The sequence below is a fragment of the Mucilaginibacter sp. HD30 genome, assembly GCF_054061755.1.
In genome coordinates this window covers 3,396,317-3,511,659 of record NZ_JBSSEO010000001.1, presented here as the reverse complement: position 1 = coordinate 3,511,659, position 115,343 = coordinate 3,396,317, and the positions used below count along the sequence as shown (strand labels likewise).

General features: G+C 43.1%; 99 protein-coding genes, 2 tRNA genes and 3 rRNA genes (2 of these 104 running past the window's edge). 60 read left to right on the top strand and 44 right to left on the bottom strand.

Features of this window, described 5'->3' with window-relative positions:
* Nucleotides 1-476: the end of a signal peptidase I gene (lepB, locus tag ACVW2L_RS16710; protein WP_457129089.1), read on the top strand. The gene continues 631 nt to the left of window position 1, outside the view; 476 of the gene's 1,107 nt are visible here — the last part of the coding sequence; its start codon lies off the left edge, out of view; its stop codon occupies nucleotides 474-476.
* 326 nt (nucleotides 477-802) lie between these two features.
* Here the strand turns inward: lepB and ACVW2L_RS16705 are convergent, their stop codons facing one another.
* Nucleotides 803-2,056, bottom strand: a complete 1,254-nt coding sequence (locus ACVW2L_RS16705) for an alpha/beta hydrolase (protein WP_457129088.1) — start codon at nucleotides 2,054-2,056, stop codon at nucleotides 803-805.
* Between the two features lie 111 nt (nucleotides 2,057-2,167).
* Entirely contained in the window at nucleotides 2,168-2,848 is a 681-nt protein-coding gene (locus ACVW2L_RS16700) for a response regulator transcription factor (RefSeq protein ID WP_457129087.1), read from the bottom strand.
* A 275-nt stretch (nucleotides 2,849-3,123) separates the two neighbouring features.
* Between ACVW2L_RS16700 and ACVW2L_RS16695 the strand changes: the two genes are divergently transcribed.
* The 4 genes from ACVW2L_RS16695 (at nucleotide 3,124) to ACVW2L_RS16680 (ending at nucleotide 9,568) form a co-directional block, all read left to right on the top strand.
* Nucleotides 3,124-4,686: an ATP-binding protein gene (locus ACVW2L_RS16695; protein ID WP_457129086.1), complete on the top strand. Its 1,563-nt coding sequence runs from the start codon at nucleotides 3,124-3,126 to the stop codon at nucleotides 4,684-4,686.
* Between the two features lie 6 nt (nucleotides 4,687-4,692).
* Nucleotides 4,693-6,039 (top strand): ATP-binding protein, encoded by a 1,347-nt coding sequence (locus tag ACVW2L_RS16690; protein ID WP_457129085.1) that lies wholly within the window; start codon nucleotides 4,693-4,695, stop codon nucleotides 6,037-6,039.
* Between the two features lie 461 nt (nucleotides 6,040-6,500).
* Complete coding sequence (locus ACVW2L_RS16685; RefSeq protein ID WP_457129084.1) at nucleotides 6,501-9,035, top strand: ATP-dependent Clp protease ATP-binding subunit; 2,535 nt, start codon at nucleotides 6,501-6,503, stop codon at nucleotides 9,033-9,035.
* Nucleotides 9,036-9,172: 137 nt separating this feature from the next.
* Nucleotides 9,173-9,568, top strand: coding sequence for a hypothetical protein (locus ACVW2L_RS16680; RefSeq protein ID WP_457129083.1), 396 nt, complete (start codon nucleotides 9,173-9,175; stop codon nucleotides 9,566-9,568).
* A gap of 74 nt (nucleotides 9,569-9,642) precedes the next feature.
* Here the strand turns inward: ACVW2L_RS16680 and ACVW2L_RS16675 are convergent, their stop codons facing one another.
* The 4 genes from ACVW2L_RS16675 to ACVW2L_RS16660 form a co-directional block, all read right to left on the bottom strand.
* Nucleotides 9,643-10,455 (bottom strand): enoyl-ACP reductase FabI, encoded by an 813-nt coding sequence (locus ACVW2L_RS16675; protein WP_457129082.1) that lies wholly within the window; start codon nucleotides 10,453-10,455, stop codon nucleotides 9,643-9,645.
* Between the two features lie 100 nt (nucleotides 10,456-10,555).
* Nucleotides 10,556-12,208, bottom strand: coding sequence for a DNA repair protein RecN (recN, locus tag ACVW2L_RS16670; protein ID WP_457129081.1), 1,653 nt, complete (start codon nucleotides 12,206-12,208; stop codon nucleotides 10,556-10,558).
* 141 nt (nucleotides 12,209-12,349) lie between these two features.
* Nucleotides 12,350-14,485 (bottom strand): M56 family metallopeptidase, encoded by a 2,136-nt coding sequence (locus ACVW2L_RS16665; RefSeq protein WP_457129080.1) that lies wholly within the window; start codon nucleotides 14,483-14,485, stop codon nucleotides 12,350-12,352.
* Between the two features lie 52 nt (nucleotides 14,486-14,537).
* Nucleotides 14,538-14,909: a BlaI/MecI/CopY family transcriptional regulator gene (locus ACVW2L_RS16660; protein ID WP_457129079.1), complete on the bottom strand. Its 372-nt coding sequence runs from the start codon at nucleotides 14,907-14,909 to the stop codon at nucleotides 14,538-14,540.
* A gap of 217 nt (nucleotides 14,910-15,126) precedes the next feature.
* On the opposite strand from ACVW2L_RS16660, the gene modA reads away from it, so the two are divergent.
* Genes modA through ACVW2L_RS16645 form a run of 3 tightly spaced genes read left to right on the top strand, consistent with a single transcriptional unit; the run spans nucleotide 15,127 to nucleotide 17,197 of the window.
* Nucleotides 15,127-15,897 (top strand): molybdate ABC transporter substrate-binding protein, encoded by a 771-nt coding sequence (gene modA, locus ACVW2L_RS16655; RefSeq protein WP_457129078.1) that lies wholly within the window; start codon nucleotides 15,127-15,129, stop codon nucleotides 15,895-15,897.
* Nucleotides 15,898-15,905: 8 nt separating this feature from the next.
* On the top strand, nucleotides 15,906-16,577 hold the full coding sequence (gene modB / locus ACVW2L_RS16650; RefSeq protein ID WP_457129077.1) for a molybdate ABC transporter permease subunit: 672 nt from the start codon (nucleotides 15,906-15,908) through the stop codon (nucleotides 16,575-16,577).
* A complete protein-coding gene (locus ACVW2L_RS16645; protein ID WP_457129076.1) occupies nucleotides 16,574-17,197 on the top strand; it encodes an ATP-binding cassette domain-containing protein in 624 nt (207 codons plus the stop codon). The genes modB and ACVW2L_RS16645 overlap by 4 nt, the downstream gene beginning before the upstream one ends.
* Nucleotides 17,198-17,356: 159 nt before the next feature.
* Here the strand turns inward: ACVW2L_RS16645 and ACVW2L_RS16640 are convergent, their stop codons facing one another.
* Both ACVW2L_RS16640 and ACVW2L_RS16635 read right to left on the bottom strand, forming a co-directional pair.
* Nucleotides 17,357-17,839 (bottom strand): hypothetical protein, encoded by a 483-nt coding sequence (locus tag ACVW2L_RS16640; protein ID WP_457129075.1) that lies wholly within the window; start codon nucleotides 17,837-17,839, stop codon nucleotides 17,357-17,359.
* 347 nt (nucleotides 17,840-18,186) lie between these two features.
* Entirely contained in the window at nucleotides 18,187-19,128 is a 942-nt protein-coding gene (locus tag ACVW2L_RS16635) for a manganese catalase family protein (protein ID WP_457129074.1), read from the bottom strand.
* A gap of 234 nt (nucleotides 19,129-19,362) precedes the next feature.
* Between ACVW2L_RS16635 and ACVW2L_RS16630 the strand changes: the two genes are divergently transcribed.
* From ACVW2L_RS16630 to ACVW2L_RS16615, 4 genes are all read left to right on the top strand, one after another.
* The gene (locus tag ACVW2L_RS16630; RefSeq protein ID WP_457129073.1) at nucleotides 19,363-19,728 is read left to right on the top strand and encodes a DoxX family protein; all 366 of its coding nucleotides are present in this window, start codon (nucleotides 19,363-19,365) and stop codon (nucleotides 19,726-19,728) included.
* A gap of 114 nt (nucleotides 19,729-19,842) precedes the next feature.
* Complete coding sequence (gene pafA / locus ACVW2L_RS16625) at nucleotides 19,843-21,513, top strand: alkaline phosphatase PafA (protein WP_457129072.1); 1,671 nt, start codon at nucleotides 19,843-19,845, stop codon at nucleotides 21,511-21,513.
* A gap of 70 nt (nucleotides 21,514-21,583) precedes the next feature.
* Complete coding sequence (locus ACVW2L_RS16620; protein WP_457129071.1) at nucleotides 21,584-22,153, top strand: thiamine pyrophosphokinase; 570 nt, start codon at nucleotides 21,584-21,586, stop codon at nucleotides 22,151-22,153.
* A 134-nt stretch (nucleotides 22,154-22,287) separates the two neighbouring features.
* A complete protein-coding gene (locus ACVW2L_RS16615) occupies nucleotides 22,288-23,325 on the top strand; it encodes a DUF6515 family protein (RefSeq protein ID WP_457129070.1) in 1,038 nt (345 codons plus the stop codon).
* A gap of 52 nt (nucleotides 23,326-23,377) precedes the next feature.
* Here ACVW2L_RS16615 and porD read toward each other — a convergent pair whose 3' ends face one another.
* From porD to ACVW2L_RS16595, 4 genes are all read right to left on the bottom strand, one after another.
* Nucleotides 23,378-24,271, bottom strand: a complete 894-nt coding sequence (gene porD / locus ACVW2L_RS16610; protein ID WP_457129069.1) for a type IX secretion system protein PorD — start codon at nucleotides 24,269-24,271, stop codon at nucleotides 23,378-23,380.
* The gene (gene coaBC / locus ACVW2L_RS16605; protein ID WP_457129068.1) at nucleotides 24,268-25,464 is read right to left on the bottom strand and encodes a bifunctional phosphopantothenoylcysteine decarboxylase/phosphopantothenate--cysteine ligase CoaBC; all 1,197 of its coding nucleotides are present in this window, start codon (nucleotides 25,462-25,464) and stop codon (nucleotides 24,268-24,270) included. Before coaBC ends, porD begins: the two co-directional genes overlap by 4 nt.
* A 94-nt stretch (nucleotides 25,465-25,558) precedes the next feature.
* Nucleotides 25,559-25,891 (bottom strand): DNA-directed RNA polymerase subunit omega, encoded by a 333-nt coding sequence (locus ACVW2L_RS16600; protein ID WP_457129067.1) that lies wholly within the window; start codon nucleotides 25,889-25,891, stop codon nucleotides 25,559-25,561.
* A 10-nt stretch (nucleotides 25,892-25,901) separates the two neighbouring features.
* The gene (locus ACVW2L_RS16595) at nucleotides 25,902-26,831 is read right to left on the bottom strand and encodes an outer membrane protein assembly factor BamD (RefSeq protein ID WP_457129066.1); all 930 of its coding nucleotides are present in this window, start codon (nucleotides 26,829-26,831) and stop codon (nucleotides 25,902-25,904) included.
* A gap of 879 nt (nucleotides 26,832-27,710) precedes the next feature.
* Between ACVW2L_RS16595 and ACVW2L_RS16590 the strand changes: the two genes are divergently transcribed.
* From ACVW2L_RS16590 to rrf, 5 genes are all read left to right on the top strand, one after another.
* Nucleotides 27,711-29,232 (top strand): 16S ribosomal RNA (locus ACVW2L_RS16590).
* A gap of 307 nt (nucleotides 29,233-29,539) precedes the next feature.
* A tRNA-Ile gene (locus tag ACVW2L_RS16585) sits at nucleotides 29,540-29,614 on the top strand.
* A gap of 86 nt (nucleotides 29,615-29,700) precedes the next feature.
* Nucleotides 29,701-29,774 (top strand) — tRNA-Ala (locus ACVW2L_RS16580).
* Nucleotides 29,775-30,067: 293 nt separating this feature from the next.
* Nucleotides 30,068-32,943: ribosomal RNA gene (locus ACVW2L_RS16575) — 23S ribosomal RNA — on the top strand.
* 254 nt (nucleotides 32,944-33,197) lie between these two features.
* Nucleotides 33,198-33,309 (top strand): 5S ribosomal RNA (gene rrf, locus ACVW2L_RS16570).
* The 16S, 23S and 5S rRNA genes sit together here with 2 tRNA genes alongside, the layout of an rRNA operon.
* Nucleotides 33,310-33,794: 485 nt before the next feature.
* On the opposite strand, the gene ACVW2L_RS16565 is transcribed toward rrf, so the two are convergent.
* The 4 genes from ACVW2L_RS16565 to folP all read right to left on the bottom strand — a co-directional run bounded on the left by ACVW2L_RS16565 (nucleotide 33,795) and on the right by folP (nucleotide 36,700).
* On the bottom strand, nucleotides 33,795-34,148 hold the full coding sequence (locus tag ACVW2L_RS16565) for an NAD(P)-dependent oxidoreductase (protein WP_457129065.1): 354 nt from the start codon (nucleotides 34,146-34,148) through the stop codon (nucleotides 33,795-33,797).
* Nucleotides 34,030-34,755, bottom strand: a complete 726-nt coding sequence (locus ACVW2L_RS16560; RefSeq protein WP_457129064.1) for an NAD(P)-dependent oxidoreductase — start codon at nucleotides 34,753-34,755, stop codon at nucleotides 34,030-34,032. Before ACVW2L_RS16560 ends, ACVW2L_RS16565 begins: the two co-directional genes overlap by 119 nt.
* Before the next feature lie 18 nt (nucleotides 34,756-34,773).
* A complete protein-coding gene (locus ACVW2L_RS16555; RefSeq protein ID WP_457129063.1) occupies nucleotides 34,774-35,307 on the bottom strand; it encodes a hypothetical protein in 534 nt (177 codons plus the stop codon).
* 529 nt (nucleotides 35,308-35,836) lie between these two features.
* Nucleotides 35,837-36,700 (bottom strand): dihydropteroate synthase, encoded by an 864-nt coding sequence (folP, locus tag ACVW2L_RS16550; protein WP_457129062.1) that lies wholly within the window; start codon nucleotides 36,698-36,700, stop codon nucleotides 35,837-35,839.
* A 170-nt stretch (nucleotides 36,701-36,870) separates the two neighbouring features.
* Here folP and ACVW2L_RS16545 point away from each other — a divergent pair, with 170 nt between their 5' ends.
* Genes ACVW2L_RS16545 through ACVW2L_RS16530 form a run of 4 tightly spaced genes read left to right on the top strand, consistent with a single transcriptional unit; the run spans nucleotide 36,871 to nucleotide 40,050 of the window.
* Nucleotides 36,871-37,353 (top strand): DUF1599 domain-containing protein, encoded by a 483-nt coding sequence (locus tag ACVW2L_RS16545; protein ID WP_457130210.1) that lies wholly within the window; start codon nucleotides 36,871-36,873, stop codon nucleotides 37,351-37,353.
* Nucleotides 37,350-38,501 (top strand): BT_3928 family protein, encoded by a 1,152-nt coding sequence (locus ACVW2L_RS16540; RefSeq protein WP_457129061.1) that lies wholly within the window; start codon nucleotides 37,350-37,352, stop codon nucleotides 38,499-38,501. Before ACVW2L_RS16545 ends, ACVW2L_RS16540 begins: the two co-directional genes overlap by 4 nt.
* A complete protein-coding gene (locus ACVW2L_RS16535) occupies nucleotides 38,498-39,553 on the top strand; it encodes an ABC transporter permease (RefSeq protein WP_457129060.1) in 1,056 nt (351 codons plus the stop codon). The genes ACVW2L_RS16540 and ACVW2L_RS16535 overlap by 4 nt, the downstream gene beginning before the upstream one ends.
* Nucleotides 39,550-40,050: a shikimate kinase gene (locus ACVW2L_RS16530; protein ID WP_457129059.1), complete on the top strand. Its 501-nt coding sequence runs from the start codon at nucleotides 39,550-39,552 to the stop codon at nucleotides 40,048-40,050. Before ACVW2L_RS16535 ends, ACVW2L_RS16530 begins: the two co-directional genes overlap by 4 nt.
* 6 nt (nucleotides 40,051-40,056) lie before the next feature.
* Here the strand turns inward: ACVW2L_RS16530 and ACVW2L_RS16525 are convergent, their stop codons facing one another.
* Nucleotides 40,057-41,127, bottom strand: coding sequence for a PA0069 family radical SAM protein (locus ACVW2L_RS16525; RefSeq protein ID WP_457129058.1), 1,071 nt, complete (start codon nucleotides 41,125-41,127; stop codon nucleotides 40,057-40,059).
* Between the two features lie 152 nt (nucleotides 41,128-41,279).
* On the opposite strand from ACVW2L_RS16525, the gene ACVW2L_RS16520 reads away from it, so the two are divergent.
* Together ACVW2L_RS16520 and ACVW2L_RS16515 are read left to right on the top strand one after the other, a co-directional pair.
* Complete coding sequence (locus tag ACVW2L_RS16520; RefSeq protein ID WP_457129057.1) at nucleotides 41,280-42,863, top strand: IPT/TIG domain-containing protein; 1,584 nt, start codon at nucleotides 41,280-41,282, stop codon at nucleotides 42,861-42,863.
* Nucleotides 42,864-42,934: 71 nt separating this feature from the next.
* Nucleotides 42,935-44,020 carry a metallophosphoesterase gene (locus ACVW2L_RS16515; RefSeq protein ID WP_457129056.1) on the top strand — a complete coding sequence of 362 codons (1,086 nt, stop codon included), beginning with the start codon at nucleotides 42,935-42,937 and terminating at the stop codon, nucleotides 44,018-44,020.
* Here the strand turns inward: ACVW2L_RS16515 and ACVW2L_RS16510 are convergent.
* The 7 genes from ACVW2L_RS16510 to rsfS all read right to left on the bottom strand — a co-directional run bounded on the left by ACVW2L_RS16510 (nucleotide 44,017) and on the right by rsfS (nucleotide 50,641).
* Nucleotides 44,017-44,652 (bottom strand): response regulator, encoded by a 636-nt coding sequence (locus tag ACVW2L_RS16510; RefSeq protein ID WP_457129055.1) that lies wholly within the window; start codon nucleotides 44,650-44,652, stop codon nucleotides 44,017-44,019. The two genes, ACVW2L_RS16515 and ACVW2L_RS16510, sit on opposite strands and share 4 nt — an antisense overlap.
* A complete protein-coding gene (locus ACVW2L_RS16505) occupies nucleotides 44,624-45,442 on the bottom strand; it encodes a sensor histidine kinase (protein ID WP_457129054.1) in 819 nt (272 codons plus the stop codon). Before ACVW2L_RS16505 ends, ACVW2L_RS16510 begins: the two co-directional genes overlap by 29 nt.
* Nucleotides 45,418-46,095, bottom strand: coding sequence for a hypothetical protein (locus ACVW2L_RS16500; protein ID WP_457129053.1), 678 nt, complete (start codon nucleotides 46,093-46,095; stop codon nucleotides 45,418-45,420). Before ACVW2L_RS16500 ends, ACVW2L_RS16505 begins: the two co-directional genes overlap by 25 nt.
* A gap of 17 nt (nucleotides 46,096-46,112) precedes the next feature.
* Nucleotides 46,113-47,039, bottom strand: coding sequence for a hypothetical protein (locus tag ACVW2L_RS16495; RefSeq protein WP_457129052.1), 927 nt, complete (start codon nucleotides 47,037-47,039; stop codon nucleotides 46,113-46,115).
* A 353-nt stretch (nucleotides 47,040-47,392) separates the two neighbouring features.
* Nucleotides 47,393-48,031: a LutC/YkgG family protein gene (locus ACVW2L_RS16490; RefSeq protein WP_457129051.1), complete on the bottom strand. Its 639-nt coding sequence runs from the start codon at nucleotides 48,029-48,031 to the stop codon at nucleotides 47,393-47,395.
* A 77-nt stretch (nucleotides 48,032-48,108) separates the two neighbouring features.
* Nucleotides 48,109-50,223 carry an ATP-dependent zinc metalloprotease FtsH gene (ftsH, locus tag ACVW2L_RS16485; protein WP_457129050.1) on the bottom strand — a complete coding sequence of 705 codons (2,115 nt, stop codon included), beginning with the start codon at nucleotides 50,221-50,223 and terminating at the stop codon, nucleotides 48,109-48,111.
* Between the two features lie 43 nt (nucleotides 50,224-50,266).
* On the bottom strand, nucleotides 50,267-50,641 hold the full coding sequence (rsfS, locus tag ACVW2L_RS16480) for a ribosome silencing factor (protein WP_457129049.1): 375 nt from the start codon (nucleotides 50,639-50,641) through the stop codon (nucleotides 50,267-50,269).
* A 49-nt stretch (nucleotides 50,642-50,690) separates the two neighbouring features.
* Here rsfS and ACVW2L_RS16475 point away from each other — a divergent pair, with 49 nt between their 5' ends.
* From ACVW2L_RS16475 to pfkA, 5 genes are read left to right on the top strand one after another with little or no spacing between them, the layout of a single operon-like run.
* The gene (locus tag ACVW2L_RS16475; RefSeq protein WP_457129048.1) at nucleotides 50,691-51,461 is read left to right on the top strand and encodes a biotin--[acetyl-CoA-carboxylase] ligase; all 771 of its coding nucleotides are present in this window, start codon (nucleotides 50,691-50,693) and stop codon (nucleotides 51,459-51,461) included.
* 2 nt (nucleotides 51,462-51,463) lie between these two features.
* Complete coding sequence (locus ACVW2L_RS16470) at nucleotides 51,464-51,922, top strand: protein-disulfide reductase DsbD N-terminal domain-containing protein (RefSeq protein ID WP_457129047.1); 459 nt, start codon at nucleotides 51,464-51,466, stop codon at nucleotides 51,920-51,922.
* A gap of 1 nt (nucleotide 51,923) precedes the next feature.
* The gene (locus ACVW2L_RS16465) at nucleotides 51,924-52,379 is read left to right on the top strand and encodes a protein-disulfide reductase DsbD N-terminal domain-containing protein (RefSeq protein WP_457129046.1); all 456 of its coding nucleotides are present in this window, start codon (nucleotides 51,924-51,926) and stop codon (nucleotides 52,377-52,379) included.
* Nucleotides 52,380-52,383: 4 nt separating this feature from the next.
* Entirely contained in the window at nucleotides 52,384-54,087 is a 1,704-nt protein-coding gene (locus ACVW2L_RS16460) for a protein-disulfide reductase DsbD family protein (RefSeq protein ID WP_457129045.1), read from the top strand.
* 50 nt (nucleotides 54,088-54,137) lie between these two features.
* Nucleotides 54,138-55,115 carry a 6-phosphofructokinase gene (gene pfkA, locus ACVW2L_RS16455; RefSeq protein ID WP_457129044.1) on the top strand — a complete coding sequence of 326 codons (978 nt, stop codon included), beginning with the start codon at nucleotides 54,138-54,140 and terminating at the stop codon, nucleotides 55,113-55,115.
* 90 nt (nucleotides 55,116-55,205) lie between these two features.
* On the opposite strand, the gene ACVW2L_RS16450 is transcribed toward pfkA, so the two are convergent.
* Entirely contained in the window at nucleotides 55,206-55,898 is a 693-nt protein-coding gene (locus tag ACVW2L_RS16450; RefSeq protein ID WP_457129043.1) for a Crp/Fnr family transcriptional regulator, read from the bottom strand.
* A 369-nt stretch (nucleotides 55,899-56,267) separates the two neighbouring features.
* Between ACVW2L_RS16450 and ACVW2L_RS16445 the strand changes: the two genes are divergently transcribed.
* The 8 genes from ACVW2L_RS16445 to ACVW2L_RS16410 all read left to right on the top strand — a co-directional run bounded on the left by ACVW2L_RS16445 (nucleotide 56,268) and on the right by ACVW2L_RS16410 (nucleotide 62,792).
* Nucleotides 56,268-57,341: a hypothetical protein gene (locus ACVW2L_RS16445; protein ID WP_457129042.1), complete on the top strand. Its 1,074-nt coding sequence runs from the start codon at nucleotides 56,268-56,270 to the stop codon at nucleotides 57,339-57,341.
* Nucleotides 57,342-57,439: 98 nt separating this feature from the next.
* Nucleotides 57,440-57,811 (top strand): response regulator, encoded by a 372-nt coding sequence (locus tag ACVW2L_RS16440; RefSeq protein WP_457129041.1) that lies wholly within the window; start codon nucleotides 57,440-57,442, stop codon nucleotides 57,809-57,811.
* An 89-nt stretch (nucleotides 57,812-57,900) separates the two neighbouring features.
* Complete coding sequence (locus tag ACVW2L_RS16435) at nucleotides 57,901-58,740, top strand: fumarylacetoacetate hydrolase family protein (protein WP_457129040.1); 840 nt, start codon at nucleotides 57,901-57,903, stop codon at nucleotides 58,738-58,740.
* A 37-nt stretch (nucleotides 58,741-58,777) separates the two neighbouring features.
* Nucleotides 58,778-60,361 (top strand): aldehyde dehydrogenase (NADP(+)), encoded by a 1,584-nt coding sequence (locus tag ACVW2L_RS16430; RefSeq protein ID WP_457129039.1) that lies wholly within the window; start codon nucleotides 58,778-58,780, stop codon nucleotides 60,359-60,361.
* Nucleotides 60,362-60,592: 231 nt separating this feature from the next.
* Nucleotides 60,593-60,919, top strand: a complete 327-nt coding sequence (locus ACVW2L_RS16425) for a hypothetical protein (RefSeq protein WP_457127556.1) — start codon at nucleotides 60,593-60,595, stop codon at nucleotides 60,917-60,919.
* Complete coding sequence (locus ACVW2L_RS16420; protein ID WP_457129038.1) at nucleotides 60,916-61,557, top strand: DDE-type integrase/transposase/recombinase; 642 nt, start codon at nucleotides 60,916-60,918, stop codon at nucleotides 61,555-61,557. Before ACVW2L_RS16425 ends, ACVW2L_RS16420 begins: the two co-directional genes overlap by 4 nt.
* Before the next feature lie 6 nt (nucleotides 61,558-61,563).
* Nucleotides 61,564-61,887, top strand: coding sequence for a hypothetical protein (locus ACVW2L_RS16415; protein WP_457126385.1), 324 nt, complete (start codon nucleotides 61,564-61,566; stop codon nucleotides 61,885-61,887).
* The gene (locus ACVW2L_RS16410) at nucleotides 61,884-62,792 is read left to right on the top strand and encodes an IS3 family transposase (RefSeq protein WP_457128789.1); all 909 of its coding nucleotides are present in this window, start codon (nucleotides 61,884-61,886) and stop codon (nucleotides 62,790-62,792) included. Before ACVW2L_RS16415 ends, ACVW2L_RS16410 begins: the two co-directional genes overlap by 4 nt.
* A gap of 329 nt (nucleotides 62,793-63,121) precedes the next feature.
* Here ACVW2L_RS16410 and ACVW2L_RS16405 read toward each other — a convergent pair whose 3' ends face one another.
* Together ACVW2L_RS16405 and ACVW2L_RS16400 are read right to left on the bottom strand one after the other, a co-directional pair.
* Nucleotides 63,122-63,670, bottom strand: coding sequence for a type 1 glutamine amidotransferase domain-containing protein (locus ACVW2L_RS16405; RefSeq protein ID WP_457129037.1), 549 nt, complete (start codon nucleotides 63,668-63,670; stop codon nucleotides 63,122-63,124).
* Between the two features lie 556 nt (nucleotides 63,671-64,226).
* Nucleotides 64,227-64,781 (bottom strand): REP-associated tyrosine transposase, encoded by a 555-nt coding sequence (locus ACVW2L_RS16400; RefSeq protein ID WP_457129036.1) that lies wholly within the window; start codon nucleotides 64,779-64,781, stop codon nucleotides 64,227-64,229.
* Between the two features lie 367 nt (nucleotides 64,782-65,148).
* Here ACVW2L_RS16400 and ACVW2L_RS16395 point away from each other — a divergent pair, with 367 nt between their 5' ends.
* The 7 genes from ACVW2L_RS16395 to ACVW2L_RS16365 all read left to right on the top strand — a co-directional run bounded on the left by ACVW2L_RS16395 (nucleotide 65,149) and on the right by ACVW2L_RS16365 (nucleotide 72,214).
* Nucleotides 65,149-67,992, top strand: coding sequence for an SMEK domain-containing protein (locus tag ACVW2L_RS16395; RefSeq protein ID WP_457129035.1), 2,844 nt, complete (start codon nucleotides 65,149-65,151; stop codon nucleotides 67,990-67,992).
* 137 nt (nucleotides 67,993-68,129) lie between these two features.
* On the top strand, nucleotides 68,130-68,747 hold the full coding sequence (locus tag ACVW2L_RS16390) for a TetR/AcrR family transcriptional regulator (protein WP_457129034.1): 618 nt from the start codon (nucleotides 68,130-68,132) through the stop codon (nucleotides 68,745-68,747).
* 84 nt (nucleotides 68,748-68,831) lie between these two features.
* Nucleotides 68,832-69,635, top strand: coding sequence for a hypothetical protein (locus ACVW2L_RS16385; protein ID WP_457129033.1), 804 nt, complete (start codon nucleotides 68,832-68,834; stop codon nucleotides 69,633-69,635).
* A gap of 289 nt (nucleotides 69,636-69,924) precedes the next feature.
* On the top strand, nucleotides 69,925-71,232 hold the full coding sequence (locus tag ACVW2L_RS16380; protein ID WP_457129032.1) for a BamA/TamA family outer membrane protein: 1,308 nt from the start codon (nucleotides 69,925-69,927) through the stop codon (nucleotides 71,230-71,232).
* A gap of 150 nt (nucleotides 71,233-71,382) precedes the next feature.
* On the top strand, nucleotides 71,383-71,550 hold the full coding sequence (locus ACVW2L_RS16375) for a DUF3606 domain-containing protein (RefSeq protein ID WP_457129031.1): 168 nt from the start codon (nucleotides 71,383-71,385) through the stop codon (nucleotides 71,548-71,550).
* Complete coding sequence (locus ACVW2L_RS16370; protein ID WP_457129030.1) at nucleotides 71,547-71,768, top strand: hypothetical protein; 222 nt, start codon at nucleotides 71,547-71,549, stop codon at nucleotides 71,766-71,768. Before ACVW2L_RS16375 ends, ACVW2L_RS16370 begins: the two co-directional genes overlap by 4 nt.
* 14 nt (nucleotides 71,769-71,782) lie before the next feature.
* Nucleotides 71,783-72,214 (top strand): DUF1810 domain-containing protein, encoded by a 432-nt coding sequence (locus ACVW2L_RS16365; RefSeq protein ID WP_457129029.1) that lies wholly within the window; start codon nucleotides 71,783-71,785, stop codon nucleotides 72,212-72,214.
* Here ACVW2L_RS16365 and ACVW2L_RS16360 read toward each other — a convergent pair.
* Both ACVW2L_RS16360 and ACVW2L_RS16355 read right to left on the bottom strand, forming a co-directional pair.
* Nucleotides 72,179-72,718, bottom strand: coding sequence for a hypothetical protein (locus ACVW2L_RS16360; RefSeq protein WP_457129028.1), 540 nt, complete (start codon nucleotides 72,716-72,718; stop codon nucleotides 72,179-72,181). The genes ACVW2L_RS16365 and ACVW2L_RS16360 overlap by 36 nt on opposite strands.
* 33 nt (nucleotides 72,719-72,751) lie before the next feature.
* Nucleotides 72,752-73,144: a hypothetical protein gene (locus ACVW2L_RS16355; protein ID WP_457129027.1), complete on the bottom strand. Its 393-nt coding sequence runs from the start codon at nucleotides 73,142-73,144 to the stop codon at nucleotides 72,752-72,754.
* A 78-nt stretch (nucleotides 73,145-73,222) separates the two neighbouring features.
* Between ACVW2L_RS16355 and ACVW2L_RS16350 the strand changes: the two genes are divergently transcribed.
* The 5 genes from ACVW2L_RS16350 (at nucleotide 73,223) to ACVW2L_RS16330 (ending at nucleotide 81,098) form a co-directional block, all read left to right on the top strand.
* Nucleotides 73,223-73,618 carry a hypothetical protein gene (locus ACVW2L_RS16350; protein WP_457129026.1) on the top strand — a complete coding sequence of 132 codons (396 nt, stop codon included), beginning with the start codon at nucleotides 73,223-73,225 and terminating at the stop codon, nucleotides 73,616-73,618.
* A gap of 2 nt (nucleotides 73,619-73,620) precedes the next feature.
* Nucleotides 73,621-74,196 carry a Crp/Fnr family transcriptional regulator gene (locus ACVW2L_RS16345; RefSeq protein ID WP_457129025.1) on the top strand — a complete coding sequence of 192 codons (576 nt, stop codon included), beginning with the start codon at nucleotides 73,621-73,623 and terminating at the stop codon, nucleotides 74,194-74,196.
* A gap of 75 nt (nucleotides 74,197-74,271) precedes the next feature.
* On the top strand, nucleotides 74,272-74,718 hold the full coding sequence (locus ACVW2L_RS16340) for a carboxymuconolactone decarboxylase family protein (protein ID WP_457129024.1): 447 nt from the start codon (nucleotides 74,272-74,274) through the stop codon (nucleotides 74,716-74,718).
* 187 nt (nucleotides 74,719-74,905) lie between these two features.
* Entirely contained in the window at nucleotides 74,906-78,190 is a 3,285-nt protein-coding gene (locus ACVW2L_RS16335; RefSeq protein ID WP_457129023.1) for an MG2 domain-containing protein, read from the top strand.
* A 16-nt stretch (nucleotides 78,191-78,206) separates the two neighbouring features.
* The gene (locus ACVW2L_RS16330) at nucleotides 78,207-81,098 is read left to right on the top strand and encodes an alpha-2-macroglobulin family protein (protein WP_457129022.1); all 2,892 of its coding nucleotides are present in this window, start codon (nucleotides 78,207-78,209) and stop codon (nucleotides 81,096-81,098) included.
* A gap of 71 nt (nucleotides 81,099-81,169) precedes the next feature.
* On the opposite strand, the gene ACVW2L_RS16325 is transcribed toward ACVW2L_RS16330, so the two are convergent.
* The 6 genes from ACVW2L_RS16325 to ACVW2L_RS16300 all read right to left on the bottom strand — a co-directional run bounded on the left by ACVW2L_RS16325 (nucleotide 81,170) and on the right by ACVW2L_RS16300 (nucleotide 91,106).
* Nucleotides 81,170-82,576 (bottom strand): alpha/beta hydrolase family protein, encoded by a 1,407-nt coding sequence (locus ACVW2L_RS16325; RefSeq protein WP_457129021.1) that lies wholly within the window; start codon nucleotides 82,574-82,576, stop codon nucleotides 81,170-81,172.
* 278 nt (nucleotides 82,577-82,854) lie between these two features.
* Nucleotides 82,855-84,468, bottom strand: coding sequence for a Na+/H+ antiporter (locus tag ACVW2L_RS16320; protein WP_457129020.1), 1,614 nt, complete (start codon nucleotides 84,466-84,468; stop codon nucleotides 82,855-82,857).
* 134 nt (nucleotides 84,469-84,602) lie between these two features.
* Complete coding sequence (locus tag ACVW2L_RS16315; RefSeq protein ID WP_457129019.1) at nucleotides 84,603-85,712, bottom strand: glycoside hydrolase family 43 protein; 1,110 nt, start codon at nucleotides 85,710-85,712, stop codon at nucleotides 84,603-84,605.
* 72 nt (nucleotides 85,713-85,784) lie between these two features.
* Nucleotides 85,785-87,044, bottom strand: coding sequence for an alpha/beta hydrolase-fold protein (locus tag ACVW2L_RS16310; RefSeq protein ID WP_457129018.1), 1,260 nt, complete (start codon nucleotides 87,042-87,044; stop codon nucleotides 85,785-85,787).
* A gap of 312 nt (nucleotides 87,045-87,356) precedes the next feature.
* Nucleotides 87,357-90,257, bottom strand: a complete 2,901-nt coding sequence (gene gcvP, locus ACVW2L_RS16305) for an aminomethyl-transferring glycine dehydrogenase (protein ID WP_457129017.1) — start codon at nucleotides 90,255-90,257, stop codon at nucleotides 87,357-87,359.
* Between the two features lie 132 nt (nucleotides 90,258-90,389).
* Nucleotides 90,390-91,106 carry a pyridoxine 5'-phosphate synthase gene (locus ACVW2L_RS16300; protein WP_457129016.1) on the bottom strand — a complete coding sequence of 239 codons (717 nt, stop codon included), beginning with the start codon at nucleotides 91,104-91,106 and terminating at the stop codon, nucleotides 90,390-90,392.
* A 368-nt stretch (nucleotides 91,107-91,474) separates the two neighbouring features.
* On the opposite strand from ACVW2L_RS16300, the gene ACVW2L_RS16295 reads away from it, so the two are divergent.
* Together ACVW2L_RS16295 and ACVW2L_RS16290 are read left to right on the top strand one after the other, a co-directional pair.
* Complete coding sequence (locus ACVW2L_RS16295; RefSeq protein WP_457129015.1) at nucleotides 91,475-94,522, top strand: outer membrane beta-barrel protein; 3,048 nt, start codon at nucleotides 91,475-91,477, stop codon at nucleotides 94,520-94,522.
* Between the two features lie 113 nt (nucleotides 94,523-94,635).
* Complete coding sequence (locus tag ACVW2L_RS16290) at nucleotides 94,636-95,115, top strand: phosphatidylglycerophosphatase A family protein (RefSeq protein ID WP_457129014.1); 480 nt, start codon at nucleotides 94,636-94,638, stop codon at nucleotides 95,113-95,115.
* 94 nt (nucleotides 95,116-95,209) lie between these two features.
* On the opposite strand, the gene ACVW2L_RS16285 is transcribed toward ACVW2L_RS16290, so the two are convergent.
* Complete coding sequence (locus tag ACVW2L_RS16285; RefSeq protein WP_457129013.1) at nucleotides 95,210-95,605, bottom strand: VOC family protein; 396 nt, start codon at nucleotides 95,603-95,605, stop codon at nucleotides 95,210-95,212.
* A 123-nt stretch (nucleotides 95,606-95,728) separates the two neighbouring features.
* On the opposite strand from ACVW2L_RS16285, the gene ACVW2L_RS16280 reads away from it, so the two are divergent.
* The 5 genes from ACVW2L_RS16280 (at nucleotide 95,729) to ACVW2L_RS16260 (ending at nucleotide 98,739) form a co-directional block, all read left to right on the top strand.
* Nucleotides 95,729-96,226 carry a hypothetical protein gene (locus ACVW2L_RS16280; RefSeq protein WP_457129012.1) on the top strand — a complete coding sequence of 166 codons (498 nt, stop codon included), beginning with the start codon at nucleotides 95,729-95,731 and terminating at the stop codon, nucleotides 96,224-96,226.
* A gap of 1 nt (nucleotide 96,227) precedes the next feature.
* The gene (locus ACVW2L_RS16275; protein WP_457129011.1) at nucleotides 96,228-96,890 is read left to right on the top strand and encodes a helix-turn-helix domain-containing protein; all 663 of its coding nucleotides are present in this window, start codon (nucleotides 96,228-96,230) and stop codon (nucleotides 96,888-96,890) included.
* Between the two features lie 69 nt (nucleotides 96,891-96,959).
* Nucleotides 96,960-97,319: a DUF3471 domain-containing protein gene (locus ACVW2L_RS16270; RefSeq protein ID WP_457129010.1), complete on the top strand. Its 360-nt coding sequence runs from the start codon at nucleotides 96,960-96,962 to the stop codon at nucleotides 97,317-97,319.
* 11 nt (nucleotides 97,320-97,330) lie between these two features.
* Entirely contained in the window at nucleotides 97,331-98,068 is a 738-nt protein-coding gene (locus tag ACVW2L_RS16265; protein WP_457129009.1) for a hypothetical protein, read from the top strand.
* A gap of 152 nt (nucleotides 98,069-98,220) precedes the next feature.
* Complete coding sequence (locus ACVW2L_RS16260; RefSeq protein WP_457129008.1) at nucleotides 98,221-98,739, top strand: PPC domain-containing DNA-binding protein; 519 nt, start codon at nucleotides 98,221-98,223, stop codon at nucleotides 98,737-98,739.
* 35 nt (nucleotides 98,740-98,774) lie between these two features.
* Here the strand turns inward: ACVW2L_RS16260 and ACVW2L_RS16255 are convergent, their stop codons facing one another.
* Nucleotides 98,775-99,146: a VOC family protein gene (locus tag ACVW2L_RS16255; RefSeq protein ID WP_457129007.1), complete on the bottom strand. Its 372-nt coding sequence runs from the start codon at nucleotides 99,144-99,146 to the stop codon at nucleotides 98,775-98,777.
* Nucleotides 99,147-99,244: 98 nt separating this feature from the next.
* Between ACVW2L_RS16255 and ACVW2L_RS16250 the strand changes: the two genes are divergently transcribed.
* Nucleotides 99,245-101,737: a M14 family metallopeptidase gene (locus ACVW2L_RS16250; protein WP_457129006.1), complete on the top strand. Its 2,493-nt coding sequence runs from the start codon at nucleotides 99,245-99,247 to the stop codon at nucleotides 101,735-101,737.
* Between the two features lie 96 nt (nucleotides 101,738-101,833).
* On the opposite strand, the gene ACVW2L_RS16245 is transcribed toward ACVW2L_RS16250, so the two are convergent.
* From ACVW2L_RS16245 to ACVW2L_RS16225, 5 genes are all read right to left on the bottom strand, one after another.
* Nucleotides 101,834-104,272, bottom strand: coding sequence for a TonB-dependent receptor domain-containing protein (locus ACVW2L_RS16245; RefSeq protein WP_457129005.1), 2,439 nt, complete (start codon nucleotides 104,270-104,272; stop codon nucleotides 101,834-101,836).
* A gap of 181 nt (nucleotides 104,273-104,453) precedes the next feature.
* A complete protein-coding gene (locus tag ACVW2L_RS16240; protein WP_457129004.1) occupies nucleotides 104,454-104,684 on the bottom strand; it encodes a hypothetical protein in 231 nt (76 codons plus the stop codon).
* A gap of 8 nt (nucleotides 104,685-104,692) precedes the next feature.
* Nucleotides 104,693-105,673, bottom strand: a complete 981-nt coding sequence (locus ACVW2L_RS16235; protein ID WP_457130209.1) for a hypothetical protein — start codon at nucleotides 105,671-105,673, stop codon at nucleotides 104,693-104,695.
* A complete protein-coding gene (locus tag ACVW2L_RS16230; protein ID WP_457129003.1) occupies nucleotides 105,612-106,325 on the bottom strand; it encodes a PspC domain-containing protein in 714 nt (237 codons plus the stop codon). Before ACVW2L_RS16230 ends, ACVW2L_RS16235 begins: the two co-directional genes overlap by 62 nt.
* Nucleotides 106,326-106,344: 19 nt before the next feature.
* Nucleotides 106,345-106,677 carry a PadR family transcriptional regulator gene (locus tag ACVW2L_RS16225; RefSeq protein WP_457129002.1) on the bottom strand — a complete coding sequence of 111 codons (333 nt, stop codon included), beginning with the start codon at nucleotides 106,675-106,677 and terminating at the stop codon, nucleotides 106,345-106,347.
* Nucleotides 106,678-106,860: 183 nt separating this feature from the next.
* Between ACVW2L_RS16225 and ACVW2L_RS16220 the strand changes: the two genes are divergently transcribed.
* From ACVW2L_RS16220 to ACVW2L_RS16205, 4 genes are all read left to right on the top strand, one after another.
* Nucleotides 106,861-110,064 carry a SusC/RagA family TonB-linked outer membrane protein gene (locus ACVW2L_RS16220; RefSeq protein WP_457129001.1) on the top strand — a complete coding sequence of 1,068 codons (3,204 nt, stop codon included), beginning with the start codon at nucleotides 106,861-106,863 and terminating at the stop codon, nucleotides 110,062-110,064.
* A 23-nt stretch (nucleotides 110,065-110,087) separates the two neighbouring features.
* Nucleotides 110,088-111,830, top strand: coding sequence for a SusD/RagB family nutrient-binding outer membrane lipoprotein (locus tag ACVW2L_RS16215; protein ID WP_457129000.1), 1,743 nt, complete (start codon nucleotides 110,088-110,090; stop codon nucleotides 111,828-111,830).
* 26 nt (nucleotides 111,831-111,856) lie between these two features.
* Nucleotides 111,857-112,417, top strand: coding sequence for a DUF1735 domain-containing protein (locus ACVW2L_RS16210; RefSeq protein WP_457128999.1), 561 nt, complete (start codon nucleotides 111,857-111,859; stop codon nucleotides 112,415-112,417).
* Nucleotides 112,418-113,274: 857 nt separating this feature from the next.
* A complete protein-coding gene (locus ACVW2L_RS16205) occupies nucleotides 113,275-113,793 on the top strand; it encodes an outer membrane beta-barrel protein (protein WP_457128998.1) in 519 nt (172 codons plus the stop codon).
* A gap of 50 nt (nucleotides 113,794-113,843) precedes the next feature.
* On the opposite strand, the gene ACVW2L_RS16200 is transcribed toward ACVW2L_RS16205, so the two are convergent.
* Both ACVW2L_RS16200 and ACVW2L_RS16195 read right to left on the bottom strand, forming a co-directional pair.
* On the bottom strand, nucleotides 113,844-114,527 hold the full coding sequence (locus ACVW2L_RS16200) for a hypothetical protein (protein ID WP_457128997.1): 684 nt from the start codon (nucleotides 114,525-114,527) through the stop codon (nucleotides 113,844-113,846).
* A gap of 149 nt (nucleotides 114,528-114,676) precedes the next feature.
* Nucleotides 114,677-115,343, bottom strand: partial view of a S66 peptidase family protein gene (locus ACVW2L_RS16195; protein ID WP_457128996.1) — the 3' portion only. It continues 257 nt past the right edge of the window; the window shows 667 of its 924 coding nt (coding positions 258-924); the start codon falls outside the window, past its right edge; its stop codon occupies nucleotides 114,677-114,679.

Sequence of the window (115,343 nt, the reverse complement as noted above, 5' to 3'; positions counted from 1 at the left end):
CCGGCGACCAGCTGGCCGCATTTAAAACCATTGCTAACATAAAGGGCGTACAGCCAGTTGTATTGCAGGCGGGTATGTATGATGCAGATGTATTTCCGCATAATGAACACTTTAAATGGAACATGGATAACTATGGCCCGATGAAGATGCCTGCTAAGGGTTGGACCGTTGCGCTTAATGACTCTACCCTGGCATTATACCGCCGCGCTATAGAAATGTACGAGAACAACAAGGTTGAAGTTAAAGGAAAAGACATTTTTATCAACGGAAAAAAGGCCGCCAACTACACCTTTAAAATGGATTACTACTGGATGATGGGCGACAATCGTCACGATTCGTTAGATTCCAGGTTTTGGGGTTACGTACCCGAGGATCATATCATTGGAAAGGCCAAATTAACCTGGTTCAGTACAGACTCTACCAAAAATATTTTAAGCGGCATACGCTGGGAACGTTTATTGCGGCCAATAAATTAATTTTTTAGCGTAGCAGGGGCATGCTACACCATGCTACAACAAACTTTTTTTAGGACGGGTCATGTTGCAAAAGTGTTGCTAAACTGTTGCTATTGTGTTGCAAATTATTGCTAAAAACGGTCAATTTCGCTTTTTTATAAATGCCTTATAATCAGCATTTTGCAGTTGCTTTACAGCTAAATTCCCTGACGAAAAAGTAGTTTATTTCAAAAATGGCAAATTCCTTATTTTCAATACATTAGCTCTTTCGTTTATCTATGACGTCTTTTTTTTGCAACACCTGCATTGGTGCGACCCAATAGCCATACTGCCGTAGCTGGTAGATCTTATTTACTAAACACCTCTATCAGCACTTCCTGCCCGTTCTTAATATCAATAATATAATCGCCCTTATCAGCCGGGCGCTTGTGAGAGAAGATGCGTTGTTTATAGATACTTGGCGATAGGTCGCGTTTGCGCAGGTAATCTGCCCATGCTTTTTTATCAGCATCTGTAAGCGTGTTGCGGCTTTGCTTATCCATCATGGCTATCATAAAAGGCTCGCGCGAGTTGCTGGTCCAACGAGTGGCATCCTGCCTTACTTCAACTTTGTAGCGGCCCTCAACCGGTCCCTGATTTTTGGGTACTAAAAATCTGCCTAATTCGCCTATGCCGGTATTCCTGATAAAAACAACAACCGGCGGGGCGTCTTTATCATCAACAGATGTTAGTATCACCATGCCATCCTGCAGGGCTGCGCCATCTAATTTAACCACACCGGCTAAGGCAACCTGGGGTTTAGCGGTGAGATACCCGCCTGCTGCCATCCAGTTATGTAGCAGGTTGGTCCACTCGCCTAATACCGGGTCGCCCAGGGCAAATCCGGTTCCGTGTATACCATTCCTAAAAAAATGCGCCTCTACCGGTACGTTTGCACGATACAAACGGGTGTACATATCCAGCATGCCGGTTTGGCTGCCCCTGTCCTCCACCGTTCCATACATAAATGTGGGCGGCATAGCAGCTAAAGCCGCCTGGTCTGCATTGTCGGGTACGCGGGTAGAGCCATAGGCGAGGATCAGAAAGTTAGGTTTTGATGGTAATGCGCCCAAAGCATCTGTCGCGTCCGTTTTTAAAGGATTAAGCGACATATCAGCTATCATCGTTGCCCCGGCAGAAAATCCAACCGCGCCAACGCGGTCTGGAGATATTTTATATTCTGTTGCATGCGCACGTATGTACTGCATGGCGCGCTGCCCGTCTGCCACCCAATCATTACGGGCGTATAGCGGTCTTAACCTGTAGCGTAACAGAAACGCGGTAACGCCATGTTCCTTTAACCATTGCGCAACCAACACACCTTCGTGGTCAACGGCGCGGATGGTGAACCCACCGCCGGGTACAACCAATACAGCGGCGCCATTGCGCTTTGCTGCCTCGGGCACAAACGGAATTACCGCAGGTTTGTCTTCGTCGCTTACGCCGGTAGCGCCAGGTGCGCCCGCCGGCCATAAAAGTATGGGGTCTGCCAGTTTTTGTGCCACGGCATTGAACGACAGTGCTGTAAACGCAACAGCAAGTAACAGGTTACGAAAATTCATTTAAATTAGGTTTATAAATAAAGTTAGCTAAATCCGGTAGATTTTAGCAAGTACCGGCTTGGTTAAGTTTATTACAATTTAATTAGCTGCGGCGGCCGTATAAAGAAGTCGTTAGATCAGATCAAAGGCCCGTGCGTATTGTGATAGTTCAAACGATGAATTAGTGTTTAGTTTTCTGCGGATGTTTTTCCGGTGAGTATCAACGGTGTTAATGGAGATGAACAAGGCATCGGCGGTTTCTGCGGCGCTTTTTCCTAAGGCAATCCATTTAAGCACGTCGCGTTCGCGTTTGGTAAGCTCAGCAAAAAGGTGCAGGTTTTTCCGCAGAAAGTTGTTTTCTTCCAATAATCTGGCTGCCTTTGACGACATGTGATGCATAGAATCAATGGGGAACGCCAGGGTAATGGTTAACAAGGGCTTCCCTTCTGCATCATGTGCAAAAATACGGGCGCTGGCCATGTGCCATTTCCAATCCTCGTTTACGCGAAAACGTACCTGTTGAAAAAATGTACAGATCTCACCGTCGTTATTCTGCTCAAGCAGGCCGAGGATCTTTGGTACATAATCCTTTGCATCTTCGGCGTTAAAATAGCGGGAATAATATTCTTCTGCGGTAAGCGCCGTAATTTCGTCCATTGTAAGGCCTAATTGAGCAAGTCCGCGCGGCGACATCCAGGCCACCCGCCAGTCGCGCAGGTCATGCAGTACAACAACGCAGGGTAATTCGGCCGCTAAGGCGGCAACACGGGTAATAGCATCGGCTATAATATGTTCAGGCAAAGGTAGCGGCATGGTAAAATTTAAGGGCTTAAGATAAGCAAAAGCAGGGCATGTTTATAGCAAAAATCACCAATTTTGGTGATTGCTACAACGTGTATTGAAATTTATCTTTGAGTGTGGCACATGTTTATGCAGAGCATCTAAACCCCATTTTGACCTAAACTTAAACCTGCAATTACCCTGCTCATCTTTCAGTTTAGTTTGTTAACTTAGGCAAACTATTAGCTACGAAACCAAAACACTACCAGTTTCGTAATAAGCTTACTAACTGTTTTTTTAAACTAATTATGAACGAAGTTAATACTTCCATCCTCATTATAGATGATGAGGAAATGGTGCGCGACAATATTGCCGATATATTGATGCCCCAATCATCGTTTGAAGACTACGACAACATGAACGATGCCATGGACGTACTGTTTGACGCACCCAAACCCCTCTTGTCTACCAGGACATCAACCAGGCCCGTTTTTACGGTTGACAAAGCTGCTAACGGCATGGAAGGTATTAAATGCGTTAAGCAGGCAGTTGAAGAACAACGGCCCTATGCCGTGATATTTCTGGACATGCGCATGCCGGGTATAAGCGGCCTGGAAACAGCCATAGAGATAAGAAAGCATGATATGAAGGTGGAGATCATCTTTATAACAGCTTACAGCGACCGGTCTATTGATGAGATTGTTGAGCAGGCAGGCCAAAACGTAGGTTACCACTGCAAACCCTACGCCCCCGAAGAGATCATCCAGATAGCTACCAAGGCGGTAACCGATTATAACAAACTTCGGAACCTTGAAAAACTGATAGAGTCTATCTCTACCATTGGCCTTAACCGTAACCAGCTTAATTCGCTGCTTAAGAATATTCTCGATCAGTTAGCCGGTTTTGTTGATACCGACCTTGCATTAATTGGCAAATTGCATGATGACCTTACTTACGAAAAAATACTGTCTATAGGTGTTCTTGATAACAAGATCAATATAGACGAGCTGATAGCGCGCGTAAAAAACATTAACGTGCCCGAAGACGAGGTTGTACAGAAAGACGAGTTGTTTTTAGCCCGGATGGACAACTATACTGTTTTTGCAATTTTGAAAAAGCAGGAAAAGCTGAAGATTGAAAAAATGTACCTGCTGCGGCTTTTTATACAAAACGCCGCGCAAGCCATACGCAATGCCGAACTGAACGAACGATTACTTCAGAATGAAAAACTTTCGGCAGTGGGGCAGGTAATGGGAATGGTGATGCATGATCTGCGGTCGCCGGTAAAAAGTATAAAATTACTTACCGATCTGATGAGGCGAGACGGGATAGAAAGTCAATGGATAAACCTGATAGATCAATATGCCGAGCAAGCCTCTGAGATATTTGACGACTTTTTGGATTTCATCAGGAACGAGCCGGTAAAAAAATCGGCCATCCCTTTACATAAGATAGTAAAAGATGCAGTAACGATGAACGAAGGGCGCCCCGGCTTAGAAACTGTTACTATACAAGCTGATGTTGCGGAGGATCTTATGGTGCAGGGCGACGAAAGCAAATTACGCAGGGTATTTAGCAATTTAATTGCAAACTCGGTTGATGTTCTGCATGATGGTAAAGTGGAGGATGCGTGGGTAAAGATAAGCGCGCAGGTTGTTAACAACCAAATAAGCATAAGCGTGCTTGACAATGGCCCCGGCATCCCGGCAGAAATTCAGCGCACGCTTTTTGAGCCCTTTGTTACAAAAGAAAAGCATAAGGGCACAGGCTTGGGCCTGGCTATAGTAAAGCAGTATGTTGTTGCGCACGGGGGCAGCATTGATGTTAAGAATGATCCCGGCGCTTTATTTACTGTAAACCTTCCTGCGTAAGTTACCATGGCTACCAATACCAATAACCCGCAAATAAAACAGGAAACAAACGCAAGCCAGGTAGAAAGCACGCTGCTGCGAACGCTAATAGATAGCCTGCCCGATGTTATTTATATAAAAGATGACCAAGGGCGAAAGATAATTGCCAATCACGCCGATGTAGCCTCATTGGGTTTATCAGACGAAGCAGACGTTATAGGTAAAACTGATCTTGAATTGCTGGAGGGTAGTGTGGGCGAACGGTGTTACAAGGATGATATGGCCATAATTAATACCGGCCAGGCAATTGTTGATAAAGAGGAGTTTTTTTTTGATGCGGAGGGTAAGCAGCAATGGCTGTTAACCACCAAGGTGCCTGTTCAAAATGCAGCTGGTAAAACAAGCCATATATTAGGAATAGGGCATAACATTACGCGGCGCAAGCAATCAGAAGCGGCTCTGCAAACACTTAACGACGAACTTAGCAGCCAGGCCGAGGAGCTAAAGCACCTTAATGAGCAGCTTACCTTACAAAAAGAACAGGAAACAGAGAAAGCCATTGCGCAGGGCAAATTCGAGATCGCATCAGAAATATTGCACGACATTGGCAACGCGCTTGTGGGCTTTGGCGCCTACCTTAACCGCCTTAACCGTGTAATAGAAAAAGGGAATCTTAAGGCCGTTACTAACCTGTCGCTTTTTATTAATACGCAGCAACCGGCACTTGCAAGCGCCCTGGGTGCAGACAAAGCTGCTGCGTTACTTTCGCTTAGCGAGGGGATAGCCAAAACACAAGCAGAAGGTACTACAGAACTTTCTGCTTCAGTAAGCGAATTGCTGAACATCACTACCCACATTCAGGAAATACTAAACATTCAGCGGCAGTTTGTGGTCGGCCATGAGGGCCATCATCAGCGCAAGCCGGTAAACCTGGTTAACATCATCAGTGATTGCAGGGCCATGTTGCTGGCATCGTTAGAAAAGAAACGCATAAAGCTGCATGCCAACATTGCGCCCGGCACCTTCATTATAAAAGGCGATCAAACTAAATTGATGCAGGTTATACTAAATGTGTTAAAAAACAGCGTTGAGGCTATTGATATGGAAGCGGATGAGCGGGACATCACCATATCCTTGCAGGCAAGCCCTACCTTAATTGAGTTAAAACTTAAAGATAATGGCAAAGGGTTTTCGCCAGAAACCGCCGCGCGACTTTTTGAACGCGGTTTTACTACCAAAAGTAATGGCACCGGGTTGGGTCTTTACAACTGCCGCTCTATTATTGAAAGCCACGCAGGCGAGTTTAATATAGCAAGTACAGGTGTTAATGAAGGTGCAGAAGTGACGATAGTTTTTAAGCCTGAAGAAAGTTAGTAGTTTAGAGTTGGCAGTTTTAAGTTTGCAGTTTGCAGCAGCAAAGTAACAACGGCTTAATTAAGATTAAAACGACGATTTAAATGCAAGCTAAAAACTGCCAACCGCTATTGTAACTGCCCACTGCAGACTCAACTCAGCCTTTCTGTCATACTTCTGACTATTTGCCCTGTTATCCCCCAAAAGCGGTAAATAATGCCGTAGCAGTTAAACTTTACTGCTTAAACAGTATCAAACAGGTAGTTAACATCTATTAAATGTAAAAATTCCACAGTCGTTAGCTATTTTTAACATAATAGCTATTGCACAAAGTTTAACTTTTAATAGATTGCACATCATAATAATGTCTGTTTTTGGTTGACTAAAAAAGCTGGCAATAATATTGTTGATAAGTTAGAAACACGCGTCGTAACATCTAAAAACATTTTGGTATATTAGGGCGTATTAACATAGGAGTATATATGGAAGCTAAATTTTCGCCCCGGGTAAAGGATGTAATACAATACAGCAGAGAGGAGGCCTTGCGCCTTGGGCACGACTATATAGGTACCGAACATCTTTTGCTTGGGCTTATAAGGGATGGTGATGGGGTGGCTATAAAGCTGCTTAAAGAACTGGCCGTTGATACTGCCAGGCTTCGCCGCTCGGTTGAAGACGCTGTAAAAGGAACTATAGGAACTAACGTACATATTGGCAGCATTCCGCTTACTAAACAAGCCGAAAAAGTATTGAAGATAACTTACCTTGAAGCTAAAATTTTTAAAAGCGATGTTATAGGCACAGAGCATTTGCTATTGTCTATACTGCGCGATGAGGATAACATTGCATCGCAGATATTGATGCAGTTTAATGTTAATTACGAGATATTTAAAGGCGAAGTAGAATCGCACAAAAATAACGTAACTGATGAAATGCCTGGATCACCTACAGGTGGCGACGACGATTTTAAAGAAGAGGAAGCATTTAATCAGCCTAAAAAAGTATCAGATATTAAATCAAAAACACCGGTGCTGGACAACTTTGGCCGCGATTTAACCCGCGCCGCCGAGGATGGGAAACTTGACCCGATTGTAGGCAGAGAGAAAGAAATAGAGCGTGTATCGCAGATCTTGTCTCGCCGTAAAAAGAATAACCCAATTTTAATTGGTGAGCCGGGCGTAGGTAAAAGCGCAATTGCCGAAGGTTTGGCATTGCGCATAGTACAGCGGAAGGTATCGCGCGTTTTGTTTAATAAACGTGTAGTTACGCTTGATTTGGCATCGCTTGTGGCCGGTACAAAATACCGTGGCCAGTTTGAAGAGCGCATGAAAGCCGTGATGAACGAGCTGGAAAAATCTCCGGATGTGATTTTATTTATTGATGAGATCCACACTATTGTTGGCGCGGGCGGCGCCTCGGGCTCGTTAGATGCATCTAACATGTTTAAACCGGCTTTGGCCAGAGGCGAAATACAATGCATTGGTGCTACAACTTTAGATGAGTACCGCCAGTACATTGAGAAAGATGGCGCTTTAGATCGTCGTTTCCAAAAGGTAATGGTTGAACCTGCTACACCTGATGAAACAGTAGAGATATTAACCCGTATAAAAGACAAATACGAAGAGCACCATGGTGTAACTTACACCCAGGAAGCTATTGAAGCCTGCGTTGCTTTAACCACCCGTTATATTACCGACAGGTTTTTACCTGATAAGGCTATTGACGCGTTGGATGAATCAGGCTCAAGGGTGCACTTAACCAATATCCATGTTCCGCAGGAAATATTGGATATTGAAAATAAGATTGAGCAAATAAAGGTAGAGAAGAACAAAGTGGTACGCAGCCAAAAGTATGAGGAAGCTGCCAAATTGCGCGATACCGAAAAACATTTGCTGGAAGAACTGGAACAAGCCAAAGGTGTTTGGGAAGCTGAAACAAAATCAAAACGTTACACCGTAACCGAAGATAATGTTGCCGAGGTGGTATCTATGATGACCGGTATACCGGTACAAAAGGTTGGCCAGGCTGACAGCCAGAAATTGCTCAACATGTCTGAAAAGATAGGCGAGAAAATTATTGGCCAGAACGAGGCTGTTAAAAAACTGGCCCGTGCTATCCAGAGAACCCGTGCCGGATTGAAAGATCCTAAAAAGCCTATCGGCTCGTTTATATTCCTGGGCCCAACAGGCGTAGGTAAAACCGAGCTGGCAAAAGAACTTGCACGCTTTATGTTTGATACCGAAGACGCGCTGATACAAATTGATATGAGCGAGTACATGGAGAAATTCGCGGTATCTCGTTTAGTGGGAGCGCCTCCGGGATACGTAGGTTACGAAGAAGGCGGACAGTTGACTGAAAAAGTACGTCGCAAACCATATGCAGTTGTATTGTTAGATGAGATTGAGAAAGCTCACCCTGATGTATTCAACATACTGTTACAGGTATTAGATGAAGGACAGCTTACCGATTCATTGGGCCGTAAGGTTGATTTCAGGAACGCCATCATCATCATGACATCAAACATTGGCGCACGCCAGTTGAAAGACTTTGGCCAAGGTGTTGGTTTTAGTACCAATGCACAAAACAGCCAGACCGATGCCCATGCAAGAGGTGTGATTGAAAACGCTTTGAAACGTGCCTTCGCCCCTGAGTTTTTGAACCGTATTGATGACGTGATCGTATTCAACTCGTTGGGTAAAGAAGAGATCTTCAAGATCATTGATATTGAATTGGCTTCATTGTTCGGCCGTGTTAATAGCCTAGGTTATAAAATTGAACTGACAGAAGGTGCGAAAGAGTTTATTGCTGACAAGGGTTACGATTCGCAATTTGGCGCCCGTCCGCTTAAACGCGCTATTCAAAAATACCTGGAAGACCCAATTGCCGAAGAAATACTGAAAGGCGAACTGGGAGATGCTGAGATAATGGTGGTTGATTATGACAAAGAAGCCAACGAGATCAAGGTAAGCGGGAAAAAAGCTTCGGGCAAAAAACCTAAGCAAGAAGAACAGAATTAAATTAACTGATAATATACTACTAAGCCTTTCCGTATTGCGGGAGGGCTTTTTTTTGCGCTATAAATTTTAAAAAATTAAAACCAACGGCTAAACCTTTTGGTTCCAATTAAATCATACAGGTAATTAAAAAAAGATCTATGAGAAAATATTTATTAATTGTAATGGCTGTAATGTTTGTTGCCGCTATTTCGTCATGTACAAAAAAATACGTTACCCCTAATACTAATATTACGGTAAAGGGTACTGTAAAGGCAAATTCCTGGGTTTTAAGCTCAGATGGAAAATCGTATGAGTCTGAAGTTCTGGTTTCTGACTTGGACAGCTACTACAATAACGATGGAGCCGTTTTGGTTTATGCATCGTTTGGTACAGGAGTTTACGAGCAAATTCCGCAGGTTTATGATGGTATATCTTATAGCTATTACCATAAAACGGGGAAAATTGTAATTTATACCCAAACACCCAACGCAACACCGGTAAAGCCTACTACAGATTTCAATGTTAAAATTGTGCTGATAGATTCTGTTTATTAACCATGTTCGGCAATAACAAAAAAGCCCTTTAGATCTATCATCTAAAGGGCTTTTCTATTATTGTTCTATTGAGATTATTCTCCCATTCTTTCTATCACTTCTTTCGTTACTCCGGTAAAAGAGAAACCGCCATCATGAAACAAGTTCTGCATGGTTACCATGCGGGTAAGGTCAGAGAATAAGGATACACAGTAATCCGCACATTGGTCAGCATCAGCATTACCCAGTGGACTCATTTTTTCAGCGTAGTTTATAAACCCGTCAAAGCCTTTAACGCCCGAGCCTGCTGTTGTGCGGGTTGGCGATTGCGATACCGTGTTTACGCGCACTTTCTTCTGGGTGCCATAAAAGTAACCAAAGTTGCGTGCAATGCTTTCTAAAACGGCTTTGTTATCGGCCATGTCATTATAATCAGGGAATACGCGCTGGGCAGCAATGTAAGTAAGCGCCACAACAGATCCCCACTCGTTTATAGCATCCATTTTCATGGCAGCTTGTAATACACGGTGTAAGCTTAATGCTGATATATCAAAACCCTTATGGGTAAAATCGTAGTTGTTTTGCGTGTAAGGGATAGATTTGCGCACGTTAACGCTCATGCCTATAGAGTGCAGTACAAAGTCAACACCACCACCAAAGTGTTCCATGGTTTGGGTTAGCAGGTTGTTAATGTCATCATTGTTGGTAACATCGGCGCCAATAACAGGTGCGTTGCACTGTTCGGCCAGTTTATTCAGTTCGCCCATGCGTAAAGCAATAGGAGCGTTGCTCAATACAATTTGTGCACCTTCTTCAACCGCGCGCTGCGCAACTTTCCAGGCAATAGATTGCTCATTTAACGCACCGAAGATGATGCCCTTTTTTCCTTTTAATAAATTATAAGCCATTTATTTAAGTTTGATTATAATGGGGCAAATGTATGTAATTATTTAAATAGTATAATATTCAATTACCCAAAGATGCCAACAGCATTCCCCCTTTAGGGAGTTAGGGGGCTAAAAGTTCCCTCGCATTCTGCAAAGCACTCTCGCCCGGCTTATCACCGCTCAACATTTTAGCAATCTCGGTCACACGCTCATCGGTACTTAGTTGCTTGATACGCGTATACGTAGCTGCGGCACTATCATCCTTATATACATAATAATGCGCCTTGCCCTTGCTGGCAATTTGCGGCAGGTGGGTAATGGTGATCACCTGTAAGTTTTCTGCTAACTGCTGCATGATTAAACCCACGCGATTAGCCACCTCGCCTGATACACCCGTATCTATCTCATCAAAAATGATAGTAGGTAAGGCGGTATTTTTGGCAATCAAAGATTTAATAGCCAGCATCAGTCGCGAAAGTTCACCGCCCGATGCTACCTTGCTCATCTCTGCTAAGGCGTGGCCCTTGTTTGCAGAAAACAGGAAACGAACGGCGTTAGCGCCGTCTCTTTCCAGCTCGGTATCAGTTAAATTTATACTTAGAATAGCATTGGCCATGCCCATTTCGGCCAGGCTCTGTACCACTTGTTTCTCTATTTCGGGAATTGCCTTTGCTCGCCCGGCGGTTAATCTAACAGCCAACTGCTCCAGATCCTTTCTTTCGGCCGCTAATTCTTGTTTGAGTTTCTCAATGGCTTCATCGCCGAAAACTGCCTGCTGTATTTTGCCGGATAGTTCCTCCTGTAAAGCAAGTAACTCAGCATTGCTTGTTACGCGATGCTTTTTTTGCAGGTTGTAAATTATAGTAAGGCGTGTGTTTATATCAGCAGCGCGTGCCTCGTCGGTATAGGTGCGTTGCTCAACGTTGTCAATCTCGGCGGCAATATCCTTCAGCTCAATTGTTACGCTGTTCAGCCGTTCGCGCAACTCTTCAATTTCGTTATTAAATTTAGCGGGCGTAGTTAATTGGTTACCGGCCTCGCGCAACTGCACTAACACCGCAGTTTCGCTATTTTGTAATAAAAAGCCAGCGCTTAACAAGTTGCGTTTAATTTCTTCGGCATTGTTAAGTGTATATAGTTCTTTCTCTAATTTCTCTTGCTCGTCTGCAACCAGGGCAGCTTTCTCCAGTTCATCAAACTGAAACTGGTAGTAATCCAGATCAGCTTTGGCTTTTTCGCTTTCTTCTATCAGCTGTTTCAAACGGTTGCCGCCTTTTTTGTACTTACTGAATTTTGTACGATACTCATCCAGCAAAGCGGGATGTTTTGCCACGGCATCAACAACCATTAATTGAAACAGGGGGTTATTGATTTCTAAGGTGGCGTGTTGCGAGTGGATATCTATCAGCTTTTCGCCGAGTGTTTTTAAGACGGTAAGATTAACAGGCGTATCATTTACAAAAGAGCGCGATTTGCCATCGGCAGATATTTCGCGGCGCAAAACCGTTTCAGCTTCGTAATCCAGATCATTCTCCTCAAAAAAACTTTTTAAGTGGAACCCGTCGATTTTAAACAAGCCTTCAATAATGCATTTCTTTTGCTGATTGAAAAAGTAACGACTCTCTGCCCGCTGCCCCAAAATAAGCGACAGCGCACCCAATACGATGGATTTACCTGCACCAGTCTCGCCGGTAAGTATATTCAGGCCCTTGTCTAAAACAATTTCCAGGTCATCAATTAAAGCGTAGTTATTAATACTTAGCTTTTGCAGCATATAGGCATCTGTTGTTTGAGGTTACTAAAGTACAAAAATCGCTCCTTTAGTTGGAAAATGCCATATAACAATTTATCGAGAAAAAATAAAGGACCGGCGTACGGGCCGGTCCTTTTCAAACTAAATTAAACTAACTGATCATTATTGGGGTTTTTTAGATGTAGCAGCAGGTGCAGGCTTTGCTGCAGGCGCTACACGAGATCGCTTTGCCCTTGGCGCTGTTTTCATTGCAGGCACTTCCTTCATTTCGGGTACTTCATCCATTTCAGGAAGCTCTTTCATTTCGGGCAATTCTTTCATTTCAGGCATTTCCGGCAACTCCTTAAGTTCTTTAAGCTCTCCCAACTCCTTCATAGCTTTTAAATACTCCGGATTGTCTTTGAACTTTTGGGTCAATTTTATAGCTTGTTCTACAAGCTTTTTTTGTTGCTTTTGCCACTCAGGGTTGTTTGCAAGCTTTGTACTCATTTTGGCGGCTTCTAAACCAAGCTTGGTTGCATTCGTAACCAACACTTCCTGTTGTTTTTTCCACTCGGGGCTGTTTGTAATACGTGTACTTAGCTCTGCAGCCTGCAACCCGAATGCGGTGGCATCTTTTATTAATGCTTCTTTATTCTTTTCCCATTCAGGGCTCTCAAAACGTTTGCCTAATTCTTCTGCTCTTTTCTCAATATCTGCCTGCTTCTTTTTCCACTCCGGGCTCTCAAACTGCTTAGCCATTCTTTCGGCTTGTTTTTCAAGATCAGCTTGCTGTTTTTTAAATGCCTTGCTTTCAAATCTTTTAGTCAGCGCCTCGGCTTGCTTTTCAAGATCAGCCTGTTGCTTTTTAAATGCCGGGCTGTTAAAATGTTTATCCATTTCTGCAACCTGTAAGTCAAGAGCCGCCTGGTATTTTTTAAATGCCGGGCTCTCAAAATAGTTGTTCATTTTGTTATAAGCAGAGTCGGTTCTGAACTTGAAATTAAAGTTATAATCTTCTCTGGCATCCATTTCGCGTTTTACCTCAGCAGGTAAGTCGGCGGCAGAATTGTACTCTTTGCGGTTGCCATTTTCGTCTTCAATTATAATCTTGTACTTTCCTGGTTTTTTGATAGTATCACTCAGGTTGGCGAATGTAGTATCATCATATTTAACCTGAAATTTTGATTTTTTTGATTTTGCCGGGGCCGGAATTTCCGGGGCAATTCGCTCTGATGAAGAGATATCACCGCTTGATGTAAATGCTGTAAGCATTTTAATAGCCGGATCAAGATTCTTTACCTTCAGTTTTCCGTCTTCAACTTTTGGGTTAAGCCAGGCTATGCTGGTTATGCCCAGGGTAAGCGCCAGTACAGTTACCAGTACCGGGCGTATATTTATGGAGTGTTTTTTAGTTTTCATGATTCTTTCAATTCTGTTAAGTAATTCAAATTTTCGCTTACCCGTAGCGGCAAGGGCCAGTTGCCATTGGTATTGCTTGTTTTCCTCTAATTTTAGCAGGGTTTGTGCATAAATAAAGGGTCTGCTGGTGGTCTCAATCACCAGGTCATCACAGCTATGCTCTCTTTCCTCGCTAATAACTTTGCTTATCAGCCGGGCAAAGGGGTTAAAGAACAGCATAATGCCTATAACCTGTTGAATAAAATTATGAAGGTAATCGTTGCGTTTAACGTGGGCCAGTTCATGCAGCAATATCGCTTCAACTTCTTCCGTATTTAAATAGCAGGATATAGATATCGGAAGCAGTATTATTGGTTTAAAAAACCCTGTTACACAAGGTACGTCCACCCATTCGCTAAACGCAGCATCAACTTTTGTTTTAAGATTTAATTGGGTTGATAGCTTGTGGATAGATGAAGCAAATTCTGTTTGCGTAACATACTTTTTTATTTGATAGATGTTATTCCAGGCAAATACCAGTTTAAGGGTATTAAATACCAAGCCAACTACATATAATACGGTTACATAAGGCATGTAGCCTGCAATGGTTAAATAGTATTTGTTAACAGGCGCTTGTGCACCGGCATTAATTAATCCGGGTAATGCAATAGGGTTAAGGGCAACCGGTGCATTGGCTTGCCACTCGTAATTAATCAATTGTAAAAACAGGGTATATAAAAACCATCCTAAAACAGTGGTAAGTGCGCCAAAGGCAACACGGTACCTGATAGCTGCCGGCACCTGCGGAAAAACCAATATAAATATGCGCAACAGCATATATACTATTAAGCCCTGCCACAGTGAGTGAACAACTGTGATACCTAAAACCTGACTGATGTTATAAAATAGATTTTCCATTATGCTAAGTGCTTTCCTTATTATTAACTAATCACTATCTCCAATCTACCAATCACTGCTCTTCAAATTGTTTTAAATAATTCCTTATCGCGTCTAACTCATCGTTTGATGCCCGGTGCTGCCCAAGCGCCTGTATCACCAAATCAGCGGTAGAACCCTTAAATACGGTACTAATAATTTTGTCCAGCGCAGTGCTTTGTGCCTGTTCCCTGCTTATTAAGGCTTTATACAAGTGTGTTTTGGCCGTAGTGTCGCGCTCAACCAATCCTTTGTCGTGCATTATCTGCATTAACTTTAGCGTAGTTGTATAACCGGCGTCTTTGTTTTTCGCCAATTCTTCGTGCACGTCGCGTACGGTACATTGGCCCTTTTTCCAAATCACCTGTAAAATTTCCAGCTCGCTTTCTGTGGCTTTTAGTTCCATAATTCTCTATACGAATATCTTCGTACAAAGATGTACGATTGATTTCGTATATCCAAGAGAAAAATGAAAATTTTTAAAAATATTTTTATTTAGTTTTGCGTTACACATATATATAGGCGTCTTGCAAGATAATTTGTTGTAGCCGGCTATTAAACGGAAGACAGACGATCCTGCTTTCATTGCATTTATTAAAAATTTAAGGTTTAATACTTTAGCCATGAGGTTTCAAGGGTTAGGTTCTGTTATAAAGCGCGGTTGGCTAATTGCGCTTATTCTATTTCTTCAGGTTGTAAATAGCGCTGCACAAAATGTACGCGTTGCTACCGCCGCAAACCTGCAAAGCGTTATAGGTGCGCTCGAAGCAGATTTTAAAAAGAAAACGGGTATAACAATAGAACCTATAATAGGCTCGTCGGGCAAACTTGTTGCCCAAATGAAGAACGGCGCGCCTTTTGACCTATTTCTTTCTGCGGATATGAATTTCCCGGATGCTTTGTACAAAGCGGGACTTACAACTAAACAACCTGTTGTGTATGCTTACGGCAACCTGATAATTTGTAGTACCCAGAATATAGGCTTTGTTAACTGGCAACGCGTTTTACTTACCCCGGCCATTAAAAAGATTGTAATTGCCAACCCCGATGTGGCACCTTACGGAGCAGCTGCAAAAGAAGTTTTACAAAAAGAGGATATTTTAGGCAATATTAAATCTAAACTTATTTTTGCCGAAAGTGTATCGCAGGTAAACACTTACATAACAACAGGTGTGGTTGATGTTGGCTTTACCACGCAGGCATTGATCAACGATCCCGCCAACAAAACAAAACTTTACTGGACAGCCATAGACCCTAAAACCTATACATCCATACAGCAAGGAATGGTGATATTGAAGCGTGCCGAAAAAAATGCCGGGGCTGTAAAATTTTACCGGTACTTGCTAAGCACAGATGCCAAGCGCATATTTGGAAAATACGGCTATAGAATATAGTAAAAAGCATGGATCTGTCTCCTATTTGGCTCACGCTTAAACTTGCTGCAATAACAACCCTGCTGTTATTATTTGTGGGTCTGCCACTTGCGTGGTGGTTGTCAAAAAGCAGGTCGGTATTTAAGATCATTGTTGAAGCATTGATAACTATGCCGCTGGTTTTGCCACCATCCGTATTGGGGTTTTACCTGCTGCTGGCTTTTAGTCCGCAGCATGGTATTGGCAAATGGCTGCAGGACACTTTTGATGTACAATTTGTTTTTTCTTTTAAAGGATTAGTACTGGCATCGGTTATCTACAGCATGCCTTTTATGACGGGGCCTATCAAATCAGCATTGCAGCAGTTGCCGCAATCATTGGCGCAGGCATCATACACGTTGGGTAAAACCCAATGGCAAACTTTTAAAAGTGTATTATTACCCAATATTAAGCCGTCCCTTGTTACAGCGTTGGTACTCACCTTTGCGCATACGCTTGGTGAGTTTGGGGTTGTGTTAATGATAGGCGGAAACATACCCAATGTTACCCGTGTGGCATCTATAGCCGTGTATGATTCTGTTGAGCGTATGGATTACGCATCGGCAAATAATTATTCCCTTATTTTATTCGCCCTCACGTTTGTTATGGTTATCGGCGTTTTTGTGTTTAATAAATATCAAGCTAAAAGCCCCTTAGAATGATTGATATTAACATTGAAAAGGAGCTAAAGGGTTATGCCGGTGCAGGTACAATAAAGATTAAGCATCAATTTGCCAAAGGGAGCATCACAAAAATACATGGCCCATCCGGAGCCGGAAAAACCACTTTTTTAAAAATATTAGCCGGGCTTGTACAGGCCGATACGGGAAAAATTATTGTTAATAATGTAGCATGGCTGGATAGTGAGCGTCAAGTCAATCTCTCGCCGCAGGCCCGGCGGGTTGGTTTTGTGTTTCAGGATTACGCCTTATTTCCTAATATGTCCGTAAAGCAGCACCTGGAATATGCAACAACGGACCAGCCTTGGATTAACCGACTGTTGCATTTAGGTAAGCTGGAAACACTAACAACCCATAAGCCGCACCATCTGTCGGGAGGACAGCAGCAGCGCCTGGCCATTTTACGTGCGCTGGCAATAAGGCCCCAGGTTATATTAATGGATGAACCTTTTTCTGCGCTGGATCGCGCTATGAAATCTGAACTTATAGGCGATCTTAAATCAATTTTTTCAGCTCTAAGCGCTACTGTCCTCATCGTAAGCCATAATCCTGACGAACTGGTTAATATTGCAAAAGAAGATCTTTACATTGAAGGGATTTAGGTTTTCAAAAAATTCGATAATTTGCCTACAAGAATAGTTGCTTTAAATAACGGCTGGCTGTGGGTTAAAAGACAATCCGAAAACAACATTTTATATAAAGTTACCAGCTTGATAATAGCCTGTACTAACCCAAGTAGGCGTAGTACAGGCTATAGATATTTAATTCGATTCCAGAACGGTCGCTGTAAACTTAGCATCTGGTAAGCTTGAAGTGCTTTTTAGCATTACCTCCGGGACAACTATTTTGGCTTTTCCGTTGGTGATGGTGATATTGACTTTAGCCCCGGTGCCAATGTAAGCATAAACACCTGCAGGACCGCCGGCCGCCAATTGAAAGTTGTTCGCGTTTAAAGCGGTTCCAATGCTGACTAATTCATATGAACCACTTACAGTTGGCGGGTTTAAAAAGGTAAAGACCGCTGAATTAATGGTAGCAGTGTTTGAACCGGTTGGAATAGCGTCGTAAAAGCTAATTAATGTATTGACTGTGCTGCCGCTACTTGTTATCCTGTATGACAGAGCCGCTTTGTAAGATGTTGTTCCTAAAGTCCAACTGCTTTCTACAGATGGCTCGGCGTCGTTTTTCTTGCATCCTGCCGCAAAGAACGCAATGGTAATTAGTAAAATAAGTGCTTTTTTCATGTGTGTATGTTTAAATTGATTTTACACAAATCACCTTTTTTAATGGCACCGTAGCAATAACGCAAATGCGGTAATTATTGGCGAATGTGCCGGATAAGTTTATCAGGAGTTGCCACATACAGATAAACATATAATCTAAAAGTGGTACACCATTATTGTATAACTAACTATAATACAATAAACTAAAAAAATCAGTTGCTTTTTAATTGACAAGGATTTGACTAAAACCGCTATACAATCAATGTATACGGCTTGACTTGTGTGTATCTTAATTCCTGTATTTGGGTAATAAAAAAGCCTCACCGCAAGGGTAAGGCCTTATATAGACGTTGAAGATGTATTAGTTGTTAATTTTCAACCGGTTTGTAATCGCTCCATTGAGCAACACCTTCAGGTTCGGCTTTTTTTACTTCGTCGCTTTTTATTTTGCTCATTTGCTTATCCAGTTTCTCGGTTTCTTTCAGCTCTTTACTAAAATCATCCGGTAAAACTGTGTGGCCTTTGGTTTGATTTGCCTGCGCAATGGGGTCAGGAATATAAACCCAGTTTTTACCCATTCCCGGCATTTCCCCTTCATTCCACGGGCCACGTACTGTGCCTGCAGATAAGTTGTAGGCCTGTTGGGTATATCTTGGATCGGCCGCCAGTACGCCTGGAGGGAAGTTATCTTCAATACTATTCAGCGCAGCTTCAAACATTTTATAGTGCGCTACTTCGCGGGTCATTAAAAAGGAAAGCGTTTCATGAATGTACGGGTCATCTGTAAATTTCATCAAATGCTCATAAACAAGTTTGGCTCTTGATTCTGAAGCCAGGTTTGTGCGCAAATCAACCGTAAGGTCGCCGTTGGAGTTAACGTACGATGCGCACCATGGAATACCCTGGCTATTACGTGGGGTAACCCCTCCTCCGGTTATAATGGCAAACTGCGGATTTGCAGTTAAGGCCTGATGAATAATGTTTTCCTTAGCTGCCTTCCCTTCCATCACCTGCATTATCTCAGAGCTGTCGGCTGCATTCTTCAGTTCGCCGTTGACCCCTTTTAATAACATCTGGATAGTAGCTCCAACTATCTCTAGATGGCTAAACTCTTCAGTGGCTATGTCCATCAGCATATCATACTTATCCGGATGCGGAACCTTTGCTCCGAATGCCTGGGTAAAATACTGCATGGCAGCAGCCAGCTCGCCGTTTTCGCCGCCGAATTGCTCTAATAACAGGTTAGCAAAGCGAGGGTCAGGGCGCGAAACCCTGGCATTAAATTGTAAGTCTTTAACATGATGAAACATAGCGGTAGATTTTTTAATTAGAAATTTTTTTAATTAGAAGGATAATACGTAAGTATAACTACGGTGGATAAGGAATGTTTTACCACAGAGATAATAAACCTAAAGCGGTAAATAACGCAGATCGCACCCTAAACTTGTCGCTTTTACAACCCACGCGCTAAGCCTGCCTTACCTATATTTGTTATCATCAAATAACATTCATTATATTTATTATAAACTTTAACTCACGCAATCATGAAAATTATTTATTGGATTTTTACCGCACTGTTAATATTACTAATGTTGTTCTCGGCCGTTGGCAGTTTCTTTCCCAATCCGCAGGGCGAAGCAATGATGAAACAAATAGGTTACCCCTACAGTGTTTTGCATTTATTGGCTGTATTAAAAGTGCTGGGCGCTTTGGCGTTATTGGTGCCGGGTTTCCCTCGTTTAAAAGAATGGGCCTACGCCGGATTTACTTTTGACCTGCTGGGCGCTATTTATGCCTTTTTAATTATAGGCACTCCGGTTGTCAACGTTGCCTTTATGTTTGTAGGTTTAATACTGGTAGCTGGCTCATACATCTATTACCATAAGTTATTAAAAGAAAAGCAGGCTTAGGCTTTTACAAATGCTGTAATGCAACAGCTCTTTCCTGAAATATTGCCTTAACAGAAACTTCATGCAAGGTTTTATTTGTAATATTGATATTTGCAAAAAATAACCCCGTTAAAAATGAAGATTAAACTACTGTTTTTGCTGCCTTTGGTATGCGGCGTATTGAACGTATCTGCTCAAAATAAAATTAAAAGCGCAGCTGGTACAACTGCGCTTCCCCGCCCTAAGTTAGTAGTAGGCATAGTGGTTGACCAAATGCGTTGGGATTACCTTTATCGCTTTTATGACCGATACAGCAGCGGGGGCTTTAAACGGATGCTTAACGAGGGTTTTACCTGCGAGAATACAAATATTGACTACATTCCTACGGTTACGGCTATTGGCCACAGCACTATATATACCGGTTCTGTGCCCGCGCTGCACGGTATAGCCGGTAATGATTTTATTGTACAGGCAACGGGTAAGTCAATGTACTGTACGGAGGATACCTCTGTGCAGACTGTAGGCAGTAGTTCCGAGGCGGGGAAAATGTCGCCGCGAAACCTTTTGGTTACTACCGTTACTGATGAGTTGAGGCTGGCAACTAACTTCCGTTCAAAAGTTATAGGTATTGCGCTTAAAGATCGTGGAGGTATTTTACCTGCAGGGCATACCGCCAATGCTGCTTACTGGTTTGATGATAAAAACGGCGCCTGGATAAGCAGCACCTATTATATGAAGGACTTGCCCCAATGGGTAAAGGACTTTAATGCAAAAAAACTGCCTGACGCTTACCTTAAAAAAGATTGGAATACCTTGTATCCAATTAATACCTACGCGCAAACTCTACCCGATGAGAGCAAATACGAAGGTAAGTTTCCCGGTGCGGCCACAACAAGTTTCCCTGTAAAAACATCTGAGCTATACAAAGGCAATGCAGGCATGATACGCACTACGCCCTACGGTAACACACTTACGCTTGACATGGCCAAAGCAGCAATTGAAAACGAAGCAATGGGCAATGGTAGTGTTACCGACTTTTTGGCGTTAAGTCTTTCTTCAACAGATTACGTTGGGCACCAGTTTGGCGTTAACGCGGTAGAAGTTGAGGACACCTATCTTAGGCTTGACAAGGACCTGAATGATTTTTTTGCATACCTGGATAGCAAGGTAGGTAAAGGGCAATACACCGTGTTTTTATCTGCCGACCACGGGGCCGCCCACAACACCGGTTTTTTACGCGACCATAATGTTCCTGCTGATGTATGGGACAGCGGAGCAGCATTAAGGGATTTGAATAAAGTATTGTTGGATAAATATAAAAGCGATGGTATTGTACTTTCTTTAACCAATTACCAGGTAAATCTTAATAATGCTGTTATTGCCAAAGCGGGTTTAGACGAAGCTGCTATAAAGGCAGATTGCATAAGATTATTAGAGAAACAGCAAGGCGTTGCATTTGTGGTAGATATGAAAAAAGCTGCTTTAGCAACTGTTCCGGATGCTTTGCGCATACGGATAATAAATGGATATAATGCCCAAAACAGCGGGGTTATACAAATAGTATTGCAACCCGCGTGGTTAAGCGGCAGAAGGGTTGGCCACAATTCGCCCACCGGAACGAGCCACGGCACCTGGAACCCGTATGACGCACACATTCCGTTGGTTTTTATGGGATGGGGTGTTAAACACGGCAGCACCGTGCGCGCTACTAACATGACGGATATTGCACCAACTGTTGCTGCCCTGCTGCATATACAGGCGCCGAATGGGAATATTGGGACAGCTATTCAAGAAGTTATTAAGTAGGGAGGATTTTTAGCACCTTTGTCATTCTGAGTTAGTGCTCAGAATGACAATTTAAAATAAATCAAGGTCTTTGTCCAGTCACCACATAGTTCGCGAAAAGCAAGAGCCCGCGCTGCTGGTTTTGGACATGGATAACTTTGACCGGGAATTGCTTGGTCAGCTTTTGGAGTGGAGCCCAACCGTTATTGCCACATCGCAAACTGCTGAGCAATTTAGCGTTATGGGTATTAAGGTAGATCGCGTATTGGGTAACGATGTCGGCGAAGTGCTACAATCTAATGTAACTTACATCTCTATTAGTAATGACAAACCTGTAGTGGCAGCACTTGGCTTTTTAATTGATGAGAAGTACGGCGCGGTAAACATAGTCACTGACGAGTTTACACCCAGTGAATACACGTCCTTTGTTTCGCACATTAACCTGGTAGTGCTTCATCAGCATAAAAAAACATATCCCATAAGCTCCGGCTTTACCAAATGGTTGCCTGCGGGAGAAGTCATCAACCTGCACTCCGAACCCAAAGAACTTGTAAGCAGTGGTCTAGCCCAAACGGCGCCCGGAGTTTTAATAACCAGTGCCGATGGTGTTATTAAGCTGGAGTTTGCCGACAGTTTTATTTTTATATCAGAAACTATCTGATATTCAATTATTTTATCAATTAATTTCGGGTATCTTTATTGCTATACAGATGTTATTGGCATTAAACTATTCGGCATTATTTCGCTCTAAAAAATAAGCTACTGCCCGTTTTACAGGAGCATTAGATAAACACAATGAAAGATAATCATATAAAAATAACCGGGGCAGTGCTGCTCATGTCGCTGTTTTTAACAGTAGGTGCAGATGCGCAGCGCAGGGGTACGGGTGGTGGTGGAGGCATAAGTCCGTCACAAGGCGGTTCGCAGGGAATGGGCATGGTAAGGCCGCAGCCTTCTGTTGCTCCGCCACAAAGCTATTCGCCACCCCGTACAAGTAATGCACCCGCTGCAGGTGGTTATGCCGATCCGCGCCGTGGTAATACTAATATAGCTTCACCAAATCAGCAGGGTGGTGCTTTTAATGGCAGACAACCCAATAATTACCCGCCGCGCAATAATGCTTATCCGGGAATGCCGCGACCGGGCACCGATGTAAATATTGCCCGTGGAAGTGGTGCCTATGGCAGGCCGTCAACACGACAATTGGCAGGGTCAAACCGTGTTTACCGCGTTTGGGACGGTTTGCCATACGGCCGCAACTATATTTCGGTCAGGCCGCAGGGCGTTTACTACAATCATAATGGGTATTATTCATCGTATTATGCCCCGCGTATAGGTTTAAGCGTTAATGTATTGCCGTATGGGTATTATCCCTTTTACTATGGTCCCTCGCTTTACTATTATGGCGGCGGCATGTATTACCAGCAAACTGATAATACTTATACCGTGGTTGAACCACCTATAGGCGCAGAGGTTAAGCAATTGCCGGATAATGCGCAATCTATTGTAATAAACGGAGTTCAGTATTATGAATTAAACGGTGTGTATTATCAGCCTATAACTAAGGATGATGGCACACTTAGCTATCAGATAGCTGGTAAAGACGGCGAATTGAATACTGATGATGTTAGCGCGCAGGATGTCCCGCCTATACAAGTAGGCGACCTGGTGGATAACCTGCCCGAAGATTACCGTAAAATAAACCTGAATGGCGAAAAATATTATGTAACGCCAAGCGGATATTATTTGCAGGATGCAATTGATGAAAACGGTAAAAAGGTATATAAGATAATAAGCGTTCCTGCCCCTGATGCAGGCGACGATAAAAAATAATGGTGAATGTTAAATACGGCTGATCATTCCTTTTTAAGGGGTGGTCAGTTTTTTATTTTTGGAGGACCTGATATTTTATCCCGTTAGACGGGTCGGCTTTCATTAAAATGTTGAGTGCTTGTACACGTTCCTGCGCCGGGGCTGTAGCATAAAGGTTCACTAACTCATCGCTTTTAGCAGCAAAAAACACCAGTGGCAGCATAGTGCCCAGGCGCTGCCTGTCTACATCGGCCAGTACCGGTAAAAAACTATTGATCGCTTTACGTGCCTTACTAACATTATCAGCCATCACATCCATTCCGTTACGGTGATAATCATATATAAAAACGCGCAGCGGCTCGTACACTTTATTGTTAAGATTTTCTATCAGCCAGTAACGGTTGGTATTGCTGTCAAAAGCTTTCCAGCCACGGTAGGATGATGCTTGTGCAATGGTCAATACGTTTTGCGCACGTGCGTAATAAGAAGTACCGCCTAATCGTGAGAAACTGTCATTATCAACCCCGGCTATTATATAAGCGTAAAAAGCCATAACCGAAGCCAGGTTTGATTGAAAGTTTTGATCAGAATAATCAATGGTTTGCCCTTCGGTATAGTTAAAGTCAAAATCCTTATCATTGATATTTAAAAGGCCGGTGGTATAATTGGAGTTAAATACCGGCCGCGTTGACTGTACCTGCAACTCAGCGTTAAAACTGCTGCTGCCATCCCAGTTGGTAATATTTACCACAAAACTGCACTCTATACGCTCTTGAGATAAAAGGGGATCATTTAGCCATTTGCGGCCATTCAAAAAATCCTTCATAGCTGTTTCCAGCGATTGAAAAATACGTTTGTTAGTGGTCTGGATCTTTGGCGATAACACGGTTACCCGCGCGTTCAGGTCCTGTGCTGATGTCTTTAATGCAAAAACACATAATGCTATGTAAAGGCATGTCCATCTCATAACAGCGTTACTATTTTTGCGCATATATCATGGGCGACAGCCTCTTTGCTCTTAAGATCGAAAGTGGTTTTAGCAAGATCACTATCAATTATAGTTATTTTATTGGTATCACCTTTAAAACCTGCGCCTGCATCCTTAAGAGAATTTAATACGATCAGATCCAGATTCTTAGATTTTAGCTTGCCTATGGCATGTTCTTCCTCATTGTCGGTCTCTAACGCAAAACCTATCAACAACTGTCCGCGCTTTTTCAGGCTGCCAAGTTGTTTTAATATATCGGTGGTCTTTTTTGTTTCGATAACCAGCCCCGCGTCTTGTTTCTTTATTTTTTGAGATGCTACAGCAATGGGAGTGTAATCAGCCACGGCTGCACTCATTACGCAAATTTTTGATCCTTCAAAATAGTGCAGGCAGGCATCCAGCATTTCTGCCGCTGATGTTACATCAATCCGTTTAACAAATTTTTGTTTGCTTATTTGTGCCGATGGGCCCGATACCAACACTACATCGGCTCCTAATTTTGCCAACTCGTCCGCAATGGCAAATCCCATTTTGCCTGATGAATGGTTGCCTATAAAACGTACCGGATCAATAGCTTCAAAAGTTGGTCCTGCTGTAACTAAAACTTGTTCTCCGTTTAAAGGGAGATTCTTTTTTAGAGCGTTTACTAAAAAGTCTACTATCTGTTCAGGTTCGGCCATGCGGCCTTCACCGTGTAAACCACTGGCCAGTTCTCCGCTACCGGGTTGTATCAAAATATTACCAAAGCCTTGCAGTTTGGCTACATTTTGCGTGGTTGATGCGTGCTTCCACATATCAAGATCCATGGCCGGGGCAAAGTAAACCGGGCACTTGGCGGATAGGTAAATAGCCGTAAGTAAATTATTGCAAAGCCCTGCCGCCATTTTTGCCATTGTATTGGCACTTGCAGGCGCAATTATCATTAGATCTGCCCAAAGGCCAACTTCAACGTGGTTGTTCCATTCGCCGGTTTCGAGCTTAAAATAATCGGCAAGTACAGGTTTTTTTGAGAGGGTGGACAGTGTTAAGGGTGTAATAAAGTTTAACGCGTCTGGCGTCATTACCACCTGAACATTAGCGCCGGCCTTAACAAGCAGCCTAACCAGCGTGGCTGCCTTATAAGCCGCTATGCTGCCGCACACCGCTAAAACTATGTTTTTACCTTCCAGCATATTGTTAAAGTAAAAAATAAAAAGTCAAAATTCAAAAACAGGATACCTCAAACTTTTTTGAATTTTGACTTTTAACTTTTGAATTGAAAGAAGCTTAAACTTCTTTGGCAGGATTGCGATAGTAGATCTTACCGTCTAAAAATTCCTGAACTGCAACCAATGATGGTTTTGGCAATTTTTCGTAATGTTTAGAGATCTCTATTTGCTCACGGTTTTCAAATACCTCTTCCAAATTGTCATTTGATGAAGCAAACTCAGAAAGTTTTTGATGCAGCTCTTCTTTTATGTTGTTAGATATCTGGTTGGCTCTTTTACCCATTATCACTAACGACTCATAAATATTGCCGGTTTCCACATCCAGTTCGCGCAAATCGCGGGTTACTGTGCTGCTGGCTACAGCCGGTTTGTTGTTAATATTTGTGCTCATATCAATTTTTTTAGTTTGGTATTTTTTTATGGATGTCCATCTTTATTGATGGTGTTTGATTTATTACTGAATCTTTACGGGCAAGTTTCCTGGCCAGTTTTTCGTCGCTCACGGCGGCAGCTATAATACGCCTCACGTTCGCAATGCCGTTTTCGCTATCTTCTTTTACGCCGTTTATTTCTTTAAGATATTTGCTGGTTGGATATTTCTCAACAAAGCCAATCGCAAGGTTTTTAGCTTCCTCAAAACGCTCTTCCTGTTTTGTTTCGCGGCTGTTGCGGGCATATTGATACTGAGCTTTTGCGTTCAGGAATTCTATCTCTTCCGCATACCTCGTATCCGGGTAATCGCGTAATGTATTCCCAAAACTAATTACGGCAGCCTGATGGTTACCTGTAACGTAGTATAGCTTTGCATTGGCAAAAGCTTTTTCTTCAAGCCTGCCGTGCAGCTCATCTACCAATTTATTAGCTTCAGCAACGTGCTCACCTTTAGGGTAAAGGTTAATGTAAAGCTGCATGGCCTCAATTGATTTTAAAGTATTGGCCTGATCAAGCGAAAAAACAGGAGCCTCAAGATATAAACAATAAGCTGTTAAGAAACGTGCCTCTTCTGCGTGTATGCTTGAAGGGAAGTCCTTAGCGTAGTCTTTAAAGTAGAAGGATGCCGCGGTATAGTCTTTTAGCTTATAAGTAGTCATCGCATTTAAATAAAAAAGCTCTTCAGCACCTTCCTGGTTACGGTAACGCACCAGCAGTGTCTCAAAAAGCCCCAGTGCTTTGCTGTATTGCTTTTTCTCGTAAAGCCGCTTGCCCTCCGCAAACTTTTTAGTGTTATCATTGCTGGCTTTAAGCTTTTCGTACTTGCTTTTACAGCTTCCGGCTGCAACAAGCAATAGTATTAAAAGCCCCCCAACTACAGATCGTTGTTTTTTAAACATTTTGCAAAGATAAATAATAATACAAAGTCAATCAATTTTTTATTTATAGGCTGTAAATATAAGGGGCTGATTAATAGCAAATACACTATATGCCGCCATTTAACATCTTTTAACGTATATATAGTATATAAACGTACCCTTGTGTTTTACTATTTACCTGATGTATTAATTAACCATATAGTATATATAGTAGCGTAGTTTACCGGTTTAGCAAGTGATGTTGAAATGGAGTGAGATATAGCTGCATTTTTTCCCCCTCATATGCAGCGTGTTAGCTTAACACTAAGCTTTTTTTATGCGGATTGTTTGCATAATATAAAAATCAACGTACCTTTGCAGCCCGCAAAAGAGGAAGCGGTTGTTCATTGAAGAGGGAAGTTGATTAGAGAGTTTAAGGGTTTTGCCCGATAACGATTAGAAAAGTGAAAGGATAAATCAACAAGCAAACGGCCCCAAAATATATTTTAAAATATATTTGGAAAAGGAAAAAAGATTCCTACCTTTGCAGTCCCAAAACAAGGGCGCTGAAATAAGCGAAATACCGGAAGCGATTTCCGGGAATAAAAATTTGAAAAGGTGATCGTTGCAATAACGATAAACTATAAAATCTGAACCGTGACGGGGAAGAGCAAAGTTCTTTTAAAAGATGCAATCATGTAACGAGCGGTAAGACGCGAGGGATTCGAAGCAAGCGCAAGCGAGTGGAGGAGAAATCAAGTCAAACTGTTTAGTTTAGAAAAGAAGAAGGATAGATTGAATATAGGGGGAAGGGTATTGTATAAAGATATATAATACAAATAACTAGAGATTCTATTTATTAGACAATTCCAAAGAATAAAAAGATAAGTAGAGTCAGGAAGTTATCAAACACAACATTTTACAATGGAGAGTTTGATCCTGGCTCAGGATGAACGCTAGCGGCAGGCCTAATACATGCAAGTCGGACGGGATTTGGGAGCTTGCTCCTAATGAGAGTGGCGCACGGGTGCGTAACACGTATGTAACCTACCTTGATCAGGGGGATAGCCTCTCGAAAGAGAGATTAAGACCGCATAACATTGCAATATGGCATCATAAAGCAATCAAATATTTATAGGATCAAGATGGGCATGCGGAACATTAGCTAGTTGGTGTGGTAACGGCATACCAAGGCTACGATGTTTAGGGGATCTGAGAGGATGACCCCCCACACTGGTACTGAGACACGGACCAGACTCCTACGGGAGGCAGCAGTAAGGAATATTGGTCAATGGGCGGAAGCCTGAACCAGCCATGCCGCGTGCAGGAAGACGGCCCTACGGGTTGTAAACTGCTTTTGCAGGGGAATAAACCTCGATATGTATATCGAGCTGAATGTACTCTGAGAATAAGGATCGGCTAACTCCGTGCCAGCAGCCGCGGTAATACGGAGGATCCAAGCGTTATCCGGATTTATTGGGTTTAAAGGGTGCGTAGGTGGTTTTTTAAGTCAGGGGTGAAAGACGGCAGCTTAACTGTCGCAGTGCCTTTGATACTGAAGAACTTGAATTAACTAGAGGTAGGCGGAATGTGACAAGTAGCGGTGAAATGCATAGATATGTCACAGAACACCAATTGCGAAGGCAGCTTACTATGGTTATATTGACACTGAGGCACGAAAGCGTGGGGATCAAACAGGATTAGATACCCTGGTAGTCCACGCCCTAAACGATGAATACTCGATGTTGGCGATATACGGTCAGCGTCTAAGCGAAAGCGTTAAGTATTCCACCTGGGGAGTACGCCCGCAAGGGTGAAACTCAAAGGAATTGACGGGGGCCCGCACAAGCGGAGGAGCATGTGGTTTAATTCGATGATACGCGAGGAACCTTACCCGGGCTTGAAAGTTAGTGAATAGAGCAGAGACGCTCTAGTCCTTCGGGACACGAAACTAGGTGCTGCATGGCTGTCGTCAGCTCGTGCCGTGAGGTGTTGGGTTAAGTCCCGCAACGAGCGCAACCCCTATGTTTAGTTGCCAGCACGTTAAGGTGGGGACTCTAAACAGACTGCCTATGCAAATAGAGAGGAAGGAGGGGACGACGTCAAGTCATCATGGCCCTTACGTCCGGGGCTACACACGTGCTACAATGGTCAGTACAGAGGGCAGCTACCTGGCAACAGGATGCCAATCTCACAAAGCTGATCACAGTTCGGATCGGGGTCTGCAACTCGACCCCGTGAAGTTGGATTCGCTAGTAATCGCGTATCAGCAATGACGCGGTGAATACGTTCCCGGGCCTTGTACACACCGCCCGTCAAGCCATGGAAGCTGGAAGTGCCTGAAGTGCGTAACCGTAAGGAGCGTCCTAGGGTAAAGTCGGTAACTGGGGCTAAGTCGTAACAAGGTAGCCGTACCGGAAGGTGTGGCTGGAATACCTCCTTTCTGGAGCAATACCCACCCTGATCTGTTCTTTCTGACAGATAACTGAGCAGGACAGCTCGCTACATGATTATCTTTTAAATTAGTTGAATAGAGATTAGTTGAATAGAGATTAGTAACCGAAAGGAAACAATCACTAATTCACTCAATCACTAACTCACTAATTACAAACACTAAGGAAAACCCAAAAGATGAAGCCACAGTGGCGATAACATCTGAGAGGCGGGATTGTAAGAAATTACGATTTACGATTTACGAGTTACGATTGACTAAAAATCCGAGATCGTAAATCAGCGATCCGAAATCGAGAAGTCCTGTAGCTCAGCTTGGTTAGAGCACTACACTGATAATGTAGGGGTCAGCAGTTCAAATCTGCTCGGGACTACAAGGTGAAGTACTTAGTAGTAAGTATCAAGTAGCAAGATGAGAGTCTTGATACTAAATACTAGCTACTTAATACTAAAATCTTAAGGGGGATTAGCTCAGCTGGCTAGAGCACCTGCCTTGCACGCAGGGGGTCAACGGTTCGAATCCGTTATTCTCCACGATGCCTCAAAGATGTGAGACATGAGACGTGAGATATGAGAAAAGACGTAAGTCAATCTCAATACTCAAATCTCAATACTCAAATCTGCGAAGCAAAACGTTCTTTGACATATTGGAAGAAGTAATTGAAAAACGAGAAAACAACAGTAGGGACGTTGTTTTTAAGAATCAAGAACTAAGAATTAAGAAACAAGATGTAAATCTTGCTACTTAATACTAAAACTTGATACTAAAAAAGCAACTGACTGAAATAATAAAGACATACCATGCCGAGCAAAAGGCGGCAAAGGTAGAAGAAAGTAAGAAAGGGTATACGGGGGATGCCTTGGCTCTCAGAGGCGATGAAAGACGTGATAAGCTGCGATAAGTTACGGGGATTTGCAAATAAGATTTGATCCGTAAATTTCTGAATGGGGAAACCTAACTAGTTGAAGACTAGTTGCAATAGCGCAAACCTGCTGAACTGAAACATCTAAGTAAGCAGAGGAAGAGAAAATAATAATGATTTCCTGAGTAGTGGCGAGCGAAAGGGAAGAAGCCCAAACCGGCTATGTTACGGCATAACCGGGGTTGTAGGACCACAATATGACTATCAAAATGAACCGGAACGGGGTGGGAAACCCGGCCATAGAGCATGAGAGCTGCGTACGGGTAAGTAATGATAAGATAGTGGTATCCTGAGTACCGCGAGGTCGGAGACGCCTTGTGGGAATCTGCCGGCACCATCCGGTAAGGCTAAATACTCCTGAGAGACCGATAGTGAACCAGTACCGTGAGGGAAAGGTGAAAAGAACCCCGAACAGGGGAGTGAAATAGAACCTGAAACCGTATACTTACAAGCGGTCGGAGCCCTTCTGGGGTGACGGCGTGCCTTTTGCATAATGAGCCTACGAGTTACTCTTCACTGGCAAGGTTAAGTGTTTAAGACACGGATCCGAAGCGAAAGCGAGTCTGAATAGGGCGCATAGTCAGTGGAGGTAGACGCGAAACCTTGTGATCTACCCATGAGCAGGTTGAAGGTGCCGTAACAGGTACTGGAGGACCGAACCGATAAACGTTGAAAAGTTTCCGGATGACTTGTGGGTAGGGGTGAAAGGCTAATCAAACTGGGAAATAGCTCGTACTCCCCGAAATGTTTTTAGGAACAGCCTGGCGGTTGAGTTATAAAGAGGTAGAGCTACTGATTGGGTGCGGGGGAGTCAAATCCTACCAAATCCAGACAAACTCCGAATGCTTTATAATATACGCTGGAGTGAGGCTATGGGTGCTAAGGTCCATGGCCGAGAGGGAAAGAACCCAGACCATCAGCTAAGGTCCCCAAATTACCGCTAAGTTGAACTAACGAGGTCCGATTGCACAGACAGCTAGGATGTTGGCTTGGAAGCAGCCATTCATTTAAAGAGTGCGTAACAGCTCACTAGTCGAGCGATCGGGCATGGATAATAAACGGGCATTAAGCGGTATACCGAAGCTATGGATTTGCAGTAATGCATCTGGTAGGGGAGCATTCTATTTGCGGCGAAGCAGGAAGGTAACTGACTGTGGAGGGAATAGAAAAGCAAATGTAGGCATAAGTAACGATAAGGCGGGAGAGAAACCCGCCCACCGAAAGACTAAGGTTTCCTGATCAACGCTAATCGGATCAGGGTTAGTCGGGGCCTAAGGTGAAGCCGAAGGGCGTAGCCGATGGACAACTGGTTAATATTCCAGTACGTTTTATAACTGCGATGCAGTGACGGAGTAGTGAAACTGACGCGAACTGACGGAATAGTTCGTTAAAGGCCGTAGGTATAGAGTTTGTAGTTAAGTACGCAGACTTTGCTGAAAGCCGATAGTACTCGGAACCTTCGGGGGATGGGATAGTTCAGGTAATCAGACTTCCAAGAAAACCTGCTAAGCTTCAGGTTATAAAACCCCGTACCGTAAACCGACACAGGTAGTCGAGGAGAGAATCCTAAGGTGCTCGAGTGAATCATGGCTAAGGAACTCGGCAAAATGGCCCTGTAACTTCGGGAGAAGGGGCGCTGGTAGCAATATCAGCCGCAGTGAAAAGGCCCAGGCGACTGTTTAACAAAAACACATGGCTTTGCAAAATCGAAAGATGACGTATAAGGCCTGACACCTGCCCGGTGCCGGAAGGTTAAGAGGGGATGTTAGTCGCAAGGCGAAGCATTGAATCGAAGCCCCGGTAAACGGCGGCCGTAACTATAACGGTCCTAAGGTAGCGAAATTCCTTGTCGGGTAAGTTCCGACCTGCACGAATGGTGTAACGATCTGGGCGCTGTCTCAGCCATGAGCTCGGTGAAATTGTGGTATCGGTGAAGACGCCGGTTACCCGCAACGGGACGGAAAGACCCCATGCACCTTCACTACAACTTAACATTGATATCGGATACAGGATGTGTAGGATAGGTGGGAGACTGTGATCTGGCTTCGCTAGGAGTCAGTTAGTCAACGTTGAAATACCACCCTTTCTGTATTTGGTGTCTAACTCCGCATAGCGGAGGACATTGTTTGGCGGGTAGTTTGACTGGGGTGGTCGCCTCCAAAAAGGTAACGGAGGCTTTCAAAGGTAAGCTCAGTACGCTTGGTAACCGTACGCGGAGTGCAATAGCATAAGCTTGCTTGACAGTGAGACAGACAAGTCGAGCTGGGTCGAAAGACGGATATAGTGATCCGGTGGTTCTGCATGGAAGGGCCATCGCTCAAAGGATAAAAGGTACGCTGGGGATAACAGGCTGATCTCCCCCAAGAGCTCATATCGACGGGGAGGTTTGGCACCTCGATGTCGGCTCGTCACATCCTGGGGCTGGAGAAGGTCCCAAGGGTTGAGCTGTTCGCTCATTAAAGTGGCACGCGAGCTGGGTTCAGAACGTCGCGAGACAGTTCGGTCCCTATCTGTTGTGGGCGTTGGAAGTTTGAGTGGGGCTGACCTTAGTACGAGAGGACCGGGTTGGACTAACCTCTGGTGAATCTGTTATGCCGCCAGGTGTACTGCAGAGTAGCTACGTTGGGAATAGATAAGCGCTGAAAGCATCTAAGTGCGAAACTAGCCACGAGATGAGACTTCCATTGAGGGTCGTAGCAGACTACTACGTTGATAGGTTACAGGTCTAAAGGTGGTGACATCATAGCCGAGTAATACTAATCGCCCGAAGCTTTCTTCGGTTGGAATATAGGGGTGCAGACTTGTCTGCACCCTGACAACACAACACAGATAGATTCTAATTAATGCTGTTGTTTTCTCGAATTCATTTGCTTCTTTCAATAATATGTCATTGTTTGGTTTAAGTATCAAGTAGTTAGTATCAAGTATCAAGATACAGCGTACAGATATAGAACAAACAAATAAAAAACTGTTGGTTAAGCGGTATACAGGTCTTGTTACTTGATACCCGCTACTAAATACTAACAAAAAATCTTCAGGTGCCTATATCGGCGGTGTCCACCTCTTCCCATTCCGAACAGAGAAGTTAAGCCCGCCAGAGCCGATGGTACTGCGGTAAAACGTGGGAGAGTAGGTCGGTGCCCAATCTTAAATCAGCTCCATATCGAAAGATGTGGGGCTTTTTTTATGCCTTACCTTAAGCTGCGCTGTCATTGGTCATTAATTCTCTGCCTTCTTTACCATGAACCATCAACCATCTGCACATCCCGGCACTGTCCCACCGTGCGGATGAGACAATGTGGGACAGCTGAGACACTTGACTTAACTAAGCAGCTGTTAATAAACAGTTTGCAGTATCTGCTTGGGACAATGTGGGACAAGTTGGGACAACTTTTTTCGGCATTAACCCTATTAGTTAAACGATGTTAACAAATGCCCATCGTCAGGAAAATCAAAAAAATTTGAATCCAAAGGCTGCTTAGCCGGCCAATTTCCGTGATCTAACCAACAAAAGAAAGTCGCCGACCCATCTACACTTTTTTAACCGCGCAAGCTTTCAATATTTTGGTAACGCTTGGTATGGCTTACGTTTTGTTTAACTAATACAGTGCGAAAAAGCGCGATCGGTATGTTATTTATTAACCACGTTAACAGGGCTGCCTTTAATAAAAGCCGCAACGTTGCTTACCACCATATCCATCAACCGCACTCTGGCTTCTTTAGTTGCCCAAGCAATATGCGGCGTAATTATACAGTTTTTTGCCTTAAACAAAGGATTATCTGCCTGTGGCGGCTCCTCAGGCAGTACATCAATACCTGCACCTGCAATGGTGCCGCTATTTAAGGCTTCCGCCAAATCCTGATCATTAACAATAGGTCCCCTTGAAGTATTGATAAGATAGGCCGAGCTTTTCATCTTTTTTAAATTTTCGGCGTTGATAAGGCCCTGCGTCTCGGGAAATAAGGGGCAATGAATGCTTACCACATCTGCCTGCTCCAACAACTCCGGGGACCTCTGCCCACCGAAAGTTAGTACGGGCTGATTGGTCGGTCCTGGTGCGGCTGTTGCCAATAATGTTCATACCAAAAGCGGTGGCAACATCGCCAACCTTTTGGCCAATGTGCCCAAAACCGATAATGCCAATTGTTTTGCCGGCCAACTCAACCAGTGGGTACTTCCAGTAGCAAAAATCAACAGAACGTGCCCAGTCGCCCGCCATTACCGAGTCGCTGTGGCGCTGCGTACGCTGGATAAGCTCTAACAATAAGGCAAATGTTTGCTGCACTACAGATGTGGTACCATAGCCCGGCGCATTAGCAACAACAATGCCCTGCTTTTTTGCGGCATCAACATCAATTACATTATAACCGATAGCCAGCAGGCCAATATATTTTAAATGGGGTAATTGCGAAATAACAGACGCGGTTATGGGCGTCTTGTTAGACAGTAAAATGTCTGCGCGCGCGGCACGCTCCAATAGCTGGTGTGGCGCGGTTCGTTCATGTATCACCACCTCGCCTAATTGTTGCAGGCCCTGCCAGCTAATATCGCCGGGGTTTATAGTATGGCCATCCAATATTACTATCTTCATGCTATACAAAGGCGGGTTCTACTTGTTGTTTACCGGCATGGCGCTTAAATTCAACACCAGTAACATATTGGCATCCGCTTTAACCTGGCTGCGCAGGGTATAGATCATTTTTATGCGGATATCAGCGTCGCGTATAATCGGGTCTAAAAAGCCCGAGGTATTGGCATCAAGCGTTATAAGGCTGCCAACATCGGGGGGTATGTTTTCTTTTGATGCAACTAGCACGGCGTTACTTTCATCGGCTTTCATCATAAAGATCTTAAGCGTTTTTATCTGTCCCAGGTCAAAGTCGGCAGGCAAAGTAGACCTTAGTTCGGCCGAAATAACTTTTACCGCGTTAATGCGGTTAGTGTTCTCGCCGTTTTTAAAAATAACGTTATCAAAGCTGGTGGCGGTACCAAGGGCAGTAAGGTTTTGACCGGTTTGCGCTGAGGCCCGCACCGTTAAAGACGTTGTATAAGGTATTGTAGACCGCACAATGCTTTGCATAGTGCCGCATGCTGCCAACAGGCAGGCCACAATAATGACCAGGAAACGGCATTTGGTTCTCATCTTACTTTAGGGGTTGATGCTGATATAAATATCGTTATATATAACCGAAATTTTATGGCGATGTTTTTTTTAATTTGGTTGCCAATTATCTACATTAAGCAAACCTTAAGCATGGGCTTTTTATTTGGCTTCTCTGCATCAGTTATTGCGCCTATCAGGGTTCAAAAAGAGTGATAGGCTGTTCAGCGGCAATTGTTTGTGGCGCCATTTTTAACATATTAGGAATATGGATGGTGCGATCATCGCGCAGGTTATTACAGCCGATGAAATTAAGGCTATCCGACTGACGGCCTAAGGGTCTAATTGAACAGATATAAACCAGTTGTCGAAATGCGAATATGCTTATTCATAAAATTAGTTTCTGACCTGAATATCCAAATAAAGATCAATTAATTCTCCGGCCATCCTAACGATTTCCTTTCGATTTCCCCTTGCTTGTCTGTTTTATTCTCCCCTTTTCAACTCTCGCATTCTCTAATATAGTAATCGCAACACAAAGAAATTACTTATCAACTCTTACCTTGTTTCGTTAAAGTGTTTTATTATTCATTGCTTCAAATAATTTAACTGCCTGTACAGCTTCCTTTACATCGTGCACACGCAAAATAGATGCACCTTTTGTTAAGGCGACGGTGTTCAGCACGGTGGTGCCATTCAGTGCTTCATCGGCAGTAATGCCTAATGTTCCATAAATCATTTTTTTTCGGGAAAGGCCCGCAAGTATGGGCAAACCCAGTTGTTGAAACTCATTTAATCTTTTAAGCAAGGCAAACCCATGTTCCGGCTTTTTAGCGAAACCAAAGCCCGGGTCTATAATTATATCGTTAACTCCTAATTGTTTAAGTTGATGTATTCGGTTAGCGAAGTAATCAAACACTTCGTTAAACACATCGTCATAAACGGCCAGTTGCGTCATGGTTTTGGGGTTGCCCTTCATGTGCATTAAAATGTAGGGCACTTTTAGTTTGGCAACAGTTTCAAACATCTGCTCATCCAACTGCCCGCCTGATATATCATTTATTATATGTGCTCCGGCATTTATTGCCGCCTCGGCTACAGCAGCGCGGAAGGTATCGATGGATAAAACAGCATCCGGTAATTTACTGGCAATAGCCTTAACCACCGGCAATAACCTATCCATCTCTTCTTCCACAGAAATATCATCAGCTCCGGGGCGGGAGGAGTAGGCGCCAAGGTCAAGAAATGAAGCTCCTTCATTCAGCATTTTATCAGCTTGCTGCAAGGCATCATTAACAGCAATTTTGCGGCTGCCTTCAAAAAAAGAATCGGGCGTAAGGTTGATTATGCCCATCACTTTCGGCGTAGTCAAATCAATGAGTTTGCCATTTACGTTAAGCGTTGTCTTTTTATGAAAAAATGTATCTTTAGCCACTGGTAGTTCTGTTGAAACGTTAGTGCAGTAAAGTTACTTATATAAATAACTTTATTTAAAACCACATAGAGACATTCAACCCACAACCTGCAACATACAACATTACCAACGCAGTGAGCAATACATCAGCCGAATACGACGCAGTGATAGCCCTAAGCAAGGGGCTTTTTATGAAGAAAACGCACGACTATGGTACAGCCTGGCGTATACTTCGCCCTGAATCTATAACCGATCAGATCTTTATAAAAGCGCAGCGCATCCGCACGCTCGAAGAAAAGAAAATATCAAAAGTAGACGAGGATATTACCGGCGAATACATTGGCATAGTTAATTATTGCCTAATTGCCATGATGCAATTGGAGTGCGACGAAAATACCCCGGTTGAGCTTCCGGCAGAGCAGGTTAGTGATTCATTCGATGAAAAAGCGACGGAAACCAAAGAGTTGATGTTTGCCAAAAACCACGACTATGGCGAGGCCTGGCGCGATATGCGCATAAGCTCATTAACCGATCTGATATTAATGAAACTGCTTCGCGTTAAGCAGATTGAAGATAACAAAGGTTTAACCCTGGCATCCGAAGGTATAAAAGCTAACTACCAGGATATATTGAACTACTCAGTATTTGCGCTGATAAAATTGGGAGTAAAATGAGAAATGGCCTGATATGGTTTTGCCGCATCTTTGTTGGCCTCCTGTTTATATTCTCGGGCCTTATCAAGATCAATGACCCCTTAGGTTTTTCGTATAAATTGGTGGAGTACTTTGAGGTATTTCATATTACCTTTTTAAACGGATTAGCATTAAGCTTCTCCATAATTTTATGCGCGCTTGAAATTATTATGGGTTTTGCCTTGGTTATTGGCGTGCGCGCCAAACAAAATGCATTGGGGCTGTTACTCCTAATTGTTTTTTTCTCTTTCCTCACGTTTTATTCTGCCGCCTTTAAAGTAGTTCAAACCTGCGGATGTTTTGGCGATGCCATCCCGCTAACACCGTGGCAGTCCTTCAGCAAGGACCTTGTTTTATTGCTGCTGATCTTGGTGCTTTTTAAAAACAAGGAAAATATCAAGCCATTATTCAGTGCGAAAACGGGCGATAACCTGCTTATAGCAGCAACTACTCTTTCATTGGGCTTCGGCTTGTTTACCTACAACTTTTTGCCCATTGTTGATTTTTTACCGTACAAGGTTGGCGCAAATATCCCAGATGCAATGAAAACGCCGCCGGGTGCTATTCCGGATGAGTACGAGGTAAACTATAACCTCAAAAACAAAAAGACCGGAGAGACAAAAGATGTTACCGACAAAGAATACCTAAGCAGCGGTATATGGAAGGATAGCAATTGGGAAGTTATTGGCAACCCTGAAAGCAAACTGATTAAAAAGGGCTTCACCCCTAAAATACAAGATCTGATTATAAAGGATGCGCAAGGAAATGATTATACGCAGGAACTATTAGTGAACCCTTTTAATAGTTTGTTTATTGTTGCTTATGATTTGGGCCATACCGATACCGCAGCCATTATTAAAATCAACGCTTTAGCTATTAATCTTACCCGCAGTTTTAACACACGCACCGTACTGCTCACTTCAGCTTCGACCACCGAGGCGGAGGCGTTTGCCAAACGATATCATTTAATAAGCGAAATTTTTTATGCCGATGGTGTTCCGCTTAAGTCTATGGTACGGGCCAACCCCGGCGTTATGTTGTTAAAAGCCGGCACCGTTGTTAATAAGTGGCACTACCATACCCTGCCGGGTTATGATGATATGGTGAAGCAATACTTTCTGCAACAATGATTGCCCGTTACCTGCTGCGCAAGTTTTTATACAGCCAGGCGGTAATGCTTGGCATTGTGGTAGTAGTGTTCTTTTTATTTAATGTACTCCCGGTTGATCCCGCCCGCATGACCCAGGGCCAGCGCGGTGATGTGCAATCATTACAAGCCGTACGCAAGGAATTCGGGCTGGATAAGCCGCTTCATATTCAGTTTATTTACTACGTTAACGATCTCTCCCCAATTGGTGTGCATTTAAAGACTGACAGGAAGAGGTATAAATTTGTGCCGCTTATTTCAGTTTCGAATGAAAAAGCACTTGTACTAAAATGGCCCTATCTGCGCCGCTCTTATCAAACCAGTAAAGACGTTGTTTCGCTCTTGTTAGAGGTAGTGCCTAATACCCTGGTATTAGCAACAACTGCTATGATGTTTGCTATTGCACTGGGTGTTTCTTTGGGCATTTTGAGTGCCCTCTATAAAGACACCTGGGTGGATCGCCTTGCCTTAGCTTTTTCTACCCTGGGGATATCCGCCCCGTCTTTTTTTGCCGGGATCATCATTGCGTGGATCTTCGGCTTTGTATTAAGCAGTTATACAGGCCTCAACATGTCCGGCAGTTTATATGGTTATGATCCGTTTAAAGGGGAAGTAATTAACTGGAAGAACCTTATATTACCCATGGTTACGCTTGGTTTGCGCCCCTTGGCTATAATAGTACAGCTTACCCGCAGCGCTATGTTGGATGTTTTAAGTCAGGATTATATACGTACCGCCAAAGCAAAGGGGCTAAGTCGCGGCGCTATTATTTATCGCCACGCTTTAAAAAATGCGCTTAACCCGGTAGTTACCGCCATTGCCAATTGGTTTGCCTCGTTAATGGCGGGTTCCTTTTTTGTTGAGTACATTTTTGGTTATAACGGCTTAGGTAAAACCACGGTACACGCCCTCGAAATGTCAGATTTCCCGGTAGTTATGGGTGCTATTTTGTTTATCGCCTTTATTTTTGTGGTGATCAATATCCTGGTTGATATTATTTATGTTTGGATAGATCCGAGAGTTAAATTACAATGAAAATATTTTTTGTGGGTTTTATGGGCTGCGGCAAAACTACCTGGGGCCGTAAGTTAGCTAACAGACTTGAGTACGAGTTTATTGACTTAGATAAGGTATTTGAGGAGCAGGTTGGGACCACCATCACCGAATATTTTACCGAGCATGGGCAGGATGCTTTTCGCCTGTTGGAATCAAACATCCTTAAAGAAACCCCCTATCCCGAAAATGTTGTTATATCCACAGGTGGCGGTTTACCTGTTTTTTTTGATAACATGGATTGGATGAATGCCAATGGCAAAACCCTTTACATAAAACTTAGCCCGGCCACTTTAGCTGAACGCCTGGACAAGGGCAAAACTACCCGCCCGCTTATATTAGGCAAGCATGGCGATGAGTTAGTAGCTTTTATCGCCGAAAAATTAGCGGAGCGCGAGTGTTTTTATGAGCAAGCCACCCATGTTGTTAATGGCATAACAATGACACCTGATTCGTTAGCCGAGCTTGTTAATTCCTGATATCTCCTAAAACATTGTTGTTTGCTTACCTCCTTTGGGAATGAACAGCGTATGGTCTAACGGAGGCATTTCACGCCCTGCCAAAAAGCGGTTACAAGCCATTTTAAACAGCTGATGGATAGATTGTGCAATTTGTCCTTCGCCACTCATGCGGCGCCCAAAATCACTATCGTTTAAATTGCCGCCATGGCAGGCCTTAATGGCATTAAGCACCTTTTCTGCCCTATCCGGGAAGGCTTTGTAAATCCAGTCGGTAAAGATCTCTGCAATGCTGCCATTCAATCGCACAATAGTAAACCCCGCAGACATTGCGCCCCTGTCAGCCGCAGCTTTAATAATGTCTGGCACCTCGTTGCTGTTTAACCCGGGTATAATTGGCGCTGCCATTACGCGCACCGGCACACCTTTTTCTGCCAATTTTTGAATAACCCCAAGTCGGCCGCTTGCCGTTACTGTACGCGGCTCCAACTTCTGCCGCAGTTGCTCGTTTAATGATGTGATAGATAAGTTTACGTGAATAAGGTTGAGTTGGGCCAGCTCGCTTATTATATCCAGATCGCGTAATATCACATTGTTTTTTGTGATGATACTTACCGGGTTTTTGTATTGCAAAAATATCTCCAGCAGCCTGCGGGTTATTTTAAGCTTGCGCTCTATCGGCTGATAACAATCTGTATTACCCGACATCATAATGGTCACCGGTTGATAGTTTTTCTTATTAAAGTATTGCTCCAGCAGTTCTGGCGCGTTGCGTTTAACAACAATCTTCCGTTCAAAATCAAGCCCCGCGCTAAACCCATAATATTCATGGCTGTTACGCGCATAGCAATAAATGCAACCATGCTCACAACCCTGGTAAGGGTTAATAGAGTACATGTGGCTAAGGTCCGGGCTGTTTGATTCGCTTACTATCTTTTTGGGCGTCTCTTCAAAAAGTTGTGTCGCAGAGTTTTCAAGTAGCGGCTCATCTAATCCTTCAATATGATCAAGTACATATTTGCGTTTCAAAAACTTGTTATCAGTATTTACCTGTGCCCCTCTCCCTTTAAAAAATTCCTGATTTTCCTGATGTGCCATCAAGCAAATTTGCTAATTATTTTAGCAAAACACAATGTTTAACAAAATAAAATGAAGGCTTATTTAATAATAAATACCCATTATCAGGTATTTCAATAGCTTATCGTTTATCTATCTTTATCCCGCGCAATTTTTTCATCTACTAATAAAAAATGAAAATCTTAAATAAGTACCCTTTAACCTTTACTACGTTATTATTATCTGGCGTGCTATTTACAGCCGGCTGTAAAAAGTACAAAGAACCTCTTCCTGATAATACCGTAACCATTGATGATACACCCGTTGTAACAGGCATGATAGGAGGGAATTACGGTCCGCCAAATTCCGGCTTTATAGTTACGGGGCGCAACTTCAGTAAAAATTTCAAAGAAAGTAAGATAATGTTTGGCAACCTAACCGCTGATGCGATAGCGGGCGACGACACTTACATTTCTGTAATTGTACCCGATTACGCGGTTGCCGGAGGTTATGGTATAACCGTTATTACAAAAGGTAAAAGCATGGTAGTGCAGGGCATGGGCTTTAGGGTGGAGGAACCAATCCCCAAATTATCAGAATACCTGCACCCTACAGGGGCCATGCGCGGCGCAAAAATGACTATCTATGGCACAGCCTTCAGCACCAACAAGACCAGAAACAAAGTAAGTCTTAACGGTGCACCTATAGTTATTGATTCTGTAAATACAGGCGCGGTATATATAACTATCCCCGCCAATGCCACTAGCGGCGAATTGTTGCTAACCACATACGATAATAAGGTACTTAGCTACGAGAAAAATTTCAAAATATTCTCATCCTCTTTCACAAGTGTTGGCACAGGCAGCGCGGCCTTAAAACACATTTCTGTTGATGCCGCCGGTAACATTTACGGGGTAGATTACAACACCGTTGTTAAGGTTACTCCGGGTGGTGTTAGTACTATTTTGGCAACAATAGGTAGTACCGATACATTTGTTTTAGGCAGTACGGCTGTTGATGCCGCCGGAAACGTGTATGTTTCTTCTGGAACCAGTTACGGAAGAAGTGGTAAGTTTGAGCCGACCGATAACAGCTTTAAAATATTTAAAATCACTCCCGGAGGAACGCTCAGTGTTTTTGCCGGAAGTACCCAAGGCTTTGCTGATGCCACAGGCACCGCCGCCAAATTTATGAGCCCTACCAGCTTAGCTATTGATCAATCAACCGGAAATTTGTATGTGAATGACGCTAAGGTGATAAGAAAAATAACTCCGGCGGGAGTGGTTACTACTTTTGCGGGTCACAACATGTTTTCGGGATATAATGATGTAATGGTAAACGGATTGATACAGTATGACGGCCAGGGTGTGGCTGCTCTTTTTGTTGATATAATAGCAATGACATTTGATGTTAAAACCAACACCCTTTACATTGCAGATAGCGGTGCCAGAACATTTAGAAAAGCAACCGCTGCGGGATTGGTCACTTCGTTAACCTTAACTCCAGAAGGCGGCTTAAATAGTAATAACCTTAATATAAACCCATCAGCAACTAATAATATGGGTGTTGATGGCACGGGCGTTGTTTATATAGGCACGGGGCGAGATGTGTTCAAAGTTAAAGATGGGGTTAGTTCAAACACTTACTTAAACCCATCCGGCGGCGTTGATATTTTTGGCCTGACAGTGAGCAACGAAGGCAATATTTACGTGAGCGGCTATAAAAGCTTTCCGGTTGTAACTCCATCAACATTTGCTGTTTACAAAATAGCACCTTAATAATTTACAGTATTATGCGGTTTGCATAAAGCCCCTTAACACAATTGCATAGCTATTATGTTAGATGCATTATGTTAAGGTCTCTAAAGCGCGCAATAACTCCGTTTGTAATAAAACTGGCTAATAAATATTCGTCGCGGCCTGATAAAAGACGCGTAAATAACGCGTTATCTAAACTTTATCAGCAAATAATAACCAACCCCGGCAAACGCGGATTGGTTATTCCGTTTAATGCAAAAAAAGATAAATTCATTATTCTCTCCGATCAGCATAAAGGCAGCCGGGATGGTGCCGATATATTTGCGGGATCATCAAAAAACTACCTTGCCGCCCTTGATCACTATGACCGGGAGATGTTTACCTACATTAATTTGGGCGACAGCGAAGAATTGTGGGGTAATCTATTTTTATCTGTTAAAAAACACAACAAGGCAACTTTCGAAAACGAAAAGAGATTTATAAAGCGCAATGCTTTTGTAAAGATATTTGGAAACCATGATCTGTACTGGGATAATGACCCCCTGGCTGCCGTAAGCCTGATGCAGATATATGGCGAAGCTATTCCCATATATGAGGGTATTGTATTACAAACTGTTGTAGCTGATCGCCCAATTTCTGTTTTTATGACGCATGGTCATCAAGGAGACCTGCAAAGCGATGGTAACTGGTTTAGCAAATGGTTTGTGTCTACTATCTGGGGGCCGGTACAGGCATTTTTGTCCATCAATCCTAATACGCCCGCGAACAACCAACAATTAAAAACCGATCATAACAGGCTGATGTATGAATGGAGCTCTAAGCGAACAAATACACTGCTTATAACCGGGCATACGCACCAACCGGTTTTTAGGTCTTTTACCGAACTGGAAAGCATTTACGAAAAACTTGCCGATGCCCGTGCTGCTAATAAGGAAGAGGTGATAACACAGCTGCAAAATAAAATAACAGCCCTGCATCTAAAAGGCGATCTCGTCCCTGATTTTAGCGGCTACCTTGATAGTTATTTTAATACCGGCTGTTGTTGTTTTGATGACGGTGATATTACAGGGATAGAAATTGCCGATGAATATATCAGATTGGTAAAATGGGAATACCGCGGCAGGGAGAGCGTACGGGAAGTTTTAGAAGAATGTAAGCTGAGTGATTTAAAGCTTTAAACTTCTATTAATTTGTTCTTTATAGCATACAGCACCAGCCCTACGCGGCTTTTTATTTGCAGCTTTTCAAAAAGCTGATCGCGATAGCCATCTACGGTGCGTACACTAATGCACATCTGATCGGCAATTTCTTTGTAGGTAAGTTCTGTTCCGGATAGCTTCAAAAACTCTATTTCGCGGCTGTTTAATTTTATGGGATCAGCAGGTTTATTAAAATTGCTGATGAGATGTCGGGTTACAAAGGCCGGGAAATACACCTCGTTTTGTGCCACATTCTTCAATGCCTGCTCAAATTCATGCGGGTCGGCATCTTTTAATAAATATCCTTTAACCCCCAATTTCACCATTGCCAATACTTTTTCGGCATCCTCAAACATAGATAACACTATGATATGAATTCCGGGATAATTGCTGCGCAGCCATTTAGCAGTTTCTATACCATCCATTTGCGGCATATTAATATCCAGTAATACTATATCGGGTTTTAGTTTGGGCGATATCTTGCGGATAAATTCCTCACCGTCGGCTGCCTCGAAAAGAATGCTGTAGCCTTTCAACTCATTAACCAAAGCGGCAATACCGCTCCTGAAAAGGCTGTGATCATCAACTAATGCTATTTGGAGGGTTTCCATCAGCGTACAATTGTTTTTTATTAGGGTTTAAGGTAACGTTTATGCTGCAGCCTTTACCGGGCGCACTGTAAAGCGAAGTAACAGCACCCATCATTGCCGCACGGGTCTCCATGTTTTTTACACCCGAGCCGGCGTTTCCTTCCAACTCATCGGGCGAAAACCCCATTCCATCATCCTCGAGGGTCAAATTAAACAATTGTTCAGAATATTGCAAGGTTATATTTATGCGGCTTGCTCCGGCATGTTTTAATGTATTATTAAACGACTCCTGAAAAATGCGAAAAAACACCAGTTCGCGCTGGGCACCCAAGCTATAGCTATCTCCGTCTATCCTTAAATTTATTTGTATTATGCCGCTGTTGTTTATTCTGTCAGCCTCGGTCTGCAGCGCGTTTAAAAGACCGTGTTGCATAATGTGTTCAAAATTAAGGCTTTTTGAAAGATGCCTCAGATCATTTATAGCACGGGCTATAAGCTCACGGCTTTCGTTGATCTTTTTTTGCTGCGCTTCGGCATTAGCGTTTGCGGCAAGTGCAAGGTTAAGTTTTACAAAAGATAACACCTGGGTTATGTTGTCGTGAATTTCGCGGCCCACATTACTAAGTGTCTGCTCCTGCACTTCAATTTGAGTTTTTAGCAACTCTTGTTGAAAGGCATTTTTTAGTTGTTCTTTCTCTTCTATGTGGCGTTTTTTCCTGCTATTATAAACGTTGATGTAAATTATAATAGCCAAAGGAGCCAGTAAGAAAATAAGGGTTAATAAAATTACTTCTTGTTTGATGTTATCCATCTTTTGCAAATAAAAGCATAGGTCCAACAGCCATATAGAATAACAATAAGCATATTACTTATGTACGTTAAATATAATCTGTTTTTTAAAGGAACAGATAAAAGTTTACTATGGAATATGTTTACTGTAGTTGCACCGAAAAAGAAAAATAGGGTGCCGGTTACCCACCAAAATTCGGGTGAGTATTTCAGGTCTGTATATTCATCATTGTTAAGCAGCAGAAAGTAATAATATAGACTGTACAACACCAATACAACGGATAATGCAGCGTAAGTGCTTGCGTTATAATCGAAGATATTTGATTTATTAGTTATAAGATCATAACTGTAAAAAATTAGTAATACAGCAAGCCCCATTATAATGGCCCACAAGCTTCGGGTATACTTGCCGATGATGTTATAAAACATCATTAAAAACGTGGCGATTTGTACTAACAATAATATATTGTAGATCCACGCATTAGAGTTTTGCGGTATGGGGTTGGCGCGATACAAGGTCTTAAGCGGAATGGCGCCGATCTCAACCATGCACGTTATCAGCAAAAAGGGTATCAGCAGGCGCCAGTTGCGTTCCTTAGCATTAAAAAGACATACCAGCGCCACAATTAAACAAATTAATTCGGCGCTGGTATATATTGTAAAGTATTTAGTCATTCGGTATTAAAACAGTTTTAGTCGCAGTTAAGTGGACACAGGCTGCCATTATTTTGCGGCGGGCCGGCGCCAGTACCATCCAATGTGTTTACATCTTGTGATTTTGCCTGCAATGGGCTGCAATTAAAATCATCCACTCCGTTCCTGTCAACATAGGTTAACACAATGGTGTTTCTGCCTGCATAACTTGGCTGGCCTTTCGGCGTATAAGTTCCGTCTGGATAGGTGCCAAAATAAACCCTTACGCCGTTAAAGCTTTTTTCATTTGCCATGTTTTTAAACATACTTAAGGGTAGCCAAATGGCATCCGTATTCATGTTTTTACCATCAAATTTTTGTATCATTTTTTCTGCATAGCTTCTTGGTAAAGATCCCGGTGTAAGTTTGCAACCATTTTCAAGATCAGGGCAGGTAGGGCACTGATCATAAAGAACAGCTCCCGGGTCAGTTCCCTTTTTATTTACACGCAGGGTAACAACACGAGCGGTGTCAAACAATAATTGGTCATGGTCGTAATAATCAGTATGTTTTTCAGGACCAGATCCTGCCTTTGTAGATACCGGAAATAATATTGTTTCGGCATCTGTACCTGATTTTTTTCCCAGATAAAACCTTACACCGTCAACGCCCGCCCCCTCTTTTTCCAGGTACGCCAAAATTTTGTCAACCATGCGCTTGTTGAAGAAATAGCTTACATTTTCAACTATCATACCCTGGCCTTCACGGGCCTTTTTGTAGTTGGCAATCAAAATGCTGGCTTCTGTAGAATCAACACCGTTAAGGGTCTTTTTAACAGTAGTGCCAGAGGTAGTTATCTCTACAGCGCGGGCGGTAATTGCTGCCGTAGTATCACTACTTGCCGCAGTTTTCTCGTCACTGCCAGATTTACATCCCGCCATTACTGTTACAGCGAGCATTAGGTAAAATAATAGTTTTCTCATCATTTTTTAGGGTTAGGGTAAAGAGCGAAGTTACAATCAAAGCCACACACCTATACACCGTTTTTTAACGGTATTTTGTGTTTAAATCCCTGTTTAAAATGCCGTTAATATCTGCTGTTTTTATACCAGTACTTTACTGACATTTGGTTTAAGCAATTAGCATTGCTAACGTAGAATTGAAATAATGTAGAATAAAGACAATAGCTGACTAACGGGGCAGATACTTCCCTTTTAGGATTATTTGTCGACAGACGAGAATAGTTTTATAATACAATAAGTATCAGTTTCACCTAAACCTTCATCTTAACTATTAGCCGGCTCCTTTAGGGGAATTGGGGTCGGCTATTTTTTACCTCTTACCCGTCAAGCAAAAAAACAAATAGCTCTTTTGGGCCATGGGCGCCCAACACCAGGGTTTTTTCAATGTCTGCCGTACGGCTGGGGCCGGTTACGTTAGTTATCATTGACGGTATATTACTTCCGTATTTTTCTTTTAGCAGTTTAAACCCATCTTTCAGATCGGTAACCATTTGCGACGTGTAGGCCAGCACAATGTGTACCGAGGGATAGATGCTTAAACGGCGGCCCGCCATCCCTGCGTTTGATAGCAAAACACTGCCATTACGGGCTACCAGCGCTTCACATAAAGTAAAGCCAACCTCGGCCTGTTCAAAATCTTTATCTGTTTCAAAATAAGGATATTCGTACTTATCAAGCAGTTGTTGTAGTTCGGGTTCCCAGCAATATATTTTGCGCCAGCTCCGTTCTTCGGCAAGTGTAAGCAGGTTTTCAATAAACTGTACTTCGTCCTCACAAAAAGAAAACTGACCCGCCACTGCTGTAAACTCCTCGGCAAACATCACCTCCAGCAGGTCATCAGCCGGCGGATAATGCGGCAAATTTTCCAGATTGGGATAGGGGTTATCCCTTTTCTCTAAAAGGGCCTGCCGTATCTTCTTCAGCAGTTTTTCTTTTGATGTGGTGATGTTCCTCATTGATTGGCTAAAAGCTAAGGTAAAAGTCAAAAGCCCAAATTACTTTGAGCTTTTGACTTTTACCTTTCTGCTAACTATTATTCGTTTCCCGTAGCGTCTTTTTCTTCGGGGTTTCTGTTAAACGTTCCTGAGTGATCAGCAACACCTTCATGTGCAAGCGAAGCCGCTGCGGGTTCCTGGTTAGATTCTGTAGGCCCATTTACAAACTCGTCATAAGTGGTGCGGTTATCAAACGGGCGTTTACCCAATATCTCTTCCAGATCTGATTGAAACAATATCTCTTTCTCTAACAGCTTATCAGCCAGTTTTATCAGGCCATCCTGTTTATCCAACAGTAAAGCTTTAGTACGCGCATAAACTGCATTTATCTGGTTACGTACTTCCTGGTCAATCAACTCAGATGTTTTTTCTGAATATGGTTTGTTAAACTGGTACTCGCCTTGGGTATCATTAAATGATACATTTCCAACTTTCTCATTCATACCATAAATGGTAACCATGGCGTATGAAAGCTTGGTAATGCGTTCCAAATCATTTTGAGCGCCGGTTGAAATTTTGCCAAAGGTTATATCCTCTGCCACGCGGCCACCCATTGTCATACACATACCGTCTTCCAGTTGTTCAATGGTATACAAAAACTGCTCTTTAGGTAAGTACTGCGCATAACCCAATGCGGCAACACCACGCGGAACGATAGATACCTTAACCAACGGATCCGCATGCTCCAGGAACCAGCCTGCAATAGCATGGCCAGCCTCGTGAAATGCAACGATGCGTTTTTCTTCCGGTGATATGATCTTGTTTTTCTTTTCTAAACCACCTATCACACGGTCAATAGCATCCTGAAAATCCTGCATATCAACCGCCTCTTTGTTTTTACGGGCAGCAATCAATGCGGCCTCGTTACAAACGTTAGCTATTTCGGCACCGGCAAAACCTGGGGTTTGGGCGGATAATTTTTTAGCGTCAACACCTTCTGCCAGTTTAACCGGCTTAAGGTGAACCTTAAATATCTGCTCCCTGCCAATCAGATCGGGTTTATCAATTGATACCTGCCTGTCAAAACGTCCCGGACGAAGCAAGGCAGAGTCTAATACATCCGGACGGTTAGTTGCGGCCAAGATGATAATGCCTGAATCTGTACCGAAACCGTCCATTTCAACCAATAACTGGTTAAGGGTGTTTTCGCGCTCATCATTACCGCCTACAATATTGTTTTTACCACGGGCACGGCCAATAGCATCAATCTCATCAATAAAGATGATACATGGCGCCTTGTCCTTTGCCTGGCGGAACAAATCACGAACACGTGATGCACCTACGCCCACAAACATTTCCACAAAATCTGACCCCGAAAGGGAGAAGAAAGGCACCTGCGCCTCGCCTGCAACAGCTTTGGCTAATAAAGTTTTACCCGTACCTGGTGAACCAACAAGCAATGCGCCCTTTGGTATTTTACCACCCAGGTTGGTATATTTTTTTGGATTACGAAGGAAATCAACAATTTCCATTACCTCTTGCTTGGCTTCTTCTAAACCGGCAACATCATTAAAAGTAACCGATACCTGCGATTCTTTATCAAACAAAGTAGCTTTTGATTTGCCGATATTAAATATCTGCCCACCCGGGCCGCCACCGGCACCGCCAGACATGCGGCGCATAATAAACATCAGCACCGCTGCAAAAAGCACAATCATTATGACGCTTTGCACCAGGCCATTTGATAACAGACTGTCGCGCAAATCGTAACGGATTTCGATTTTTTGCAAGTCCGGTAAGCTTTTCTGCGCACTATCTACAGACTGCTTAAGCATCTCATAAGATGGTGCGTTAAATGCATACTGCGGATCATTGTTTGATACGTTAAAAGCATTTTGTGCTTTCCTTACAGCTGCATATTGCGGCTTTTTCTCTAAACTGTCTTTTTTAATGTGTACCTCGGCAATTACCAGATCTCCGCTTTTATAAGCCATAAGGTAGTCAACATCGCCGCTTTTAAGCATTTTGCTCTCAAAAGTTTTAAAGTCAATGGCCCGCCCGCCTGTATTTCCCGAAAAAACGGCTATCCCAATAAACGTGGCGATAACGAGAGCATAAACCCACATAAAATTAAATTTAGGGGGTTTGGGTGTTATCCTTTTGGCAGGGATCTTCCTTACCGGTTTTGGTTTTTCCGAATTATTATCTTTCATTTTTTTTATTTCAAATATTAAGTATTCTAAAAGTTACCGGCACTTATGCGCTTTTGTAACTTTTAATTTCAGCATCGCCCCACAATTCCTCTACACCATAAAATTCGCGCTTATCTGTTCTAAAAACGTGTATAACCACATTTACATAGTCAAGCAAAATCCACTCGCCATGCTGCAAACCCTCTTTGCGCCAGGGCTCCTGCTGTGTGGTTTTAAATATCTCGTCTTCAATGCTGTTAGCTATTGCTTTTACCTGTGTGGTTGAGTCGGCATGACATATAACAAAATAATCAGACACAGAGCTATGTAAATTCCGAAGATCTAATCTGACAATGTCGTTCCCTTTTTTTTCCTGTATGCCATGTATAGCAAGTTCAGAAATGTAAGCGGATTCAGTTTTCGCTTTATTTTTTACCATCAAAAAGAATTAGTTTTGAAACGTTTTTGAGTTAGTCATTATTATAACATTGCAAAATAACATATTTTCAGGATTATTTGTTGGACAAAATTTACTGACATTAAAAGAAGTAGATTCAACCAACAATTTCCTTAAGAACTTATTGACAAATTCCAAGCCATTGCCCGAAGGTACGGTCATTATGGCAGAACATCAATATGCAGGTCGCGGTCAGCAGGAAAACAAATGGCTTAGCCAGCCCGGTAAAAACCTAACATTTAGCATATTGCTTAAACCTACTTTTATAAACGCAGTCAATCAGTTTGACCTGACACGCGCTATTAGCCTGGGCGTTTATGATACACTGCGTACACTATTGGATGACGGACTTAAAATCAAGTGGCCCAACGATATATATTATAACGACAGGAAACTGGGCGGCATGTTAATTGAGAATATGGTGCAGGGCGAGCGAATAAACAATTCGGTGGTGGGGATAGGCCTTAATATAAATCAGGATGATTTTCCTGAAGACGTAGGGAACGCCACATCTGTTAAACAAATCTTACACAAAGATTACGATTTACGTCTTTTATTGTCAGAGATTTGCAGTCGAATAGAAGGATACTACCTACATTTAAAGGCAGGCAGAATTGATTTTATAAGAAGCAGCTATTTAAGCCGTTTATATTGGCTGAACCAGCCGCGACAGTTTAAGGCAGATGGCGAGGCTTTTGAAGGAGTAATTGAGGGTGTAGCCGACAATGGCTTGTTACAGATAAAAAGAGACGGACTGACTTTAAACTACAACTTAAAAGAGATTGAATTTTTAAACAAATAACCATGAAAAAGATACTGGCCCTAACGGCCGCATTAATGTTAAGCTTAGGCGTATTTGCGCAGATTGAAAACCCGGTAAAATGGGCCTATGCCGCAAAAAGAACAAGTGCTACCGAGGCAACGGTTTATATTAAAGCAACGGTAGAGGATGGCTGGCATGTATACTCGCAGTATATCGAAGAAGGCGGCCCTATAAAAACTTCGTTTTCATTTACTCCATCAAAACAATACAGCCTGGTTGGCAAAACTGCAGAGCCTAAAGCTGTTGTTAAATTTGATAAGCAGTTTAAAATGAATATTGGCTATTTTGAGAAAGAAGTAGTATTTGAGCAAAAAGTAAAACTGAAATCGGCGGGTGCTGCAACTGTAAAAGGTAAACTTGAGTTTATGGTTTGTAATGATCATAAATGTCTTCCGCCCGACGAAATTGCTTTTACTGTACCCTTGCCTGTAAAGAAGTAACATGATAAAGCTTTTAGCCGTTGCAACCCTACTTTTTTTAAACTTTACCACGCCTCCCCCTGTTGAAAATCACGTAAAATGGAGTTGTGTGGCTAAACGCATAAGCCCTACAGCGGCCACAATATTTTTAAAAGCAACTATTGATGAAGGCTGGCACATATATTCGCAACACATTGAAGAAGGCGGACCAACAAAGACCGAATTTAAATTTGCACCATCGAAAGGATATAATTTAGCAGGCAAAACCGTTGAGCCAAAGGCGCTGACAAAGTTTGATAAGTTTTTTAAAATGAATGTGGGCTCATTTGAAAAGGAAGTTTTATTTAAACAACAGATCAAGCTTAAATCAACCGCTGCTTTAACGGTAAAATGCAAATTGGCGTTTGGAGTTTGTAATGATAAGACCTGTTTACCACCAGATGAAGCCACCTTTAATATACCTGTGCCCGTAAAATAATAGCATGAGTTTTATACGTTTAGAAAAGTTTTCTTTTAAATCAGCCGGCATCTGGCTTTTTGTGGTTTTGCTATGGTTGTGTAGCACAACTATTGTGCACGCACAGGATACTGATACCGCCGGCATGGTTTTTACAGACATAACCACGGCCACAGATAGCCTGGAGAGTGTCGTAACAGATACTCAGCAAGTGGTAAAAGCCGTTACACCCGCTGTCACTCCTATTGCTGCAATACAAGCTCCAAAATCATTGTGGACAATATTTATAGCGGGCTTTTTAGGCGGCTTCGCTGCATTTTTAATGCCGTGTATTTACCCAATGCTGCCCTTAACTGTTTCGTTTTTTACAAAAAAAGGCGGGAGCCGAAGTAAAGGAATACTTAATTCGGTACTATATGGTCTGTGCATCATATTTATATATGTTTTTATTGGCATACTGGTGGCAGTTGTTTTCGGGCCGGCTGCTCTTAATGGGCTGGCCACTAATGGTATTTTTAACTTCTTTTTCTTTCTCCTGCTTATTGCCTTCGGCATATCTTTCCTGGGTGCGTTTGAGATCACTTTACCCAGCTCTCTTGCCAATAAACTGGATGAAAACTCAGACAAAGGCGGGCTTGCGGGGATATTTTTTATGGCCGCTACACTGGTTGTGGTGTCTTTCTCTTGCACCGGGCCGTTAGTTAGTTCAGTATTGCTTGACGCCGCCGTTAAGGGCGAGCGAATTGGCCCTGCTATAAGTATGCTCGGGTTTTCCTTGGCCTTAGCACTTCCTTTTACTTTGTTCGCCATGTTCCCATCGGCTTTAAAAAGCTTACCAAAATCTGGCGGGTGGCTAAACAGCGTAAAAGTGGTTTTAGGATTTATAGAGATAGCTTTCGCATTAAAGTTTTTATCAAACGTAGATCTGGCTTACCACTGGAATTTGATAGACCGCGAAATAGTACTATCGCTCTGGATAGCAATCGGGTTATTAATGGGCCTCTATCTTATAGGCAAGATCAGGTTCTCACATGATTCTCCTGTTGAATATCTCTCCATCCCCAGAACATTTATAGCCATGGGTGTTTTTGCTTTTACGGTTTATTTAGTTCCCGGTTTATGGGGAGCGCCGCTTAAATCAGTAAGTGCGTTATTGCCACCGTTAAGTACACAAGATTTTGATATATCTGCCGGTACATCATTTACTCCGGCTGTTAGTAATACCACATCAATAAAAGAAAAGAAATATGAGGAACTTTTTAAGCGCCTGCCAAAAGTAAAAGGCCTTGATGAGTGGTATGATTTTGACCAGGCCAAAGCTGTTGCCAAAGAACTGCATAAACCGGTACTTATTGACTTTACCGGCTGGAACTGTGTTAACTGCCGCCAAATGGAGCAAAACGTATTTCCGGACCCGGAGGTGCTAAAGCGCCTTCAAAATGAATTTGTTATGTTACAATTGGTAATAGACGACAAAACTGAACTTCCCGCTGCCGAACAATATACCTCGCCGGTTACTAAAAAGCGTATTGCCACGCTTGGGGGCAAATGGCTGGATTTTGAGATATCTAAGTACAACTCTAACGCGCAACCGTTTTATGTTATTATTGATGAAAACGGCCAAACCCTTGTTCCACCACAAGGTGCCATCTTTGATATTCCCGAGTTCGTAAAATACCTCGACAGCGGAATTTCTGCTTATAAAACTTTACAGGCGGCAAAAAAATAACGTAATTTGCGGCGAATTCGATTTAGTAATAAATTTCTTCGCAGATCAGCATGACTCAGATAAAGAAAATAGGCGTTTTTACGTCGGGAAGTGATTCGCCGGGTATGAATGCTGCCATAAGGGCGGTTGTTCGCACCGCGGTGCTGTATGATCTGGAGGTTGTTGGCATACGCCGTGGCTACGAGGGAATGATAAACGGCGAATTTATTGATATGGACCGCAAATCTGTTTCCAACATTATACAACGTGGTGGTACCATTCTAAAAGCCGGTCGGAGCGAAGAGTTTAAAACGCCTGCCGGTCGTAAAAAAGCCTTTGAACAACTTAAGTCGCGAAACATTGATGGCCTGATAGCGCTTGGGGGTAACGGTACTTTTATTGGTGCTAAAGATCTGGGTCGCGAATTTGATATGCCTATAATTGGTGTTCCCTGCACTATTGATAACGATTTATTGGGCACCGACTTTACCGTTGGATACGACACTGCCATTAATACGGCAATTGAAGCGATAGATAAGATCAGGGATACTGCTGAATCGCACGACCGCCTGTTTATTGTTGAGGTGATGGGCGCTGACTCTGGTTTGATTGCTCTGCGTGTAGGTATCGCCATTGGTGCCGAGGCTATGATGATTCCTGGAACACGGTCTGATATGCCTGCCTTATTTTCGCGCCTTGAAATGGGACGGAAGGATAAAGCTTCAAAAATTGTAGTGGTAGCCGAAGGCGAAGAGCCCGGTGAGGCTTTTGAAATAGGCCGTATCATCAAAGAAAAATATCCTAATTACGATACCCGCATATCAGTATTGGGCCACATACAACGGGGTGGAAAACCTACCTGTATGGACCGCGTTTTAGCAAGCCGTTTAGGCGTTGCCGCTGTTGAAGTGTTAAGAAACGGGCATCGCAATGAAATGGCTGGGCTAATTCACAACAGTATTATTTACACCTCGTTTGAGCGTGCTGTGAAACACAATATCGATTTAAATACTGATCTGTTGAAAGTTGTGGAAATGCTTTCTTTGTAAGCTACACTTTAATCCCCAAGCAATTAGCACCTTACATTTTTGTAGCAGGGTGCAGCACTCTACCTGCTACGCTACACATGTTAATAACCCTTAGCTATCTAAAACAGTAAGATTTGACAGCCCTTGCTGATTTATTATAGCAATGCTTTTGCCCGAAAGCGAAACCAGCTTTTCGTTCACCAGCTCGTTTATTACCCTGAAAACCGTTTCGTAAGTGGCGCCTGAGAACGAAGCCAGGTCCTGTCTGCTCAGATCAATATTAATAAACCCGTCGTGTGTTACACCAAATTGCTTTTGCAGCAGCAGCAGTGACTCTGCCACGCGGCCCTTAACAGACATGTGAGCCAGGTTGCGCATTTTCCTTTCAGAATCCCGAAGCTCGCTGGCAAAAAAATGTAAAAGGTTATAGGTGAATTCTGTATTGACTTTTAAGGTTGCTTCAAAAAAATCAATGTCAACAAAACAGATCACGCTATTCTCTAACGCCGTAGCCGATACATGATAACCGGTGCTGCTTCCTATACCACGATGGCCAACAATAGACCCCGTTTTAGCAAACCTTACAATGAGTTCCTTGTAGGCATCCCACTTTATATGAACCTTTACATTTCCTGAATTAACAAAGAAAACGCCTTTAACTTCGTCCCCTTCTTTAAAAATAACCTCGCCTTTTTTTACTCTAAAGGTCTTCTGATTTTGCAAAATTGCCGGATGCCACTCCTTCATGCAGTTATGAAACAGAAAACAATTGTTTTGGTCGCATATGGCTTTGCTTTTTTTCATTTTCAGTGAATTTAGTTACAATCTTAGCCCAAATTCGGCAGCTATCGTAATCGTTTTATTGGCTCAATGTAAAAATATGTATAATATTCTATAATTTTTATCATGAAATTGATTTATTAATGAAAATATTTCCGGCAAATGGCTTTTTTTTAATTAAAATTATAAAATTCACAAAATATGGTATATCTTGCGCTCATTAACTGATCTTAATAACCCTCATAAATGTATATTACTACTACATTTATGAAAAGTCCACCCTTAATTGGGTGGACTTTTTGTTTTTTACGGGAGAAGTTTTAAGACCTTAAATCGCTTAACGTTTGCTGTTAACAACGCGTTATTATTTGATTAAAATTACACTGATGCCGCATGAGATATATGGCAGATGGTTATTTTTACGTTATGCCGGGTTATAAAAAAAATGCATTGCTGTTGCCGCTTATTGCTTTATTAATTATAGTTGCAAATGTGGCCAGCGGGCAGGGCAAATACAAAATTATCCCTCTGCCTCTTGCACTACAAGGCGTTAATGAGGAGTTTTCGGGCATGGCGCAGTTAGGTAACCGCATATATGTTTTACCACAATACGGCAGCTCAAAAGAAACCGGACTTGACGGCAAGTTTGACCTTTACAGTTTGCGCGCCGATAGCATAAGCCGCATTATAGAAGGCAAAGACACAGCCTTAACATCTTTCAATGCCTTCAAAGTACGCAACCTTAACAAACTGCCCGATTTTATAAAGAACACTTACCAGGGTTTTGAAACGCTCACTTTTGTGGGCACATCTGTTTATATGGCCATTGAAACTGTTGATACGGTTGCGAATTGCTATTTAGTGAGGGGAGTTATAGACACAGCTAAAAAAGAGATCACTATAGACCCTAAAAACTACCTGGCTTTAAAAAGGCCCTTTTACATTAGCAACGCCGGATACGAAAGCATTACATGGTTACCCGGTATAAATAAGCTAATTGCATTTTATGAATTTAACGCCGCGAATGAAAACCTGGCTTATTTAATAGATACATCGTTAACCAAAGCGCCGGAGCCTGTTAAAACACCTTTTCTATATTTCCGTAATACAGATGCGGTTACAGCGCCCAATGGTGGTATTTATGCCATGAATTATTTTTGGGATGGAGATTATGAAAAGTATCTGGACAACGGTATAGTTAAAAATGCGGAGAAGGGTATTAGTCGCCTTATCCCGTCACTTAAAGACAGCCTGAATAACAACCCCGGTTATTTAAAGAGCAAGACTTTTGCCCGTATTGTCTACCTAAAAAATCATCGTAAAAAAAACTGGAAACAAGTGGCGGTTTTTGATGGCTTTAGACACAATTGGGAAGGAATCACCTTATTTAAAAAAGGCGCTCTTGTTATTGCCGACGCCAACAGGAGTACAAAGCAGGTAACCCAGCTGGCCTACGTGGCGTTCTGATCATCAGAAAAAATTTTTCTCACGACAAAAAATTTGCTTTTCTTTATAGTTATGTATAGCTTCACGGCCCCTATGAAGCAACCAAACTGCATATGTTAATGAAGTTTAACGGTAAAAAGATCATCATTTTTGATGATGATGAAGATATTTTAAGTGTTTGCACCTACGTGCTTGAAGAACAAGGCTGGGATGTGCATGTTTTTACAGACTGCAACCAGATTATTGATAAGGTAAGCTCCGTTATGCCCCACGTTATTTTGATGGATAACTGGATCCCCGACACGGGCGGTATAGTAGCAACACAGGCGCTTAAAAGCAACGATACGCTTAAAAACATTCCTGTTGTTTATTTTTCTGCCAACAGCGACATTCAATTATTAGCCAAACAGGCCGGTGCCGAAGCGTATATAGCAAAGCCATTTGACCTGGAAGACATGGAGCGTATAATTGACGGCGTTTTGGCTGCGTAATTGAAACGTAATATTGTTTTTACGCTGTGTATTATTGGGTTTATTATCAATAAGCCCTATATTCGCCACTTAATTTAACCTACTGCAAAGTGAAGATATACAACACCAAACGCGGCATTGTCATAGATAACGAAGGGCAATACTTTCTTTCAAACCAAACCAACTGGGATACTTTTATAAACAGACAAGGCTTATTTGCCGCTGTATCTGCAGAAATAGGCAGCTTAACCGCTGATTCATCATTAGCTGATGCAATTAACGGCGAAGTTTTGGCTCCTTTAGTTAATCAGGAAGTATGGGCTTCGGGCGTTACTTATTTCCGCAGCCGTACTGCACGTATAGAAGAATCAAAAGATGCCGGTGGCGGTACTTTTTATGATCGTGTTTACAATGCAGACAGGCCGGAGCTTTTCTTTAAAGCACCTGCTTACCGTACGGTTGGTACCGGAGCTGATGTTCGCATCCGTAAAGATTCAAAATGGAACGTACCAGAGCCTGAGCTAACTTTATTTATGTGCTCTGCCGGAACCATTGAAGGTTATGCTATTGGTAACGATATGTCATCAAGAGATATTGAAGGCGAAAATCCTTTGTATCTGCCGCAGGCAAAATCATACACAGGCTCTGCCGCTGTTGGCCCATGTGTTTATGTTAGCGATGCACCTATTAACCCTGAAGCGGTTATTACTTTAGAGATTAAAAGAGGTAGCGAGGTAGCATTTACCGAGTCTATCGCTATCAGCCAAATGAAACGCAAGCACAGCGAATTAGCCAGCTGGTTGTTTAGGGAATTAGACTTTAAATACGGCGTGTTCCTGATGACAGGTACAGGCATCATTCCTCAGGATGAATTTACCTTGCAGGTTGGCGACGTTGTTAATATCTCAATTGAAGGTATTGGCACACTGAGCAACACCGTTACTTCTTAAAAATATCAACACGCCCCCGGCGTTAATTTATACTATCATGATTGAAGGAAAACAGATCATAGGTTTTGAAATTAAGGCCGGGGGCGATGTTCTTTGGCAGTCAACCAACCCTGCCACCGGCGAGAAGATCGCCGATTTTCGCACAGCAACCCTTGCCGAAGTTGAAGAAGCTGCCACCAAAGCGGCTGCAGCGTTTCTGGTTTACCGCAAAAAGTCCGGTTTTGAAAAGGCTGATTTTCTTGATGCCATTGCGCACGAAATGACCGCCATAGGCGATGACCTGTTAGCTATGTGCATGGCCGAGACCGCCCTGTTAAAAGCTAATCTTACCATCGAGCTTGGCCGCACCATTAACCAGCTCAAAATGTTTGCTGGTTTGCTGCGCGAAGGTTCATGGCTGGATGCCCGCATTGAAACAGCCGACCCAACCCGCACTCCCCGCCCAAAGCCAGATGTTCGATTTATGCAGATTGCTATGGGGCCGGTGCTGGTATTTGGATCAAGCAATTTCCCTTTCGCGTTCTCTACAGCAGGCGGAGATACCGCTTCTGCCCTTGCCGCCGGTTGCCCGGTGATAGTAAAGGCGCATCCTGCACACCCAGCAACAGGCGAGATGGTGGCCAAGGCCATACAGCGCGCCGCTTTAAAAACAGGCATGCCGGATGGCGTTTTCTCGCATCTATATGATAACGGATTAGACGTAGCCAAAACATTGGTGGTGCATCCTGCTATAAAGGCGGTAGGGTTCACCGGCTCTTACCGTGGCGGCAAGGCAATATTTGATATGGCCATGCAGCGCGCCGAACCGATCCCGGTGTATGCCGAAATGGGCAGCTCTAACCCGGTGTTCGTTTTGCCGGAGATTGCTAAGAACGAGGCCGACAACTTTGCGCAAGGCTTCGCCGCATCTGTTACCGCGAGCGTGGGGCAATTGTGTACCAACCCCGGCATCTTGCTATACGAGAAATCTAAAGATGCTGAGGACTTTGCCAACAAGCTGCAGGAGCACTTCCAGCAAAGTATAGGGGGGGTAATGCTGGCACCTAACATATCAGGGGCTTACAATACGGGAGTGCAGCACAGGGCTGCCCATCCGGGTGTTGAGACGCTTTCTAAGGGCCAAACATCCGAAGGGTTGAATGTAGGCTCGCCGATATTGTTTAAGACCGATAGCAGCGTGTTTATGGCGGATGCCACACTGGCCGAAGAGATCTTCGGGCCGGAGAGTATTGTGGTGGAGGCTACCTCAAAAGACGAGATATTGAATATAGCCCGCAACCTTTCGGGCCATTTAACGGCTACTATACATGGCACACCTGCCGACCTGGAAGCTTATAAAGAGCTGATAGACATACTGGAGCTCAAGGTGGGGCGCATCATCATCAACGGCTTCCCTACGGGGGTTGACGTGAGCAGCGCCATGGTGCACGGCGGACCGTTCCCTGCCACTTCCGACTCGCGGGCTACCTCTGTGGGTACGGCTTCTATCTTCCGCTTTACACGGCCGGTGGCTTATCAAAATATGCCTAACGCTTTGCTGCCCGAAGAGCTGCAAAACGGCAACCCGCTTAACATATGGCGCAGGATAAACGGCGCTGTTAGTCAAGGGAAGGTGGATTGAACTGTCCCACGCGGGTGTGAGACAGTTCGAGACAATGTGGGACAGTATTTTTAGTAAACCATTGACAGTAAACAATTTGTATTTTCTGGTGGGACAAAGTGAGACTACTTATTCGTCAGGAAAATTAGCTGTGCGGTTGCTTTAATCGCCTGATAACCAAACTACTGGAAAATTTCATTTTTCTGTCCCAATGTGACTTGTCGTGAAATGGGTTGACAAAAAAGGTCAACCATGAGCAAAAATAGAAACAAGCAAGAGATTATAGCAGAATATTTGTTAGGAGACACAAGTACACGTAAATTAGCCATGAAGTATGGCTATGGCCGTGTTACCATATCAAGATGGGTTATGGCATATCAAAGACAAACAAAGAACCACCCTTTAAAGTATTCCAAAGCTATTTTGGAATCAAAGGAAATGCCGGTTACTGTAGAGGAGCTACAGGAAGCCTTGCGCTTAAGCCAGCTTAAGGTTGAGCTGCTGGAAGCGATGATCGATATCTCGGATGAACAGTTTGGTACCGATATCCGAAAAAAAGCTGGAGCCAGGCAGTCATGAGAATAGAGCAAAGCAGCGGGCGTAGTTTATTGCTGCTATGTTTACTGTCTGGCCACAGCCGTCAGGCTTATTACAAACAACGTTCACAAGCGGAAAAGGAGCCATTACAAGAAGATCTCATTGTTCAGCAGGTGCTCAAACACCGCCGGTTGCAGCCTCGCATAGGTGGCCGTAAACTGTATTTTTTAATCAAAGGTTTTATTGTTAATCGGGGAATAAAGATGGGCATGGATGCCTTTTTTAAGCTGCTGGGCAAATATGAGCTGCTCAATAAACGCCGCAGACATAAAGTACGCACAACCAATTCTAGCCATTGGATGAAAAAACATCCCAACCTGATCAAAGATGTCACTCTCACCGCTTCCGACCAGGTATGGGTGAGCGATATAACCTATATGGCATTACAGCATAAAGATGCTTTCCTGAGTTTAGTAACTGATGCATACAGCCGTAAGATAGTTGGGTTTCATTTAAGCAATAGCCTGTCAGCCGAAGGGACAGTAAAGGCGCTTAAAATGGCTATTGCAGGGCGCAGGGAACTACCCGGGCTTATCCATCATTCGGACCGGGGCGGACAATATTGCTGTAATGACTATGTAAGTGTGTCTCGTCCTGAAATAGGTTTACACATTAAGTAAACAAAGATGGACGAAAGAACAGCAGAATCGATACTTATGGATCGTAATTTATTGGGATTAAATTACCGAGCTTTAGAGAAAAAGTACGGAATATCCCGTGCGCAAATCCACCGGATGGTGATGTCAAAGCAAAAGAAAGAAAAGAAGCCGGCAGCAATTAAAGCCATTTCAGTAGAAGACACAACCTTACCGGATGATGTTAAGACGCTCCGTGAGGAGCTTCGAAAAGCTCGTCTGAAGATTGAGTTACAGGATCTGATGATCGATATATCCAGTAAGGAGCTGGGTATAGACCTGCGAAAAAAGCATGGCACCAGGCGGTCCAAATGAAAATGCAAAGCTGCTCACGGGGACTTCGTGAGCTTTGCAGACTGCTTGGTCATTCGCCACAGGCGTATTATCAATATCAAAAAGCATTAGGAAAAAGTGTACTGGAGGACGACCTGATAATCGCTCAGGTGCTTGCTCACCGCCTGCTTCAACCGAAACTTGGAGGACGAAAGTTGTATGCGATGATGGAGCCATTTATGGCAGATCATCATATCGTCAGGGGCAGAGACCGGGTGTTTGACCTGCTGCGTGAAAACGGTTTGTTAAACAGAAAGCGTAGGCACAGTAAGCCCCGGACAACGGACTCGAATCACTGGATGAAGAAATACCCCGACCTGATAAAGGGTATCGTATTAAGCCGTTCAGAAGAATTATGGGTGAGTGACATTACCTATATACGACTGAAAAAGAGCATATTCGCTTATCTGAGTTTGGTTACAGATGCTTACAGTCGTAAGATCGTGGGTTACCACATGAATAAGGACCTATCAGTTCAGGGGCCTGTGGCGGCTCTGGAAATGGCGCTTAAAGAAAGGACGGGTAATGAACTGTTGATCCATCATTCAGACCGTGGTTCACAATACTGTTGTGAAAACTATATCGGTTTGTTAAATCAAGCCGCTATCGCTATCAGCATGACCCAAAGCGGTGATCCCAGGGATAATGCCATTGCAGAAAGAGTAAACGGAATACTAAAGCTGGAGTTACTTAAGGAAGTATATCCCCACCTTACAAGCGCCCGGGAGTCGGCAGTAACAGCTGTTGAGATTTATAACAGCGTGAGGCTGCATAGCAGCATTGATATGATGACCCCTGACCAGGCACATGGGCAAACCGGCCCGATCCAACGTAAATGGAAGAGTTGGGTTAACAGACCCTGCAGAAATCGGGTACCACAGTTTTAAACAAAAGAAAGGAGACAGTAAAAAGAAAAAAGAAGCAAAAAACGAAAAACATGTGGAAATATGGAAAACTGAAGGAGTTTCCCACATTCCCACACAACAAGCAAACAACAATAGTTTATTCTTTATATTTAGAAAAGTGTAAACCTATAACAGGACTAAAATTAAAGTGTAAACTTATCACAGGATTAATCATTAAAAGTGTAAACTTTTTTCAGGACGATACACAATTTTTTGCCATTGGCAGTAAAAATCGGTACTCCTACCGGTTAATGAAAAAGCGGGGATACCCCGCTCTCCAATAACTAATCTCTAATCAACTAATCTCCAACCTACGCATGCACTCCCTCGGCAAATTCTTCAATCATTTTTTTGTTGAAGGCGGGCAAATCGTCTGGTGTTCGGCTGGTTACCAAGCCATTGTCAACCACCACTTCCTGGTTGGTCCATTGCGCGCCGGCGTTTGTAAGGTCGGTTTGCAGCGAGGGGTACGATGTTAGGCTCCTGCCGCTTATCATACCGGTTTCTATCAACACCTGTGGGCCATGACAAATAGCCGCCACCGGTTTGCTCTCATCTAAAAAGGCCGATACAAAGGCTATCGCTTCTTTATTCTGCCGCAGTTTATCCGGGTTAAGTACGCCGCCGGGAAGCATCAGCGCGTCGTAATCGTCCGGGCTAACCGTGCTCAGTTCCTTATCCACGTCTATCTCAATGCCCCAGTCGGTTTGGTTCCATGCTTTTATTTTGCCGCTTTTGGGCGATATCACATCTACCTGCGCGCCTGCTTGTTTCAGCGCCTCTAAGGGGCTGGTCAGCTCCACCTGCTCAAAGCCTTCCTCGGTAAGGATGGCTACCTTTTTATTGCTTAACGTTGCCATAATATTTATTAATTATAGTGTACAAAAATTTAGTTTCCGTTAATTGTGGAACAGGCGGGATGGTGGGATGGTTTTGGGAAATTGAAAATTGAGGTGGCTTAACTTTGGCGCAAGTCCTGCGCATTGGGAGTAGCGATGGGTGAATTGTGCTTGCCAGGGCTAAACGCAAGTCGCGCAAATGAACACAAGCACAAGTAGGGCTACTGCTCGGGGCCACTTCACAAAACTTGCGCTAAATAGGGGGGGTATCTACTCAACTTTGGCGCAAGTCTTGTGCTTTGGGGTAGCGATGGGCGACTTGTGCCCTCTAATTGAGCGACGAGCATAAGTCAGGCGACCGCACCGGGCCACTTCACAAGACTTGCGCTAAATAGGTAGTAAACCAACTCAACTTTGGCGCAAGTCTTGTGCTTTGGGGGTAGCGATGGGCGACTTGTGCCCTCTAATTATGAGCGACGAGCACAAGTCAGGCGACCGCACCGGGCCACTTCACAAGACTTGCGGAATTTAGCGCAAGTCTTGTGCAGTGGTCAACGCGTAATGGGCGACTTGTGCTTTATATAATCTCAACTTCTTGCAATATGCCGGTGGAGTGTTCATAGTTACTTGCGCTGCTATAAATATATGCTGAAGCCACGCATACCCAACCCGCCTCTACGGGGTTTTGATGAATGTAATTTAGCCTGTTATCAAACTCACTTGTATTGGTGTGTAGTTGTATTGGATGGTTATCCTGCTGCCAAAACTGATAAATTTTGTTATTACTGTTATCATTGCCCGCTTTGGCAAATAAAGGGAGCATCCAATTTTTCCTACTTTCGTGTGGGTTTTGATTGATCTCTTGCAGTATACGACGTGCCGAATATTTCTTAAGATCGCGCATTATGTCTGACAATGACGGTGTTCCAGCTCTACTAATTATCATGTGCACGTGGTTACTCATAATAACATACGAATAGATTACAAGGCCTTTTTCTTTAATACAATACCGCAATGTTTCTAAAAGTAAATCCTTATACACTTTCCTGGTAAACACATCTATCCAACCCACTACAGAAAAAGTAACAAAGTATAAAGCCTCCGGATTATTGAACTTATATTTGATACTCATCCCGAAAAATACAAACTTGAACGCACAGGCGCAAGCGTTATTTAGTTGAGGCGATGGGAGGTTACCTGTGCATTATGCATAAATCACAGGTTAGGCGAGGCTTAACTTCGGCACAAGTCTTGTGCATTGGGAGTAGCGATGGGCGACTTGTGCCCTCTAAAGCCGTCACGAGCACAAGTCGGGCGACTGCACCGGACCACTTCACAAGACTTGCGCTAAATGGGGGGAGCAAATAAACACAAGCACAAGTCGGGCAACCGCTTGGGGCTACTTCACAAGACTTGCGCTAAATGGGGGATAGATAATCTCATTATATTATTACAATTGTTTAACTTTAGTTTTTATCATCCTTATTGCATTCAATTGTATGTCTAATCACGCCAAACTACTAGTTTCTATTAGAGACTATTTAAGCCGCTTCCAGCTTCAGGTGAAGATCGCTACCGCTAATTCAGAATACGATTTGAATCAGCACGCTGAGAACATCATTCTGCCGATCTTAAACTTGGTTTTTAATTCTGAACTTAAAAATGCTAATGAAACCGAGCGAAAAAACTTTGAGAGCCTTGATCTGATTGATGATGTTTCCAAAATTGGCGTACAGGTAACATCAACTAATTCTCAAGAAAAGGTAAAATCTACTTTAACCAAGTTTGTGAAATACGGACACTTTAAAAGGGTGGACAAAGTTTACATATACATTCTTACGGAAAAGCAAAAAACCTACGCGCCGGAACCTATTGAAAAAATTGTTAAAGGAAAGATCAAATTCGATACAAATTCTCAAATATTAGACGCCACTGACATCTATGGCTTGATCAAACGTAAAAATGACGTAGTTATATTTCAAAAGATTAATGAATTATTGGAACTTCAATTTTCAGACTTGAAAATCGCTCAAGATTTCAACTACTCAGACTTTGCTACTTTCAAAGCCTCTTACACCGAAAAATGTCTAAACAATTTCTCCCGATTGAATTTTTTTGGCTTATCGGTCAGTAGAAGGCCTAGAGAAGTCGAACTGTACGAACTGTTTGTCCCACCGCTCTTTACTAAAAAAAATCTATTTCCTAGTATACGATATCAACGCAGTCATAAGATGACTTATCAGATACCTATCTTTGAAACAAATAGTGAGTTACTGGCACATTCTATAATAGAAAAAATACATGTAGCTTCCGATGTAAAAAGGACATATTGGTCAACAGATTTTTTTGCTGAATTTGCTACAGAAACACTGAACGATTTTTTTAGCGACGATCATAAGCTAGTGGTGCTCGGTAATCCCGGGGCAGGAAAATCTTCTATTATCAAATTTGCAATCTGCAAAATTCTCGAGGGTGACGAAACCGTGTTTTCCAATAATGATATTTACAGATACCTTCCGTTACGTATCGAACTGCATAAGTACAATCAAGCTAAAGTTGCTAATAACATTGGCTTTGCTGAATTCATAATGCAAACGTTGGCAGGCGAATATCAAACCAACATATCACTCAGCCGGATTATCAAGATTTTAACGTATTTCCCCTGCTTAATATTTTTTGATGGTATTGATGAAATATTTGACATTCAGGAAAGGATCAATGTGCGAAATGACATTGAAAACTTCGCCTCGACTTACCCAGACACTCGAATAGTCGTAACTAGTAGATTCGAATCATATGAAGAAGTATCTTTTAAAGACTTTTACGAACTTGAAGTAAAAGATTTTAATCAGGATCAATTGGAAAGTTATGTGCAAAAATGGTATGTGCAAGAAGAACACGATAGCGGACGTAGAAAAAAAGAGATTGCCGGATGCCTTGCCCAGCTTACTCAGGTCGACAAAGAATTAAAATATAACCCTCTATTACTTTCTCTCATTCTAATCCTCTACCGTAATGAGCTTGAACTGCCAACAAACAAATTGGCGATATATGAAGGTTGTACAAATACCATCGTGGAACATCGGGACGAAAAAGAAAAGAAACTAAAAATCAGCCTTCAAATTAATAACAAAGCGTCAGTATTCTCCTCTATTGCCTTCTGGCAATTCGACAACCCCAATAAGAGAATTAATAACCTTGTAGTTCAGCAACATATCAAAGCTTATCTATTGAAAAATGGAGAAATAGAAGATGAACAATTGGCAAGCAAGGCGGCTATGGAGTTCCTTGAGTTTGCTAAATTACGTTCAGTTTATTTCGAGAATAAATTCACGCACAAAACCTTTCTGGAATATTTTACAGCGTACTATATATTCAGTAGCTTTTACATGGGTCAAAATCAGCGACGTTTCAATGATATCTTGGATCGAAATTTGGGGCTGGCTTCTTGGGCCGTTGTACTTGAATTACTTATTTGTAAGATTGATAATAATTTAATCAATTCTAAAATCATTACAAAAATTATTGAAGCACAGTTGCAAAAAAACAGAAACGATGCGTTATTATTTTTCCTCCAAATTCTCAAATACCTTACAAATATTAATGAAAAGATAATTGTCAATCTTATAACGTTGTCAATGCAAAGCATATTTGTTGACAAATTTCCGTTGAAGGAAAGTAGCATTGACCATTGCCAAGTACTATTTAGCCATTTAATAAACATCTACGAAGTAGATCGTTTTTGTCAGCCGTTTCTTAAATCTTTTGAAGCAGTGGTCAAGAGTGGTACATTAAGCTTAAGAGAACTAGCGACGTTTGCTTATGAATTCTCAAACGGTTTTAATGATGATAGACTTGTTACTATTTTACAAAACGAAATGCCTCATGAGGAAACAGCAGAGTTATTTCTGCTTAAAAACTTCAAAAGCGTGGGCAACGAAAATAACTATTTAGTCCTGCTTAAAGCTTTTATAGATAGGTTTGGTGTTGAAAAAATTATTCCTGTTTACCACTCGAATTTTGGACAACAAATGTTTTTCGGTAGCGACCGTTTCAACTGGATTCTCACCTTTATTTTGATGGCAACGCCAGAAGAGTGCTTTAAACAATATAAAATGTTAAAAAGCGCTGGTTTATCGCAGAGTATCATACGACAGGCTGCTCATCAAAAAATGCTGACTAAAGCTATTGTGGAACCATACGGGCTATTGCTTAAGGGGCTTCCTCAATCCGGCTACAGAGATTTTCTACAGAGTATGGTGAAACCATATTTTCGCAAAAAAGTTGAAGAGTCTAACGAAAAGTTTTACGACGTTTTCTATCAAAAAAACCATAAAAAATAAACAGCGATATCTTATCCCCCCGCTGGCGCGAGTATGTCGGACACGGCAAGTGCGTAAACGCTTACTCGTGCCTAACCTTCTTTAAAAATTAAATTTGCTTTTTTGAACAATGTTCATTTTATTTGCATTGCATTACAATGGGAACAGCCGAACGCAAAGCAAAAGAAAAGGAAGATCTGAAAGCGATGATCTTGCAGGGAGCAAAAAAGCTTTTTGTAGAGAAGGGCATTGAGCAAACCACCATCCGCAATATTGCAGATGCTATTAGCTACAGTGTGGGCACGGTGTATGTTTATTTTAAAGACAAGAACGACATACTGCACGAGCTGCATACCCTGGGCTTTATACAGCTGGGTGCAGAAATGAACATCCTGTTTAACGTTGCCGACCCGATGGAACGGCTAAAGGCTTTGGGCAGGGTTTACATCAATTTCGCTTTAAACAACCCGGATATGTACGATTTGATGTTCAGTCTGCGTGCCCCGATGGATTTTTTAGAGGCCCAGGATAAGGCAGAGTGGCCCGAAGGCGCTAATGCTTTTGATGTGCTAAAAACCACCGTTACCCAATGCATTGAGGCCGGCTATTTCAGCGGCCTTGAACCCGAGGCGGCATCGTTTATGATTTGGGGCACTGTACACGGCATGTGTGCCCTGCACATTCGCGACCGCATAAAGGGCGTTAACCTGCACGAGCCGGAAACGATGGTGACCAGGGCTTTTGAGGCTTTTGTTAAAATGATAGAACGGAGATAAAAAAATTTACCTTAGTAATGAACATTGTTCATTTAATATACAGCGATCAATAGTGTTTAATTAGTCACTTAAAATTTAGAAATCATGATCACCTTTTTAGAAACACTTGCACAGCGCGATTTGGCGCTTTACTACTTTGGTTGGGTGTGCCTGTTGTTAACAGCGGCCTTTATTGTGCTATCGTACACCAGCAGCCTACGCGTTAACGGCGTTAATGCCTGGCATAAGCCCATCAAATTTGGACTGTCCATATTTATTTACGCATGGACGATGGCTTGGTTAGTGCACTATCTGCCCGGGTTTAATGCTACAGCTTACAATGTAACCAGCATTGTGTTGTTGGGCTTTGAGCTGTTTTATATTGGCTTGCAGGCGGCCCGCGGGCAAATGTCGCATTACAATGCCAGCACAAAATTCTATAAAATTATGTTCGCGTTAATGGGGCTGGCGGCATCAGTGGCTACGCTTTACACTGCTTACATTGGTGTGCTTTTCTTTTTAGACGACTTCCCAACGTTACCTCTTTATTACCTGTGGAGCATCCGCCTGGGCATCATGCTGTTTGTTGTATTCGCGTTTGAGGGGGCCATGATGGGTTCGCGCATGAGCCACACCATTGGCGCACCGGATGACCATGGCAAAGGCCTGCCCTTTTTAAACTGGAGCAAAAAATTTGGCGATGCCCGCGTGGCCCACTTTATAGGGATGCATGCCTTACAGGTTTTGCCGTTGCTGTCCTTTTATGTGTTAAAGAATGTTACCTTAACCATTTTGGTAGGTCTGCTTTATGGTTTGCTGGCCACATTTACGCTGGTGCAGGCGCTAAAAGGTAAACCTTTGGTAAGAGCGCGCAAGGGCCGCGAGGCCATACCTGCCGGAAGTTTTTAATCGGTTATGGCCCATGTTTGGTTGTATCACCAATATGGGCCATAATGTAATAGGGCTTATCCCCCGCGCTGTCACACGCGCCTGGCGTGTGACGAAACTATTAGCCATTAGTTGAGTATTGTACCGCCATCCGCTCCCACAATTGTACTACTTGTGATTTTGACCTTCGTTGTGGATAAAAGCGAAATGGGTGGACAGTTCAAGCCTTGCTTATCAATCATCAATAAACAAAACATTGTGTACCCATGATGGTTTTAAACGAAGAGTTTAAAGGCAATACAGCAAGGGGGTGAGGTTGAAATATCATTTAAGGCAAATTCTGTTGATAGCAGCTTGCATGGGCTGCTACAGTTATAGCAAAGCGCAAACCGTACCGGTAGATTCGCTAAAAACCGATTCGCTGCAAAAAACAGCGCAACCGGTTGAATCGCTGTCCGGGCAATATGATGTAGGCGATCTTGTTCAGGCTATTTTTCGCTCGCGACAAAAACCCGACTCACTAAAAAAGCGATCGGGCATTACCATCATCCCCAATGTGGCGGCCAACCCCAGCATTGGCGCTCAAATAGGGATCAAAGCCGTAGCTGGCCGTAAATTAGGAACCGACCCTAACACGCTTATGTCGGTAGCGGCCACATCAGCCTCTGTCACAACCAAGGGCATCATCTATTTTTATATTAATCATAATATTTACACCCCCGGCAATAAGTGGAACCTGCAGGGTAATTTGGTGGTGGCCAAAACCGTAACGCCCGATTTTGGGCTGGGTATTGGACAGGCACCCGTAACAGGTAACGCTGCCGACGAGGTACTGGCTAATCCCGAACGTAAGGGCCGGGCGCTGCACTCGCTCTACTTCAACTTTAGGGAAAAGGTATATAAGGAAATTGATAAGGGCCTTTTTGTTGGTGCCGGAGTATCGTTTGATATCCGCCGCAGTATTGATGAAGGTACCGCGGGCAGTAACCCAACGCCTTACAATATTTACAGCGACCGCTACGGGTTTGCGCGGGACCGGTATACCGCAAATGGCTTGTTATTTAATGTGCAGTATACCACACGCGATAACTTGAACCGCGCTTATAAAGGGATCTATTTAGACGCGGGCTTCCGCGCAAACCAAAGCTGGATGGGCAGTAGCCGGAACGCGCTGCAGTTCACTACTGATTTTCGCAAGTATTTCAGTCTTTCAACCAACCACCCCGAGCATGTTATAGCTTTTTGGAACTGGGGGTCGTATCTGTTAAGTGGAGCCTTGCCTTACCTTGAATTGCCGGGTACGGCAAAAGACGCCGGTTTCCGCAGCGGGCGGGGTTATACTACGGCGTATTTTAAAGGTACGCAATACAACTACTCTGAAGTGGAGTACCGTTTCCCCATTACAAATAATAAATTTTTGAGCGGTGTTGCCTTTTTAAACATGCAAACCGCTAACGACGATGCCGGTGTTAAACTATTTGAGCATTGGCAGCCGGGTTATGGCGGTGGCCTGCGGGTTTTGTTTAACAAAGCCACCCGCACCAACTTATGCCTGGACTACGCCTGGGGAAGGTACGGCGCCCGGGGATTTTTTCTGGGTTTGAACGAGGCCTTTTAAATCTTAAAATATAACTATCATCGCTGCCCTCTACAGAGGGGGGTATATCAGCTGTGCGGCTGGGTGTGTGTAATACTGCAATTTTTTTAGCTCTAAGTTAAAACCATCCTCACTTGCGGCTTGTAATAATAATAGCATTAATACAACAATATGAGCACTAAAGGAAGTAAAGTTGAACGCCGTTCTGTATCAGAACAGCCGCACGAATTGAGTTACGAAGCCAAAAAAACCGGCACCAGCAAGGAAGAAGTATCAGCCGCGAAAAAATCGACCGGGACCAACCAACGCAAAGCGGTTGAAAAAAAGCTGGAGAAATGAGTTCGGCATTTGTTAAAGAGGGCGACTACGAGCAATTGAAGGACGTAGCGCCCAACATGGCTTCGCTGCTGATCTACCTGAAAAGTGAGAACGGCTCGCCGGTGGGTGAGCTGCAAGTTCGCTTTAGCCAAAAATACCAGAAAGACGTGCACGAAATGAGTGATGGCCTGGGCTATATGCTGAATGATGAGCAGCAATGGCAGGTAGCACTTGACTAAAGGAGGACAAGGTGATGAGCGATTTAACAAGGTTTAAGGAAGCGCAGAAAAAAGACTATGAAACGGCCTTGGGAGAGGTGCAAGGCGGGCGCAAACGCAGCCATTGGATGTGGTATATCTTTCCGCAGATAGCTGGTTTGGGGTCTACAGATATATCTAAACATTATGCCATTAAAAACCTGCAGGAAGCAACAGATTATTTAATGGACCAGGAACTGGGTTACAGGCTTACGGAGATCTGCAAAGCCTTGCTTGCCTTAGACACCAACGATGCACATGCTATCTTCGGCAGTCCGGATGATCTTAAACTCCGTTCGTGCATGACTTTGTTTGACGCTGTGCCGGCTACCTTCCCGGTATTTGCACAAGTGTTAGACAAATTTTACAACGGCGAAAGAGATCAACGTACCTTACAACTGCTGCAACAGCCGCCGAAACTGGCTTAAAACGCTATCCCGCAGCGCGGAATCACCTTCGGTCATTGCTTCCATCAGTTCCATATGGTGTTTCAGATAATCTGCAGCATGGTGCCGGTCGTGTAGCATCATCCAGTCGGCATTGTAGGCCCAATCTGCATATTTTACTGTCTGCGCATCCGCGCTGATGGTCAAGAGCCGCTCGTCCTCCAGTGCTTTCCGCATCTTTTTAGGCAAGGGGTTCTCTGCCTTGGTAAAGTGGCGCGTTAGCTCCACTACGCAGTTGCTGATATGTTCTGCTTCTACATCATCGTAGCCAAAGGCATTTAATCGGCTCAACAGATCGCTTTGGTTGACCGCGGTTTTTTCTAACAGGTCATGACAAATGCCGATCTCGTAAGTTAAGGGCGTTATCTCAGCAACCTGATTGGCCACGGCAAGCACATGCTCAAAATACGGCGTGTAAGTGTCTTTAATGAGCACCCCATGGTGCTGCGCCCTTACCCAATTTATTAACTGTAGCCTGCGGTTCATTTTTTATTTAACAGGGTTATACGGGTACTGTTTTCAAAACTCATCAGCCGTTGAGCGCTCTTCGGCAAACGGCGAGCTTTGAAAGGTAATGGTTTTATCTAACGGGTTAACTTTAAAGGTCCATTCAGAGGTTTGGTTGTTTTTCTCGGTAATGCTGTCCTCGCAGCCAAAGGTGAAACGAACGTCAAGCACTATTCTGACACTGCCTTTGCCTGTTGTTGCGCAGTAACCAACACGGTCAAAAGCCATCCGCATAACATCCGGCGAACCGCCTTGCCTGAACTCGCGCTGCAGCTCAAGCGCCAATTGGTTGTAGTTGGCGGTAGCGGGTGCAAACAGGTTGTTGAGCAATGTGGCTGCGTCGGTATCTGGCCTGCCAAACCATTCAAACTGTTGCTGGTTAAGCTGGATCTGAAAATTTTCCATGTGTGCAAAAATCAGCATTTAAAAAGTAATGCGGCTATCAACAATGTTTTTCCTAATTTTAGATCTTCACAACGCTACATGAAACCGCTCCACCGCAATCTGCTTATTGCATCAAACTTATACCGCGCATCGGCCCTGTTAACCGTGCTGGCTTATTTTTTAACCGCAAAAGAAGCCGCCTTGCCCGAAGTACTTATTGTAGTCATAACATTAGTTGTGGCTTACCTGATAAGAGCCGGCTTAACATGGCTCAAATGGATATTGCTGGTATGGGATCTGATCTATATCCCGTTTTTTGTAATTGCCCTGATTAAACCGTGGACGGGCAAGGTTGGGATAAACCTTTTGGCCCTGGCTATTGACCTTCTGCAGATAATTGCCCTGATCTTTCTGTTTCTGTATAAAAAGCCGGAGCCGGTAGCAGAACCCGATATTGAAGAACAGGAAGAAGAGCAACCGGCAGATTCTGAATAACGATGCCATCCTCTTTCGTAGCACATATTAAGAAATTTGTTCCGCTTACCGCTGATGAGGAGGGGATAGTAAACGCGCATGTACGTGTGTTAAATATCAAGAAAAAGGCGTGGCTGTTAACCGAAGGGCAGATCTGCCGCAGTAATTACTTTGTTGAAACAGGCTGCCTGCGCATGTACTATATTACCGATAAAGGCACCGAACAGATAACACAGTTTGCAATTGAGAACTGGTGGCTGGCCGATTACATGAGCCTGACGATGCAAAAGCCCTCGCCGTTTTTCATCCAGGCTATTGAAGATGCGCAGGTTGTAGCGCTTGACCATCATAAACAGGAAGAGCTACTTCAGCAGGTGCCAAAAATGGAGCGTTATTTCAGGCTGATGATGCAGCGCGCTTATGCAGCCATGCAAATGCGCATTAAATATATTCACGATCATTCTAAAGAGGAAGTGTACCACCAGTTCAGCGGCCTCTTTCCTGATTTTGTTCAGCGCATACCACAATATATGCTGGCATCTTACCTCGGCCTTACGCCGGAATACCTGAGCGAGATCCGCAAGAAAAAACAGGGTTAACGCATTTCTTAAACCAGTTTAATTTTTGCCCGGATGGGGCGCTGTATGTTTGTCTCAACAAAAAAACATACAACAATGAGCACCAGAATCGACATCCAAAAACAACAGCCCGAGGCGTACAAAGCCATGTTTGCCCTTGAAAAATATTTAAGCACCAGCGCAATACCGCCGCTACACAAAGAGTTGATAAAAATGCGGTCATCGCAAATAAATGGTTGTGCCTTTTGCATTGATATGCACACCCGCGATGCGCGTAAATTAGGCGAGACAGAACAACGCATTTACTTACTGAATGCCTGGCGCGAAGTAGACCATATTTACACCGAAGAAGAGCGTTGTGTATTGGCCATAACAGAGGAAGTTACACTGATAAGCAAGCACGGCCTTACCGAAGAAACCTACGCTAATGCCGCCCTGTTATTTGAGCCGAACTATATTGCGCAATTAATAATGGCAGTAGTTACCATTAACGCCTGGAACCGCATAGCCATATCAACACATCTGCAGCCGGTGCAGGCCTAAGTTTGTAAAATATCTGTTAATAAAGCGGCCCTGCACATGCGGGGCCGTTTTGTTGTTAAACCTATTATGATTGTGGGCGTCAATAAAGAAAGTATTTTGACCTAAAAAAGTACTTACTTTATGGAATTGTAACTATAGCTGCATCGTTAGTTAAACCAATTACAAACGATTAGTTAAAACCTATCGCATGAGAACCTATCTTATTAACCTGTTTAAGTATGTGGCAATGGCAATATTTGTTTTGCCATGCGCCTTAGCATTTGGCCAGATAACGCCCGCCGCTACTGCTGTTGATGAAATTACCCGTTTAGAAAACGCCGTAAAAGAAAGGAAAGCCCTTGCTCAAACCCGCCTGGCGCTTGAGGCTCTTTACAAGCGGGCGGCTAATACCAACAACTACGTTTTGCAGGCCCGCAGTTTAAACAGCTTAATTAAGGTAAAGGACCAGTTAACTGACGACACTTTGTACTTCCGCAACAGCGCAGTTATCGACACATTGCTGGCATCGCCTAAAACTCCATCAACCTTAAAATCAATATTATATGTTATGCAAGCCAGGCGCATTAGCCGGTTTGACCAAAGGCCACGCAGATTTGGTATGGATGCTTATCGCGTTAAGAATTTACCAACAGACTATACTGGGTTAACCTTCCTTCAGCGAATCACACTATCAGTTAAACTGTTGGATAGTGCTCTTGCAGGTACTGCTCCAAAACCTCAGGATACGGCGCAATTTAAATGGCTGGCCTCAAATCCTGACTTTTTAATGTTTACAACCCGGTTTGAGGATGTTGTTTTATTAGAAAAAGTAACTATTTCCGCATTAAGCCAGGGCTTGCCGCTTAACCTGCATAAAACGTTCAGCAAAATATTGACACTGCCTTCCGCGGCCTTTATACACGCCGTGGATAGCCTTACATCATTGGGACGGGACGAACCCGCGTTACATGCTTTAAAGGCCTACCGGGAATGGATGGTGTTGCACAGAACAGAGGACGAAACAAAGCTATTTATTGAGGCCCTGGCACGTAAAAGCATTTACTTATATGTGGAGGGAGATACCGTTGTTAACAGAAGGTATATTGAATACCTGCAAAGCGAAGTAAACTCAAAATATGATGCAATAAAGGCGTTTGCTATTTATCACCTGTGCCTTTTATGGAACCAGGAAGGCAACAGGTATAAAAATTTTTCTGACAGGTATAGCTATTCGCCGCAATTTGAAACCAGGTACCAGTATTATCCGGTAAGGGCGCTGCAACTTTATGAGCAGAATAAGCTGTTGATGGCAAAATACCCCCCTTTTAAAGTACCATTGGAAACAATGGTGGCGCAAATAAAGGCAAAGGCCCTGCGCATTGAAATGGATGACACTTTTGTTCCGGGCGATGATATTCCGTTTAAAGTAACTTATAAAAATACGGATACCCTTTACTACCGCATTGTAAAGATAAACCCTAAGGAACCGGCCGGGAATACTCTGATCATTGCCAATGATGCTTTAATTAAAAGGCCCGTTGTTAGTACAGGCACTTTTGCTATGCCCCTGCCTGCCGACAACAACGTACATGCTACTTATTTAAAACTGGCGGCATTGCCAACAGGGTATTACCGTTTGCTGATGAGTTACAGGCCCATAAACGCTGCAAACGATACACTTAGTAACATTTGTATTAAAGTAACGGGCATAGTGGCGCTTAATACAGATGATCGCGTATTTGTGCTTGATAGAAAAACAGGATCTCCGTTAGCAGGAGCCGGGGTGCAGGCATTTGATACAAAAACCAAGGCCAAAACCAGCGCGATATTAACAGTACCGGCAAGTGGTTATGTTACTGTAAAGAATGTTGCCGATAGCCTGGCCATTATTAATAAGGGCGATACATTAGGATATAAGCCAACGGCAAGTCGAAATCAAATCAACAGTAATATTTATAATAAGGATAAATACGATGATCTTTCAGAATTTTATGATGACAATGTGCGGATGCAGGTATTTGTGGACCGGGGCATTTATCGCCCCGGCCAAACCATTCATTATAAAATAATCTTTTTTACAAATCACCCTAAAACCGGCCAGTCTGTTCTTTTGAATAAAGAAAACCTGGGCGGGGGCGTTTTTAAAACCCTTGTAAAAAATTGGCTTAATAACGGTAACGACTATATTAAGTTATTAGACGTGTTTAATAAAAAAGTTGACTCGGCACGGCTAACTATCAATGAGTTTGGCAGCTTTGCCGGCTCATTCGTTATTCCCAAAACAGCGGCCACCGGTCAATGGCACATTGTGGGCAACCCGAAAACAGATTATCAGAACAGCGGCCTGTTTAAAGTTGAAGAATATAAGCGCCCGAGCATAGCATTGAGCATGGAAAGGCAGAAGAAGATGCTGTTGCCGGGACAGCAATTTGTAATTAAGCTCAAACTACGGTCGCTTAATGGCAGCGATTTGAACAACATAGCGATAAGCTATACAATTACCCGAAATGGTGGCTTACCATCCAACCATCCGGAGGATTTTTATCAAATAAGCTATAATGACGACAGGCTGGTGGACACTACCGGCTACACAGATGCTCAGGGAGAGTTAAAAATTACCGTTAATGATACCGCCCTGTCAAAAGCTCAATTAACCGACTCATTGTCCTGGGGATACGTTTACAATATTAAGGCGAAAGCGATTGATCTAACGAGAGAGAGTACAGAAATTAACGATGCGATTACCGTAACCACACGTCCGGTTAGTATAAATATTGATATGCCGGGCGTAGTTGACAGGAATAGCCTGCCTGCTATAACCATACAAACCACCAATGATTTTGAGGGCAAGCTAAAGCGTAACGTACGTGTTAAAATATACAAGCTGAATGAGTCGCCTCAAGGCAGCAACGCTATAAAACTGGTGGACCAATGGTATTATAAAGAACATGATTGGAATACATGGTTTCCTGAAAAAAGTACGCCGCAGGCAGCTAAACCGAGGGACTTGGTGCTTGATACCGTAATTAATACCGGGACTAATGAAAAACTGCAACTTAATAAAGAAAAACTTGGAGCAGGCCTCTATCAGCTGGAAGCTATTACCCGCGATGGCGACCATACGCTGGGGCAATTTAGCCGGCGTTTTAATGTGTTTGATAGCAAGGCCGGAGAATGGGTTGGCGATGACATTAACTATTTTAATTTAAACACAGCTAAAGCGGGCGACGAAGCTATCTGGTTTACCTCAAGCAGGAGCGAAAACTTCAGCATTTACAGATCTGTGTATGTAAATAACAAAAGAAAGACCATAACCCAATATCAAACCCTATTAGAAAAACCCGGCGTCAGGCAGTGGAAATATCGTGTTCCTGCTGATGCCACCGGCACAGTATTGATCTCAAAGATCTCCGTTAAAGACAATCAACTATCGCGGTCTGAGCGACGGGTGTATATACCGCCAGTATCGACCACCCCCAGAAATAATTGTTGAGCGTTATCGCCGTGTATTGGCTCCCGGAGCAGAAGAAAAATTCACCGTATCTATAAAAACAAAAAACGAAAATACGGCGGCCGAATTAATGACCACCGTTTACGATGCCTCATTGGATAAATTGGTATCGCATTACTGGCAATTGCCATCTACCGCATCAACAGGTGTGTTTTTGCAAAACAACTGGACGTATGCTATAAAGGCGACAGCTTTTGCAGAGAATTACCCGGTTAAAGCATACCCTGTTAATTTATTCAGATACTCGGCTTCCGATAGAGAGAACAGCATTTTATACGCCACAGTAGCGCGTTTAAACGGAATGGATTATTCATCTGAAGATTTGAAAGAGATTTCAATTGTGGGGTATGGAACACAGCGAAAACAGGACCTGACAGGCGCTATAAGTGGTATAAGTATCAGAGGGAATTCTTCGTCTGCGGGTCTTGACGTTACGCGCGTTAGATTAAATGGTAAAGACTTTACCGGCGATGTGAACAGCATTTTACCTGCCGATATTGTTGACATGATTGTATTAAAGGGCGCGGATGCTGCCCAATACGGCGATCAGGCATCAAAAAACGGGATAGTATTGATAAGCACCAACGGCCCCCTTAACTTAACTGAACCGGCTGCTCCTGCGGTTAAAGTGCGTAAAAACTTTAACGAGACGGCTTTCTTTTTCCCGCAGATCCATGCCGGGAAGGATGGGTTTTACTCCTTCAACTTTACCATGCCGGAAACGGCAACCGAATGGAACTGGAAGATGCTGGCCCACACCAAGGATGCGCGCTTTGCCTATTTGGAAAAAAAGCTGCAAACGCAGCTTAACCTAATGGTGCAGCCCAATATGCCACGTTTGCTTTACCAGGGCGATAAAATTAACCTGCAAAGCCGCATAAGCAATCTGGATACTTTAGGCATTGAGGGAAAAGCCACCATAAAAATTGAAGATGCAGTAACCGGCGAAGATATTACACGGCTATTAACCGCAAACACAGCGGTTCCGTTTAATCTGGATAAGAAAAGCACGGGCGCAGTAGCCTTTACGCTAAGCGTGCCTGCAACGCAAACCAATCCGTTAAAAGTTATAATTACAGCAACCGGTGGTGGTGTGGCGGATGCGGAGGAGCATATCATCCCCGTTTTATCATCAAGCGTATTTATCAGGAAAAGCGTTCCGGTAAGGTTTGATGATAAAGCTACCATCAGCATAAGTCAACCTAAATTGCCTGCTGATGCAATAAGTTACGGGCTTGGAATATCCGTCAATCAACAACCCCAGGCATCGCTTATTTACGCTTTGCCCTGGCTGGCCAATTACTCGTTTGATTGCGCCGAGCAAACCTTTAATAAATTAAGGGCGCAGGCCACGGCTTTAAAATTGATGCAGAAGGATACCTCTGCACAAAATGCATTTAAAAACGCGACGGCCTTTATGGACCAAGAGCAATCAAAAACAGGTGCACTGCCCGATGAAATGGCCGACGAAACTATGCCCTGGTTAACCCTTACTAATAATACCGCCGCACAGCAAAAGCAATTGTTCCGCTTGTTAGATACCTCTGTAACCAAGGCAAATATGGATAAGCACTGGCGAAGTTTATACGCGCTCCAAAAAGCCGACGGTGGTTTAAGCTGGTTTGAGGGCGGAGAAAGCAATACTTATATTTCTGCCTATGTGCTGGCAGGTATTGGGCAGTTAAGGCAAATGAATTTGAGCGGGAACAACGCCTCATCCTACCTACAGAAAAACTTTACAGACAAGCTCATCAACTACGAACAAAGCCAATTATTAACGGATGCAACCAATGGTACCGATAAGAATTATACGCTTTACGCGCTATCTTATTGGTTAAAAGAGCAACCCGCATCGCCAGAGTTATTGCAGATGGCGGGTAAGATCCTTGAAAAAGAATGGAGCAGGGTTGGTGAATTGGGGCTACAGCAACAGGCGCTGTTGGTTATCAATACAATAAGATTTTTGCCGGCAGGCAGCGCTATGCGAGCTAAGGCAGAAACACAATTAGCGGATATACGCCAGCTTGCTATTTTGGATGATGCGAATGGCTTACGCTGGAAAGTGATAGCCGACGCCGAAAACATGAACACATCCGCAGAAGAAACAATGGCGGTGTTGGCTGAAGCTTTTGAGCTGAGCGGCAAATATAAAGAGGTTCAACAAGGCATAGTAAAATGGTTGCTAACAGCCAAGCAACAACAACACTGGCAAACAACAAAAGCCACAGCCGCAGCTATTGATATGCTGCAAAAGCAAAAGGGAGGCGCATTTGAAAGGGCTAAATCTTTTTCGGCCGATGTAGCAGGAAAAACGTTAAACGTTAACGATGCTTTGTTGGACGGAAAGCCTGCTGACTTTATAGCCACAAAGGAAATTCCGGCCAATATCACGCTTAAACAAACCGGTACAAACGCTGCAGGTGCCCTAACCTGGTATTATTTTGCTAAGCCGGAAGGGCTGGATACCTTGAACAAAGCGGTAAAAATAAAAAAGGAATTTTTTATTTATGAAGGTAGCAGCAGCAAGGTACGAGCTTTGGCTCCCGGCGCCGTATTAAAACCTGGCGACAAGCTACAGGTAAAACTTACCGTTGAAACGGCCGTCTCGCTGCAATACGTGCATATAAGTGATGCGCGAGCCGCCTTATTTGAACCCGGCGAAAACAGTAGCGGTTACCAGCATACCAAAGGAGTGGGTTATTATCAGTCGGTAAGAGATACCGGTATCGAGTTATTTACCGAAGCTATCCCTCGTGGCCGTTCGGAGTTTGTTTACGATGTGGTGGTAGCGCATACCGGCCAATTTAGCAGTGGTTCTGCTACGCTTCAATGCATATATCAGCCTGCGCAAACGGCCTATAGTAATACACATAGCTTTAAGGCAGAATGATAGCGGCTTGCATATAAATACAAAGCCCGTGCAATGCTGATGCAGGCACGGGCCTTTTTATAATATCTCGCTTATTTAAAATACTTATCTGCCCAGGTTAAAAAGTAGGGCCAGTTTGGTCCGTCGGTATGGCCGCCGGAGTGCTGGCGGAACGCTACATCGCCCTCAACCATGGTCTCAATTTTAGGGAACACGGCTGTTTCCATTGGCTTTTTGCCTAACAGCGTGTAAACCGGACCTGCGGCTGCAGCTGCCATAAACATGCCCGGGGCATCAACCCAGCCATCCTGCCCAACCTTGGCTACTTTGCCACCGCTTATAAATACAGGGCGGGGAGCGCACAGCGCTATCAGTTCGTGCGAATCAATAGGCAGGTCGTTCCATTGGAGTGTGCTGCCATATTTAAGAAAGTTGCCTGCCATCCAATGATACTCTGATGATGCGGTAACGTTCTCAATCACCTCGCCAAAGTCGCGGCGGTGAATTTTAGCCCCGCCTTCGCCGGATGAGCTAACATAAGCGGTTGCCATACGCGGGTTGAAAGCTAAAGCAACAATAGCGCCCTTGCCATAACGCGAGTGACCTTCTATGGCTACTTTCTTTGCATCAACATCTTTGTTGGTTTCAAAATAATCTATGGCACGGTCGGCACCCCATGCCCACGCACGCAAAGCGCCCCAATCATCCGGCTTGCGGAACTGGCCTTTGTTAACCAAACCTATTATGCCTTTGGTTAAACCAGCACCGTTATCAGCCTGTATAGTGCCTGGGTTTAAGTTGGCATAGGCCCAGCCTTTCTCCAAGATCTGCTGCTGTGCGCTTTTAGGGGCAGCCGCTCCACCCGGCCCCCCAGCTCTTGGCGGCCCGAAACCACCGCCAAAACCTCCTGCAGGGCGGGGAGCCAAAAAGTCCTGCCCGCCGAATATCATTATAACCGGTACTGCTTTTGAGGCGCTTTTGGGTACGGTTAGGGTTAGCTGGATATCAACATTAATTGTCGGGTAGGATGAGTTATCTACATGGCCAACCAATTGCTTAACATTTACCGGGATGTTATTTACCACCTGGTCACTGTCTTTATAAACCCTCCAGGTTACTTTGGGTACGTTTTTAGGGATGCGGCCGTATACTTCCTTATCAAAAAGCTCCACAATTTCGGCACGGCGCTTTGGCCATTCTGATGCTTTGGTTACCTTTTTGCCATCGTTAAATTTTAATATTTCGGGCAGCTCCGGGTAAGGGTTAGCTTTTGATTCGTCGTAATTTGCAAAGTTGGCCGCGGTAGAGTCTGAACCATTTCTGGGTGGCCGCATGGCAGTAATACCCAATTGCTTCATCATGTCGTTACGGTCGGCCTGGGTTGCATCGGCTGCCGCTTTTTGGGCCGCCAGCTGTTCCGGCGTAGCTGCCGGGCGCTGCGCAAATGCTGTTGTAGCAAAGGCGGCGCAGATAAAAATAAGTGCTGTTATTCTTTTCATTTATAATTTAGTTTAACGGGTTGCGGTGTTGGTGTTGAGCTACTGATCTGCCGGCACAATCAGCTTAAAGATAAAAATTATTGCAAGCCGCAATATAACACGCAGATAAAATGCTTGTTACAATTGTTAAGTGTACAATAATAAATATGGCTAATAATGAGCAGGATAGCACACTATTACGCTTAAAGGAGCAGGCTATTTCGATTGAGTGTTTTTTGGGGAAATCCCTGCTTCAATTGTCTAATCAACAATAATTGATTTCTGTTGATGTATAATTATTACTCGGTATGCTCAAAATGCTGGTGCAGCTTCTCTTCCTCCAGGTCAAGCAGATCAAATTGGTGCTTTACCAGTTCATCGCTAATCTCTTCTTTTTTGTTGAGGGCATGAAGCAGTTTGCGTTGCTCTTTTAGCAGATGCGCCATTATCTTCAGATAATCGTTATAATAAAACTGTTCGCGCGCATGGTTGTCGCCTTTGTCCCAGTCTTTCAACAGTTTCATCTCGGCGTTGTAGCGCATTACCAGACTTTGCACCATGCCGTTATTCTTGCAAACATCATTATAATGCTCGTCTAAAATAGTCAGCGACAAATGCGCCAGTTTTTTGCGTACCAACTGCCTCTGCTGCTCCATAGACGACCCGACCAAGTCTGGGTCGGGCATGTTTACCCATTTTACAACCAGCGGCAAGGTAAGGCCCTGAAACACCAATGTAACCAGTATGACGGTAAAGGTTATAAACAGTATCATATTGCGGTTAGGAAACGGAGCTCCATTAGTTAATGTTAAAGGGATACTTAGCGCCGCCGCCAACGATACCACGCCCCGCATACCTGTCCAGCCCAGCATGGTTGGCGCACGCCAGCCGGGGTTTGGGTCGGCTACGGTGATGATCTTACTCATTACCATAGTTATAATAGTAGCAGCATAGGTGCATAGAAACCGGCCAACTATTAAAACAGCAGTAATAATAAGGCTGTATTCAATGGCTGAGCTTAGTCGCCCATCTAACTGTTTTATAATAATCGGAAACTCAAGTCCTATCAATATAAATACTATTCCATTCAGCAAAAAAGCAACCGCTTGCCATACGCTGATAGATTGCAGGCGGCTATGATAGGATAATACCTGAAACCTGCGCGCCGACAGGAACAACCCGCCGCTTACTACCGCTAACACGCCCGAAAAGTGGAAGCTCTCTGCCGTTATGTACATTACATAGGGGCTCATAAAAGTAAGCACCACATCTGTATTGGCAGAGGTTGGCATCCAGCGGTGTATGGCGTAAAACACCAAAGCCACGGCTAAACCGATGCCAATCCCCATCACAATAACTAAAACAAAGTTTACTGCGGCATCCTGAAAAACAAAGGTGCCGGTTAACAAAGCAGCCAGTGCGAACCTAAAGACCACCAAACTTGATGCATCGTTCAGCAAGCTTTCGCCTTCAACAATGGTAACAAAGCGTTTGGGTACCTTGATGTTCTTTAAAATGGCGCTAGCCGAAACAGCATCGGGCGGCGATACAATACCCCCTAACAAAAAGCCGGTTGCCAGCGTAAAGCCGGGTATAAGCGCTGCCGATACAAACGCCACCGCGCACGATGTTATGATAACTACCGGAAACGCGAAGCTGGATATTACGCGCCGCCATTTCCAAAAGTCTTTCCACGAAGTGTTCCAGGCAGCTTCGTACAGCAGGGGCGGTAAAAATATCACGAAGATCAGATCGGGTTCCACCTCTATGCCTTGCAAAAAAGGTACAAAGCCCAAAGGCAGGCCAACCAGTACAAGTAAAATGGGATAAGCTATCTTAATTTTCTGCGCCAGCATTACCACAAAAAGGATGATGACCAGCAAACAGGAGTATTGTATTACGGCGTGATGCATGCACCTAAAATACGATAAAGTATTTTAAATTTTATGCGATGTACAGCGTGACCGCACCGCCTGATAGAACAGTAATAAGACGGGTATGCCATTGAATAGTTTCTACCCCACAGCCTTAAAGCAATTACAGGGCGTTATTTTATCTCTACTTTCCAATGCTCTGCAATAGCCTTTAGCTCAGCTTTGGTAAGGTAAGTAACGGCGCCATGTTTGGGGCTGGTAAAGTTGGAGGTCTTCATTGCGCCTTCGTTAAAATGGCCCAGATTAGTAAAGTTTACAAAATCAGTAGTTTCGCTAAAGCCCATATTGCTTGGGCGTGCGCCGTAAACGTCGTACATTAATACATACTTATCTGTTCCCAGGCGTTTAAACACATTAGGCGCTTCGGTTGAAACCTTTTCAGGATCTATCCGTCTCTCGCGGGTAGCCGGAAAACCGCTGTTGATCTTATCAGATACAGACTGCCAGATCTTGCCATCACCTACATAAAACATTTGGTATTTGTCGCCTACCCTGGTAATGTCAGCATCTATGCCGCCAATTTCGGTAACGCGTTGTGGTACTGCCTCCAGCTTGGTAAAATCGTCGTTAGCATACGCCCAATAAATGCCCGCGTTTTTGTTGTTGTAACGGATGGTAAAATACACCATCATTTTCTTTGCTGCGGGATCATAAATAGTTTCGGGTGCCCATGAGCAATCAATGTCTCCCAATTCAGGGAAAGCTTTGTCTACTCTGAAGTCAGAATGTGTCCAATGGACCAGGTCATATGATTTCATTAACACTAGAGCGCGGTTATTGCCCCAGCCATATTTTTCCTGCGGGCGTTCCCATTCGGTATCTCGAAAACCCGCACGTTTGCCAGAGATATGCAGATCAGTCATAGCTACATAAAAGGCGCCATCTGGTCCGCGGGTAATATGCGGGTCGCGTACACCTTTTTGTTCGGCTAATTGAGAGCCAATAAAAATAGGTTGCCCGCCGTTAACATCTGTAAACGTATATCCATCGGCACTGACAGCCAGGTAAGCTGATTGATTTTGATCTTTAAAATACACCAGTAGGTAGCCCGACAGGTCTTTTTCGTTAAACTTCTTTTTTGGTTGAGTAAGCTTTGAAACCAACTCAATGCCGGTTGGGGCAACTGGCATTGCAGCGGGCGCAGGTGTTTGCGAAAACGCGGTGCCAAAATTGATCAGTGCCAATGCGGCCACTAAGGCGCTTTTAAGTTTTACTTTCATCATCTCAATTTGTAACAAAAAAAATGTGGAGATAACTATCCGTTATCTCCACATCAAAATTAATATTATTTGAGCCTATTTGAACAGCTTTGGAGCCATTTCAAGTAAGCTGCGACGCCAGGTTTGGAACTCATGCGCTGTTTCTGGAGAAACATAAGTGCTTACGCTATAGCCGGCACCTTTAAGGTCAGCTTCCATTTTAGTCAACGCTGCAGATCCACCTTCTTTGCTGCCGTAGCTAACAAAAATATGTTTTGGTTTTTCTTTACCTTGTAGTTCAGTAAGGTTGTAGTTACCACCGCTTAACAAACCCCAATAGGCAAATACATCTGGTCTGGCCAATGTAATACTGTGTGTTTCCATACCACCCATTGAAAGACCAGCCATTGCGCGGCTATCTCTTTTTGCAATAGTGCGGAAGTGTGCGTCAACATAAGGGATAAGATCGTTAATTAAAACTTCCTGGAATGCAGGAGGGCCGCTAACTTCGCCTTTGGTAATACCATTCAAAACGGTACCACCACCCATCATACCACCAGCGCCAGCAGGACGTGCAGCAGGAGCAGCACCGGCAGCCGGTGCACCAGCTGGAGCAGCGCCACCGGCAGGAGGAGTTGCAGGACGACGAGCGCCGCCGCCCGGGCCATTACCACCAACGTTAGTCATGCCGTAAGTCATTACAACAATGAAAGGTTTTATTTTGCCTTCAGCAATCATATTATCCATGATTATGCCGGCTTTACCTTGAAGAGGCCAAGAAGTTTCATTCTCGCCCCAGCCATGTTGCAGATATAATACAGGGTATTTGGTTGAACCTTTTTCATAGCCCGGAGGAGTATATACTACAGCAGGTCGAGCGCCAAATGTTGAACTTGCTGATGGGAACGTGATATTTTGCAAAATACCGTGTGGAACATTTTTTAAAGCATAAAAATCCTGGTCATGAGCAGGTACTTCTACGCCGCTTTCCCAACGCTGAGAACCATAGAAATTTCCTGTTCCCGGGTCGTTAAAGGTTGCGCCATCAACCGTAAGGTGATAGTAGTGAAAACCTTCGTCTAATGGTGTGCTTGTTCCGGTAAAATAACCGTCCTCGCCTTTTACAAGCTTGGTGCCTTTAGATTGATCTCCGCCCAAGCCAAGACCCACGCTAATACTTTCAGCTTTAGGGGCTAAAATGCGAAAACGCACACGCCCTTCAGAATTTACCATTGGGTAATCCTGTAGCGGTTGGTTAAATGAGGAAGGCTTAAAGTCCTCCTTTATTGTTTGGGCGTGGCTGTAACCACCCGCTAAAACAGCGGCCAAAGCAATAGCTAATGATTTTGATTTCATTGTACTTGTTGGTTAATGTTTAATATATCGGTTGTTTTATTTGGTTTTTACTACATCGATGTAGCCGTGAACACAAACTTATATAATTTTAAATGTAATTTTCACAATAAAAATTAATTTCGAACGTAGCGACTGACACATTTTTGTTACATCTCGACTAAAAAGATAGTTGGCGCGACTATATAGCAGGTATATATAGCTTAATTTTTAAGTGATTTTAACATAATAAAAGCGACGATAAGACAAAAAAAATGTGCAGACAATCTATTCAATCATCTGCACATTTGCACATCTTCTTATCTGCACATCAACTCACGTTCCGTATTCCGGTGTGGTTACTTCGCTTTCTTCAAATTCATAATCGCTTAACGGAGGGCACGAGCAAATTAATGTCCGGTCGCCATAGGTATCATTCACTCTGCCAACTGACGGCCAGAATTTATGCGCAGCCACATAAGGCAGCGGGAATGCCGCGGTTTTACGGCTGTATGGATGTTCCCACTCATCGGCAGAAATAACTGTCATGGTATGCGGCGCATTTTTTAACGGGTTGTTTACTTTGTCGGCTGCACCTTGTTCTACCTCGGCAATTTCCTTGCGGATTGCTATCATGGCATCGCAAAATCGATCCAGCTCGTGCTTTGGCTCTGATTCGGTTGGCTCAACCATTACGGTACCGGCAACGGGGAACGAAACAGTTGGCGCGTGGAAACCATAATCCATTAAACGTTTGGCTATATCAACCACCTCAATACCCGCGGTTTTGAATGACCGGCAATCCAGTATCATTTCGTGTGCGCATCTTCCTTGCGAGCCCGAGTATAGAACCGGGTAGTGGTTCTCTAAGCGCGTTTTTATATAGTTAGCATTCAATATAGCGTAACGGGTAGCATTGGTTAAACCATCTGGCCCCATCATGGCTATGTAAGCGTGTGATATGATCAAAATAGAAGCAGAACCCCACGGAGCGGCAGAAACCGCATGGATGGCTTTACCATTATCAATGTCAACTACAGCATGGCCCGGCAGGTAAGGTACCAAATGTTTGGCTACGCCGATAGGACCCATACCAGGGCCACCACCGCCATGCGGAATACAAAATGTTTTATGCAGGTTAAGGTGACAAACATCAGCACCAATATTAGCCGGACTGGTTAAGCCAACTTGTGCGTTCATATTGGCGCCGTCCATGTAAACCTGTCCGCCGTTTTGGTGAATGATCTCGCAGATATCAATAATTGATTCCTCGAACACGCCATGGGTAGAAGGGTAAGTCACCATCAGGCAAGAAAGTTCGTCTTTATACTGTTCAGCACGGGCTTTCAGATCGGTTACGTCAATATTGCCATTGTCGTCGCATTTTACCACAACTATCTTCATCCCGGCCATAGCTGCCGAAGCAGGGTTGGTTCCGTGTGCAGACGAAGGGATCAACACAATATTACGATGATGATCGCCACGATCATGATGATACGCGCGAATAACCATTAAGCCGGCATATTCGCCCTGCGCACCGGCGTTTGGCTGCAAGCTCATGGCTGCAAAGCCTGTTATCTCGCTCAGCCAGCGGTTCAACTCATCAAATAGCTGCATATAACCACCGGTTTGATCAACCGGTGCAAATGGATGCATACGGCTAAACTCGGCCCAGGTAACAGGTACCATCTCGGTAGTGGCATTCAACTTCATGGTGCATGATCCTAAAGCGATCATGGAGTGGCAAAGCGAAAGGTCTTTTGTTTCCAGCGATTTTATATATCGCAGCATTTCATGTTCAGAATGGTGCGTGCCGAAAACAGGATGAGTTAAGTAAGCCGATGTTCTTTGCAAATCAGCAGGGATCACTGTTTCAACAGGCACATCAATAACTGTATCATTAAGTGTTTTTCCTTTTACTTTGGCAAATATTTTCACCAGCGTTTTAATATCATCGGGCAGAGTGGTCTCGTCAACAGCAATAGTAATAACCGATCCCTGGTAATTTAGATTAAGATCGTTGTTTAACGCCTCTGAATGAATGGCGTTTACAACATCGCCAACTTCAACGGCAATAGTATCAAAATAGCTTTCGTTAAGCAGGCTATATCCTAAATCAGCCAATGCATTGCTTAAGGTAATGGCTAAACCATGCGCCCTTTCGGCAATAAGTTTCAATCCCTGCGGGCCATGGTATACGGCATACATGCCGGCCATAATAGCCAGTAAAGCCTGCGCGGTACAAATATTAGAGGTAGCTTTATCTCTGCGGATATGCTGCTCCCTGGTTTGCAGCGCCATACGTAGTGCATAATTGCCTCCGCTATCAATGGTTACGCCTATTATACGGCCCGGCATAGCGCGTTTGTATTCTTCTTTGGTTGCAAAAAAAGCAGCATGCGGACCGCCAAAGCCCATGGGTACTCCAAAGCGCTGGGTTGATCCTACAACAATGTCAGCACCCCACTCACCCGGAGGGGTAAGAAGTAGCAAGCTCATTATATCCGCAACTACGGTTAGTTTGATGCCTTTTTCATGCCCGCGCAATGCAAATTCAGCATAATTATAAACTGCGCCGTTACCTGCCGGATACTGTACTATCGCGCCAAACATGGTGTCATTTAACTCAACGGTTTGATGGTCGCCTATCAGCAGTTCAATGCCGTAAGGCTCGGCGCGGGTTTTTAATATATCTATGGTTTGCGGAAAAACTTCTTTTGACACAAAGAACGTTTTTGCTGCCTGGTTTTTACGCAGACTGTATTGCATAAACATGGCTTCGGCAGCAGCGGTACCTTCATCCAGTAAGGATGCATTAGCTATTTCCATACCGGTAAGGTCAATCACCATGGTTTGGAAATTAAGCAATGCCTGCAAACGTCCTTGGGCAATTTCGGCCTGGTAAGGCGTGTATTGGGTATACCATCCCGGGTTTTCTAAAATGTTTCTTTGTATAACGCCCGGTACTATTACATCATAATACCCCTGACCTATATAGCTTTTAAAAACCTTGTTTTTTGAAGCCGTTTGCTTCAGATCCCGCAGATAAGCAAATTCGCTTTTAGCAGCCGGAAGATTTAGCGGAGCTTTTAAACGTATTTTTTGTGGGATGGTTTGTTCTATAAGCTCATCAAGCGTTGCTGCGCCGGTAACCTTCAGCATACTGGTTGTGTCGGTTTCGTTAGGGGCAATGTGCCGGCCTTCAAACCGTTCCTGGTAGGATGTATTTAAGATCATTTAATGGTACTTGTGTTGTTGCGCAAAGGTACATTTTAAATAATTGTGAGCCAATTGTTACGTCAATTGTTGACAATTCTGAGCAGGGGAAATAGTATTTGGCAAATTGTTGCTTAGTGCCAATTAAATTGCTCAGTTAAGCTGTCTTAAATACATTTGTATGGTATTTTCCAAACCGTAATATAATGCATCGCAAACAAGTGCATGGCCAATGCTCACTTCAAGCAGCCCCGGTATATTTTGGGCGAAATATTTTAAGTTGTGCAGGTCAAGATCGTGCCCGGCATTTATCCCTAAACCTACCTTATTAGCCACTTCGGCAGCTTTTATGTAAGGCGCAATTGCTGCCTCCTTATTTGCATGAAATTGATGTGCGTAGGCTTCGGTATACAATTCTACCCTGTCGGTCCCTGTTTGGGCGGCGGCTTCTATCATTTCAACCACAGGATCTACAAAAACAGATACGCGTATGCCTGCATTCTTAAAAACCGGAATGATATCCCGCAGATATTGCTGGTATTTAATGGTATCCCACCCGTGGTTAGATGTAATTTGCCCCAACACATCCGGCACTAAAGTAACCTGCGCCGGCTTGTTAGCCAATACAAGATCAATAAATTTTTGCTCTGTGCAGTTACCCTCTATATTAAATTCGGTTGCTATGGCTTCCTTCAGGTCAAAAACATCCTGATACCTTATATGTCGTTCATCGGGCCGTGGATGTACGGTAATTCCCTGTGCACCAAAACGTTCGCAATCTAACGCTGTTTTAACCAGGTCGGGATTGTTGCCGCCGCGCGAGTTACGCAGCGTTGCGATCTTGTTTATATTGACAGATAAATGCGTCATTAAATAGAATATTAGTTTACAAATATCAAAATTAACAAGACAATATCTGCCATCTGATAGCGGTTTTGATTAAGCATATAAGGGGCTGAAAATAATAGACCATAATAAAACAATAATTTATCTGTTAGGTTCTCCACATTACAAAAATGAGGGTATATTTGCGCTTGTGTTATTTATACACGCAAACGTTTGAAAATATCCCAAAAAATAGCTCATTATCATAGAAATGTAACAATTATAATGATAATAAAGCGAGTATGTAACAATCGTATTGGTGTTCTCTGTTAAACGTAATATATGTTGAACCTTTGCATCTGATATGATAAAATATAATATCTATCGACCTTTTTAACGAGTATAAAATCTGTATGAAATATCTTTTATTACCTTTTGTTTTTGCCTTCTTTATTGTTAACAGTGCTTTGGCGCAAAACAATAGAGCGGTATCGGGAATGATAATTGACAGCACAAAATTGTCTGTTCCGGGTACTACTGTAAAGTATGTATCAAACGCTGGCGACAGCACAACTACCGTTACGGGATTGGACGGAAAGTTCACCTTTAACAACGTAGGCGGTACCGGGATGACGCTAACCATAACCTCTTTAGGTTATGAAGGTGTCCGCAAGCGTTTTACATTTGCTGATGGCGATTTTAAACCGCTTGATCTGGGTTCTATCGTACTGAAAGCTGAAAGCAAAGAGCTGGGTGTCGTAACCGTTCGTGGGGTAATACCTGTAAGAATAAAAGAAGATACTGTAGCATACAGCATTTCTGCTTACCCGGTGCGCCAAAACGCGCCTGTAGAGGATGTAATTAAGAAACTGCCGGGTGTTGAGGTTGATGCGGCTGGTAACGTAACTACCCAAGGTAAATCAGTAACAAAAATTCGTATTAACGGTAAAGATTATATGGGCGGCGATTTACAGGCTGCAACCCGTAACCTGCCTGCCGACATATTAGAAAGCATACAGTTAATTGACGATTACGGCGATCAGGCCAACTTAACCGGCGTTAGAACAGGCGAACCGGATAAGATCATTAACCTTACTATACGTGCCGACAGAAATAATGGCTATTCATTACAAGCAACTGCCGGTGGTGGCCGCGACTTGTTGCCTAAAGGCATAGATGGTGCCGATGTTAATGATAACAGATACAACGGTTCTGTTAACTACTACAACTTTAAAGGTAACAGGCAAGTTACTGTATTGGCAAACGCCAATAATACTAACACCAATCTTTTCAACTTCAACCGTGGCGGCGGTGGAGGCGGCGGCAACTTTGGCGGCGGCGGTGGCAACTTTGGCGGTGGTGGCGGCGGCAACTTCGGTGGCGGCGGCGGCGGCGGTGCCCGTGGTGGTGCAGGCGGCGGTGGCGGCGGCGCAGGTGCCAGCAACCAAAGTGGTATAACCACAGCCCGGTCTATAGGTTTTAATTATCGCGATCAATACGGCGAAAAGGTGCAGTCATACGGCAGTTACAGCTTTAATGACAATACTACTAATACAACAAGTACTAACAGAACAATTAACCCGGGTTCTCCCCTGTTAAGCACAAGTAACAGTGTTTCACGTACCAGTCCTACAAATCACCGCTTCCAATACAATTTAGAGTGGAGACCAGATTCTGTTAATTATTTAAAGGTGGTTCCATCTTTCAGTAGCGCCAGCAGCGATTCTTACAGTGAAACCAGTTCGCAAAACAGTAACGTTAATTCGGGCGTGGTTAATACGTCATACAAAACAACCACTGCCAGTAATTCAACTGCACCAACATTTGGCATCACGGCGTTATTCAATCACCGTTTTTCATCTAAAGGGCGTAATTTAAGTATCTTTTTAAATGCCAATTCTTCTAAAACAACATCTTACAGTAACCCCATTACGCAGTATCTTGTAGGCGAAGCACCTAACAAGGACGTGCCGCTAAACCAGCAAATAAATCAAAAAAACAATGCTACTTCATATGCCGGCAATATATCTTACCTTGAGCCAATAGGTAAAACATCATACCTTGATCTAAACTATACTTACACCCATTCTAATACAACGAATGATAGAGTAACATATAATTTAGACGGGGCATCTCCTGTAATAACTCCGCTCTTAACCAATAATTACAACTTTACATTCACTACTCATAAGGTAGCGTTGAATTATCGCTTAATAGAAACTAAATACAATTTAACTTTGGGTTTGGGTGTTCAGCCATCTACGTTAGAGGGTCAGTCATCAAGAACCACGGTTGGAACCAAGAAAAATCAGGTGAACCTGGTTCCAACAGCACGTTATATTTATAACTTCTCAAGAAATGAGTCGCTTACTATTAATTATAACGGTAGCGCCACCCAGCCAACTTTTGACCAACTGCAACCTGTTAGGGATGTTTCAAACGCATTGTATCCGGTAGAGGGTAACCCTAACCTGCAACAACAATTCGCTAACAATATTTCTGCACGTTTCAATAAATTTGGTATATCATCCGGTAATTTGTTTTTCGTTAACTTGAATTATAGCCAAACCGGCAACGCGGTTGTTTCACGTACCACTTATATTTCAACGCCAAGTACGCTGTTCCCTTTAGATCCTACAAAAGATCAAACTACCACTTTAACCCGTTATGTTAATGCTGACGGTAACTACTCATATGGTGGTAACATTACTTATTCAAAACCATGGGCAGAACGTAAGTACACTGTTGCTGTAAGCGCTAACGCTAATTATGCAAATAGTGTTGGTTTTGTTGATTTTCAAGACAGAACGGGTATAGAATCTGCTACACAGAAAAATATTTCAAAAACTTTGAGCATAAGACCTGGTGTGCGTTTCAGACTTGATTTGACAGACATAATTGATGCGCAAGCAAGTGCCAACTATACTATCGCTAAAACAAATAACTCATTAACCCTTTTAGGTACAAACCAAAATTTGAACACCCGCACCCTTGATTTAGGCTTAGACGGTAAAAACTATTTTGGCGACTGGACTGTGAGTTATAACTATACCAAGCAAGTAAACTCGGGTTATAACCTTGGTAACGTATCAAACCCTAACATTATAAGTGGTTATGTAGAGCGCCGTTTCTTACAAGGCAATAAGGCCACTATCAGATTGGCCGCGTTTGACTTACTGAATCAGAATACAGGCTTTACCAATAATGGTAATACACAATCACAAGTTAATCGTTTGGGTCGTTACGTAATGTTATCATTCACACTACGCCTGCAAAAATTTGCAGGCAGGTCTGCTACGCAAGAGAGTGACAGAGACAGAAGAGGTGGACGTGATGGCTTCGGCGGTGGTCCAGGCGGGCGTGGTGGCCAAGGCGGGCCGGGTGCTGGTGGCCCAGGCGGCGGCGGTAACTTTGGTGGTGGTCCGGGCGGCGGTGGTCCTGGTGGCCCCGGAGGTTTCTAATCCAACCAAAAGCTAAACATAAAAAACTAAAAAAAAACCTGTGGCGTAAGCCACAGGGTTTTTTATTAAGCCTTGTTCCGATTGATAAAACCAATTATTTGTAATTTGGCGCCGTGAATAAACTAATTGCATCAATATTAGGCATTGGCTACATTAAGGGCGGCGGCACCATTGCAGCTGCGGTAACCTGCGTTATTATATGGCTGCTTTGGATTGCCGGCGTTTCGCCGCATGTATTTTTGGCGATGTGTTTATCGGTAACCTTAATTGGTGTTTACGTTGGCAACCAGGTTGAACCTGAATGGGGTAAAGACAGCTACCGGGTGGTTATTGACGAAGTTGCCGGCATGTGGATAAGCGTGCTTTTTTTACCGCAAAACCTTTGGCTGCTCATCGCCGGGTTTATCCTTTTTCGTTTTTTTGATATTGTAAAACCGTTATACATCCGCAGGATGGAAGCATTTAAAGGAGGTTGGGGCGTTATGCTGGATGATGTTTTAGCAGGTATTTACGCTAATATTATATTGCAGGCAGTTGTATTTTTCATACCCCGCTTTTTTGGAGAATATTCGCTTGATATTCATTTCCGGTAGCGCATTAACGGGTGTTTTGTAGGGTAGCAGGTAGGGTGCTACGCCCTACTACAAACTGCTACACAACCCGGGTTTAAAAAAATTTCGCATTACATTATTGCTGTTGGCCCCGCTCAACCACTTGCCACATATTTCCTTCCGGATCGGCAAAGGCGCGCACACGGCCACCGCCTATCGCATCTATCAGGTTGCTGGTCCAGGTAACATTATGGCTGTCTAAATGTGCAATGGCCTGGTCAATATCTTTAACCCGCAAAGCCAGGTGCGACCAGCCGGGTGTCCAGGTAGTACGTTCGGGGCGCGTGGTATCGTCAACAGGCATTACCTCAAAAAGGGAGTTATCAGGCGCACGCAGCATCCAGACAGGTTTTTCGTGGCGGAAGTACTTAACGTACCCGAGAACATCGCAATACCAATCGGCCATTTTATCTACGTCCTTTACTGCAATGGCGGGGTGATCAATGCCGGTTAAGCCTAAATCTGTACTCATATTAAATTCTTTAGGGCAAGGTAATTATTTAAATGCTTTTATCGTAAGCCTCAATAGCTGTGGTACGTTAGAATTTAATCTTAGCTATTCATATTTATTCAGATCATTCGCTAATTTGCCACTATGAATATTTCAATTGGTATAATTGATTTTTTAATGCTGGCATTGGTTGTGCAGGGATTGATACTGTCAGTTGTGTTGGCTTATTCTTCAAAAAAGATTGAAAGCAACCGTTATATTGCTGCATTCATTTTTGCTATAGCCGAATCAACTTTGTTAATGGAGCTTGATTACTTAGGTCTTCTGCAAAAATATCCTTCGCTGCTTACTGCTATAGTACCTTTAAACATGGCGTTGGGGCCTTTGGTTTATTTGTATGCCCGCGGCATTGTATTTGGCATCCGGCAGCCCCACAATATTTTCATTCATTTTGTGCCGACTATATTATATATGAAGCACCAAATTATATGGCTGCTTTATATATTGGGTGTTTTGTCAATTCCTTTTATTAGTGATCTGTACGTTTTGCCTTTTACCCAAAGAGTGCTCTTTGGGTTTAATAGCCTGTGCGCTTATCCCTGCGTTCCTGTCCTTAGTTATTTATTCATTTGTTACCTATAAAATGGTGGCCAATCATATTGGTGACAAAAACCTATCAACTTACAAAAAAGCCGACCTTCACTGGGTAAAAATGTTGGTGCAGATAGTGGCTGTTTTGATATTAATATGGTTTGTATCCATACTTGTTGGTTACATCTTCCCGATAGCCGATATGGAGCCCTGGTTCCATTACTGCTTGTACATTCCTGCTATTGTATTTGTTTATTGGTTGGGGATGATGGTTTACAAGCGGCAAAAGATTATGACCAAAGACGAGCTGCTTGAATACGTTAAACAACCTGTAAAAACGCATTTTAAAGAAGAGGAAGCATCGGGTTATTATACCCGGCTTAAACATTTAATGGTTGCAGATAGCTTGTATATTAATCCGGTTTTAAAAGTTGATATGCTTGCCGCGCGCTTATCCATCCCCGAAAAAGGTTTATCCAGTTTATTGAACCAATATGCAGGCAAGAACTTTAACGATTTCGTAAACGAGTTTAGGGTTGAAGAAGCTAAAAAGAAACTGATAGATCCGCGGAATGCCAATTTCACCATTGCTGCCATTGCCTTAGAATGTGGCTTTAACTCGTTAGCCACCTTTCAGCGCGTATTTAAGCAGACTACCGGGGTAACGCCAAGTCAGTATCAGAACGATGCGAAAAAATCATTTGGCGGAAAGTAATCCTCAAATCCCGATTTGAGTGGACGTGAGGCTAATTATTAAGCTTCTTTGCCTCAAAAAACCTAACAAATGAAAAAGCTTTTTACTTCATTCCTCCTCAGTGCATTTATCTGCACGGCAACGTTTTCCTGTGATTTTATTACGGATCGTCCTGCCTCCGTTCAACAATCAGCATTAGCTACTTACGAAGGTAAATATCAAATGATGGTTAAAGGCCAGGCGGCCTATATAGAGATCAAACTAACTGGCGATCAGTTAACGCTTACCTCACTATGGGACAAACAAACCAACAAGATCAAACATCTGTCAGGCGATAATTTTATAATGGAGGGGCACGATTGGTCGGTAAAATTTACGCGCGATGCCAAGGGCAAAGTTACCGAAGTGATAGTGATGGGTACAGATCGCTGGAAAAAGGTAAACGGATAAGCCAAAGCCAGATGAAAGATACATCGTTACTAAAAAAGGTCGTTACCAGTGTAATGGCCGGATTGATAGTTGCCGCCGCATTGTTGGTAATTGGCCATAGCGGGGCCATTTCGTGGTTTCCACCGCCGGTGGTATTTTCGTTGGTGGGCCTTGTATTACTGTTGTCAATTATTTTCCCATTTGTGTGGCAGTATAAGGAAAAGCGGCAGGCATGGAACTCTACCAGGATTTACGTGTGGTTTTATAACGTTATACGTTACGGTATTGCTTTTAACCTGATTACTTTTGCATGTAAAAAGTTTTTTGGTTTACAGCTAACGGCGACAAGCAACACATCAGACGTGCCGCTGAACCAGCAAAGCGGCGAAACGCTTACCTGGTATTACTTTAGCTATTCGCATACTTTCGCGTTTACTTTAGCCTTGCTACAGTTAGCGGGTGCTATGCTGCTGCTGTTCCGCAGAACGCTTTTGTTAGGTTCAGTCATCCTGTTCTCGCTAATGTTAAATATTACGCTGATAAATATTTTTTACCGTCTAAATCTCGGTGCTTTGTTGCAATCCTTAATTCTTACGGCTGGGCTGATATTTATATTGCTACTCCACTATGAAAGACTGCTAACCTTTTTTATCAAGCCACAGCCAGATTCATTTGCACCTACCGGTGGTAGTTTAAAAAGCAAAAACCTGATAAGGCTTTCGATGATAGCAGTGGCATTATTGTATACGTACTATCTAACATTTGTATAGCTTGCGTTGTATTAAAATAAGCTTTGACAACTTTCAAAAAGTTGTCAAAGCTTTAATGTGGGCTGCTTTAAATAGCTATAACCAAGATAATCTTTAAATTTGCAAAACAGAAAAAAGGTTAGATTATTTAGTGCGCAATAAATACACCACTCATGAAAAAGCTTTTAACCCTGATATTTATTTTCACTTCATTTGCCTCATTGGCACAGGTTAAACCCATTACCGCTGCCGATCTGGATTACCGTAAAGATGGCAACGGCAGTTATTTGCTTGTTTTAAAAAGGGGCCAGCCGCTTATTGCCAGCCTGAATGCTTTTATGGCAAAAGAGAAATTGCCCGGGGCAAGTATATCCGGCCTGGGTGCGGTAGCGAATGTGGAGATAGCTTATTATGATCTGGTAAAGAAGAAATATAAGTATCAAAAGTTCGTCCCATCAATGGAGGTACTCTCGCTTAACGGTAACCTGGGTACATTTGAGGGCGCTCCGGTGGTACACGCGCATGTTGCCCTTGCAGACTCTAACTATGTGGTTCGCGGTGGTCACGTAAAAGAGGCTGTGGTTTCGCTGATATTGGAGATAACCATAGTGCCAACCACCAAGCCCATTACCCGCGAGTGGAACAAGGAATTTAACGAGCTGCGTACCATAACGAAGGTGAAGGAGGAATAGAAAATCCCGACCTTTATAGCAATGATAAGAGGTTTTTAATTCCTTTTATTAAACTCCCCAAAGTGCCATAATATACCTGCCGGATCATGCAAAAAGCATTCGCGACCCCATGCTTCAGTGCGTATGGGTGTAAGCTTTACGCCGCGGTATTTGGCGGGAAGATCAAGGGCTTTTAGTTCATTAAAGTAACGGTCAACATCGTCAACTTCTAAAAACAACATGGTATTCTCTATCCAAGCCTTAACGTAATAGGCCTGCAAATAAAAAGAAAGCTTGCCTGTTTCAAATACCGACATATCATTCGATATTACGGTTTCCTTAAAACCCAGGTCGCGGTAAAAGCTGCGCGAAATATTGAAATCCTTTGATCCGATAAACGGGCGGAGGGATATGGCGTTGTGTTGCATCCAATATGTTTATATCAAACTTAATAAAATACTCGCAATACCCTTGTTTTTTGTTTCCTGTTATTTTATCCCTAAATTAGTTTTCTGCCAATCCCGATATGCTAAAAAAAACTTTCTGCCTTTTGCTTTGCGCTTTCTGTTTCATAACTGCTTTCGCTCAAAAACTACAATCTCCTGATGAGTTTTTAGGCTATAAGATAGGTTCGCAGTTTACCAGCCATTACCGCCTGGTTGATTATTGCAGGTACGTGGCAGCTACCTCAAAGCAGGTTAAACTGATGCAGTACGGCATAACTAACGAGGGCAGGCCGCTAATGGCCATGTTTATTGCGTCTGCAGAAAATATTGGCAAGCTGGAAAGCATACGGGTAAATAACCTGCGCCTTGCGGGCTTGGATAAAACAGCTGCGGCTGCTACCGGCGCGCCGGTAATTATTTGGCTCAGCTATAATGTACATGGTAATGAACCATCATCAAGTGAGGCGGCTATGCAAACTCTATATGATATGGCCAATCCAGCTAATGCCCGCACACAGGCATGGTTAAAAAATGCTGTGGTGGTTATTGACCCTTGCCTTAACCCCGATGGGCGCGAACGCTACGTAAATTATTATAGTTCTGTAAAGGGAATAACACCCAATACCGATCCCTCATCGCGCGAGCATAGTGAGGGATGGCCGGGCGGAAGAGTTAATCATTATTATTTTGATCTTAACCGCGACTGGGCGTGGCAGGTGCAAAAAGAAACGCAGGAGCGCATGGCGCTTTACAATAAGTGGATGCCTCAAATACATGTTGATTTTCATGAGCAGGGTTATAACTCGCCCTATTATTTTGCGCCGGCCGCGCAACCTTTCCATAAGGATATTACTGCCTGGCAGCAGGAGTTTCAAACCACCATTGGTAAAAACAATGCTAAGTATTTTGACCAGAACGGCTGGCTTTATTTTACCCGGGAGGAGTTTGACCTGCTGTACCCATCATATGGCGACACCTATCCTATTTATAACGGCTCTGTAGGCATGACGTATGAGCAGGGTGGCATTGGGGCTGGTTTGGCGGTAAGTACTCGCACAGGCGATGTGCTTACACTTGCAGATCGTATTACGCACCATCAATCTAACAGTTTAAGTACCATTGAAACAGCGGCAGAACATGCACAAAAAGCTGTGATCGAATTCAAGAAATATTTTGATAGCGCTGCAACCACTCCGGTGGGCGATTTTAAAACCTATGTTGTTAAAAATGATAACGACGATAATTTAGTCGCGCTAAGCAATCTGCTTGATCAGAACGGCATTCAGTATCGCATCGGATCAAGGGGCAGCTTTAACGGCTTTGATTATTTTACCGGGAAAAACGCGCAGTTTACAATTACAGCGAAGGATATGGTGATAAGTGCCTATCAGCCAAAATCTGTTTTGCTTAATGTGTTGTTTGAACAGAAGACATTTTTAACTGATTCAAACACATACGATATAACTGCATGGTCATTGCCCTATGCTTACGGCCTCAGGACTTACGGGCTTAAAGATGCTTTGCAAATTTCAGCCCCTGGTCCGATTAAACCCCCGAAGGAACAAGCAGGCACAGGAGCGTATGCTTACATAAATACCTGGAAGTCTGTTGAGGATGTAAAATTCCTGGCCGCGTTGCTCAATGAAAAAGTAAAAATACGTTTCTCTGAGCGTGCGTTTGAGGTTAACGGCAATCAGTTTGCTGCCGGCTCTTTAATAATAGCGAAGGCCGGAAACGACCGGCCCGATCTTGATGAGTTGATAAAGCGCGCTGCTGCTAAATTTGGCAGGAAACCTGTGCCGTTGTCGTCGGGATTTGTAGAAAAGGGAGCTGATTTGGGGTCCAGCGTTGTAAGGTATATTAAACCACCTAAAATTATGGTAATTGCAGGCGAGGGTGTATCTGCAGAAAACATGGGCGAGGTTTGGCACTTTTTTGACCAGCAAATAGGCTTCCCGGTTACCATAGTAAGCCATAGCGATATAGGCAGGGTTAAACTGGCTGATTTTAATGTGATCATTCTTCCGGATGGACAATACGAGGATTTTAAGGCCGAACGGATAGCAGCCTGGGTGAAGGACGGCGGCAAACTTATTGCCATGGGGGGCTCAATAAAGCAGCTTATAGAGAAGCAGGGATTTGCTATAAAAAATGCAGATAGCATTAACACCGACAAAAAGAAGGACAAGCCCGAAATTAAAATGTACGAAGATAGGCAGCGGGACGCTGTTAATAACAATGTAGCGGGTGCAATTTATAAAGTTGATCTGGACAATAGCCATCCCCTTGCTTTCGGATACCCCGACTTTTACTATACCCTAAAGCTCGATGACAGTTTATATGGTTTGCTGGATGACGGCTGGAATGTGGCTACCATAAAAAAGGATGCTTATGTGGCTGGTTTGGTGGGTAGCAAGAACAAAGAGAAACTAAACAAAGGTGGCTTATTGTTTGGCGTACAAAATATGGGCAGGGGTTCTGTAGTTTATATGGTTGATGACCCCTTGTTCCGTGGTTTTTGGGAAAATGGGAAATTGCTTTTCAGTAATGCTGTGTTTATGGTTGGGCAGTAGATTTTAGTTAGCAGTTTGCAGTCTGAAGTTTCTATCATAGTCAGTTAACAGTTAGCAGTCAACAGCTTTTAATACTGCCAACTGCTAACTGCCAACTTAATTACCGCTGCTAACGCGTCCCTTCTCGGCTTCGGCGCCACTGCGGTGCTGCCTGGCTTTGATGTTAGTGCTACCGAAATTGTAAGTGAGGTTAACACGTAAAACGCGTGTATCGCTTTTTTGCCTTATCTTAAAATCATTACCCAACTCGGTACTGTTAAGGTCGTTTCTCAAGGTGTTAAATATATCACTTAATGAAACCTTCACATTCAATTTTTTATTTGCAAGGGCGCGGCCTATGCCTGCATCAATAGAATACTGCGGGAATAGGTGATAAATACCGTAGGTTAAAGCAGAGCGGTAATTACCGGTAACTTCTGCCCTAAATTTGGCCACTGTAAAATTTTGTGTTGAACGGAAAGTAAAAGCACGTTGCCCGTTATCTACGCTGCCGCCAATTAAACCTGTCGATTTAAATCCGAGATAAAAACCATTAAAGTTTACGTTGCCTGTCCACCATTTTGTTATAGTAAAAGGCGAGTATATGGTAACTCCATAGCTTTTTTGCGTACGTAAATTCTCGTTCGTTTGATAGGTCCTGTTACCTTCTGTTAATATAAGCTGTGTAATTACGTCAGTAGTAAGGCTATAATTAAAACTCACGTCAATGGTTTTGTTGTAGGTGTAGGTCAGATCAAAATTGTTCGTGTATTGCGGCTTCAGGAAAGAGTTACCTTTCATGAAAGTGAAATCATCAAGATAATAATCAAAAGGGTTAAGGTCACCATAGTTAGGGCGGTCAATACGGCGGCTGTATGAAAAACCTACATCATTCTTTTTACCGAAAGCGTGGTTGATAAACACGCTCGGGAAGAAATTAAGATAGCTCCGTTTTATACGCTTGTTTTCGCTAACCAGATCACCGTCAGACTCGGTGTTTTCTGCACGTAAACCCACTTGGATAGAACCGTTTTTAAACTGATGATTGATGTTGGTGTAAGCAGCTGCAATTTGCTCTGTATAAATAAAACGGTTAGTGCGGGTCTCATCATTAATAAAATTTCCATTGGCTAATTTTTGGGCCCGCAGGTCATTATCCGTTTTAACGCTGCTAAATTTGGCGCCAGCTTCAAGTTTCCATGTTTTGCTAAGCGGTTTGCTGTAGTCTGCTTTGCCGGTGTAAATTTCTATGCTTGATGGCGATTGATTGCGTAAGATCTTAAGGCCCGGCTTTGTCGGGTCAACACTGTTATCCGGCTTAAAATACAAGGTTCTGTATTCTGCAATAGAATTGTTAGAGAATTTTGAGTAGTCAAGGTCAACAGCAAGTTCCTGCCCCAATGTATCTATCTTAAGCCTGTCGTTGGCGTTAAAAGCCAGGTTCTTATAACGGTTGTTAATTTCTGAGCCGGTTGTTAAGTAAGACAATAGTTGGCGCGTAGGCGAGCTCCTGTCAGTCCTATTCTCATTTATATCCTTCCCGCCGTTCGTGTAGCCACTTGCAACTATACCAAAGGTATTATTGGTGCTTGTTTCAAGGTCTGCGCCTATATTAAAATTGTTGTAATAACTGAATGAAGGCATTTTTGTTGCCTGGTCAAAAAAAGGCGTATCGGGGTTGGCCACAACCCTACTTATGGTCATCTCGCGGTAACGGTTATTATCGCCACGGCTAATGGTTCCGAAAATATTGAGCGGGCCATTTTTGTGGTTAATATTTAGGCTGGTAGCATCCCTGTTGCCTCTGCCGCGAGACCCACCTGCTGAAAGGCTGCCATTGGTGCCTTTTTGTTTGTTCTTTTTCAGTTTTATGTTGATGATACCCGAGTTGCCTGCTGCATCATACTTTGCTGATGGGTTGGTTATGATCTCGATAGTTGCAATTGTATTGCCATCGGTTGATCTTAATAAAGTAGCCAGTTGTGCCGATGAAAGATAGGTAAGCTTGTCATTGATCATGACGGTAACGCCTTGCTTACCCCGCAGACTGATGTTGTCGTCCTTGTCAACCGTAACGCCCGGAGCGCGCTCTAATATTTCCATGGCAGTGTTGCCCGCTGCAAGTATGCTGTTCTCCACATTCATTACGGTGCGGTCAACTTTACGTTCTATTAAAGGTTTTGCAGCAGTAATATTAACTGCGTTAAGGCTTCGGGCCGCTTCCGTCATGATAATAAGCGGCGTAGTTACTTGTGAGGAACCATCAGATGTAAGTACAGCGCTTAGTCCGTTGGCATACCCAACAGATGTAATTTTTACCAGATAACTGCCTTTAGCTACGTTATCAAAAAAATAAGCGCCTTTTTCGTCGCTTAACGTGCCTTTTACAATTACCGAATCGGTTGCCCGCAGTAAACTAACTGTTGCAAATTCAACCGGTTTGGCAGCGGCATCTTTAACGGTGCCCGTTATTTTAGATGTTTGGGCCTGCGCCATAGCCGTGCAGGCGAGAAAGAATAGTGCTATTATATATATCGAAGTAAAAAACTGTTTCATAACCTTTTGTTTTGGCAATAAAAATCCGCTAAAAGAAATCGCTTTCTTTTTTAAGCTATTATTAATGTTTTTAATGTTGATTAAGCCGCCGTACGAGCCGGTGGCTGTTGCTTGTTAAGCAGCGCTTTTGCGCTCATTTTACATTAAGATGCAAAAACCAGGGGGTAGGTTACAAACAAATTTACTTTTTATTTCCCTGCAACAGGTCGCCTTTATTAAGCGCCGGAAATAGAGGCAATATAACATCCTTAAGCACAGAGAAATACTGTTGCTGTTGGCCCGTTTTAAAAGGTTTAAGAGCCTTAAGCGTTGCAGGGCTTATGCCGGACGATGGCAAGGTAGCTCGATAAAAGGTTAATATAAGCCCGCTGAATAGCAGCAGGCTTATATATTTTAAATATGCAGTAAACATTTTCACGTTTATTTTACACGTTTCAGGGTATCGGGTTTTATGGTAACCGCGGTGTCAACCTTGCACTCCAGGCCATTAGGGGTCATGGTAAATGCCGCCCAATCCACGTCTGGCTTTTTATTATCTTCTTTACATTTATACATATCAACACCCCATACATATTGATCTATCTCATCGTCAATAACAATTATGGCATTTAACGGTACTTTTAAAGTAAGCTGTATTTCCTGATCGTGCCATGATGTACCGCTGATACGCTGCAGCTTCCTGTCAAATTTAATAACAGAATCTTGCTGAGTAAATAAATAGCGCGTTCCCCGGGCGTTAAACAAAGCATTTTCATAGCTGCTACCTTTTGAACGGTAGGTTTGCACCAATACAGGTTGGTCAACATCGCTTTTTTCTATAGTAATGTGCATGTTTTGCGGTTCGTTACGTTCAAAATCTTCCTCGCCGGTATTTATAGTTCCGGTAAAGCCGGGCTTAATGTCCAAACGCGTACTGTCTTCGCCGGTTAAATATTTAATATCATTTAGTTTTAAATAGTAAGTGTTGTTTGATGATTTGACTAACGGGGCTGTTTGCGTAAAACTTGCCGATGAGCGAAAGCCTCTACCAATCTTAGTGCCATAGTACAAGCCAATGCCAATGGCAAAAAGCCACACCGTTAACATCACCATTGCTGATGAGCGGCTTAGCGATTGCGTGTTGAATATAGCTTTTAAAATAAGTAGTATAATAGCCAGCACAGGGATAAAAAGAGCCAGAAAGACAGATATGCATATCCAGCCAAAGTGTTCGTTATCAATAATGCTGAATGGGAATATATCAAGCGGGCCGCTGTTCCATATTAACGCAAGCGCCAGGCATACTATCAGGGCAATGGCCATGGCAAAAAAGTCAATCAAAATAAATATGCCTAATATTTTAACAACAAGTTTGCCTGTAGTGCCAAAAAAGCGACCTAAAAGGTAAAAGAAATCGCTTATAAAAATCTCTTAGCTTATAAATAAAAGGTTTGGCCTCGTGTTTAAAGTTATTCATATTGGTTTTAACAGCGCTCATTTCCTCTTCCAGGTTATTTTTAAAACCTTGAAGGGTAAGCTTTTCCCCCTTCATGGCCATTTTGTCGGCACGACTAACGGCTCTGGGTATTACTATCCATAATATTATATACAGGATAAGGCCAAGCCCACCAAAAAATGTGGTTAATGCAAATAATAGTCTGAGCCAAATTGCAGAGATATTAAAATAGTTGCCAAGCCCGGCGCAAACACCCGCAACAAGGCGTTCATCAGGATCGCGAAACAAGGTACGTGTGCCGCCTGCGTAATCGTAAGTACTGCGCTGAGGGTTAGGAGCAGCATCTTCATCAGCATGTTCAAAATCCTCAACAGTTCCCATCTGGTCAATAACCGCTTTAACGTCAGCCTCAACAATAACCTGTTTGTTATCGCGGCTGAGCATTTCAGAGAACATTTCGGCTATACGGTTCTCTATATCCGTGGTGATCTCCAGGCTATCTGCCGAGTTTAAAAAATGGCGCTTAACGTCGGTCATGTAGCCTTTAAGTACCTCGTAAGCATCCTCTTCAATATGGAAGACAATGCCGTTTATATTTATTATGATAGTTTTATTCATGATGCAATTTTTTCAGGGTTTAATTATTTTTTCCAACGGCGGTTTGTACGGCAAAAACCAGCTCTTTCCAGGTAGTGTCTAACTGTTCAAGCATTTTTCGTCCGTCGTCAGACAGCGCATAATACTTTCGCGGTGGCCCGGATGTTGATTCAACCCAGTTATAAGTTAGCAGCCCATTGTTTTTAAGGCGCGTTAATAGGGGATATAAGGTGCCTTCAACTACAAGCAACTGGGCCTTTTTTAGTTCGGCAATTATATCAGAGGCGTAGGTCTCATCGCGGGCGATGATGGAGAGTATACAATACTCGAGTATACCCTTACGCATTTGTGTTTGTGTGTTCTCTGCGATCATGATACAAAGATATATGTTTTAAAATGTATTATGCAATACATAGTACTAAATTATATAAATTATTTTAGTTAAACGGATAAATAAATTTTTTTTTCATTGTTTATGTGAAAATATTTGCGAATTCAATAATGTAACACTACTTTTATGATTAATTAACTATTAACTGATCTTATTATTTAACACATGAAAAAACTTCTACTAGTAAGTTTGTGTGTGCTGGTGTTATGCGTAACACAAGTATTTGCACAAAACCGTACGATTACTGGTACGGTTACAGCCAAAGACGATGGCTTACCCATTCCGGGAGTAACAGTAAAAATTAAAGGAACATCCACAGGCGTACCTACCGATGCAAATGGTAAGTATTCAATTTCTGCACCAAGCGGCGCTGTGCTTAGTTTTTCTTTCGTTGCTTTCGTAACACAAGATGTTACCGTGGGCAATCAAAGCACAATTAACGTGAGCCTTGTTGCTGACAATGCATTGCTAAGTGAGGTTGTGGTAACCGCTCTGGGTATTGAGCGTCAGAAAAAAGACCTGGGCTACGCATCTGCAGTTGTAAAAAACGAAGCTATAAACGCGGGTAGTGCAGTTAACCTTGCAAATGGTCTGCAAGGTAAAGTATCAGGCTTAAACATTACCACTACTAACAGCGGCGTATTTGAGAACGTTAAAATTAACCTTCGTGGTATCCGTTCGTTGTTGGGTAATAACAACCCTTTGCTGTTGATAGACGGTGTGCAAACCGATATTAGCTACCTATCTTCTTTAAATCCTAATGACATTGAAGATGTTAACGTTATCAAAGGATCTTCTGGAGCTGGTATCTACGGTTCTGATGCAAGAAACGGTGTGATCGTTGTTACTACTAAAAAAGGAACAAGAACAGGCACTCCTGTTGTTACCATCAGTAACTCAACACAATTTCAAAGTGTTAGCTTCTTTCCTAAATTTCAAAACCAATTTGGTTTAGGCGGTGGCGGTAATAACCAAAACTTAGGTGGTTATGATCAAATTGAAAACTGGTCATGGGGTCCAAGGTATGACGGTTCAACAGTAGACATAGGTCCAGACCTTTCAGGGGTTGTTGATCCTATTTTCGGTCCGTTAACTACCCAACAAATAAAGTATAGCCCTAACGATTCAAGAACAAAGTTCTTTAACACGGCAACTATTGTTCAAAATGACGTTTCTTATTCTGAAAAGAACTTCTTCTTATCACTTCAGGACGTAATAAATAATGGTATAGTTCCTAAAGATCAAAATCGTAGGAGCGGTATTCGTTTAAATGTTACCAAAGAATACGGCAGATTGAAAATTGGCGTAAACACCAATTATATCCAAAATAATTATAACATCTTCGACCAGGAAGGTATGTCTGATTACAACACCACCCAAAACGTTGGTTTGAATCAAGGTTTAATGAACTTGTTATTTAACACTAACGGGTATGTTAACTTACAGGACTATAAGGATTTCAACAAAAATCCTTACGCTTCATACAACTATTATTTCACTAACTATGGTTTAAACCCATACTTTGCGGTAGATAATTGGCGCAAAGAAGGTAAAAAACAGGATCTGATAGCTAACCTGAACTTAGATTTTAAAGTTGCTGATTGGTTGAATTTAACCTACCGCGGATCTATCACAACTTCAACGCTTGTTGAAAGAAGAAAATCACAAGGCGAAGCTGCAAACGTTTTTGGTCATGACGTTAGAGGTTTCGGTTTGATACCAGGCGCGGTACAAGAGCGTAATTATACACAACAACGTATGTCGTCTGAGTTATTTGCTGCATTTAACAAGCAGGTTAACGAAGACTTTAAAGTATCAGCTATAGCAGGTACTTATATCCGCCAGGACAATGGCCGCGATACACGTGTTGGAGCGAGCCAGTTAACTGTAACCGATTTGTATAACATTTCTCAACGTGCCGGCGAGCTTACAGGTTCATCACCAATGCAACGTTCAAGAATGTTTGCTGTTTATGGTAGCGCTGGCGTAGGTTACAAAGGCTGGGCAAACGTTGAGTTTACAGCACGTAACGAGAAAACATCAGTTTTGGCTGAAGGACTTAACAGCTACTTCTATCCCGGTGTTAACGGTTCAATCATCTTAACAGATGCTATTAGCGGTTTAAAAAACAGCAATACTCTTTCTTATTTAAAACTACGCGGTGGTTGGAACAAAACTGGCAACTCTGATGTTGCTCCTTACCAGTTAGCTGCAACCTTCTCTCAAGGTGGTGGTTTCCCGTATGGTTCAACTCCTGGTTATTCAGCAGACGGTACTGTTTACAACTCAACACTACGTCCTGAGTTTATTCAAAGTACTGAGGCTGGTTTAGAAGCCGGTTTCTTTAATAGCAGAGTAAACATAGAATTTACAGCATTTAACCAAAAAATGACTGACCAGATCATCCCTATCAGTATTTCTAACGCGACAGGTTATGGTCAGGCTTTCGTTAACGCGGCGGCATTTACCAACAGAGGTTTAGAAATGGACCTGAAACTTACTCCATTAGTTGATCTGGGTCAGGTACACGTTAACTTTGCCGTTAATGCTACTTATAATGAGAGCAAAGTAACTTCGGTATATCCAGGCCTTGACCAGGTATCTGTAGGTGGTTACACCTATGCAGGCAACTGGGCTATTAAAGATTACCCTGCTTTTATGTTCAGAGCTACTGACTATAACCGCGATCCGGCAACCGGAAAAGTTATAGTAAGTGCACTTACAGGTGCACCGACTGCTGCTACAAACACTGCCATTTATGGACAAACAATGCCAAAATGGATTGTAGGTTTAAATCCATCTATCCGTTGGAAAAGCTTAAACGTGTCTGCATTATTTGAATACAAAGGTGGTCACCAGGCTTTTGCTGATATTGGCAACGCCATGTCATGGACGGGTGTTTCTGATCTTTCGGCTACTAACAGCCGCGAAAGATGGGTGTTCCCTAATTCTGTTTACCAAGCGGTTGCAGGTGGCCCTTATATTCCTAACACCAGCGTAACCTTGAATAACTCAGAAGGTTTCTGGACAGGTGTTGGCCGTTCTGTAGGTGCTAACTACCTTATAAGCGCAAGCTCATGGAGATTCCGCGAGTTGTCAGTAAGTTATGATTTGCCTGTAGCTGCTATATTCGGAAGCACTAAAGCTGTTAAAGCTATAAGTGTAGCTGTAACCGGCAGAAACTTAGCATTATGGTTGCCTAAAAATAACAAATACCAGGATCCGGACTTTACATTCGGGCCGTCTGCATCCAACTTTGGAACAGGCTCTACCACAGGTGTACAAACTGGTAACACTTCTGGTGTAAGTAACTCAACTATCAACCCTCCGGTTAGAACAATTGGCGGTAATATTACGGTTACATTTTAATAACACTATTAAATAGAAAAGAGATGAAAAAAATATTTATTCCAATTTTTACGGTAGCCTTGCTGTTCGCAACCAGCTGTAAAAAAGAGTTCTTTGACATCAATAATAACCCGAACTCACCTACGGAAGCCTCTGTAACACCTGATGTATTGTTAACGCGTATGTTGCATAACTTGGGTGTCAGAACAGTTAACGGCTATGATTACGCTGCACAATGGACAGGATACTGGGCTCACTCTGGTACTTATGGCCAGTCAGCAGAGATCGAATCTTATCAGATAACTGCTGCATTCCAGGCTGCTCAATGGTCAGGATGGTATGATTTAGCTTTTGATGCTTCAATTTTAGAGAAAAAAGGTTTAGCATTAAATAAACCGTTTTACGTTGCAACAGCAAAGGTTGTAAAGGCAATTTGCTTTATGAACATTGTTGACCAATACAATAATGCACCTTATTCAAAAGCTTTTGATTATCTTAACAATATCACTCCGGCTTATGATAAGGCAGAAGATATCTACAATGATCTGTTTGTTCAGTTAGATCAGGCAGCAAAATTGTTCAAGACAGGTGATGGCTCAACGCCAACGGCTGAAGAGCAAGCTGCGGATATTATGTTCGGAACTATGGGTTACAATCATGCAGCTAATGAGTCAGTGTTGTGGCGTAAATTTGTTAATACCATGCGCCTTAAACTATTGATCCACATGTCGCAATTACCTACCACCACCGCAAAAGCCACTACTGTTGTAGCTGCGATTACCGCTGATGGTGCAGGTTATCTGGGTGCTGGCGAAACAGCCGCAGTTAACCCGGGTTATGTTGCCGTTAACGGTAAACAAAATCCATATTGGGATACTTACAAGATCTCGGCATTAGGGGCTCTTGATCAATACAATAGAGCCAATACATATTTGTTGCAAAAATTTATGGGGCCAGACGGAAGGTTTGGAGCTAACAACCCTGGATTTGGAGCTCCTACGCTTGTTCTTTCTGCAACGCCTACAACAGCAGAAATAACGGCTTTTAATACCCAACAAACTCAGAGAGCAAAAATAACCACAGATGCTGCAGATGATGACTTGCGTTATATGTATGTTTTTAGTAAAGCGACATTGCCACTTTCAACTCCACAGTATGGTTTTCCGGCACAAACGCCCGCTCCTATAAATAATTATATTGGTGCGCAATTTGGAGAGGTTGTTCCTAATGCAGACGTATACAAAGCACCTAACCAGTCTGACGTAGCCGGACCAGGTTTGGCCAAATCTTTGTCACAGCCGCAACAAGTATTAACAGGAATTGAAAGCTTGTTCTTACAAGCTGAGGCTGCTGCGAGAAACTACACATCTGGTACAGCTTCAGTATTACTTAATAGTGCTATTACCGAGTCATTCATATTCCTAGGCGTTAATAAAACGACAATAGGTACTGATATTGCTCCTTCAGTTGCAGCTACAGATTATATTACTAAAAGAGCTGTTGCCACGAGATTAGCAGCCGCTGGCGATGCTGATGCAAAAGCCAAAGTAATTGTGTTTGAAAAATATCTTTCATTGATTGGTTTAAACCATCTTGAGGCGTACACAGATTACAGAAGATTAGGTGTTCCGGCAGACCTGCCATTATCATTAAATCCTGCAAGAGTAGCAAACGTTATCCCATTACGTTTGCAATATCCTCAAAACGAGTTTAACTATAACAGGGACAACGTAAATGCTCAGGGAGTAATAAATCCGCAAACGTCAACTATATTTTGGGACAGATAATAGTTTAACTAAAAAAGAACAAGAAAATGAAAAAATTCACGAAAATATTATCGTTTGCCGCACTTACGTTAAGCCTGTCATCATGTTTGAAAGACAAAGGCTATGACGAATTTAAATACGGCCTTAACCAGGAAGCTGCGGAAAGTTACAAGGTTATTAATATGCCTGTTACTGCAACCACCTTCACTGTTGCGCGTACGGTATCAAGAGCGTCTGCTGCCGGATCAACACCAACCACGGTAACATTACCTATACATTTGTCTGCTAAGGACGTAGCTTCAGAGAATATAGCTGTAACTATTGGTTCAGATGCTTCAAGGCTTGCAGCTTATAATGCAACCTTAGCTCCTGCAAGCCAGTTTGTACAAGTGGCTGATGCTAATTACACTATAGCTAATGGTGGTGTTGCAACTATAGCATCGGGATCAAGAGATGCTACCATTTCTATAACTTATACGCCTAATAGCTTAAGTGCTACTAACGGTCGTTTCGCTATACCGGTGAGCATTAAAAGCATAGATAAAGCAGGTTATACTATAAGTGGTAACCAAGCTTACAGGATATTTACTGTTATACTGAATCCGTAAGCAATACTACATTAACAAATACCAAGGCCTCTTTGCATCTTACGATGCATAAGGGGCCTTTTTTTTAACGGAATTTGTTCTTACTGTCTAAATTGCGCAGCAAAAATTATTATAAATGAAAACCCAACCCTCACACTCCTACTCATTTTAAGCCTGTTTTTTTCAAATAAGGCGCTTTGCCAGGGCAATTACGAAGCTGGTTATGTTGTTAACTTGCATAACGATACCATAAAAGGGTATATTGATAATAATAAATGGGATAGAAACCCAATTAATGTAAGGTTTAAAACTACGCTACAGGGTACACCTGCCTACTACAACGTTAACAACTTATCTGCTTTTGGAGTTGCCGGCAGCCATTATATTAAAGGTACCGTGGCTGTTGATACTTCATCCGATAACATAGAGCGTTTAACTTACACTGCAACGGCGGAATTAAAAAGCCAAACGATATTTTTATTGAGCTTATTGAGGGACAGAAAAGTTTGTTTTTTTATAAAGATAAGAATGCACGCACACTGTTTTTTGTAGATGAAGGCGGCGCTTACAACTTATTGTTACATAAGCGGTATTTAATTACCGGCCGCAACGGCGAAAAAGCCATCGTATAAAATAAAGAATATATAGAACAATTGGCCGCATACCTTGCAAATTACCCTACGGTAACTTCTAAAATAAAAAATTTGACCTATACAAGATCTTCGCTTGTGCAATTGTTTTAAGATTATTATGCGTGCTCTAACGCTAAGTTTTCCGTATATAACGTTACCAACAAGATTAAAACGGCATTTGGGGTTATTGCAGGTGCATCGCTAACCCAATTCAGTACATCGAATAAGCTTACTTATTTTAATATATTGAATAATGCAAAATCTACCGATTTTGCTGGGGGAGTTACGCTGGAGATAGTGCCGCCAGGAAACAATTATAAATGGTCTATAATAAACGAATTAATGTACACATCATATACAATGGCGGTACATAAAACAACCTATAAATCGGCTGATATTTACTCAGACGATGACGTGAAGTTTGGCGTGGGCTTTGTAAAACTTAACAATATGTTGCGGGTAAAATTCCCTATAAATGATGCTTCTATATTTTTGAATGGGGGTTTTTCAAACGGCGTAGTGTTCAGTCCTGTCAATAACGTTAAGTCTATTTCTACTTTTTATTCAACTACAACCACAACAGAAGGGCCATTAGCAAAGGAAAGTTTGATCAGAAAATTTGAGTCGGGTATTTTGTTTGGCGTAGGAGCCGGCTTTGGCAGATACGCGGTGCAGGCAAGAGGCGAGATAAACTCATCTGCTACTGATGATGGCGCACACGCCAATACAAAAAAAGGTTATTTGCTTTTAAGTTATAAATTTTAAAGGCGCACAAACAGTTGGTTACTAACCAACTGTTTGTTTTTTAATGCCTACTATAATGTATTATAACTGTTAAAAAGCGCTGTAAGATCTGCTTCGTGCTGCAAATTGTATTTATTGATGGTTTTTTCAATATCTGGCATTTTATCCTTCAACAACCCCGCTACAAATTTTTTTTCCCTCCTAAGCTTGGTAAGCGTTTTGTCTGCAGCAACATAATATGTATAAACAGGCTTTATCTGCTTGGTTTCATATAACGAACCCGGGGCACGTTCATAAAAACGTTTCATCTCAGTTAGCTTCAATAGCGTTAACTTGCCGTCGGCTAAAACTTCATAATAAGTAGCTTCGGTAGCACCGTCGGTAGCTGCGAAGCCGCGACGAAACGTCTTGGTCGATTTTGTGGCATTATCATCTGGCGAAGCTATAGTAAATTGTGCTATAGGAACGGCAAATGCCTGTGTTGTACCATCAGGCGCCTTAAAAAGCGGCCTTGATTTAGCCATATCAAACAACATATCTAAGTTGGTAAACGCTTTGCCGTCAGCCTGTAAAACAGAGCCTTTGGCCCATGTATTATAGAGGTAATTTGGGTCTGTAAAATTGGCGCGTAATTTCCCTCCGTAGTTAACGTCTGTATTGTCAAAATTAATACCTACGCCTATTTGCGCAAATGCACTGGATTTGCAAATTATAAATGATGCAAGCAGTAGTCCGTAATAAAATGGTTTTTTCATAAAATAGACAATTAAAAGCTGATGCTTTAAATATAAGTATAAAGCTTAATTAATATGAAACTACTTGTAGTTGAAATTATTGTAAATGACGCGCGAAATCATTCAGGAACCAATGATCACTTGCTAATTATAGATAAAAGCTTATTAATTTAAGACAAGTAATAAACCTTCAAAGTTGATCCATCGTTTGACATAACAACCTGTTGTCCTAATACGATACTCAAATTATTGGGTATATGCCCTGCGGGAAAATCAAAGCAAACGGGGTAATTATATTCTTTTACAACATTCATTACAATTTCTGGCACGTTTTGTCCGAAGGGAATATCGTTATCTTTTATGCCTGTAAAGCCACCAACTATAAGCCCGGCAAGGTTTTGCAACTTTCCGGCGCGTTTAAGGGTGTATAACATGCGGTCAATACTATATAGGTACTCGCCTACATCTTCAATAAAAAGTATTTTCCCGCTGTAATCCACATCAGATACAGAACCAAGGGCCGCTATTAGCAAACTTAAATTTCCGCCGGTTAATATACCGGTTGCCTCGCCGCTTCTATTGGTTGAATTTGAGCGAAACTCATAGCTTAGTTCCTCACCAAAAAGGGCTTTGCGCAGGGTCTCTAATGATCGGGCCGATGCATCGGGGATATTCATGGGCATTTGCCCGTGTATGCTTTGCAGGTTATAGTTTTGCAGCAGGTGCGAGTGCAATAAGGTAATGTCGCTAAAACCAACCACCCATTTTGGGTTTTGTTGCAACCTGCTAAAATCAACTTTGTCAATCATGCGTACGGTGCCATAGCCACCACGGGCT

Excerpts from the sequence above, each read along its gene's own strand:
- pafA (WP_457129072.1), top strand. The coding sequence starts at position 19,843 with ATGAAGATTAAACTACTGTTTTTGCTGCCTTTGGTATGCGGCGTATTG.
- ACVW2L_RS16355 (WP_457129027.1), bottom strand. The coding sequence starts at position 73,144 with ATGGAAAATTTTCAGATCCAGCTTAACCAGCAACAGTTTGAATGGTTT.
- ACVW2L_RS16440 (WP_457129041.1), top strand. The coding sequence starts at position 57,440 with ATGAAGTTTAACGGTAAAAAGATCATCATTTTTGATGATGATGAAGAT.
- ACVW2L_RS16230 (WP_457129003.1), bottom strand. The coding sequence starts at position 106,325 with ATGAATAAAACTATCATAATAAATATAAACGGCATTGTCTTCCATATT.
- ACVW2L_RS16220 (WP_457129001.1), top strand. The coding sequence starts at position 106,861 with ATGAAAAAACTTCTACTAGTAAGTTTGTGTGTGCTGGTGTTATGCGTA.
- ACVW2L_RS16640 (WP_457129075.1), bottom strand. The coding sequence starts at position 17,839 with ATGAAAAAAGCACTTATTTTACTAATTACCATTGCGTTCTTTGCGGCA.
- ACVW2L_RS16690 (WP_457129085.1), top strand. The coding sequence starts at position 4,693 with ATGGCTACCAATACCAATAACCCGCAAATAAAACAGGAAACAAACGCA.
- ACVW2L_RS16295 (WP_457129015.1), top strand. The coding sequence starts at position 91,475 with ATGAAATATCTTTTATTACCTTTTGTTTTTGCCTTCTTTATTGTTAAC.
- ACVW2L_RS16215 (WP_457129000.1), top strand. The coding sequence starts at position 110,088 with ATGAAAAAAATATTTATTCCAATTTTTACGGTAGCCTTGCTGTTCGCA.
- ACVW2L_RS16460 (WP_457129045.1), top strand. The coding sequence starts at position 52,384 with ATGAGTTTTATACGTTTAGAAAAGTTTTCTTTTAAATCAGCCGGCATC.
- ACVW2L_RS16360 (WP_457129028.1), bottom strand. The coding sequence starts at position 72,718 with ATGAACCGCAGGCTACAGTTAATAAATTGGGTAAGGGCGCAGCACCAT.
- porD (WP_457129069.1), bottom strand. The coding sequence starts at position 24,271 with ATGAGATGGACATGCCTTTACATAGCATTATGTGTTTTTGCATTAAAG.
- ACVW2L_RS16285 (WP_457129013.1), bottom strand. The coding sequence starts at position 95,605 with ATGAGTACAGATTTAGGCTTAACCGGCATTGATCACCCCGCCATTGCA.
- ACVW2L_RS16345 (WP_457129025.1), top strand. The coding sequence starts at position 73,621 with ATGCCATCCTCTTTCGTAGCACATATTAAGAAATTTGTTCCGCTTACC.
- ACVW2L_RS16660 (WP_457129079.1), bottom strand. The coding sequence starts at position 14,909 with ATGGAACTAAAAGCCACAGAAAGCGAGCTGGAAATTTTACAGGTGATT.
- ACVW2L_RS16225 (WP_457129002.1), bottom strand. The coding sequence starts at position 106,677 with ATGATCGCAGAGAACACACAAACACAAATGCGTAAGGGTATACTCGAG.
- ACVW2L_RS16265 (WP_457129009.1), top strand. The coding sequence starts at position 97,331 with ATGAAAGATACATCGTTACTAAAAAAGGTCGTTACCAGTGTAATGGCC.
- ACVW2L_RS16200 (WP_457128997.1), bottom strand. The coding sequence starts at position 114,527 with ATGAAAAAACCATTTTATTACGGACTACTGCTTGCATCATTTATAATT.
- rsfS (WP_457129049.1), bottom strand. The coding sequence starts at position 50,641 with ATGGTAAAAAATAAAGCGAAAACTGAATCCGCTTACATTTCTGAACTT.
- ACVW2L_RS16275 (WP_457129011.1), top strand. The coding sequence starts at position 96,228 with ATGGTGGCCAATCATATTGGTGACAAAAACCTATCAACTTACAAAAAA.
- ACVW2L_RS16390 (WP_457129034.1), top strand. The coding sequence starts at position 68,130 with ATGGGAACAGCCGAACGCAAAGCAAAAGAAAAGGAAGATCTGAAAGCG.
- ACVW2L_RS16260 (WP_457129008.1), top strand. The coding sequence starts at position 98,221 with ATGAAAAAGCTTTTAACCCTGATATTTATTTTCACTTCATTTGCCTCA.
- ACVW2L_RS16385 (WP_457129033.1), top strand. The coding sequence starts at position 68,832 with ATGATCACCTTTTTAGAAACACTTGCACAGCGCGATTTGGCGCTTTAC.
- ACVW2L_RS16630 (WP_457129073.1), top strand. The coding sequence starts at position 19,363 with ATGAAAATTATTTATTGGATTTTTACCGCACTGTTAATATTACTAATG.
- ACVW2L_RS16365 (WP_457129029.1), top strand. The coding sequence starts at position 71,783 with ATGAGCGATTTAACAAGGTTTAAGGAAGCGCAGAAAAAAGACTATGAA.
- ACVW2L_RS16505 (WP_457129054.1), bottom strand. The coding sequence starts at position 45,442 with ATGGATAACATCAAACAAGAAGTAATTTTATTAACCCTTATTTTCTTA.
- ACVW2L_RS16420 (WP_457129038.1), top strand. The coding sequence starts at position 60,916 with ATGAGAATAGAGCAAAGCAGCGGGCGTAGTTTATTGCTGCTATGTTTA.
- ACVW2L_RS16240 (WP_457129004.1), bottom strand. The coding sequence starts at position 104,684 with ATGTTTACTGCATATTTAAAATATATAAGCCTGCTGCTATTCAGCGGG.
- ACVW2L_RS16245 (WP_457129005.1), bottom strand. The coding sequence starts at position 104,272 with ATGAAACAGTTTTTTACTTCGATATATATAATAGCACTATTCTTTCTC.
- ACVW2L_RS16665 (WP_457129080.1), bottom strand. The coding sequence starts at position 14,485 with ATGGAAAATCTATTTTATAACATCAGTCAGGTTTTAGGTATCACAGTT.
- ACVW2L_RS16695 (WP_457129086.1), top strand. The coding sequence starts at position 3,124 with ATGAACGAAGTTAATACTTCCATCCTCATTATAGATGATGAGGAAATG.
- ACVW2L_RS16495 (WP_457129052.1), bottom strand. The coding sequence starts at position 47,039 with ATGATGAGAAAACTATTATTTTACCTAATGCTCGCTGTAACAGTAATG.
- ACVW2L_RS16410 (WP_457128789.1), top strand. The coding sequence starts at position 61,884 with ATGAAAATGCAAAGCTGCTCACGGGGACTTCGTGAGCTTTGCAGACTG.
- ACVW2L_RS16645 (WP_457129076.1), top strand. The coding sequence starts at position 16,574 with ATGATTGATATTAACATTGAAAAGGAGCTAAAGGGTTATGCCGGTGCA.
- ACVW2L_RS16370 (WP_457129030.1), top strand. The coding sequence starts at position 71,547 with ATGAGTTCGGCATTTGTTAAAGAGGGCGACTACGAGCAATTGAAGGAC.
- ACVW2L_RS16270 (WP_457129010.1), top strand. The coding sequence starts at position 96,960 with ATGAAAAAGCTTTTTACTTCATTCCTCCTCAGTGCATTTATCTGCACG.
- ACVW2L_RS16335 (WP_457129023.1), top strand. The coding sequence starts at position 74,906 with ATGAGAACCTATCTTATTAACCTGTTTAAGTATGTGGCAATGGCAATA.
- ACVW2L_RS16680 (WP_457129083.1), top strand. The coding sequence starts at position 9,173 with ATGAGAAAATATTTATTAATTGTAATGGCTGTAATGTTTGTTGCCGCT.
- ACVW2L_RS16310 (WP_457129018.1), bottom strand. The coding sequence starts at position 87,044 with ATGAAATCAAAATCATTAGCTATTGCTTTGGCCGCTGTTTTAGCGGGT.
- ACVW2L_RS16500 (WP_457129053.1), bottom strand. The coding sequence starts at position 46,095 with ATGACTAAATACTTTACAATATATACCAGCGCCGAATTAATTTGTTTA.
- ACVW2L_RS16595 (WP_457129066.1), bottom strand. The coding sequence starts at position 26,831 with ATGTTTAAAAAACAACGATCTGTAGTTGGGGGGCTTTTAATACTATTG.
- ftsH (WP_457129050.1), bottom strand. The coding sequence starts at position 50,223 with ATGAAAGATAATAATTCGGAAAAACCAAAACCGGTAAGGAAGATCCCT.
- ACVW2L_RS16325 (WP_457129021.1), bottom strand. The coding sequence starts at position 82,576 with ATGAAAAGAATAACAGCACTTATTTTTATCTGCGCCGCCTTTGCTACA.
- ACVW2L_RS16395 (WP_457129035.1), top strand. The coding sequence starts at position 65,149 with ATGTCTAATCACGCCAAACTACTAGTTTCTATTAGAGACTATTTAAGC.
- ACVW2L_RS16415 (WP_457126385.1), top strand. The coding sequence starts at position 61,564 with ATGGACGAAAGAACAGCAGAATCGATACTTATGGATCGTAATTTATTG.
- ACVW2L_RS16600 (WP_457129067.1), bottom strand. The coding sequence starts at position 25,891 with ATGAGCACAAATATTAACAACAAACCGGCTGTAGCCAGCAGCACAGTA.
- ACVW2L_RS16525 (WP_457129058.1), bottom strand. The coding sequence starts at position 41,127 with ATGGCACATCAGGAAAATCAGGAATTTTTTAAAGGGAGAGGGGCACAG.
- ACVW2L_RS16635 (WP_457129074.1), bottom strand. The coding sequence starts at position 19,128 with ATGTTTCATCATGTTAAAGACTTACAATTTAATGCCAGGGTTTCGCGC.
- ACVW2L_RS16405 (WP_457129037.1), bottom strand. The coding sequence starts at position 63,670 with ATGGCAACGTTAAGCAATAAAAAGGTAGCCATCCTTACCGAGGAAGGC.
- ACVW2L_RS16515 (WP_457129056.1), top strand. The coding sequence starts at position 42,935 with ATGTTAAGGTCTCTAAAGCGCGCAATAACTCCGTTTGTAATAAAACTG.
- ACVW2L_RS16375 (WP_457129031.1), top strand. The coding sequence starts at position 71,383 with ATGAGCACTAAAGGAAGTAAAGTTGAACGCCGTTCTGTATCAGAACAG.
- ACVW2L_RS16490 (WP_457129051.1), bottom strand. The coding sequence starts at position 48,031 with ATGAGGAACATCACCACATCAAAAGAAAAACTGCTGAAGAAGATACGG.
- ACVW2L_RS16465 (WP_457129046.1), top strand. The coding sequence starts at position 51,924 with ATGATAAAGCTTTTAGCCGTTGCAACCCTACTTTTTTTAAACTTTACC.
- ACVW2L_RS16540 (WP_457129061.1), top strand. The coding sequence starts at position 37,350 with ATGAGAAATGGCCTGATATGGTTTTGCCGCATCTTTGTTGGCCTCCTG.
- modA (WP_457129078.1), top strand. The coding sequence starts at position 15,127 with ATGAGGTTTCAAGGGTTAGGTTCTGTTATAAAGCGCGGTTGGCTAATT.
- recN (WP_457129081.1), bottom strand. The coding sequence starts at position 12,208 with ATGCTGCAAAAGCTAAGTATTAATAACTACGCTTTAATTGATGACCTG.
- ACVW2L_RS16320 (WP_457129020.1), bottom strand. The coding sequence starts at position 84,468 with ATGCATCACGCCGTAATACAATACTCCTGTTTGCTGGTCATCATCCTT.
- ACVW2L_RS16700 (WP_457129087.1), bottom strand. The coding sequence starts at position 2,848 with ATGCCGCTACCTTTGCCTGAACATATTATAGCCGATGCTATTACCCGT.
- ACVW2L_RS16400 (WP_457129036.1), bottom strand. The coding sequence starts at position 64,781 with ATGAGTATCAAATATAAGTTCAATAATCCGGAGGCTTTATACTTTGTT.
- pfkA (WP_457129044.1), top strand. The coding sequence starts at position 54,138 with ATGACTCAGATAAAGAAAATAGGCGTTTTTACGTCGGGAAGTGATTCG.
- modB (WP_457129077.1), top strand. The coding sequence starts at position 15,906 with ATGGATCTGTCTCCTATTTGGCTCACGCTTAAACTTGCTGCAATAACA.
- ACVW2L_RS16315 (WP_457129019.1), bottom strand. The coding sequence starts at position 85,712 with ATGATGAAAGTAAAACTTAAAAGCGCCTTAGTGGCCGCATTGGCACTG.
- ACVW2L_RS16615 (WP_457129070.1), top strand. The coding sequence starts at position 22,288 with ATGAAAGATAATCATATAAAAATAACCGGGGCAGTGCTGCTCATGTCG.
- ACVW2L_RS16350 (WP_457129026.1), top strand. The coding sequence starts at position 73,223 with ATGAAACCGCTCCACCGCAATCTGCTTATTGCATCAAACTTATACCGC.
- ACVW2L_RS16555 (WP_457129063.1), bottom strand. The coding sequence starts at position 35,307 with ATGAGAACCAAATGCCGTTTCCTGGTCATTATTGTGGCCTGCCTGTTG.
- ACVW2L_RS16705 (WP_457129088.1), bottom strand. The coding sequence starts at position 2,056 with ATGAATTTTCGTAACCTGTTACTTGCTGTTGCGTTTACAGCACTGTCG.
- ACVW2L_RS16535 (WP_457129060.1), top strand. The coding sequence starts at position 38,498 with ATGATTGCCCGTTACCTGCTGCGCAAGTTTTTATACAGCCAGGCGGTA.
- ACVW2L_RS16280 (WP_457129012.1), top strand. The coding sequence starts at position 95,729 with ATGAATATTTCAATTGGTATAATTGATTTTTTAATGCTGGCATTGGTT.
- ACVW2L_RS16425 (WP_457127556.1), top strand. The coding sequence starts at position 60,593 with ATGAGCAAAAATAGAAACAAGCAAGAGATTATAGCAGAATATTTGTTA.
- ACVW2L_RS16470 (WP_457129047.1), top strand. The coding sequence starts at position 51,464 with ATGAAAAAGATACTGGCCCTAACGGCCGCATTAATGTTAAGCTTAGGC.
- ACVW2L_RS16560 (WP_457129064.1), bottom strand. The coding sequence starts at position 34,755 with ATGAAGATAGTAATATTGGATGGCCATACTATAAACCCCGGCGATATT.
- ACVW2L_RS16250 (WP_457129006.1), top strand. The coding sequence starts at position 99,245 with ATGCTAAAAAAAACTTTCTGCCTTTTGCTTTGCGCTTTCTGTTTCATA.
- ACVW2L_RS16255 (WP_457129007.1), bottom strand. The coding sequence starts at position 99,146 with ATGCAACACAACGCCATATCCCTCCGCCCGTTTATCGGATCAAAGGAT.
- ACVW2L_RS16450 (WP_457129043.1), bottom strand. The coding sequence starts at position 55,898 with ATGAAAAAAAGCAAAGCCATATGCGACCAAAACAATTGTTTTCTGTTT.
- ACVW2L_RS16340 (WP_457129024.1), top strand. The coding sequence starts at position 74,272 with ATGAGCACCAGAATCGACATCCAAAAACAACAGCCCGAGGCGTACAAA.
- ACVW2L_RS16545 (WP_457130210.1), top strand. The coding sequence starts at position 36,871 with ATGAAGAAAACGCACGACTATGGTACAGCCTGGCGTATACTTCGCCCT.
- ACVW2L_RS16685 (WP_457129084.1), top strand. The coding sequence starts at position 6,501 with ATGGAAGCTAAATTTTCGCCCCGGGTAAAGGATGTAATACAATACAGC.
- ACVW2L_RS16530 (WP_457129059.1), top strand. The coding sequence starts at position 39,550 with ATGAAAATATTTTTTGTGGGTTTTATGGGCTGCGGCAAAACTACCTGG.
- ACVW2L_RS16300 (WP_457129016.1), bottom strand. The coding sequence starts at position 91,106 with ATGACGCATTTATCTGTCAATATAAACAAGATCGCAACGCTGCGTAAC.
- ACVW2L_RS16675 (WP_457129082.1), bottom strand. The coding sequence starts at position 10,455 with ATGGCTTATAATTTATTAAAAGGAAAAAAGGGCATCATCTTCGGTGCG.
- coaBC (WP_457129068.1), bottom strand. The coding sequence starts at position 25,464 with ATGCTGGAAGGTAAAAACATAGTTTTAGCGGTGTGCGGCAGCATAGCG.
- ACVW2L_RS16430 (WP_457129039.1), top strand. The coding sequence starts at position 58,778 with ATGATTGAAGGAAAACAGATCATAGGTTTTGAAATTAAGGCCGGGGGC.
- gcvP (WP_457129017.1), bottom strand. The coding sequence starts at position 90,257 with ATGATCTTAAATACATCCTACCAGGAACGGTTTGAAGGCCGGCACATT.
- ACVW2L_RS16445 (WP_457129042.1), top strand. The coding sequence starts at position 56,268 with ATGAGATATATGGCAGATGGTTATTTTTACGTTATGCCGGGTTATAAA.
- ACVW2L_RS16210 (WP_457128999.1), top strand. The coding sequence starts at position 111,857 with ATGAAAAAATTCACGAAAATATTATCGTTTGCCGCACTTACGTTAAGC.
- ACVW2L_RS16510 (WP_457129055.1), bottom strand. The coding sequence starts at position 44,652 with ATGGAAACCCTCCAAATAGCATTAGTTGATGATCACAGCCTTTTCAGG.
- ACVW2L_RS16520 (WP_457129057.1), top strand. The coding sequence starts at position 41,280 with ATGAAAATCTTAAATAAGTACCCTTTAACCTTTACTACGTTATTATTA.